Source organism: Streptomyces silvae (genome assembly GCF_016745505.1).
GTDB classification, from domain to species: domain Bacteria; phylum Actinomycetota; class Actinomycetes; order Streptomycetales; family Streptomycetaceae; genus Streptomyces; species Streptomyces silvae.
On sequence record NZ_JAERUC010000138.1, the window covers coordinates 1 to 91,617 of the forward strand.

Consider the following 91,617-nt stretch of genomic DNA (forward strand, 5'->3'; position numbering starts at 1 on the left):
GAAGGATCATGCTCACGTGCCATGCAATTTCCTTACTCATATCTGGGTTCGGCGTCCGCGTCGCGCTCCGCGCCCACGAACGACCGGACCTCGCCCGCCCGGGCCGTCGGATGGGCCAAGTCCGTCGGAAAACAGCCGCGTTGACGGGAAGTGAGGGGTGGCATTCCTGAACGGTTCGAGCCCGGGACGACGGTACAGGAACTCCGTTGACCATGGTCGGCCGACGGAGCCCGCCAACGGCGGCACGACGCCCCTCCGATGGCCCCGGACGGCGGCAGCGGCCGGCCCGCTCAGTCGATGACCGCCGTGACCTCCACCTCGACCAGGTGCTCGGGGACGTCCAGTGCGGCAACGCCCAGCAGTGTGGCCGGGGGGACCGGGGTGGCCCCCAGCCGTGCCGACGCCCGGGAGATCCCCTCCAGGAGCAGGGGCATCTTGTCGGGGGTCCAGTCGACGACGTGGACGTTCAGCTTCGCCACGTCGTCGAAGGAGGCGCCGACGCCCGCCAGCGCGGTGGCGACATTGACGTAGCACTGCTCGACCTGGGCGGCGAGGTCGCCTTCGCCGACCGTGACGCCGTCGGCGTCCCAGGCGACCTGGCCGGCGATCGAGACCAGCTTCGAACCGGTCGCGACCGAGACCTGCCGGTAGATGCCGGTCGAGGGCAGCCCGATGGGGTCGACCAGGGTGATGGCCATGTCGTACGCCTCCTTGTCACGCGGGCCGGAGCGGCCCGTACGTGCTCTCTTGTGGTTACTCAGGAACCGTAGGAGAGTGGCCGCCGACATGGAAGTACGCACTTTCAGGTGACAGGGGAACCCGATGGTGACCAAGCAGTTCAGCGGCTCGCCCGAGGAGCAGGCGGATCTGCGGCGGGCGGACTCGCTGGCGCGGGAGATCTTCTCGGACGTCGCCAACAAGTGGGCGCTGCTGATCATCGAGGCCCTGGGCGAACGCACCCTGCGCTTCGTGGAGGTGCGGGGCGAGGTCGAGGGCATCAGCCACAAGATGCTCACCCAGAACCTGCGCATGCTGGAGCGCAACGGACTGGTCGAGCGGACGATGTACCCCACCGTGCCGCCGCGCGTCGAGTACACGCTCACCGAGCCGGGCCGGGCCCTGCGGAAGACCGTCGACACGATGTGCGAATGGACCCACAGGTATCTCGGCCACATCGAGGAGTCCCGCCGCGGTTTCGACAGCTGATCACAGAGAACGGCTGACCGCAGAGAGCGGCTGATCAAACAGAGCGGCTGATCAAACAGAGCGGCTGACCGCCCCGGGAGAGGCGCGAGGAGCGCATGCGACGCCGGAAAGCGGAATGGGGCCCGGCCTGTCGGCCGGACCCCCCTCGCTATCCCCCTCCGTCGGGCTTCCCGATCCCCCCGGACCCCTCCCCGGAAGTCCCGACGCAGAGTACGACCGGGGAGGGTACGCAAAGGTTGCACGCCTTGACGATCTCTTTACCTTCGCGTCCCCGCACCGCTCTCAGCAGGCATGTTCCAGGTAGCGGGCGGCCACTTCGGCGATCACTTCCGCACCGTCACGGGCCCAGAGCTCCTCGTTGAAGATCTCCACCTCGATCGGCCCGTCGAAGCCGGTCGCCTCCACCTGACGGCGCATCGCGCGGAAGTCCACGCAGCCGTCGCCCAGTTGACCCCGGCCCACCAGAACACCCGCCGGAAGCGGAGTGATCCAGTCGGCCAGCTGGAACGAGTGGATCCGGCCGCCCGCACCCGCCCGCACGATCTGCCCGGGCAGCTGGTCGTCCCACCACAGGTGGTACGCGTCGACCACCACCCCGACCTGCTCGGCCGGGAAGCGCTCGGCGAGGTCCAGGGCCTGCGAGAGGGTCGAGACGACACAGCGGTCCGAGGCGAACATCGGGTGCAGCGGCTCGATCGCCAGCCGGACGCCCCGCTCGTAGGCGTACGGGGCCAACTCGGCCAGGGCGTCGGCGATCCGCTCCCGTGCGGCGCCCAAGTCCTTCTCACCGGCGGGGAGTCCGCCGGAGACCAGGACCAGGGTGTCGGTGTTCACGCCCGCGGCCTCGTCGACCGCCGCCCGGTTGTCGTCCAGCGCGCGGGCGCGGCCCGCCGCGTCGGACGCGGTCAGGAAGCCGCCGCGGCAGAGGCTGGTGACGGTGAGACCCGCGTCCTTCATCAGCTGCCCGGCGCGCTCGACGCCGTACTCCTGCACCGGGGCCCGCCACAGGCCCACGTTGCCGATGCCCGCCTTCGCGCAGCCCTCGACGAGCTCCGGCAGGGACAGCTGCCGGACCGTCTCCTGGTTGATGGACAGGCGGGAGAGTTCGGTGGTCATCGGCTTCCTCCGTGGACGGTCGTCATCGGCTTCCCCCATGGACGGTGAGCAGGGCGCGCATCCGGGCCTCGGCCAGCTCCGGGTCCGGGAACAGGCCCAGGCGGTCGGCCAGTTCGTACGCCTTCGCCAGGTGCGGCAACGAGCGGGCGGACTGGAGACCGCCGACCATCGTGAAGTGGTCCTGGTGGCCCGCGAGCCAGGCGAGGAACACCACGCCCGTCTTGTAGAAGCGCGTCGGGGCCCGGAACAGGTGGCGGGACAGCTCCACCGTGGGGTCCAGGACGGCGCGGAAGCCCTCGACGTCGCCCGTGTCCAGGACCCGTACGGCGTGGGCGGCCAGCGGGCCCAGCGGGTCGAAGATACCGAGCAGGGCGTGGCTGAAGCCGCGCTCGTCGCCGGCGATCAGCTCGGGGTAGTTGAAGTCGTCCCCGGTGTAGCAGCGCACCCCGCCCGGAAGCCGGCGCCGTACGTCGATCTCGCGCTCGGCGTCCAGGAGCGAGATCTTGATGCCGTCGACCTTGTCCGGGTGTTCCGCGATGACCTTCAGGAAGGTGTCCGTGGCGGCGTCGAGGTCCGCGCTCCCCCAGTAACCCTCCAGCGCCGGGTCGAACATCGGGCCGAGCCAGTGCAGGACGACGGGCTCGGTGGCCTGGCGCAGGAGGTGGGCGTACGTCTCCAGGTAGTCCTCGGGGCCCTTCGCGGCGGCGGCGAGCGCGCGGGAGGCCATCAGGATGGCCTGGGCCCCGCTCTCCTCGACCAGCGCGAGCTGCTCCTCGTACGCGGCGCGCACCTCGGGCAGGGTGGCGGGGCCGGTGAGCTGGTCGGTGCCCACGCCGCAGGCGATCCGGCCGCCGACGGCCTTGGCCTCGGCGGCCGAGCGGCGGATCAGCTCGGCCGCGCCGGCCCAGTCCAGGCCCATGCCGCGCTGCGCGGTGTCCATGGCCTCGGCGACGCCCAGGCCGTGCGACCAGAGGTGGCGGCGGAAGGCGAGGGTGGCGTCCCAGTCGACGGCGGCGGGGTCGTCGGGGCTGATGTCGGCGCCCGGGTCGGCGACGACGTGGGCGGCGGAGAAGACCGTACGGGAGGCGAGCGGCGCCCCGGAGTGGGTCAGGTCGAGCGGGGTGCTCCGGGGCTCGTACGGCCCCTGCGGGAGGTGGATGGTCACAGGCTCAGCTCCGGTACGTCGAAGCGGCGGCCCTCGGCCGAGGACTTGAGGCCGAGCTCGGCGAGCTGGACGCCCCGGGCCCCGGCCATCAGGTCCCAGGTGTAGGGCTCGTCCAGGACGATGTGGCGCAGGAAGAGCTCCCACTGGGCCTTGAAGCCGTTGTCGAACACGGCGTTGTCGGGGACTTCCTGCCACTGGTCGCGGAAGGACTCGGTGACCGGGAGGTCCGGGTTCCAGACCGGCTTGGGGGTGGCCGAGCGGTGCTGGACGCGGCAGTTGCGCAGGCCCGCGACGGCGGAGCCGTGGGTGCCGTCGACCTGGAACTCGACGAGCTCGTCGCGGTTGACGCGGACCGCCCAGGAGGAGTTGATCTGGGCGACGGCGCCGCTCGCCAGCTGGAAGGTGCCGTACGCGGCGTCGTCGGCGGTGGCGGCGTAGGGCTTGCCCTGCTCGTCCCAGCGCTGCGGGATGTGCGTCTGCACATGGGCGGAGACGCTGGTGACCTGGCCGAACAGCTCGTGCAGGACGTACTCCCAGTGCGGGAACATGTCGACGACGATGCCGCCGCCGTCCTCCGCGCGGTAGTTCCAGGAGGGGCGCTGCGCCTCCTGCCAGTCGCCCTCGAAGACCCAGTAGCCGAACTCGCCGCGCACGGAGAGGATCTCGCCGAAGAAGCCGCCGTCGATGAGGCGCTTCAGCTTGAGCAGGCCCGGGAGGAAGATCTTGTCCTGGACGACGCCGTGCTTGATGCCGGCGTCGCGGGCGAGGCGGGCCAGTTCGAGCGCGCCCTCGACGTCGGTGGCGGTGGGCTTCTCGGTGTAGATGTGCTTGCCGGCGGCGATGGCCTTCTTGATCGCGTCGACGCGGGCCGAGGTGACCTGGGCGTCGAAGTAGATGTCGATCGTCTCGTCGGCGAGCACCGCGTCCAGGTCGGTCGACCACTCGGTCAGGCCGTGCTGCTCGGCGAGTGCCTCCAGGGCGTGGGCGCGGCGGCCGACGAGGACGGGTTCGGGCCACAGCACGTCGCCGTCGCCGAGGTCGAGGCCGCCCTGCTCGCGGATCGCGAGGATCGAGCGCACCAGGTGCTGCCGGTATCCCATGCGTCCCGTGACGCCGTTCATGGCGATGCGCACTGTCCTGCGTGTCACGAAAGTTCCTCCATACAGCCGTAGCAAGCGCTTTCTATGCGGTATGACGCTAGCCTGCCGACAGTGGCCCGGACAAGGGGGGCCGCTCCAGAACTCCTCGGAGGAGAGCGATGACAGTCACCCTGGCGGACGTGGCGGCCCGCGCCCGGGTGTCCCCGGCCACCGTGTCCCGTGTCCTGAACGGCAACTACCCGGTGGCCTCGTCCACCCGGGAACGGGTCCTGCGCGCGGTGGACGATCTGGACTACGTACTGAACGGCCCGGCCAGCTCGCTCGCCGCCGCCACGTCCGACCTGGTGGGCATCCTGGTCAACGACATCGCCGACCCGTTCTTCGGCATCATGGCCGGGGCGGCGCAGAGCGAGATCGGCGGCCCGGGTGACGGATCGGGCCGCGCGGGCGGCGAGAAGCTCGCGGTCGTCTGCAACACCGGCGGCTCCCCCGAGCGCGAACTCACCTATCTCACCCTGCTCCAGCGCCAGCGCGCCGCGGCAGTCGTCCTGACCGGCGGCGCGCTGGAGGACCCGGCGCACCAGGCCGCGATGGCGGTGAAGCTGGCCAAGCTCGCGGACGCCGGCACCCGGATCGTCTTCTGCGGACGCCCTCCGCTGCCGGGCACCGACGCGGTGGTCGCCGCGCTGGCCTTCGACAACCGGGGCGGCGCCCGGCGCATCACCGAGCATCTGATCGCCCTGGGGCACCGCCGGATCGGTTACGTCGCCGGGCCGGTGGAGCGCACCACGACCCGGCACCGGCTGGAGGGCCACCGCGAGGCCATGAAGGCGGCGGGGCTGTACGGCGACGAGGAGAGCGTCACCGTGCACGGCCCGTACGACCGGCGTTCCGGTTACGACGCCACGCTCGAACTCCTGCGCCGCGAACCGGACGTGACGGCCGTCGTCGCCGCCAACGACACCGTGGCACTCGGTGCCTGCGCGGCGGTGCGGGAGCGGGGGCTCCGCATCCCCGAGGACATCTCGGTGGCCGGCTTCGACGATCTGCCGTTCTCGGTGGACGCCGTGCCCGCCCTGACGACCGTACGGCTGCCGCTGTTCGAGGCGGGGGCGCGGGCCGGCCGGCTGGCGATGGGCAAGGAGACGCCTCCGCCGGGCGGCATCGCGACCATCGGGGCGGAGCTCATGGAGCGGGGATCGACGGCGCCGCCACGGCTGGACTGAGTCATCCGGACCGGGGCATCCGGACCGGGGCATCCGGGGCCGAGGCATCTCCCCCACGAACAGCGGGTACGCGTCAGGCCTGCACCGATGAGAGGACAGACACCGTGAAGCTCGCTTTCTCGACCCTCGGAGTCCCGGGGATGCCCGTGGCGGACGTGGTGCGGCTCGCCGCAGGGAACGGCTACCAGGGGGTGGAGCTGCGCGCCCACGCCGAGGAGCCGGTCAACGTCGGCCTCACGCAGCTCGAACGGTCCGTCGTGGCCGAGGAGTTCAAGCGCGGCGGGGTGGAGATCCTCACCGTCGCCGGTTACGCGAGGGTCGCCGCCGAGGGCGACGACAAGCCGGTGCTCGACGAGCTCGCCGGACTGGTGGACCTGGCCCACGACCTGGGCGCGCCGTACGTCCGGGTGTTCCCCGGCGGCGGGGACCAGGACCCGGCGGACGCCGACGCGGCCGCCGCGCGGCGGCTGGGGGCCGCGGCCCCGCACGCCGCCGACCGGGGCGTACGGATCCTCCTGGAGACCCATGACTCGCACCGTGCCGGAGCCGATGTGGCCCGGGTGGTGGGGACGGTCGGGCACGGGCAGATCGGCGCGATCTGGGACGTCATGCACACCTGGCTGGCCGGCGAGGAGCCGGTGGCCAGCCATGCGGTGCTGGCCCCGCACCTGGGATACGTACAGGTGAAGGACATCGCCTCCGCCGAGGACACCACGCCGCTGCCCCTCGGCGCGGGGACGCTGCCGCTGAAGGAGTGCCTGGACACGCTGGACCAGGACGGCTGGGTCTGCTGGGAGTACGAGAAGCGCTGGTACGCCGGTGCGGCCGGCCTGCCGGAACTGCTCGCGGCGGGCCGGGAGCACCTCCTGCGGCTCGGCGCGCCGAAGCAGTAGGTCAGGCCGGCATCCGTTCGGCCTGTTCGGCCCCCGGCAGCGGTGGAGCGACGGCGGGGCGGGGCCTGGCCAGTGAGGTCAGGGCCACCCCGCCGACCAGCAGCGCCGCCGCGCACCACCGCAGGGGGCTGACCGGCTCGCCGAGGAGGAGCGCGGCCGACGACATCCCGAAGACGGGCACCAGCAGGGTGAACGGGGCGACGGACGAGGCCGGGTGGTGGCGGAGCAGGAAGCCCCAGGCCGCGAAGCCGAAGACCGTGGAGATCCAGGCGACGTAGACGACGGTCCCGGCGCCGGGCCAGTCGAGCGCGGCCAGGGCCTCGGTGTCGCGGTCCCAGCCCTCGAAGAGCAGGGAGAGGCCGAGGAGCGGCACGATCGGGACGGTCGAGACCCACACCATGAAGTTGAGGGAGTCCCGGGGGGCCGCCTTGCGGGTGATCACGTTGGAAACGCCCCAGCACGCCGCCGCCGCGATCACCAGGACGAAGGCGAGCACGGGCCCGCCCGCCCCCTCGTCCACGGCCGCCACGCCGATGCCCGCGAGCGCGATCCCCATGCCCAGGACACGGGTCCTGCCGGGCCGTTCGGACAGGGCCAGGGCCGCGAACAGGGCGGTGAAGACGGTCTGGACCTGGAGGACCAGCGAGGAGAGCCCGGCGGGCATCCCCCGGTCCATCCCGATGAAGAGCAGCCCGAACTTGGCCACCCCCAGGGCGAGACCCACCCCGACGACGTACTTCCACGCCACCGTGGGCCGGCCGACGAGGAACACGGCGGGCAGCGCGGCGACGAGGAAGCGCAGGGCGGAGAAGAGCAGGGGCGGGAAGTGGGCGAGACCCAGCTCGATGACGACGAAGTTCACGCCCCAGACGGCGGCGACCAGCGCGGCCAGGGCGATGTGGAGAGGACGCATGGACCGAGCATCCGGCGCCGGGACCGTGTAGCACCAGCGCGGATTTCTTCATGGTTGGATTGAGCACCGCTAACGCTTTCCGCTCGCCCGGAGGTCCCGGTGCTCGATCTGTCCCGGCTGCGCGCCCTGCACGCCGTCTCCGTCCACGGCTCCGTCGCGGGCGCCGCGGCAGCTCTCGGCTACACCGCGTCGGCGGTCTCCCAGCAGATCACCAAGCTGGAGCGGGAGACCCGTACGACGCTGCTCGAACGGCGCGGTCGTGGGGTGGCCCTCACCGAGGAGGCGATCCATCTCGCCGCCACCGCCCAGCAGTTGCTGGCGATCGTGGAGCAGGCGGAGACGACGCTGGAGCAACGCAGGGGGCAGCCGACGGGCCGGCTGTCCATCGCCGCGTTCGCCTCGGCCGCGCGCGGACTGCTGCCGGGGGTGCTGGCGGAACTGGACCGTGAGCACCCGGAGCTGGACGCGCGGCTCACCGAGGTCGATCCGCACCTCTCGGTCGACCTGGTGGCGAAGGGCGTCGTCGATCTCGCGGTGGCCCACGACTGGGACATCAGCCCGCTGCCCGCACCGGAGGGCCTCGCCCAGGCGGTCCTCGGGGACGATCGGTGCGACCTGCTGGTGCCCGAGGGCCATCCTCTGGCGGGCCGGGAGGCGGTGCGGCGGGAGGAGCTGGCGAAGGAGCGGTGGGTGTGCCAGCCGCCCGGCACGGTGTGCCACGACTGGCTCGTACGGACGCTGCGTGCGGCGGGGTACGAGCCGGACATCCGGCACCGCGCGGAGGAGAACCACACCCAGCTGGCCCTGGTCGCGGCCGGGCTCGGCGTGGCGATGATCCCCCGGCTGGGACGCGGCCCGCTGCCGCCGGGCGTGGTCGCGGTGCGGCTGGACCCCGTACCGGTGCGGCGGCTGTACGCACTGTGGCGTACGGAGGCTGCGCGGCGGCCCGCGATCATCGCCGCGGTGTCGGCGCTGCGGGATGCGGCCGAAGCGCTCCGGACGGCGGAGGACTGACGGGTTTCCGGCGCCGCGCCCCATGTCCGGGCATGTCCTCCCACCCCCGCGTGTGGCACGCCCGTTCTCGGGCCGCCCCCTTGACTGGTAGTTACTTTCCATATATCCGTACCTTCTTGGAAGTTTCTTTCAGCACCGGAAGGGGCTCACGTGCACCACCGCACCTCCAGACGCACCCTCCTCACCGCCACCGCGGCAACGGCCGCTGCCGCGGCGACCGGCGTCGCCGCTCTTCCCGGCGCCGCGCAGGCAGCCACGGCCGGGACCTCCACGGACAGCCGTCTCAAGCGGCTCATCGCCCAGATGAGCCTGGAGGAGAAGGTCGGCCAGCTCTTCGTGATGCGGGTGTACGGGCACTCCGCCACCGAGCCCGACCAGGCGGACATCGACGCCAACCTCGCCGAGATCGGGGTCCGTGACGCCGCCGAGCTGATCTCCACGTACCACGTCGGCGGGATCATCTACTTCGCCTGGGCGCACAACACCCGCGATCCGCACCAGATCGCCGACCTCTCCAACGGCATCCAGCGCGCCGGGCTCGCGGGCCGCACCCCGCTGCCGCTGCTGGTCTCCACCGACCAGGAGCACGGCATCGTCTGCCGTGTCGGGGAGCCCGCGACCCTGCTGCCGGGCGCGATGGCGCTGGGCGCGGGCGGTTCGCGCTCCGACACCCGGGAGGCAGCCCGGATCGCCGGTGCCGAGCTGGCCGCCCTGGGCATCAACCAGAACTACGCCCCGGACGCCGACGTCAACGTCAACCCGGCCAACCCGGTCATCGGCGTACGCTCCTTCGGCTCCGACCCGCAGTCCGTGGCCGGCCTGGTCACCGCGCAGGTGAAGGGCTATCAGGGCGCCGGGATCGCCTCCACCGCCAAGCACTTCCCGGGTCACGGCGACACCAGCACGGACAGCCACACCGGGCTGCCCGTCATCACGCACACCCGCGCACAGTGGGCCGAGCTGGACGCCCCGCCGTTCCGGGCGGCCGTCGCCGCGGGCATCGACTCGATCATGACCGCGCACATCGTGGTGCCCGCCCTGGACCCCTCCGAGGATCCGGCGACCCTGTCCCGCCCGATCCTCACCGGCATCCTGCGCGAGGAGCTCGGCTACGACGGTGTCGTGGTGACCGACGCCCTGGGGATGGAGGGCGTCCGCACGAAGTACGGCGACGAGCGCGTCCCCGTCCTCGCGCTGCTGGCGGGCGTGGACCAGCTGCTCAACCCGCCGGACCTCAAGGTCGCCTGGAACGCCGTCCTGGAGGCCGTGAGGAGCGGCGAGATCAGCGAGGCCCGCATCGAGGAATCGATCCTGCGCATCCTGCGGCTGAAGACCCGGCTCGGGCTGTTCCGCGATCCGTACGTCACCCACCGGGGCGTCGACCGCACGGTCGGCATCCGGTCGCACCTCGCCGCCGCCGACCGGATCGCCGAGCGGACGACGACGCTGCTGACCAACACCGGTTCGCTGCTGCCGCTCTCCCGCCGGTCCCACAGGAACGTCCTGGTGGTCGGCGCCGATCCGGCCTCGCCCTCCGGCACGACCGGCCCTCCGACGACGACGCTCGCCGGGGCCTTCGAGGAGCTGGGATTCGCGGCGACCGCGCTGTCCACCGGCACGGCACCCACCCAGGCGAAGATCGCCGAGGCGGTGGCCGCGGCGAAGGGCAAGGACGCGGTGGTCGTGGGCACGTACAACGTCACGGCCGCCAGCACCCAGCGCACCCTGGTCAGCGCCCTGGCGGCGACCGGGGTCCCGGTGATCACGCTCGCGATCCGCAATCCGTACGACGTCGCTCACCTGGCGGGGACCGGCCATGCGGCGAGCCTCGCCGCGTACTCCTGGACGGATGTGGAACTGCGGGCCGCCGTCCGGGTGATCGCGGGGCGGGCCCGGCCGGAGGGCAGGCTGCCGGTCCCGGTGCAGCGGGCGGACGCCCCCGCCCAGGCGCTGTACCCCGTCGGCTACGGGCTGTCGTACCGGCGCTACGTCACACCCTCGCCGTAACCACCCAATTGAGCTAAAAACACCCCGTGCACCTGGCGTGTGCCCGCCCCGGCGGGTGACGCTGGGTGCACGCCTTCGTGGGCGTACGGGGGGTCGTCGTCCATGGAAGAGCGCCGTGCCGCAGGGATCTCGCGCACCCTTCTGCCCGCCCTCCTGGCCCTGGTGGCGGTGCTCGGTCCGAGCGCCTGTCGCCCGTCGCCCGGCAGCGCCCAGGGCGCACCCGCGGGCGGGTCACCGGGCAGCGCGGCGCCCTCGGGGTACGGGGTGGAGTTCCTGGGGCCGGAGGACTGCAGCTCGCGCGGTGCGGCGTTCCGTGAGGTGTCGTGCCGCAGCGAGAAGGCGGCGGCGAAGGTGCTGGCCCGGCACACCGGTGCGCCGTCGGACGGACCGGCGTGCCCGCCGCCGACCGACTTCGTCCTGCACATCTCCCCGGGCGGCCCCACCGCGGCGGACGGCGGCCCCGCCACACCGCGCGGGTACGCGTGCATGCGCAATCTGGAGTCCCCGCACCCGGGCGACCCCGGCCGGGGCGGCGGTCCGCTGACGGTCGTCGGGGACTGTGTCCAGGGCTTCCGCGAGGGCGAGGTGAAGGAGACCGCCTGCGACGGATCGGGCGAGCGCCCACCGGAGTTCGTGATCGTCTCGGCGGTGGCGCGGCGCGCGCTCTGCCCCGGCAGCACGGATCTGTATGTGCGGCTGGGCGGGGACGAGCCGGTGGGCTGTGCCCGCCGGATGTGAACAACACCCGGCGCGCACAGCCCACTTCGGCCTACGCGTCCGCGTTACGGACGCAGCGTCCCCCGGTCCCGCTCCAGTTCGTCGTCGCGCACGTCCAGGCGCTTGTCGAACGTCGCGAGGGGCTTCGCCTTCGCCGGGTCGGCCTCGACGGCCGCGGGCGCGACCCCGGCCCAGCGCAGGATGGCCGCGGTGGCCTTGGCCTTCTCGTCGGCGACGAGTCCGGCGACCTTGGAACCGTGGTTGCCGCCCGGCACCGTGTAGACGTAGCTGTCACGGGCGCCGCGGCCCAGGTGGAAGGGCTCGGCACCCCACGGGTCGTTCTCGCCGTAGACGTACAGCATGTTCCTGGCGTTGTTCCGGACCCAGCTGTCCACGTCACGCATGGCCGAGGGCTGGAACTTCATCGGGATCGAGCGCGGCACGAAGGTGCGCGGCGGCTGGTAGCCGTAGCGGCTCAGCTTCCCGAGCCAGGGCTGCTTGATGTCGGGCGACCCCAGCTGGGTGCCGGCCTGGTAGTAGTACGGCGTGTACGTCTCCAGGCCCTGGTCGGCGTAGGCGGAGAAGCCCGAGATGCCGTCGATGGAGTCCCAGATCTCCTGGTCGGTGGCGTTCGGCGCGTCGGCCGGGATGGTGTCGCAGTCGGCGAGCAGGCTGTACTGCCAGTACGCCCACACGTAGTCCATGACCACGGCCTCGTACGCCTTGTCGAGGGTGCCGACCGTGTTGAACGTGAGGCCGTTCGCGGCGGCGTACTCCTTGTACTTCTTCTCCAGCGGCTCGCGGCGGACGAGGGCCTCGCGCTGGACGCCGTTGAGGCGGTCGCGGCACTCCTTGGTGCCGACCTTCGCGAAGAACCGGTCGTACGCCGAGTCCTCCTTGTTGTTCACGTCGTTGGGCGCGACGTAGGCGACGACGCCGTCCATGTCCTTCGGGTAGAAGCGCTCGAAGTAGGTGGCGGTCATGCCGCCCTTGGAGCCGCCGGTGGTCAGCCAGTTCTTCGAGTAGATCTTCTTCAGCGCCTTGAAGACCCGGTGCTGGTCGCTGGCGGCCTGCCAGATGTCGAGCTTCGACCAGTCGGCGGGCGCCGGGCGGGACGGGGTGAAGAACCGGTACTCCAGGGAGACCTGGTTGCCGTCGATGATCTGCGTGGGCTCACTGCGGCTGGGGTTGGTCGAGACGTTGTAGCCGCTGGTGAAGAAGACCGTGGGCCGGGTGGTGTCCTTGTGCAGCAGGGTGATCCGCTGCTGGAAGGTGCCCTTGGACGGGTGCTTGTGGTCGACCGGCTGGGTGTAGTTCAGGACGAAGAAGCGGTAGCCGGGGTACGGCTTCTCCTCGATCAGGCTCATTCCCGGGATGGCCAGGATGCGGTCCTTGATGTCCTCGCTGCTGCTCTCGCTGCTGCTGGTGTGGCCGCTGCTCTGCTTCGCGGCCGGTTCTGCGGCGGTGGCCGCTCCGGCCGAGGCTCCGGTCGCACTCACTGTGCCTATGAGCACGGCGAGCGACAGAACACCTCTGAGCGCCTTGCGCATGCACCCTCCCCTTGATTCACGACAGTCGCCGTGAACCTAGCGGGGGCAACACCTGCCACGCCAGACCCACTCGCACCTCAGCACAAGATCCACCCGGTCGAGCCGGAGGAACCACCGACGGAACCGGAGGCGCGGACGCAGCGGTTCAGCGCGTGCACGGTGACCGGGCCGGCCAGCTTGGTGAAGCGGCCGCTGTCGACGACCGCCCGGCCGCCGCGCGGCTGGAGCGACACCCGCATCGCCCGGCGGGCGCCCGGCTTCTTGGCGACGGCGACGGCGCACGCGTAGGCGCGGCTCTTGTAGACGCGCAGCGAACCCGTGGAGAATGTCACCGTCTTGACCAGCCGTCCGGAGCAGGCCGACGCGGCCTGTGCGGGGGCCGGGCCGGTGGGGCCCAGCACCAGCACCAGTGCCCCGAGGAGCGGCAGGACGAGGAGCGACACCGCCGTGCGTCCGGGCCGGCCCGGACGCGCTGTGCGCCCCTTGGGCCCCGTCGGCACCTTCGGTCTCCGCGACCCCGGCCGTCTCGTCACACCGTCACCGCTCACGCCGTCCATCTCGTCCGTCCCGTCCACCTCATCGAACATACTGACCTTCATCAGACACATGTGCGCATGGGTGTACGACGCGGGAGAGCGGCCTTCAGTTGCGGAACGGCGTCAGACGCCCGCCGGAGTGTCCTCTCCTATGCCCTCCCCTATGAAGGTGCGCCACAGCCGGGCGTACGTACCCTCCCTGGCCAGCAGCTCGTCGTGCGTGCCGTCCTCGGCGACCCTGCCCCGGTCCATCACGACGACCCGGTCGGCCCGGGCGGCCGTCGTCAGCCGGTGGGCGACGACGAGGGTGGTGCGCCGTCCCGCCAGCCGGTCGGTGGCCTGGTTGACCTGGGCCTCGCTGGCCAGGTCGAGGGAGGCGGTGGCCTCGTCGAGCAGCAGGATGTCGGGGTCGACCAGCTCGGCGCGGGCGAGCGCGATCAGCTGGCGCTGGCCGGCCGAGAGGTTGCGGCCCCGCTCGGCGACCTCGTGCAGATAGCCGTCCTCCAGGGTGGCGATCATCTCGTGTGCGCCGGCCGCCCGGGCCGCCGCCTCCACCTGGGCGTCACTGGCCTCCGGAAGCCCGTACGCGATGGCGTCGCGGACCGTGCCCTCGAAGAGGTACGCCTCCTGCGGGACGACTCCGAGCCGGTGCCGGTACGCCGTCCTGTCGAGCAGCCGCAGATCCGTGCCGTCCGCCGTGATCCGTCCGCTCGTCGGGTCGTAGAAGCGGGCGACGAGCTTGACCAGGGTGGACTTGCCCGCGCCGGTCTCGCCGACGAAGGCGACGGTCTGGCCGGCGGGGATCCGCAGATCGATCCCGGTGAGGGCCTCCTCCTCGTCGGCGTACGCGAAGGAGACGCCCTCGAAGGCGATGTCGCCGCGCAGCGAGGTCACGTCCTGCGGTGCGTCGTGGTCGGCCGTGGAGGTCGGCTCCCGCAGGAGTTCCTGGATCCGGCCGAGCGAGACGGTGGCCTGCTGGTAGCCGTCGAAGACCTGCGACAGCTGCTGCACGGGGGCGAAGAACAGGTCGATGTAGAGCAGGTAGGCGACCAGGGCGCCCGTGGTCAGCGTGCCGTTGTCGACCCGCCCCGCGCCGACGATCAGCACGGCGGCCGCCGCGACCGAGGCCAGCAGCTGCACGAACGGGAAGTAGACGGAGATCAGCCACTGGCCGCGCACCCTGGCCTGGCGGTAGTGGTCGCTGCGCGCCGCGAACCGCTCGGCGCCGTCGCGCTCGCGCCGGAACGCCTGGACGATCCGCAGCCCGGCCACGGACTCCTGGAGGTCGGCGTTGACGACGCTGATGCGCTCACGGGCCAGCTCGTACGCCTTGACGCTCTTGCGGCGGAAGAAGAACGTGCCGACGATCAGCAGCGGCAGCGTCGCGAAGACGACCAGGGCCAGCTGGACGTCGAGGACGAGCAGCACCACCGTGATGCCGAGGAAGGTGACGACGGAGACGAAGGCGGTGACCAAACCGGTCTGCAGGAACGTCGACAGGGCGTCCACGTCCGTGGTCATCCGGGTCATGATCCGGCCGGTCAGCTCGCGCTCGTAGTAGTCGAGGCCGAGCCGCTGGAGCTGCGCGAAGATCTTGAGGCGCAGGGAGTACAGCACGCGCTCGCCGGTGCGGCCCGTCATCCGGGTCTCACCGATCTGCGCCGCCCACTGCACGAGGACGGCAAGCAGCCCGAATCCGGCGGCCGCCCAGACCGCGCCGAGCGCCATCTTGGTGACGCCGTCGTCGATGCCGTGGCGGATCAGGACCGGGAGGAGCAGGCCCATGCCCGCGTCGACGGCGACCAGCCCCAGGCTCACCAGCAGCGCGGCTCCGAAGCCGTGCAGCAGCCTGCGCAGGCCGTACGACTTCTCCGGGCGCACCGCGCTCGCCTCGTCGATGGCGGGGGTGTCGGTGGCGGGGGGCAGTGCCTCGACCTGGGCGAGCAGCTCCGGGGTGGCAGGCATCCCGGCGGCGGCCGTGTCCCGCTGTTCGTCCTTGCGGATCCAGAGCCCCGGGGTGACCCCGCGCTCGGCGTCGAACTCGGCGTCGAGCTCCTCCTGGAGCGCGCGGTCGTCCTCGGGCGCCGTGGAGGCCGCCGGGCGGTGTCCGGGTGAGGTGCCGCCCAGCTCGTCGGGGTCGGTGAGCAGCCTGCGGTAGAGGGCGGAGCGGCGCTCCAGCTCCTCGTGCGTGCCGATGTCGGCGAGCCGCCCCTGGTCCAGGACGGCGATGCGGTCGGCGAGGCCCAGGGTGGAGCGGCGGTGGGCGATCAGCAGGGTGGTGCGGCCCTCCATGACCTGCGCCAGGACCTCGTGGATCTCGTGCTCGACCCGGGCGTCGACGGCCGAGGTCGCGTCGTCGAGGAGCAGGAGCCGGGGGTCGGTGAGGATCGCGCGGGCGAGCGCGACCCGCTGGCGCTGGCCTCCGGAGAGGGTGAGCCCGTGCTCCCCGACCTTGGTGTCGTAGCCCTCGGGCAGCTCGGAGATGAAGCCGTGCGCCTGGGCGGCGCGGGCGGCCCCTTCGATCTGCTCCCGGGTGGCGCCGGGGTATCCGTACGCGATGTTGGCGCCGACGGACTCGGAGAAGAGGAAGCTGTCCTCCGGTACGAGCCCGATCGCGGCCCGCAGCGACTCCTGGGTCAGCTCACGGACGTCGTGGCCGCCGACCAGGACGGCGCCGTGCGACACGTCGTAGAAGCGGGGCAGCAGGAGCGAGACGGTGGACTTGCCGCTGCCCGAGGCGCCGACGACGGCGACGGTCTCGCCCGGCTCGATGGTGAGGGAGAAGCCGTCCAGGACGGGGCGGTCCTCCTCGTAGCCGAAGCGGACGTCGTCGAACTCGACGCTCGCGGGGGCGTCCGCCGGGAGGTGCTTGGTGCCGTCCGCCATGGACGGTTCGGTGTCGATCAGCTCCAGGACGCGCTCCACGCCGGCGCGTGCCTGCTGGCCGACGGTGAGGACCATGGCGAGCATCCGGACCGGGCCGACGAGCTGGGCGAGGTAGGTGGAGAAGGCGACGAACGTGCCCAGCGTGATCTCGCCCCGGGTGGCGAGCCAGCCGCCGAGGGCCAGCATGGCGACCTGGCCGAGCGCGGGGACGGCCTGGAGCGCCGGGGTGTAGCGGGAGTTCAGCCGGATGGTGCGCAGCCGGCCCGCGAAGAGCCTGCGGCTGACCTCGCGGAGCTTGCCGGTCTCCTGCTCCTCCTGGCCGAACCCCTTGACGACCCGGACCCCGGAGACGGCCCCGTCGACCACTCCGGCGACGGCTGCGGCCTGGCTCTGGGCGTACCAGGTGGCGGGGAAGAGGCGGGCCCTGGAGCGGCGTGCGATGAACCACAGGGCGGGGGCGACGGCGAGCGCGATGAGGGTCAGGGGCAGCGAGAGCCACGCCATGATCCCCAGAGAGATGAGGAAGAGCAGGATGTTCCCGATGGTCATCGGGAGCATGAAGAGAAGGCTCTGGATGAGCTGGAGGTCGCTGGTGGCCCGCCCCACGACCTGCCCGGTGGAGAGCTCGTCCTGCCGCTTCCCGTCGAGCCGGGTGATCGTGTCGTACATCTCGGTCCGCAGGTCGTACTGGACGTCCAGGGCGAGCCGGCCGCCGTAGTAGCGGCGGACGAAGGTGGCGACGTAGACGAGGACGGCTGCCCCGATGAGCAGGCCGGTCCACACGCCGAGGGAGCGGGTGTGACTGCCGACGACGTCGTCGATGATGACCTTGGTGATGAGGGGGACGAGCGCCATCACGGCCATGCCCGCCACCGAGGAACCGAGTGCCAGCACGACGTTGCGCCGGTAGCGCCAGGCGTACGCGGTCAGCCGCCGGCCCCACCCGGGCGCGCTCTGCTGCTCGGCACCCGGCCGCTCGGCACCCTCCTGCTCGGCGCCGGGCTTCCCGGTGCCGGGCTGCTCCGTGCCGGGCTTCCCCGCGCCCTGCTCACCCGCGTCCTGTTTCTCCGCGCCCACCCGTGCCTCCTGCTTCGCCCCGTTGCCGCGCCTGGTCCTGCCGCATGTCTCCAACGCGGCCAGCTGCGGATTTCATCCTCCCGCAACAATTCTCGGCCGATGGGCGGAACCGGAGGACCGGTGGTCCTAGGACCACCGGCGGGGCGCGGAGGGGGCGGGGAAGGCGCGAGGGCGCGGCGGCCGGACCGGCCGGCCGCCGCGCGGGGCCCGCCTACACGTGCGTCGGCTCGAACATCTTCAGCAGTGCGGGGAGCACCACCACCGACGGTCCCGGCGCCGCCAGGGCCTTGCCGAGGTCGGCGGCGAGGGTCTCCGGGGTCGTACGGACCGCGGGGACACCGAAGGACTCGGCGAGGGCGACGAAGTCCGGGCGGGAGAGCTCGGTCGCGGTGGCTTCGCCGAAGGCGCCGGTCATGTACTCCCGCAGGATGCCGTAGCCCCCGTCGTCGACGATCAGCCAGGTGACGGGCAGGTCGTACTGGCGCACGGTGGCCAGCTCGGCGATCGAGTACATCGCGCCGCCGTCGCCGGAGACCGCGAGCACCGGCTTGGTCGGGTCGGCCGCCGCCGCGCCGATCGCGGCGGGGAAGCCGTAGCCGAGCCCGCCCGCGCCCTGCGCCGAGTGCATCGTGTTCGGGTGGCGGGCGTCGAAGGCGGACCAGGCCCAGTAGGCGAGGATCGTCATGTCCCAGAAGCTGGGCGAGGTGTCCGGCAGCGCCTCGCGGACCGAGGCCAGCACCTGCTGCTCCAGCGTGAGGTCCTGCGCCGCGATGCGCTCGTGGACCCGCTCCAGCAGCTCCCGGACGCGCTCCGCCGCCGTGGCGTCCTCGCGGCGCTCCACCGTCTCCAGCAGGTCGGCGAGGGCCTCGCGGGCGTCGGAGTGGATACCGAGCGCGGGGTGGTTGGACTCCAGCTTCCCGGCGTCGGCCTCGACCTGGATGACCCGGCCGCGCGGGGCGAACGTGTGGTAGTTCGAGGAGAGCTCGCCCAGCCCCGAGCCGACGACCAGCAGCACGTCGGCGGACTCCAGGAAGTCCGTGGTGTGCCGGTCCTCCAGCCAGGACCGCAGCGAGAGCGGGTGCTCCCAGGGGAAGGCGCCCTTGCCGCCGAAGGTGGTGACGACCGGGGCGTCGAGCTTCTCGGCGAGCGCGCGCAGCTTGCCGGAGGCGTCGGAGCGTACGACCCCGCCGCCCGCGATGATCGCCGGACGCTCGGCGTTCGAGAGCAGGTGGGCCGCGGCGACGGTGAGCTCGGGGCGGGGGTACAGCTCGCGCGGGGTGGCGTCGAGCGCGCTGACCACGGGCAGGACGGTCTCGGCGAGCAGCACGTCCTGCGGGATCTCCACCCAGACCGGGCCGTGCGGGGCGGTCAGCGCGGACTCCCAGGCGGCGGCGATCGCGGACGGGATCTGCGACGCGGTGCGCACGGTGTGCACGGACTTCACGATGTCGCGGAAGGACGCCTTCTGGTCGCGGAGTTCGTGCAGATAGCCGTGGCGCCCGCCGCCGAGTCCTGCGGTGGGGATCTGGCTGGAGATCGCCAGCACGGGCGCGGAGGCGGCGGCCGCCTCCTGGAGCGCGGCCAGCGAGGTCAGGGCGCCGGGCCCGGTGGAGAGGAGCAGGGGCGCCACCTCGCCGGTGATCCGGCCGTAGGCGTCGGCGGCGAAGCCCGCGTTGTTCTCGACGCGCAGTCCGACGTAGGCGAGGGAGGAGCGGCGCAGCGCGTCGAACATGCCGAGCGCGTGCTGGCCGGGCAGCCCGAAGACGGTGGTGGCGCCGAGTCCCTGGAGGGTCTCGACGACCAGGTCGCCGCCGTTGCGTCCGGGAATGGGGTCTCCCCTGCTCGAACGGAGTTGAGAGCTTGGGGAAGGGTTCAGGGCCGCCTCGGCCTGCGCGGCGGTGAGCTGCGGCCGGTCGTCGTGGTCGTGGCTCACTTGGTGCGGCCCTCCGCGATCTGGCGGGACATGATCGTCGTCAGCTCGTACGCCGTGTGCGAGGCGGCGACGGACGTGATCTCCGCGTGATCGTACGCCGGGGCGACCTCTACCAGGTCGGCCGAGACGAGGTGGCAGGAGGACAGCCCGCGCAGGATCTCCAGGAGCTCGCGCGAGGTGAGGCCGCCGGCCTCTGGGGTGCCGGTGCCGGGGGCGTGCGCCGGGTCGAGGACGTCGATGTCGATGGAGATGTACAGCGGGCGGTCACCGATGCGCTGGCGCAGCTGGTCGGCGATCTCGTCGACGCCGCGCCGCATGACGTCGGCGGAGGTGACGATGCCGAAGCCCATCTTGGCGTCGTCGGTGAGGTCCTGCTTGCCGTACAGCGGGCCGCGGGTGCCGACGTGGGAGAGCGCCTCGGTGTCGAGGATGCCCTCCTCGACGGCGCGGCGGAACGGGGTGCCGTGGGTGTACTCGGCGCCGAAGTAGGTGTCCCAGGTGTCGAGGTGGGCGTCGAAGTGGAGCAGGGCGACGGGGCCGTGCTTCTTGGCGACGGAGCGCAGCAGGGGCAGCGCGATGGTGTGGTCGCCGCCGAGCGTCATCAGCCGGGCGCCGGTGGAGAGCAGGTCGTCGGCGGCGGCCTCGACGGTCTCGACGGCCTCGTTGATGTTGAACGGGTTGGCGGCGATGTCACCCGCGTCGGCGACCTGGGCGAGCGCGAACGGGGAGGCGTCCTGCGCCGGGTTGTAGGGGCGCAGGAGGCGCGAGGCCTCCCGGATCGCGTTGCCGCCGAAGCGGGCGCCCGGCCGGTAGGAGACCCCGCTGTCGAAGGGCACGCCGACGACGGCTACATCGGCGGAGCCGACCTCGTCGAGCCGTGGCAGCCGGGCGAACGTCGCGGGTCCGGCGTACCGCGGGACGCGGGAGGAGTCGACGGGGCCGCGCGGCGCTTCGTTGCTGCTCATGGGTGCGGGTGCCTTTCGTTGTGCCATGCACGCCTTGTGGGCGTTCATACGGTATTCAGTCTGCCAGGGCGGTTCGGGCCCCTGCGTCGGTGGCCGGTGACCGGGCCAGAGGTGGCCCACCGGACCTTGACCGGGCAGGTGTGTCAGCCGCTCGGCCGCTCGCCGGTCGGTCGCCGGTCGGCGGTCAGACGGTCGCCGGTCAGACGGTGACCGGGTCCGGGGTGGCCGGTTCCTCGGTCCCGCGTCCGGCCAGGCGCTCACGCCAGGCGGCGAGCACGGCCGGGTCCGTCGGCTTCGTGGCCAGCGAGACGGCGACGTACACCGCGAGGGAGGCGAGCAGGCCGTAGTAGACGGGCTGGTTGGCGAGGATCCCGTACGCGCCCATCAGCCCGATCACCGCGATCCCGCCGACGGCCACGGCCGCGAGGGCCCCCGCAGCGGTGCCCCGGCGCCAGAGCAGGCCGCCGAGGATCGGTACCAGCAGCCCGCCGACGAGCAGGTTGTAGGCGACGGTCAGCGCCTCGACGACGTCGTTGAGCGCGATGGCGATCACGATGACGGCAACGCCCATGATGAGGATGAACGCCCGGTTCCCCCTCACCTCGTCGCGCTCCTCGCCGCCGCCCTTGGCGACCACGCCCCGCAGCCGCGACCAGATGTCGTTGTTGGCCACGGTCGCGCAGGCGATCAGGGCACCGGAGGAGGTGGACATCACCGCGGCGAGCGCGGCGGCCAGCACCAGCCCGCGTACACCGACCGGCAGTTCGTCCTTCACGATCGTCGCGAAGGCGGCGTCGGCGCTGGGCAGCTTCGGGTACATCACCTTGGCGGCCGTGCCGATGACGGCCCCGGCGACGGCGTAGACCAGACAGTACGTACCGGCAACGGTGCCGCCCCAGCGTGCCGTGCTGTCGCTGCGGGCGGTGAACACGCGCTGCCAGATGTCCTGGCCGATCAGCATGCCGAAGGTGTAGATCAGGACGTACGTGAAGATCGTCTCGCCGCCGATGCCCAGCGGGTCGAAGTACTCGGTGGGCAGCTTCGCCTTCATCTCGCTGAAGCCGCCGGCCTTGATCACGGCGATCGGCAGGAGCAGGAGCAGGACGCCGATGGTCTTGACGACGAACTGCACCATGTCGGTGATCGTGATCGACCACATGCCGCCGAGCGTCGAGTACGCGACGACGATGGTGCCGCCCAGGATGATCGCCACGGTCCGGTTCACGTCGAACAGGACGTCGAAGATGGTGGCGTACGCGATGGTCGAGGTGACCGCGAGCATCAGCGTGTACGCCCACATGACGACGCCGGAGATGACCCCGGCCCGGCCGCCGTAGCGCAGGTCGAGCATCTCGGAGACGGTGTAGACCTTCAGCCGGGCGATGCGCGCGGAGAAGAAGACGGACAGGGCGAGCAGCCCGAGGCCGATCGTGAAGACCATCCAGGCACCGGAGAGCCCGTACTGGTAACCGAGGCCCACGCCGCCGATCGTCGAGGCACCGCCGAGGACGATCGCGGCCATGGTGCCGGAGTACATCCAGGGGCCGAGCCGCCGTCCGGCGACCAGGAACTCGCTCTTGGACTTGGCGCGGCGCATGCCCCACCAGCCCATGGCGAGCATGCCGGCCAGATAGACCACGATCACCGCGTAGTCGACAGCCATGAGCTTTCCTCCGTCTCGTTTCCGGGGGGTCGGGTGGTGATGAAGACGGTAGGTGGCCGGAAGCCGACGCTGAAGTGTACGTTTCCTCCATCCTCACCTCGTCGAATGGATGGATCGTCCATGCCGGACTCCCCCGCCGGGCCTCCCTCCCCGCCCGTTCCGCTGGCCGAGCTGCTGGCGCGGGAGGAGCTGGGGCTGCACCGGATCGCCGGCCCCGAGCAGGCGGATCTGCTGTGGGTGCACACCTCGGAGATGGCGGACCCGTATCCGTATCTGCTCGGCGGTGAACTGCTGCTGACCGCCGGGGTGCAGCTCACGGACCCGGACACCTATGTGGCCCGGCTGGTGCAGGCGGGGGCGGCGGCGCTCGGCTTCGGGGTGGCGCCGGTGTACGACACGGTTCCGGCCGCCCTGGTCGAGGCGTGCGACCGGCACGGGCTGCCGCTGCTGGAGGTGCCGCCGGAGACCCGGTTCACCGCGGTCGCCCGGGCGGTGTGGCGGCTGATGGCCGAGGCGCGCCACCGCGAGCTGCGCCGGGTGACCCGGGCGCAGCAGGCCCTGGCGACGGCGGCCGCCCGCCCGGACCCGGTGCCCGCGGTGCTGCGGCAGCTCGCCGTGCAGCTGGAGGGCCGGGTCGCGCTCCTCACGGCGGACGGCGGGGTACTGCACGCGGCGGGCGGGCGCCCGGCACCGGATGTGCAGACGGCCCTGGCCCGGCTGGCCCGGGTGGTGGCCCCTTCCGCCTCCTCCGCCCCGTCCGCGCCCTCAGGCCCCACGGGCCACGCCCCGAGCGCCGCGCCTGGTGTCATGCCTGGTGTCATGCCTCCTGGTGCCACACCGCCCGCCGCCGGCCCCGGCCGTAAGCCGAGCCCCTCGTCGGCGACCGACACGCGGGCCGGCACCCACCTCTTCGCGTACGCGCTGGGCGGCGGGCAGGGACTCGCCCTCGTCCTGGCGACACCCCGGCGCGACTCCGGCGACCACACCGTCGCGGGCATCGCCGTCGTCCTGCTCTCCCTGCTGACCGCCCCGCACCAGGGCGCCGACGCCGCCGGCCGCTCGGCGGCGCTCGTACGCCTGCTGCTGGGCGCGGCCCCTCAGGACGTGGCCCCGCTACTGGGTGACGGTGCCCCCTGGACGGTGATCCACGCCCGCCGCGCCGACGGCACCCCGGCCGGTCCGCTGAACGCCGGTGCGCTCGGTGCCGCCCTGGGCTCCGCCCTCTCGGACGTGGACCGCGAGACCGTACGGGTCCTGCTCCCCGGCCCCCACGAGCCGGTGACCCCGCAGCCCGGCTGGACCCTCGGCGTCTCCGGGCCCGCCCCGGTCTCCGCCCTGCCCGACGCCGACACCCAGGCGTCCCGCGCCCTGGGCCACGCGGAGGCGACCCGCACCCCGCTGTCCACGCACCGCCCCGGCACCGGGGGCCTGGCCGCACTAATCCCGCCCGACCGCGCCGAGGCCCACGCCCGCACCCTGCTCGCCCCCCTCACCGAACCCCTGGCCGAGACACTGCGCTGCTGGCTGGGCCTCCACGGCAGCTGGGACCGCACGGCGGTAGCCCTCAAGGTCCACCGCAACACGGTCCGCCAGCGCATCGCCCGGTGCGCGACGCTGCTGGACGCGGACCTGGACGACATGGACGTACGGACGGAGCTGTGGTTCGCGCTGCGGCGGAGATGACCGGCCGGGCGCGTGCCGTGCGATGCCGCCAGGGCCGCTCTCTCATTTGCCCGGCCCGGCGACCTGATCATCTATTAGAATGACGCCACGCACGTGGACATGTACTTCGGAGGCGAACCCCATGGTTCATGTTCCACGGCCCGGGCGCACGATTGCACCGGCTTCCTGCACGGCCGTCCTCGGTGTGGTCCGACCCGGAGTCTGAGCGAATGCCTCACTCACTGACGCCCCGTGACAAGGGAAACCTCCCCGCCCTCAGCGCACAACCGCTGATCCGTCTCGACGCCTACGTGGCGGACGACGGGTCGACGGTGGTCAACGGCCACCTGCTGGCGATGGGCGGCACCCGCCCGCCCAACGAGGCGATTCTCGACGCAGTGGCCATGTTCGCCCGCACCCTGGGGGCTCCGGTGGCGGCGACCGTCATCGACCGCAGCGTGCGGCAGGTGGCGCGGCTCCGGGTGCATCCCGACGGCTCCAGCCGGACCATCGGCGAGGAGGAGGACCTGCCGCCCGGACGCGAGCGGACCACCGCCGAGGAGAAGGCGTTCCCTCCGCTCGCCCGCGTCGAGCGGATCATCCAGCACGCGCAGCGCGAGGAACTGCACGCCGCGTTCGTCCTCGCCGCCGCGCTGCGGGAGCACCTGACACTACGCCGGGGCGCGGAGGACGAACTGTCGCTGGAGGCCCGGGCGATCGAGGCCTACCTCGCCTATCGCCGCGGCGACTACACGACCTCCACCGGCCTCGCGCTGACCGTCGCGCGCATCCGCTGCGGCAGTGATCTGCACCGGGCCGTGCCCGAGGTGGCCCGTGCCACAGCGGCGTGGCAACGGCTACGGGACGAGACCCAGGTGGCGACCAGGGGGCAGGAACTGCTGCACATGTGGGAGCGGCTGTCCGCGGCGGGCTTGCTGCGGGAACCGTCCCACCACGCCATGGCCCAGACCGTCCGGGCCCGGATCGAACGGGGCAGCCCGTACGTCGGAACCCCCGCCCCCGCAGCGGCCCTGACCGCAGCTCAGGTCCAGGTCGCCCCCGAGGACACGCCTCTCGCGCCCACCCGAAGGGGGCTACGGCGCTTCACCAGGCGGGGAAGCCGATCAGACGGTTGAACCCGCACCGCACGTGAACATCCGCGGCGGCCCGAGGTGCGCGGGAACCGCCTCGGCGCCTCTCCTCGGCTTCAGGATCGGAATCCGACGACGCCGCGGCCCGGTCGCGCTTCCGCACATCACCCGTCCCGGCAGCGTAGGCATGCGCGGCGGCCGGAGAAAATAGGGAGGGCGCCCCGGCAGGATTCTGCTAGACATGCGATATCCCGCCCACACGCCAGGACTTGGATGCCATGCCCCGCGCCGTCACGCTCATCCGTTCCACCGCCCTCTCCGACGTGGCCGAGTACGCCTACGCCGCCACCGCACCCGCCGACGCACGGCTGATCTTCCTCGCCGGGGCGTGCCCGCTGAACGAGGACGGGTCGACCGCGGCCGTCGGCGACTACGCCGGACAGGCGGCGAAGGCCCTGGAGAACATGAAGACCGCGCTCGCTGCGGCGGGCGCCGGTCTGGAGGACGTCATCAGTACGCGCGTGCTGGTGGCGTCCACACGGCAGGAAGACCTGGTGGCCGCCTGGCAGGTGGTCCGGGACACGTTCGGCGACCACGACGTCCCGAGCACGTTGCTCGGCGTCACCGTCCTCGGCTACGCCGACCAGCTCGTGGAGATCGAAGGCGTCGCCGCCGTACTCGACTCCTGATCCGGGATACGGGCCCGGCGGGTCAGCGCACCGCCTGCGGCCCGAGCACCACCAGCAGGCGCAGGTTGTCGTGGCTCTCGCTGCCTGGGGCCGCGGTGTAGACGAGCAGGCGGTGCGACTGGTCCGGGTCGAGGAGGGTCTGGCAGTTGAGTTCGAGGGCGCCGACCTCCGGGTGGAGGAAGCGCTTGACGCTGCGGGGCCGGACGCCGACCTCCTGCGTGTCCCACAGGTCGCGGAATTCTTCGCTCCGCGTGCGTAGCAGCTCGGCGTAGTGGGCGGCCCGGGAGCCGGGGCCCCGGAGAGCCGTCATCTCGCGCAGGCCGGACGCGAACATCCGGGAGAGGAACGCGTGGTCCGCCTGCGCGTAGAGCGCGCGTGTGGCCGGGTCGGTGAACCAGCGGTAGCCGATGCTCCGCGCCGGGCCCGTGTAGCGGGTCGTGTCGCCGGTGAGGGCGGTGCCGAGCGGAGTCTGCCGCAGGGTCTCCCCGAGCTCGGTGACGACCTCCGCGGGGGTGTCGCCCAGCCGGTCGAGGATGCGCAGCAGTCCGGGGCTGATGTGCTCGTCGAGGGTGCCCGTGCCCCGGACGGGCGGGGTGTGGCCGGCGAGGCGGAACAGGTGGTCCCGCTCGTCGAGGGAGAGGTGCAGCCCCTGCGCGATCGAGGCGATCATCGGCTCGGACGGCTGCGGACCGCGCTCGCGCTCCAGCCGGGCGTAGTAGTCGGTCGACATGTGGCAGAGCTCGGCGACCTCCTCGCGGCGCAGCCCGCCGGTGCGTCGCCGCTGTCCGCGCGGCAGGCCGACGTCCTCGGGTTGCAGCAGTTCCCGTCGGCGGCGCAGGAACGCCGCGAGTCCGGGCCGGTCGATCTCCATGCGTGCTCTCCCTCTCGTACGCGTCCTTTCTAGCGCGTTCACCGGCGCTCATCCACGGATCGTCGATCCCCCTCTACGGCGGCGCGTCGCAGGCAGAGCGGCGCGTCGCGGACAGAACAGGGCGGAGCCAGGCGTGTCCCCGTGCAGGGCGTGCCGGCCGGTCGCCGCCTGGGCGTGCTGGCCGGTCGCCGCCCGGCCGCGCGTATCAGTGGATCGGGAGTCCCTGGATAGGTCCGGCCGTCGGCGTCACGGTGGGAAGCAAGGACATCGTCAGGGAGTGCAAGGAGTACGCACATGACACGGCAGGACATCGACATCACCGTTCCCGACCTGACCGGGCGGCGCGCCGTCGTCACCGGGGCGAGCGACGGGATCGGGCTCGGCATCGCCACGCGCCTGGCCGCCGCCGGCGCGGAGGTCGTCATGCCGGTCCGTAATCCGCGTAAGGGTGAAGGGGCAGTCGCCAGGATCCGGGAGCGGATCCCCGGCGCGGACGTCTCGCTCCGCGCGCTCGACCTCTCCTCGCTCGCCTCCGTCGCGGAGCTCGGCCGGAGCCTGCTGGAGGAGGACCGCCCCGTACACCTCCTCGTCAACAACGCCGGCGTCATGACCCCGCCCGACCGGCAGACGACGGCGGACGGCTTCGAGCTGCAGTTCGGCACCAACCATCTGGGCCACTTCGCCCTGGTCAACCATCTGCTGCCGCTGCTGCGCGCCGGCCGGGCCCGGGTGACGTCCCAGATCAGCATCGCGGCGAACCGCCACGCCATCCACTGGGACGACCTGAACTGGGAGCGTTCGTACAACGGCATGCGTGCCTACAGCCAGTCGAAGATCGCACTCGGCCTCTTCGGCCTCGAACTCGACCGGCGCAGCAAAGCCGCGGGCTGGGGCATCACGAGCAACCTCGCCCACCCGGGCGTCGCACCCACGAGCCTGCTCGCCGCCCGCCCCGAGGTCGGCCGCGCCCAGGACACCCTGGGAGTGCGCCTGATCCGCGCCCTGTCCGCCCGCGGCATCGTCGTCGGCACGGTGCGTACGGCCCAGCTGCCGGCCCTCCACGCCGCCACGTCACCCGGCGCGGTGGGCGGCGGGTTCTACGGGCCGAGCGGGCCGGGGCACCTGGGCGGCCCTCCGGCGGAGCAGAAGCTGTACGGCCGGCTGCGCGGCACCGAGGACGCGCGGCGTATCTGGGAGATCTCCGAGGAGCTCGTGGGCGTTCACTCCTGGGCGTAGGACCTGCCAGGCCGATGGGCTCCTGGCGGACCGTTCGGCCCGAGCCGGCCGCCCGGCCCGGCGCAGGCCGATGGGGCTCCTGGCGGACCCTTCGGCCGAGGCCACCCTTCGGCCCAGGTCAACCCTTTGGCCCAGGTCAACCCTTCGGTCCCGGCCGACTTCCCCCGGCCGCCCGCCGGCAGGTGTCAGTTCCCCGCCAGGCTTGCCAGCACCTCCGCCGCGGGCCTCGGGTGGACCAGCCAGCGCAGGTGGCTGCCCTCCAGCGTCCGTACGTCGAAGGAGTTGTCCGGAGTGAGCGCGTCGGCCTCGAGGATCATGCGGTCCTGCACGGCGGGCGGCAGGCTGGCGTCGGCGGCCAGGCGCACATAGGTCCGGGGGATCCGGCCCCAGGTCGCGGCCTGGGCACGGTCGTCGGGCGTGCCGGCGTCGAGGTTCTCGTCGGGCTGGAAGGTGTTCAGGAAGGTCCGGAACTCGTCGTCGGTGAGGTCGGCGGCGAACGCCTGCTTGAACGCATCGAGCGTCGCGGGGTCGGCGGTGCGGAAGTTGGTGCGGAGCAGGCCCAGTTCGGCCGGGTTTCCGACGAGTGCGGCGGCGAAGCCTCCCGGGTCGACGTCCGCCATCTCCGGCTCGGCGTAGTAACCGGCCACGTCCAGATCGACGGGGCACCAGGCCGAGACGTAGACGATCCGGTCGATCAGCTCGGGCCGGGCGTTGGCGACGGCGGTGGCCGTGCAGCCGCCCCTGCTGTGGGCGACGAGGACGGTGGGTCCGTTCCGCTTGGCGCGTTCGAGGACTTCGGTCACGCGGGCCACGTTGTCCGCGAGCATGACGCCCTTGATGCTCCCCGGTGCGGCGGCGAGGGCGTCGAGGTCCTGCGGGGCCTGGTAGGCCGCCGGGAAGGTCGCCTCGAAACCGTGACCGGGAAGGTCGAGGGCGACCGATCGGTGCCCGAGCAGGGCGAGTTCGGCTTGCAGCGGTGCGAACGAGAACGAGTTCGCGAAGGCCCCGTGGACCAGGACGAAGGTCGGCTGATTCTGCATGCCTCAGCCTCCAACAGAACGATCTTCGGATCAATACCCGTGCCGGGGCCATCCCTTCACCCATGCCCGAAATGTCGGACCTTCCAGCATGTGCAACCGGGGGTTGACCGTTCCGCCATGCGCCCCTAAGTTTCTCGCAACCTGCTGGTACATCGATTAACCACCCCGGTTTCACGTCCTGGTTGGAGACATCCCGCTGTGCGCTCACCCCTGAGTCGGCGCGGTTTCCTGGCTGCTGGTTCCGGCCTCGCCGCCGCTACCGCGCTCCCCGCAATGTCCGGCTGTTCCACGCTCGCCTCGGCCGATTCCGACCCCGGCACCCTGCTCGTCCACACCCAGCTCGGGACCACCGCGCCGGGCTCCGCCACGTACACCGCCGTCGTGAAGGCGTTCGAGAAGGAGAACCCGGGGATCCGGGTCAAGAACCTCGTCAACGGCGACGACCTCCCCCAGGTGTACGAGACCTCACGGCTGGCCCGTAAGGAGCCGGACGTGGTCATGGTCAACCTGTACGACAAGACGCTGGCCTGGACCGACGTCGGCGCCACCGTCGATGTGAAGGGCTATCTCGACGACTGGGGGCTGCGCGACCGGGTCCTGCCCGCCGCCCTCACGGAGTGGACCGACGGCAAGGGCAGGATCCGCGCCTTCCCGTACTTCGCCACCAACTGGCCCGTCGCCTACAACACCCATCTGCTCGACCGGGCCGGCGTCGGCTCCGTCCCCACCACCGGGGACCAGCTCATCGGCGCCGCGCGGAAGCTGCGGGCCAAGGGCATCGCGCCGGTCACCGTCGGCGGCAACGACTGGACGGGTCAGAAGCTGCTCGCCCAGATCATCCAGACCTTCCTCACCCCGGAGGAGGCCCGGCAGGTCTACACGAGCGGGGACTTCAGCGGGAGCCGGGGAGCGCGCGCGGGCATCGACTACTTCGTGGACCTGCGGGACGCCGGTGTCTTCGCCGACAAGGCGCAGGGCCTGACCTCCGACACGATGACCACGCAGTACAACACGGAGGCAGCGGCCATCCAGTCCGCGATGTCCTCCGCGCTGGCCAAGGTCCCCGCGAAGGCCGCCGGGCACACCGAGATCGGCGGCTGGCCGCTGGCGCCGGGCGCCGCCCACGAGAAGCCGACCATCCTGCGCTCGTACACCCTGATCGGCTTCTGGGTCAGCCCCAACGGCACCAAGAAGATCTCCACCGTCGAGAAGTTCCTCCGCTTCATGTACCGCCCCGACGTGGTGTCCCGCTTCATCACCGAGAGCGGCCGGGACATGGCGCTCGTCACGGACACCGTCAGCAAGGACTTCCCGCTGGTGGCCGAGGCCCAGCAGCTCGGCGACCGGGTCGGCCAGGCGCTCCTGCCCGACCTGTACGTCCCCCCGACGGCCACCCAGCCGCTGATCACCGCGACCAGCACCGCCTTCACCCGGGGCACGAGCGCGGCCTCCGTGCGCTCCGCCCTGGAATCCGCCTACCGCACGGCCTGACCGCGCGCCCGAGTCCTTGCGAGTCCTCCTATGACGATGCTCTCGTCCGCCCCGGGCGGGGCCTCGGTCCACGGGCCGGTCCCTCCCCCGCCGTCCGCCTCCACCACCACCAAGCGCCGCACGCAGGGCGGGACCGTCCTCGCCGTGCCCGCGCTGGTCTGGTACCTCGTCTTCATGGTCGGCCCGCTGGTCGCCATCTTCGTCATCGCGGCCCTGCACTGGCCCGGGATGCTCCAGCCGGTCTCGTTCGCCGGGACCGGCAACGTCCGGGCCGTCCTGGACGACCCGGTCTTCTGGGACGCGGTGCGCAACACCGCCGTACAGCTCGCCGTGGCGCTGCCGCTGATGATCGTCGGCGCGTACATGCTCGGGTACTACGTCGCCCAGAAGCCGCCGGGCCACCGTGTCCTGCGCTATCTGCTCTTCATCCCCGGGCTGATCTCCACCCCCGCCAAGGCGATGGTGTTCTACGCGGTCCTCTCCCCGGACGGCCTGCTCAACGGCGCCCTGGACAAGGCCGGTCTCGGCTCGCTCACCGACGCCTGGCTCGCCTCGCCGTCCACCGCGCTGGGCTCCCTCATCGTCCTCGACGTGTGGAGCGGCATCGGGTTCACCGCCGTGCTGTTCGCGGCCCGGCTCGGCAGCGTCCCGGACGAGATCGGTGAGGCCGCCCAGCTCGACGGCGCCGGGCACTGGCGGGCCATGTGGCGCATCCACTTCCCCGTCATCCGGGACTTCGTGGGCGTCGTGACGATGCTCCAGTTCCTCTGGACGCTGTTCGGCTCCGCGCAGAACGTCCTGCTGCTCACCCAGGGCGGTCCCGGCAGCTCGTCGACGACGCTGTCCTTCCTCGTCTACCAGAAGGCGTTCATCGCGGCCGATCTCGGCTACAGCCAGACCGTCGGCGTGGTCCTCTTCCTGGTCGGCCTCGCCGGGCTGCTGACCATCCGTCGCGTCTTCCGCCAGAACTACTGATCGGAGCGGTCCCATGAAGTTCGGAAGGTCCTGGCTGCCGGCGCACATCTTCGCGTGGCTGTACATGGTGCTGCTGGTCGTCCCCCTCTACTACCTGCTGGTCTCGGCGTTCAAGACGAACGACCAGATCTTCGGCAGCCCGTTCTCCCTGCCCACCTCCCTCTCCACCACCAACTTCACCGAGTCGTTCTCCTCCGCGCACCTCGGCCCGGCCGTCCTCAACTCGATGCTGGTCACCGTGCTGGCGCTGGTGCTCACCCTGGCCCTCGCGATACCGGCCGCCTTCGCCATCGCCCGTACGGAGGGACGTGTCGGGGCGCTGGTGGAGCGGGTGTTCTCGCTGGGCTTCCTGATCCCCACGTTCGCCGCGCTGTTCCCCACGTTCCTGCTGGCCGCCGCCACCGGGCTGTTCCACACCCGGGCGTTCATGGTGCTGTTCCTGCCGGCCACGGCGATGCCGCTGTCCGTGGTGATCCTGGTGCAGTTCATGCGGACCATCCCGCGCGAGATGGAGGAGGCGGCGCGCATGGACGGCGCGTCCACCTTCGCGGTCCTGCGGCACGTGTACACACCCATGTGCATGCCGGGGATCGCCACGATCCTGCTGCTGAACTTCCTGACGTTCTGGAACGAGTACCTCTACTCGCTCGTCATCATCGGCCCCGACCCCGAGCAGCGGACCGTGCAGGTCGCCCTCCCCACGCTCAAGTCCCTGACCGGTACGGACTACGGCATCCTTACGGCGGGCACGGTGCTGACCCTGGTCCCGGTCTGGGCGGTCTACACCGTGCTCCAGAAGCGGATGCAGCAGGCTCTCGTGAGCGGGGCGGTGAAGATGTGAACAAGCGTCTGGAGGGTCGTACGGCTGTACGTCCCACGATCAAGGCCGTGGCCGCCGCCGCGGGGGTGTCGACCGCGGCGGTCTCCCAGGCCGTCAACGGCACCGGCCGGATCTCGGAGGCCACCCGCCGCCGGGTCCTGGACGCGGCCACCGAACTGGGCTGGTCCCCCAGCGCCTCCGCGACGGCGCTGCGCCGGGCCCGTACCCGTACGATCGCGCTCGTCGTCCGGCGGCCCACCGATGTGCTGGGCTCCGACCCGCACTTCAGCGAGCTGATCACCGGTCTGGAGGGCGAACTCGCGCCGCGCGGTTACGGTCTGCTGCTCCACCTGGTCGCGGACATCGCTCAGGAGAGCGCGCTGTACGAGCGGCTGGTCGCGGAGGGCCGGATCGACGGCGCCGTGCTGACCGACGCCCGCGCCGACGACCCGCGCCCGGAGCTGCTGCGGGGCCTCGGGCTGCCCGCCGTGCTGCTGGGCTCCCCCGACGCCGCCTCGCCCGTGCCCCGGGTGGGGCTGGGGCAGCAGGGCGCGGGCATCAAGGAGGCCGTCGCCCACCTGCTGGAGCTCGGCCACCGGCGCGTCGCCTACATCGCGGGTCCGGCCGAACTGCTGCACACCCGGCTGAGGTTGCACGCCTTCGAGGAGGCCCTGGCCGAGGCGGGGCTGGCGCCCGTCGCCGTACGGCACAGCGACTTCACCGAGCGGGCCGCCGTCGATGTCACCGAGGAGCTGCTCGCGCTGCCCGGCCGGCCGACGGCCCTCGTGTTCCCCAACGACTCCATGGCCGTCTGCGGCATCGGCACGGCGCAGCGCGCCGGGCTCCGGGTGCCCGGCGACCTGTCGGTGGTCGGTTACGACAATCTCTCGCTCGGCCGCTGGGTCCACCCCCGGCTCACCACCGTCGACCAGCAGGTGCAGCGCGTCGGCGCCGCCGCCGCCCGCACCCTGCTCGCCGGCTGCGGCGAGGACGTGCCCCCGCCGGTGCTCGACGGCCGCCCCCGGCTGGTCGTACGGGAATCGACCGGCCCGCTGACACCCCCCACCTGAACCCGCCGCACCGACCGGCACCCCCGCACAGCGAAGAGGACCCAGAAACACCATGCGACGCCACAGCGCCCAGCTCACCCACGACTCCGCCGTCCTCCCGTGGCTCGGCGCCAACTTCTGGTCCCGCACCGGCGGTCCGCTGATGTGGCGGAACTACGAGCCGAGGACGGTGCGCGAGGAGCTGGCCGTGCTCCGGGAGCACGGTCTGAACATGACCCGGTCCTTCTTCTACTGGCCCGACTTCCACCCGGAGCCCGGCCGGATCGACGAGGAACTCTGCGACCGCTTCCGTGACTTCCTGGACGCCCACCACGAGCTGGGCATGGGCACGGTCCCCACCTTCATCGTCGGCCACATGTCGGGCGAGAACTGGGACCCGGCCTGGCGCGGGGACCGCGATCTGTACGAGGACGTGTGGCTCGTCGGCCGGCAGGCGTGGTTCGTCTCCCAGATGACCCGCCGCTTCAAGGACCACCCGGCCGTCACGGGCTGGCTGATCACCAACGAGATGCCCGGCTACGGCCGGATCTACCAGGTCGACCCGCCGTCGAGCGATGTCGTCACCGCCTGGGCACAGTTCATGTGCGACGCGGTGCGCGCGGCGGGCGGCACCCAGCCGGTGTCGCTCGGCGACGGCGCGTGGGGCATCGAGGTGACGGGCCGCGACAACGGCTTCTCGCTGCGGGAGACCGCCGAGTACGTCGATTTCGTCGGGCCGCACGTCTACCGCTCCGACACGGACCGGCCGCGCCAGCACTACCGGGCCGCCTTCGAGTGCGAACTGGCCGCCGTCACCGGTCAGCCGGTCGTCCTGGAGGAGTTCGGGCTCTCCACCGACACGGTCTCGGCCGCGAACGCCGGGATCTTCTACCGGCAGACCCTGCACAACTCGCTGCTCGGCGGCGCCACCGGCTGGATGGCCTGGAACAACACGGACTACGACGACCTGTGGGAGCAGTCGCCGTACGACCACCACCCCTTCGAGATGCACTTCGGGATCACCGACAGCGCCGGGCGCCCGAAGGAACCGCTGCGTGAGCTGGCCGCCTTCGCGAAGGTCCTGGAGCAGGTCGACTTCCCTCGCTGCCGCCGTACGGACGCGGACGCGGCCCTCGTCGTGCCCGCCTTCCTGGAGCGCGGCTACCCGTACAGCCGGCCGGCCGACCGCCCGCTGATCTTCACCTCGCTGCACCAGGGGTATGTGGCGGCGCGCGGCGCCGACCTGCCGGTGGCGTTCGCCCGGGAGGCCGACGGGCTGCCGGACGACGCCTCCCTGTATCTGCTGCCGTCGACCCGCCAGCTGACCACCCGCACCCGGCGCGCGCTGGAGGAGCGGGCGAAGGCAGGCGCGACGGTGTACCTGTCGTTCTGCTCGGGTGAGTACCCGACGACGCGCGGGCCCTGGTTCCACGACCTCGACGGGCTGTTCGGCGTGGAGCTCCAGCTGTCGTACGGGGTCGCCGAGCCGATCGAGGACGACGTGCTGGAGATGACGTTCACCGAGGACTTCGGTTCGATAGCCGCCGGTGAGGTGCTGACCTTCCCGGTCGCGGGCAACGAGGACAGCCGCGCCTATCTGCCGGTCGTCCCGGACGGGGCGCGGGTCGTCGCCACCGACGCGCACGGGCGCCCCGCCCTTCTGCGCTACGAGACGGGCGCGGGCCGCACGGTCCTGGCCACCTATCCGCTGGAGCACATGGCGGCCCGTACGGCCCGTGCCAACCCGGAGCAGACCCACCGGCTGTACGCGGCGCTCGCCGAACTCGCGGGTGCGGCACGGCCGGTGACGGTGGACACCCCGTACGTCAGTGCCGACACCCTGGTCCGCGAGGACGGGGCGCGGTTCGTGTGGCTGGTGAGCCAGTCCGGCGAGGAGCTGACCGTACGCCCTTCGGCGGGCGGGGAGCTGCGTGAGCTGACCGGCGGGGACCCGGTGCGGGACGTGACTCTCGCCCCGTACGGCGTGCGCGTCCTCGAACTGCGCTGACCGCCCCACCCCTTTGAGGAGCCGCCCGATGTCCGAGCCCTTGTTCCGCGACCCGGAGGCGCCCGTCGCCGACCGGGTGCGTGATCTGCTGTCGCGGATGACGCTCACCGAGAAGGTGGGCCAGGTCAACCAGCGGATGTACGGCTGGGACGCGTACGAGCGCACCCCGTCCGGCCACCGGCTGACGGACGCGTTCCGTGCGGAGGTGGCGGCCTGTGACGGGATGGGCGCGCTGTACGGGCTCCAGCGCGCCGACCCGTGGTCCGGGGTGACGGCGGAGACCGGTATCGGCGCGGCGGACGGGGCGCGGGTCTCGGACGCGGTGCAGCGGCACGTCGTCGAGAACACCAGGCTCGGCATCCCCGTCCTGCTGGTCGAGGAGATGCCGCACGGCCTCCAGGCCCTGGACGGGACGGTGCTGCCGGTGAACCTGGCGGTCGGCGCCACCTGGAACCCGGAGCTGTACGAGGAGGCCGCGGCGCTCGCCGCGGGGCAGCTCCGGGCGCGGGGCGGCCATGTCGCGCTGGTCTCGGCACTCGACCTGGTGCGGGATCCGCGCTGGGGCCGCGCGGAGGAGTGCTTCGGGGAGGACCCGTATCTGGCGGCGCGGTTCACAGAGGCGCTGGTGCGGGGGGTGCAGGGTCCGGCCGGGGACCGCATCGGGCCGGACCGTGCGGCCGTCGTGCTCAAGCACTTCGCCGGGCAGGGGGCCACGGTCGGCGGACGCAACAGCGCGGCCACCGAGCTGGGCGCGCGGGAGCTGCACGAGATCCATCTCGTGGCGGCGCTGGCGGGCGTACGGGCCGGGGCGGCGGGCGTGATGGCGGCGTACAACGAGTTCGACGGCGTGCCGTGCGCGGCCAGTCACCAGCTGCTGACCGGGATCCTGCGGGAGCGGTGGGGTTTCGGCGGCCTGGTGATGGCCGACGGGCTCGCGATCGACCGCCTGGTGCGGCTGGCGGGCGATCCGGTGGCGGCCGGGGCGCTGGCGCTGCGGGCCGGGACCGATCTGAGCCTGTGGGACGACTGCTACCCCCGGCTGGCGGAGGCGGTCCGGCGGGGGCTGGTCGAGGAGTCCACGCTCGACACGGCGGTCGGACGCGTCCTGGCGCTGAAGTTCCGGCTCGGCCTCTTCGAGCGCCCGTACACCGGCGTCCGCGAGGCGGAGGACCCCACGCCCGTGGAGCGACTCAGTGAGCGTGTCGCCCGTGAGTCGGTCACCCTCCTCGCTCACGACGGGGTGACGCTGCCGCTGGCCGGCCGCCGCCTCGGGAGGATCGCTGTCATCGGGCCGAACGCGGACTCCGTGCCGCAGCAGACCGGCGACTACACCGCGCCGCAGCGGCCCGGTACGGGCGCCAGCGTGCTGGCCGGCATCCGGGCGGCGGCGCCCGGATGCACGGACGTCACGTACGCCCGGGGCTGCGGACTCGTCGGCGGCGACCTCTCGGGGCTGCCCGGGGCGGTGGCGTCGGCGGCGGGCGCGGATGTGGCGGTGCTGGTCCTCGGCGGGTCGAGCGCACGGGAGTCCGGTGCGCGCTTCGACGCCAACGGCGCGGCCGTCGTCACCTCGGGGAACCCGGTGGAGATGACCTGCGGCGAGGGCGTCGACCTGGCCGGACTCGCCCTGCCGGAGGGCCAGTCGGCCCTGCTGGACGCGGTCGCCGCGACCGGGACGCCGGTGGTCGTGGTGCTGGTCCAGGGCCGGCCGCACGCCCTGCCGGACCTCACCGGCCGGGCGGCGGCGGTGCTGAGCGCCTGGTATCCCGGCCCGTGGGGAGGCAGGGCGGTCGCGGACGTGCTGTTCGGCGCGGCGGAACCCCAGGGGCGGCTGCCCGTCTCCGTACCCCGCTCGGCCGCCCAGCTCCCGGTGTTCTACAACGGCAAGGACCACGGCTACCGGGGTTACGTCGACCAGCCCGCCACGCCCGTCCATCCGTTCGGCCACGGCCTGTCGTACACGACGGTCGAGTACGGCACGCCCCGGCTGTCCCTGCCGTCCGTGGCGGTGGACCGCTTCGGCGACGGGACGCAGCCGCTGAGCTGCACGGTCCGTGTCACCAACACGGGTGGCAGGCCGGTGCGGGAGACCGTCCAGCTGTACGTGCGCCGGGTGCTGGGCGGGACCGCGTGGCCCCGGGTGCGTGAACTGCGCGGCTTCGTCCGGGTGGAGCTGGCGCCGGGCGGGAGCACCGAGGTCACCTTCCCGGTGGACGGGCGGACCCTTGCCTCGTACACGTACGCGGGTGAATGGGCGGTGGAGCCGGGCGAGTTCGCGGTGGAGACGGGGCCGTCCTCCCTGGGCACCCGCGCGGCCCGGCTCACGGTCACGGCGTAGGCCGCTCGTCGTCCCGCCCCTGTCAGGCGGCTCCGGTGCCTGGCCGCACGGACCGGGCCACGCCGGGAGACTCCTCCGGTGCGGGGGCGGCGGCCCCCTTCGACGTACGGACGCGGACGCGGTCGTTGCGGCCGCCGCCGCGCACCAGCAGCACGCTGAGGGCGGCCAGGAAGCCGACGACGGTGAGGCCGACGAGCCCGCCCTTCGTCGAGCCGGTGGTGTCCTCGATGATCCCGAAGGCGGTGGGGGCGACGAACCCGCCGAGGTTGCCTATGGAGTTGATCAGCGCGATGCCGGGGGCGGCGGCCCGTGCGTCGAGGTAGCTCTGCGGGATCGTCCAGAAGACGGGCGAGGCGGGCTTGAAGCCCACCGCGGCCAGACAGAGCGCGCCCAGGCCGACCCAGGGTGAGACGAAGACCGCGAGCAGGGTGCCGCAGCCGCCGATGAGGAGCAGCACCACCAGGACCGGCCGCCGTTTGCCGATGCGGTCCGAGATCCGCCCGCTGACGTACACGGCGGCGATGGCGCAGATCCACGGAACGGACGTCAGGAATCCGGCCTGGAGGTCGCTCAGGCCGCCGATGTCGTCGACGATCGACGGCAGCCAGAACGTCACCGCGTACAGGGCGACGTTGATCGCGAAGTAGATCCACAGGAAGAGCAGCATCTGGGGGTCGGCGAGCAGCTTCCAGCGGGAGACCCGTGCCTTGGTGCCGCGCTGGGCGTCCCGGGCGTCCTGTTCGGCGTCGATGGCGGTGACGAGGCCGGCCTTCTCCTCGTCGGTCAGCCAGGTCGCCTGCTCGATGCCGGAGTCGAGGTAGCGGTAGACGACGAAGCCGAGCACGACGGAGAAGACGCCCTCGACGAAGAACATCCACTGCCAGCCGGAGTGGCCCCAGAGGCCGTGCATCTCCAGCAGCGCCCCCGAGATCGGGCCGACGATGACGGTCGCCGTGCCGGAGCCCATCAGGAAGACCGAGGTGGCGCGGCCGCGGTGGGAGTCGGGCAGCCAGCGGCTGAAGTAGTAGATGACGGCGGGGAAGAAGCCGGCCTCGGCGACGCCGAGCAGGAAGCGCAGCGCGTAGAACATGCCGGGGCTGTTGACGAAGGCCATCGCGGTGGCGACGACGCCCCAGCTGATCATGATGCGGGTGAGCCACACCTTGGCCCCGAACCGCTCCATGAGCATGTTGGAGGGGACCTCGAAGATGGCGTACGCGATGAAGAAGATGCCCGCGCCGAGTCCGAACGCGGCGGCGGACAGGCCGACGTCGGCGCGGAGCTGGTCCTGGGCGAAGCCGAGGTTGACGCGGTCCATGTAGTTCGCGACGAACATCACGAAGAAGAGGGGCACCACACGGCGGAAGATCTTGTGGATCGCCGAGCTGACGGCCGGTGGGTGCTGGACTTCGGGGGTGGGGGGAGCTGCGGGCACGAGCGGCACTCCTTTGTGCGGCCGGACCGCCGCCGCTCGCGCGGCGGCGGCTGTCCACCGTCGGACGCGGTGGGATCGGGCAGGTGGGGGACGGTTACCAGCGGGGTACGGCCGGGGTGGTCCACTGCGGGTCGGTGAGGCGCATCGCGGCCGCGTCGTCGCGGTCCTTGTACGTGCCGTCGTCGTCGAGCCACCGCTGGTGGAGGAACGCCAGCTTCTCGCGGTCGAGTGCGACCCCGAGACCGGGCGCGTCGGAGACGGCGACCTTTCCGCCGTCGAAGGTGAGCCGCTCGGTGAGGACGTCCTCCGACTGCCAGGGGTAGTGGGAGTCGCAGGCGTGGTGGAGGTTGGGGACGGTGGCCGCCACCTGGGTCATGGCGGCGAGGCTGATGCCGAGGTGGGTGTTGGAGTGCATCGACACCCCGACGCCGAACGCACGGCAGATGGCCGCCAGTTGCTGGGTGTTGCGGAGGCCGCCCCAGTAGTGGTGGTCGGAGAGGACGACCTGTACGGCGCCCTGGGTGAAGGCGTCCTTGATCTCGTCGAAGGTCGTCACGCACATGTTGGTGGCGAGCGGTACGCCGGACTTCGCGGCGACCTCGGCCATCGCGGGGACCCCGGTGGCCGGGTCCTCCAGGTACTCCAGGACGTCCCGGAGCTCCTCGGCCACCTTGAGGGAGGTCTCCACGGACCACGCGCCGTTGGGGTCGAGCCGCAGCGGGTGGCCGGGGAAGGCGGCGGCGAGCGCCTTGACCGCGGCGACCTCCTCGTCCGGGGGGAAGACGCCGCCCTTGAGCTTGAAGGAGGTGAAGCCGTAGCGCTCGGTGAAGGTGCGGGCCTGCTCGACGATCCCGGCGGGGTCGAGGGCGGCGCCCCAGGTGTCGTTCTCGCCGGACCGCTTGTAGAAGAGGTAGGCGCTGTACTCGACCGCGTCCCGCACCTTGCCGCCGAGCAGCGCGTGCACCGGCAGGCCGAGCGCCTTGCCGAGAGCGTCGAGGCAGGCGACCTCGAAGGCGGAGACGACGGAGAGGCGCAGCTTGTCGGCGGTCTGGACACCGCGCAGGCCGCCGACGTCGACCTGGCCGGTGACCCGGGAGGCGTCGACGGCGACCTCGTCGGCCGCGCCGAACAGGCCGTTGAGGTCGCTGATCTGGCGGCCGACCAGCTGCTCGGCGAGGGGACGGGCCAGCTCCAGGTACTTGGTGTCGCCGTAGGTCTCGCCGAGGCCGGTGGTCCCGTCGGCGGTGAACACCTCCACGATCAGGCGCGGGGTGTACGGCTGGTGGATACCGGCGGTGTTCAGCAGCGGCGGGTCCGCGACCAGGATCGGGGTCAGCGTCACGTCCGTGATGGTCAGGTCGCGGGTCACAGGGAGGCTCCTACGAGGTCGAGGCCGGTGGTGAGCAGGGTCTTCAGGTCGCCCAGGTCGGTGGACGTCGGGTCGGTGAGCGGGGCGCGTACGGGGCCGACGGGGAGTCCGCGCAGCCGGGCCGCGGCCTTCACCAGCGACACGGCGTATCCGGGGACGCGGTCACGGAGTTCGACGAGAGGGACGTAGAAGTCGCGCAGCAGCGTGTCGACGGCGCCGTTGTCCCCGTCGCGCAGGGCGGCGAAGAAGGCGTTCGCGATCTCGGGGGCGAAGGCGTGGACGGCGGAGGAGTAGGCGGGGACGCCGACCGTGGCGTAGGCGCGGGCCTGGATCTCCGCGGTGGCGGCGCCGTTGAAGAACAGGAAGCCGTCGGGGGCGGCGAGGGTGAGGCGCTGGAGGCGGTCGAGGTCGCTGTGGCCGTCCTTCACGCCGATGACACCGGGGATGCGGGCGATGCGGCGGAGCGAGTCGGCGGTGTAGGCGACCTGGCCGCGCTGGTAGGCGATGAGCGGGAGCCGGGTGCGGGCGGCGATGTGCTGGAGCTGGGCGACGAGTCCGTCCTGCGGGGCGGCGGTGAGGTAGTGCGGCAGGACGAGGAGCGCGTCGGCGCCCGCCTCCTCGGCGATACGGGCGAACCGGGCGGCCTGCGCCCAGCCGTAGCCGGTGCCCGCCACGACCGGGAGGCGGCCGGCGGCCTCCTCGACGGTGATCGAGACGACCTGCCGGTACTCGTCCTCGTCCAGGGAGAAGAACTCACCGGTGCCGCAGGCCGGGAAGACGGCGCCGGGGGCGGCGGCGAGCCGCTCCGCCACATAGCCGCGGAAGCCGTCCGGGTCGAAGGATCCGTCCTGGTGGAAGCTGGTCAGCGGGAAGGACAGCACGCCGTCCGCCATCCCGTTCCGCAGCCGTCGCGCCGCGTCCGCCGCGGCCTCCGTACCGGTGTCGAGACTCACGCCATCTCCCTATGTAGACGTCATCCATGTATGAGGATGGAGATTAGGGAGGCGGACCTCGGGGCGTCAATGGGTGCGCACCACCGTTCTCGTATGCGGCGCCCGACCCGGGCGCGCGGCCCGATTACGATCGGCGCATGCCAGACACGACGGAGGCGGGCGGCGTCCGCGAGGTGAAGTCCGCGGCGCGCACGGTCGAGCTGCTGGAGGTGCTGGCCGCACGCGGCGACCGCCCGGCACGGCTCCAGGAGCTGGCGGACGAGCTGGGCGTGCCCCGCAGTTCGATGTACGCGCTGCTCCAGACCCTGATCTCACGCGGCTGGGTCCGCACGGATCTGACCGGCTCGCTGTACGGCATCGGCATCCACGCCCTGCTCACCGGCACCAGCTATCTGGACTCCGACCCCCGGCTGCGCGCGGTGCGGCCGTTCCTCGACGAGGCCTCCGAGGCGCTGGGCGAGACGATCCACATGGGCCGGCTGGACGGCCGGGACGTGGCGTATCTGGCGACGCGGGAGTCCCACGAGTACCTGCGGACGATCAGCCGGGTCGGGCGGCGGCTCCCGGCGCACGTGGGGGCACTGGGCAAGGCGCTGCTGGCCGAACGGCCCGACGAGGAGCTGCCCGAGGGCCCGTACGAGGCACTGACGCCCCGCACCCACACGGACAGGGGCACCCTGCTGGCCGACCTCACCGAGGTCCGGGAGCGCGGTTACGCGGTGGACCGGGAGGAGGGCGTGACCGGCATCGTCGGCTTCGGATTCGCCCTGAGGTACGACGATCCGGCGCAGGACGCGGTCAGTTGCTCGGTGCCCGTGGCCCGGCTGACACCGGAGCACGAGGAGCGGATCGTGGCGGTGATGCGGGAGATCCGGGCGAAGATGGAATCGACGGTCCCGACCGGCAGCGGGACGGCGCACTGGCGCTGACGTCGCCGGCCGGGCCCGCTTCCGCCCCGGCCCGCACCACCCGACGCGCGCACCCGCCCCGCGCGGGCACGGAGCGCCGCTCTCACCACTCCCGGGGGGCGATGAGCTCCTCGACGTCCGCCTCCGCGAAGCCGTACGCCAGGGCGACGGCCCAGAAGTCCTCGGCTATCACCTCGCGGGCGACGGTCTCGATCTCGCAGCCCGCCGCCTCGAACTCGCCCTCCAGGGCGTTGAACTCCTCGGTCGCCGCATGCGTCAGCACATACAGCCCGGCCAGGTCGGCCGGCTGCTCCGCCTCGATGCGTTCACAGAGCCGGACCAGGACCTCCCGGCCCCGGTCGACGACACGGTCGGGGAAGTACGTGTCCCGGTAGAGCCCCCGCAGGAACCCGTACTCCGCCATCTGCCCATGCCTGATCGTCGTGTCGGCCATGCCCGTCCCCGCCCGCTCGATGCCCCGTCGTGACCGATGGTGCACCATGCCACTGACAGTGACGTGCGGACGGCCGTGACGAGGGGCAGCGGCGGGGCCGCCACGAGGGCGGCCGGGCGGGGCGGCGCCGCGCACGCCCACCGCACGCCGGCACGCTCGCCGCAGGCGCAACACGCTCACCGCACGCCCGGCACGCTCACTGCACGCGCGCGGACGACCGGCTGCGGTTCTCGTCCTCGTCCTCGTCGTCGTCCTCGTCCGGGACGTGGACGTCGAAGACGTTGATGTTGATCTCGACGACCTCCAGACCGGTCATCGTCTCGACCGCGTCCGTCACATGGGTCCTGATCCGGTCCGCGAGCTCATGGATCGGTATGCCGTACTCCACCTCGATGTCGACGTCGACCGCGGTCTGCTTCTCCCCCACTTCCACCTTCACTCCGCGACCACCGCCGGAGGAGGATCCGGGCACCCGGCCCGCGACGGCGCCCAGCGCCTTGGAGGCGCCCCGCCCCACCGAGTGCACGCCCTCGGTCTCGCGGATGGCGATTCCGGCGATCGTGGCCACCACACCGTCGGCGATGGTGGTCCTGCCGCGTCCGGACTGCTCCCCGTTCCTGCCTGTCGTTGAACTCCCGCCCAGGGACTCGACATCAGCCATGACTGCCTCACAGAGGGTTCGTGCGACGAGGCGACTCGTCCCTCGTCGGCTCCTCGTCTCACTGTGCGCCTGCCCGTCACCTGCCGCCATCGGAGTGACACACCGCTCGGCGCGGCCACGCTCGGTGACCGGAACGCGGCCGGCCGGCCACCGTAAACAGCGGCGCACACAACCCTCGCGCCCGCGCCCCCCGCACGGTCCCAGGCGTGCGCAGCATCACCCTGGACAGCCACCGTGACCGCCGGGTAACTTTTGACCAGGACTGAGCAAGCGCTTAGCCACCGCGACCGAAGCTGACGCTGCAGCTGACACCAGGAGGCATCCCGTGCGCCGTACGGTTTACAACGAGGACCACGAGGCGTTCCGGGAGACCATCCGCGCCTTCATCGAGGCCGAGGTCGTCCCCGTCTACGACGAGTGGTTCGCCGCGGGCCAGGCACCGCGCGACTTCTACTACAAGCTCGCCGAGCTGGGCATCTTCGGCATCGAGGTGCCCGAGGAGTACGGCGGCGCGGGCATCGAGTCCTTCAAGTTCGAAGCGATCCTGTACGAGGAGACCGCCCGCGCGGGCATCTCCTTCGGCGGCTCCGGCGTGCACGTCCTGCTCTGCCTGCCCTACCTCAAGGCGTACGCCACCGAGGAGCAGAAGAAGCGCTGGCTGCCGGACTTCGTCTCCGGCAGGTCGATGTACGCGATAGCCATGACCGAGCCGGGCACCGGTTCGGACCTGGCCGGCATGAAGACGACCGCCAAGCTCTCCGAGGACGGCACGCACTACGTCCTCAACGGCGCCAAGACCTTCATCACCGGTGGTGTGCACGCCGACAAGGTCATCGTCTGCGCCCGTACGGACTCCCCCAAGGCCGACGACCGCCGCCACGGCATCTCGCTCCTCGTGGTCGACACCAAGTCCGAGGGCTACTCGGTCGGCCGCAAGCTCGACAAGCTGGGCCTGAAGGTCTCCGACACCGCCGAACTGGCCTTCGTGGACGTCAAGGTGCCCGTCGAGGACCTGCTGGGCGAGGAGAACAAGGGCTTCTCCTACCTCGGCCAGAACCTCCCGCAGGAGCGCCTGGGCATCGCCGTCGGCGCGTACGCGCAGGCCGCCGCCGCCGTGCGGTTCGCCCAGCAGTACACGCAGGACCGCACCGTCTTCGGCAAGCCCGTCGCGTCCTTCCAGAACACCAAGTTCGAGCTGGCCGCCTGCAAGGCCGAGGTCGACGCGGCCGAGGCCGTCTGCGACCGTGCGATCGAGGCGCTGGACGCCGGTGAGCTGACCCCCGCCGAGGCCGCGTCGGCGAAGCTGTTCTGCACCGAGGTCGCGCACCGCGTGATCGACCGCTGCCTCCAGCTGCACGGCGGCTACGGCTTCATGAACGAGTACCCGATCGCCCGTCTCTACACGGACAACCGGGTCAACCGCATCTACGGCGGCACCAGCGAGGTCATGAAGTCGATCATCGCCAAGTCCATGGGGCTCTGAGAGCGGCTACGTTTCTCTCCCATGAGCGCAGCACTTGACTCCCTGCTCGATCTGCTCGACCTGGAGCGGATCGAGCAGGACATCTTCCGGGGCACGAGCCGTTCCGCGGTCGTGCCCCGTGTCTTCGGCGGCCAGGTCGCGGCCCAGGCCCTGGTCGCCGCCGGGCGTACGGTCCCCGAGGACCGGGGCGCCCACTCCCTGCACGCGTACTTCCTGCGCCCCGGGGACCCGGGCGCTCCGATCGTCTACAGCGTGGACCGGATCCGCGACGGGCGGTCCTTCACCACCCGCCGGGTCGTCGCCGTCCAGCACGGCAAGCCGATCTTCCACCTCTCGGCGTCGTTCCAGGTGCACGAGGAGGGCATGGACCACCAGGCGGTCATGCCGCGGTCGCCCGACCCGGAGACCCTGCCGACGGCCGCGGAGATGCTGCCCCGGTACGCGGACCGTTTCGCGGACCCGCGCATGGTGGACCGGCTGCTGGAGGCACGGGCCGCGGTCGATCTGCGGTACGTCGACGCGCCGCCGTTCGCCACGGCCGGCGAGCCGCGCGAGCCGCGCTCCCAGGTCTGGTTCCGGACGCACGGCAAGCTGGCGGACGACCCGCTGCTGCACGTCTGCATGGCGACGTACGTCTCCGACATGACGCTGCTCGACTCGGTGCTGCTCGCCCACGGGCGCGGCGGCTGGGCGATCGGTGACGTGGTGGGCGCCAGCCTGGACCACGCGATGTGGTTCCACCGCCCCTTCCGGGCGGACGAGTGGCTGCTGTACGACCAGGAGTCGCCCTCGGCGTCCGGCGGGCGCGGTCTCGGCCAGGCCAGGATCTGGACGGCGGACGGGAAGCTGGCCATCACGGTCATCCAGGAGGGCCTGGTCCGCGTCCCGAGGGACTGAAGCCGCACCTTCGGGACATACTGCCCGTCATGAGTGACGCCACGAGTGACGCCAGCAGTGCCGAGCAGAGCGGTGGCGGGTCCACGGTCACCGTCGTCGTCGCGGCGGCCGCCAACCTCGGTATCGCGCTGGCGAAGCTGGTGGCGGGGCTGATCAGCGGGTCGAGCGCGATGCTGTCCGAGGCCGCGCACTCGGTCGCCGACACCGTCACCGAGGTCATGCTCCTCACCGCGCTCAAGCGCAGCGAGAAGCCGGCCGACGAGGACCATCCGCTGGGCTACGGCCCCGAGCGGTACATCTGGGCGATGCTCGCCGCCGTCGCGACGTTCGTCGGCGGTGCGGTGTTCTCCCTGTACGACGGCATCCACACCCTGCTGCAGGGCGAGGAGCTCGGCGATCCGCTCGTCTCGTACCTCGTGCTCGCGGTCGCCTTCCTGCTGGAGGGCTTCTCGCTGCGCACGGGCGTCCGGCAGGTGCGCGGTGAGGCCGCGCGGCTGCGGATGCCCGCGCCGCGCTATCTGCGCCGCACCCCCGACACGGCGGTCAAGGCCGTGGTGATGGAGGACTCCGCCGCCCTGGCCGGGCTGCTGCTGGCGGCCGGCGGCCTTCTCGGCGGGCAGCTCTCGGGCTCCGGGGTCTGGGACGGCATCGCCTCGATCCTCATCGGCGTACTGCTGGTGTACGTGGCGTGGGTGCTGTGCCGGTCCAACGCCCAGCTGCTGATCGGCCGGCCGCTCCCCGCCGACATGCGGGCCGGGGTGCGCGAGGAGCTGCTGTCCGTGCCGCACATCGTCGAGGTGGTGGAGCTGACCACGCTGATCCAGGGCCCCTCGGAGCTGCTGGTCGCCGCGAAGATCGACTTCCGGGACGCGGCGACGGCCGCGCAGATCGAGTGGGCGTGCGAGGAGGCGGAGCAGCAGCTGCGGGAGCGCTATCCGTCGATCCAGCGGGTGTACCTGGACCCCACCCCGGGGCGCGCGCAGCGGCTCGCGGCGCGCTCCGGCGGCTGAGGGAGGCACCGGGGCACGCGCCGTCGCGCACCGGAATGCGGGAGTACGTCGAGAGGTGGGGTCCGCGCTCCCGCGAAGGGGTAGGACCCTGCCGATCTTTCCCCCTCACCGAGGAGTACCGGCCGTGTCCCAGCCTCCCGCCCCCCTCGTCCTCGACCCCGCCGCCCACGACGCGGACGCGGAGCACGAGCTGTTACGCGCCCAGGGCCCCGCGGTCCTTATCGACATCCTGGGCGTGGAGGCCTGGTCGGTCTCCGATCCCGCCCTCCTGAAGGAGCTCCTGACCAGCCCGGACGTCTCCAAGGACGCCCGGCAGCACTGGCCGGGCTTCGAGGAGGCGGTCCGCTCGTGGCCGCTGGCCCTGTGGATCGCCGCCACGAACATGTTCACCGCGTACGGAGGCGAGCACCGCCGCCTGCGCCGCATCGTCGCCCCGGCGTTCAGCGCCCGGCGCATCGCCGCGCTGAGGCCGACCGTCGAGGGCATCGTGGAGCAGCTGCTCGACGGCCTGGAGAGCACCACACCCCGGGGTGAAGTGGCGGACCTGCGCGACCGGTTGGCGTACCCGCTGCCCATCACGGTGATCGGGCGCCTCCTGGGCGTCTCCGACGAACGGGCCGACGACTTCCGCGCGGTCGTCAACGACGTGTTCTCCACGACGCTGACCCCCGAGGAGGCCGCCGCCAACACGGCGGAGCTGTACGGGATGCTCGACGCCCTCATCGCCGCCAAGCGGGCCGAGCCGGGCGATGACGTGGCCTCGGTGCTGATCTCCCTGGGCGAGGCGGGCGCCGGCGGGGGCGAGGCGGGCGCCGACGGGGAGGGGCTGACCGAGGAGGAGCTGCGGGACACGCTGCTCCTGATGATCAACGCCGGCTACGAGACCACGGTCAACCTGATCGACCAGGCCGTCACGCTCCTGCTGACCGACCCCGCCGAGCTCGCCCATGTCCGTGCGGGCCGTGCGTCGTGGCAGGACGTCGTGGAGGAGACGCTCCGCCACTCGCCCCCGGTCAAACACCTGCCCCTGCGGTACGCCGTCGCGGACGTCCCGCTGCCCGACGGGCGGACCATCGCCAAGGGCGAGGCGATCCTGGCCTCGTACGCGGCCGCCAACCGCCACCCCGGCTGGCACGACGATCCGCATGTCTTCGACGTCACCCGGATCACCAAGGAGCACCTCGCCTTCGGGCACGGGATCCACTTCTGCCTGGGCGCCGCGCTGGCCCGGATGGAGGCGGAGATCGCGCTGAGCGCCTTCTTCGCGCGGTTCCCCGACGCCGAGATCGCTCCCGGAGCGGGGGACATGGGACCGGTGGCCTCGCTGATCAGCAACGGCCACCGGTCGCTGCCCGTACGCCTGCGGCCCTGAGCCTCCCGGCGGCCGGGCACGGGGCCCAACCCGTGAGGAGCGGGCGGCGCCCTACGCCCGGTCGGCGGAGGGGAGCAGTCCGGCCGCGTCCAGCAGGTACTCGGTCATCGGGTCGTAGTAGCGCGGGTCGGCGACGTGGTCGTCCAGCGGCACGGTGACCTGGAGGGTGCCCTCCGCCTCGCCCAGGAACAGCGCGGGGTCGTTGCAGTCCGCGTAACCGATCGAGTCGATCCCGCGCTGCCCGGCGCAGCCCGCCCAGCCGTGGTCGGCCACGACGAGGTCGGGCTGCGGCCGGCCCTCGCGCTCCAGGCCGTCCAGGATGGCGGCCATCGGGACCGGTGAGTGGGTGTGCCAGAGGGTCGCGCCGCGCTCCAGCACGGCGACGTCGGCGAACTGGAAGACCATGCCCTCGTCCGCCATCAGGCCGCCGGGGATCGTGACGATCTCGCATCCGGCGGCCCGCAGCGCGTCCGCCGTCCGCCGGTGCACGTCGAGCAGCCCGCCGGGGTGCCCGGTCGCGAGCAGCACCCGCTCCCCGCCGGCCGCCGCCTTGCGCAGCCGTGCGGCCATCCGGTCGAGGGCGTCGACCGTCAGCTCCGGGTCGATGGTGTCCTGGCCCTGCCGGTGCTCCGGGTCGTCGTTGACGCCGCATCTCTCGGCCATCACGGCGAGGACGTCCTGCTCGTCGGTCCAGCGGTCGCCGAGCTCCAGCCCCAGCCAGAAGTGGCGGTTGCCGTTGGCGAGCTGGCGGTAGTGGGAGAGGTTGTTGTCGCGTGGGGTGGCGACGTCGCCCGCGATGCGTGTGCGGACGAGGTGCTCGACGAGGGCGGCGCGGCTGGGTATCGGCATGCACCCATTGTGCCGTCGGCGGCGCACTGTGTGCCTGGTGTCTCGTACGGCGGTATTTCCCCGGCCGGGAAGGCGCCCGGCCGGACCCCGGATCTACGAGGCCGCCGCCGCGAAGGCGCCCCTGGCCAGCCGGTGCAGCAGGGCGGCCGTGGCCGTGCGGTCCGGGAGCGCCTCGGGGCGGGTGAGGTGGGGGGTGGAGTTCAGCAGGCCGAAGACCGCGTGGACGGTGACCCGGGCCTCGCTCTCCGGGAGGGACGGGTAGAGGGCGCGTACGGCCTCGACCCAGACCTCCACGTACTGCCGCTGGAGCTGGCGCACGCGCTTGCGGTCGGTGTCGCGCAGGCGGTCCAGCTCGCGGTCGTGGAGGGTGATCAGGGGCCGGTCGTCCAGGGCGAAGTCGATGTGGCCCGCGATGAGGGCGTCCAGGAGCGCGTCCGGGGAGCCGCCCCGGGAGGCGCCGCCCTCGGTGACGCGCAGCTTCCCGCCGGCCAGCAGACGCTCGCTGATGCCGACGAGCAGCTCGGCGAGCATCGCGTCCTTGCCGGGGAAGTGACGGTAGAGGCCGGGGCCGCTGATACCGACCGCCGCCCCTATCTCGTCGACCCCGACACCGTGGAAGCCGCGCTCGGCGAAGAGGCGGGCGGCCTCCCGGAGGATCTGCTCGCGGCGGGTGGGAGCCGCGACACGTGCGGCGGCATGAGTGCTCATGGGGATTCATTCTAGACAGGCGGGTTAGCGCTCGTTAACCTGAGCGCAATGCGTTAACGCTCATTAACTCTGATCGACTACTGCGGTACGGGCAAGGGGGCTCGACAGGATGCAGCAGGCACCGGTCCTGGTGAGCGCGGCCGATCCCGCCTCGGAGGCCTGGCAGGCCAACGAGGCGGCGCATCACGCGCTCGCCGAGGAGCTGCGCACGCGGCTCGCCACGGCACGGCTCGGCGGGGGTGAGAAGGCCCGCGCCCGGCATGTGGCGCGCGGCAAGCTGCTGCCCCGGGAGCGGGTGGACACGCTGCTCGACCCGGGCTCGCCGTTCCTGGAGCTCGCGCCGCTCGCGGCGGAGGGGCTGTACGGGGGCGCGGCGCCGGCCGCCGGGGTGATCGCCGGGATCGGCCGGGTCAGCGGCCGGGAGTGCGTGATCGTCGCCAACGACGCGACCGTCAAGGGCGGCACGTACTACCCGATGACGGTGAAGAAGCACCTCCGCGCCCAGGAGGTGGCCCTGGAGAACCGGCTCCCCTGCCTGTACCTGGTGGACTCGGGCGGCGCGTTCCTCCCGATGCAGGACGAGGTCTTCCCCGACCGGGACCACTTCGGCCGGATCTTCTACAACCAGGCCCGGATGTCCGGCGCGGGCATCCCGCAGATCGCGGCGGTGCTGGGTTCCTGCACGGCCGGCGGGGCGTACGTCCCGGCGATGAGCGACGAGGCCGTCATCGTCCGGAACCAGGGCACGATCTTCCTGGGCGGTCCGCCGCTCGTGAAGGCGGCCACCGGCGAGGTCGTGACGGCGGAGGAGCTGGGCGGCGGCGAGGTCCACTCCCGTACGTCCGGGGTCACCGACCACCTCGCCGAGGACGTCGCGCACGCGCTGCGGATCGTGCGGAACATCGTCGCGACGCTCCCTGAGCGCGCACCGCTGCCCTGGACCGTCGAGCCCGTCGAGGAGCCGAAGGCGGACCCCTTCGGGCTGTACGGGGCGGTGCCGGTCGACTCGCGTACGCCCTACGACGTGCGGGAGGTCATCGCCCGGGTGGTGGACGGCTCGCGCTTCCAGGAGTTCAAGGCGGAGTACGGCCAGACGCTGATCACCGGCTTCGCCCGGATCCACGGCCACCCCGTGGGCATCGTCGCCAACAACGGCATCCTGTTCTCGGAGTCCGCCCAGAAGGGCGCCCACTTCATCGAGCTGTGCGACCAGCGCGGCATCCCGCTGGTGTTCCTCCAGAACATCTCCGGCTTCATGGTCGGCCGGGACTACGAGGCCGGGGGCATCGCCAAGCACGGCGCCAAGATGGTCACGGCCGTGGCGTGCACCAGGGTCCCGAAGCTCACGGTCGTGGTCGGCGGGTCGTACGGCGCGGGGAACTACTCCATGTGCGGCCGGGCGTACGGGCCGCGCTTCCTGTGGATGTGGCCCAACGCCAAGATCTCGGTCATGGGCGGCGAGCAGGCCGCCTCCGTGCTGGCCACCGTCAAGCGCGACCAGATCGAGGGGCGCGGCGAGGAGTGGCCCGCCGAGGACGAGGAGGCCTTCAAGGATCCGGTCCGCGCGCAGTACGAGCAGCAGGGCAACGCCTACTACGCCACCGCCCGGCTCTGGGACGACGGTGTGATCGACCCCATGGAGACCCGGCAGGTGCTGGGGCTCGCCCTGACCGCGTGTGCCAACGCCCCGCTGGGCGACCCCCAGTTCGGCGTCTTCCGGATGTGATGTGAGGACTTCCATGTTCAGCACTGTTCTGGTCGCCAACCGTGGCGAGATCGCGGTCCGGGTCATCCGGACGCTGCGCGAGCTCGGCGTGCGGTCGGTGGCCGTCTTCAGCGACGCCGACGCGGACGCCCGGCACGTACGGGAGGCGGATACGGCGGTCCGGATCGGGCCGGCGCCCGCCGCCGAGAGCTATCTGTCGGTGGAGCGGCTGCTGGACGCCGCCCGCCGTACGGGCGCCGAGGCGGTCCACCCGGGGTACGGCTTCCTCGCGGAGAACGCGGGCTTCGCCCAGGCCTGCGCGGAGGCGGGGCTGGTCTTCATCGGCCCGCCCGCCCCGGCGATCTCGCTGATGGGCGACAAGATCCGCGCCAAGGAGACCGTGGCAGCGGCCGGGGTGCCGGTGGTGCCCGGTTCCTCCGGCAGCGGCCTCACCGATGCCCAGCTCGCTTCGGCGGCCCGGGAGATCGGGATGCCGGTGCTGCTGAAGCCCTCGGCGGGCGGCGGCGGCAAGGGCATGCGGCTGGTGCGCGAGGAGGCGCTGCTCGCCGACGAGATCGCGGCGGCCCGGCGCGAGGCCCGCGCCTCCTTCGGTGACGACACGCTCCTGGTGGAGCGGTGGATCGACCGGCCGCGCCACATCGAGATCCAGGTCCTGGCCGACGGCCACGGCAACGTGATCCATCTGGGCGAGCGCGAGTGCTCGCTCCAGCGCCGCCACCAGAAGATCATCGAGGAGGCGCCCTCGGTCCTGCTCGACGAGGCGACCCGGGCGGCGATGGGCGAGGCGGCCGTGCAGGCGGCGCGGTCCTGCGGGTACGTCGGCGCGGGCACGGTCGAGTTCATCGTCCCGGGCAGCGACCCGTCCTCGTACTACTTCATGGAGATGAACACCCGCCTCCAGGTCGAGCACCCCGTCACCGAGCTGGTCACCGGGCTCGACCTGGTGGAGTGGCAGCTGCGGGTCGCCTCCGGCGAACAACTCCCGTACGCCCAGGCCGACATCACGCTCACCGGGCACGCCGTGGAGGCCCGGGTCTGCGCTGAGGACCCGGCGCGCGGCTTCCTGCCGTCCGGCGGCACGGTCCTCGCACTGCACGAGCCGCAGGGCGGCGGGGTGCGGACGGACTCGGGGCTCAGCGAGGGCGTGCCGGTCGGCAGCACGTACGACCCGATGCTCTCGAAGGTCATCGCCTACGGCCCCGACCGGGCGACCGCGCTGCGCCGGCTGCGGGCGGCGCTGGCGGACACGGTGGTGCTGGGCGTCCCGACGAACGCCGGGTTCCTGCGTCGGCTGCTGGCCCATCCGGCGGTGGCCGCGGGCGACCTGGACACCGGTCTGGTGGAGCGGGAGGCGGACGGCCTGGTCCCGGACGGGGTGCCGGAGGAGGTGTACGCGGCGGCGGCACTGCTGCGGCAGCCGTCCCCCGCGCCCACGGCCGGCTGGGTCGACCCGTTCTCGGTGCCCAGCGGCTGGCGCCTCGGCGGCACCCCCGCGGAAACCTTCCACCACTTCCGCGTACCGGGCCACGAGCCGGTGCGCGTGGGCCTGCGTACGGGCGCCGGGGGCACGGCCGCGCTGACCTTCGGCCACGCCGGGGACCGGGAGGAGTCGGCGGACACGTGCGGGCCGCTCCCGTCGCTGCCGGGCGCGGAGCGGTCGCGGCTGGTCGAGGCGGACGGGCGGCGGGTCGTCGTCGAACTCGACGGGCTGACGCACACGTTCAGCCGGGCCACGTCCCCGGAGGGCGTCTGGCTCGGCCGGGACGGCGACGCCTGGCACGTCCAGGACCACGACCCGGTGGAGGCGTCCCTCGGCGGCGCCGGCCGCTCGGGCGTGGACACCCTCGCCGCGCCCATGCCCGGGACGGTCACGGTGGTGAAGGTGGCGGTCGGCGACGAGGTCGTGGCCGGGCAGAGCCTGCTGGTCGTCGAGGCGATGAAGATGGAGCACGTCATCTCCGCCCCGCACGCCGGCACCGTCACCGAACTGGACGTCACCGCCGGCGCGACCGTCGCCATGGACCAGATCCTGGCCGTGGTGGCCCCGAAGGAGGAGTCGTGACCGCTGCCGGACTGCCCATGAGGGTGCCCGCGCCGGGGCTGCCCGCCCGGGTCCGTATCCATGAGGTCGGCGCCCGCGACGGGCTGCAGAACGAGAAGTCCGTCGTACCGACCGAGGTGAAGGCGGAGTTCGTCCGCCGGCTCGCGGCGGCCGGGCTGACCACGATCGAGGCGACCAGCTTCGTCCACCCGAAGTGGGTGCCCCAGCTGGCGGACGCGGAGCAGCTGTTCCCCCGGCTGGACGGGCTCGGGGACGTGGCCCTGCCCGTCCTCGTGCCGAACGAGCGGGGTCTGGACCGGGCGCTGGCGCTCGGTGCCCGCCGGATAGCGGTGTTCGGTTCGGCGACCGAGACGTTCGCCGCCCGCAACCTCAACCGCACGGTGGACGAGTCGCTCGCCATGTTCGAGCCGGTCGTGGCCCGGGCGAAGGCGGCCGGCGTCCATGTGCGCGGCTATCTGTCGATGTGCTTCGGCGACCCGTGGGAGGGCGCCGTGCCGGTCGCGCAGGTCGTCCGGGTCGCGAAGGCGCTGGAGGACCTCGGCTGCGACGAGCTGTCCCTCGGCGACACGATCGGCGTGGCCACCCCGGGCCATGTGACGGCGCTGCTGACCGCGCTGAACGAGGCGGGGGTCCCCACCGGCACGCTCGGGGTGCACTTCCACGACACGTACGGCCAGGCGCTCTCCAACACCCTGGCCGCGCTCCAGCACGGGGTGACGACGGTGGACGCCTCGGCGGGCGGCCTCGGCGGCTGCCCGTACGCGAAGAGCGCCACCGGAAATCTCGCCACCGAGGATCTCGTGTGGATGCTCGACGGCCTCGGTGTCGACACCGGGGTCGATCTCGGCGCACTCACCGCCACCAGCGTGTGGATGGCCGAACAACTGGGCCGACCGAGCCCGTCCCGTACCGTCCGCGCGCTGTCCCACAAGGAGTGAAGCACCGATGTCCCTTGACCACCGGCTGACCGCCGAGCACGAGGAACTGCGCCGCACCGTCGAGGAGTTCGCACACGATGTGATCGCCCCGAAGATCGGCGACTTCTACGAACGCCACGAGTTCCCGTACGAGATCGTGCGGGAGATGGGGCGGATGGGCCTGTTCGGCCTGCCCTTCCCCGAGGAGTACGGCGGCATGGGCGGCGACTACCTCGCCCTCGGGATCGCCCTGGAGGAGCTGGCCAGGGTCGACTCGTCCGTGGCGATCACCCTGGAGGCCGGGGTCTCGCTCGGCGCCATGCCGGTCTACCGCTTCGGGACCGAGGAGCAGAAGCAGCAGTGGCTGCCGAAGCTCTGCGCGGGCGAGGCGCTCGGCGCGTTCGGGCTGACGGAGCCGGACGGCGGCTCGGACGCGGGCGGCACCCGTACGACGGCCGTGCTGGACGAGGCCACCGGCGAGTGGGTGATCAACGGCTCCAAGTGCTTCATCACCAACTCCGGTACGGACATCACGGAGCTGGTCACGGTCACGGCGGTCACCGGCCGCAAGGAGAACGGCGCCCCGCGCATCTCCGCGATCATCGTCCCGTCGGGCACCCCCGGCTTCACGGTGGCCGCCCCGTACTCGAAGGTCGGGTGGAACGCCTCGGACACCCGCGAGCTGTCCTTCTCCGACGTCCGTGTCCCTGCGGCGAACCTGCTGGGCGAGGAGGGCCGCGGGTACGCGCAGTTCCTGCGGATCCTGGACGAGGGCCGGATCGCCATCTCGGCGCTGTCGACGGGCCTGGCGCAGGGCTGTGTGGACGAGTCGCTGAAGTACGCGAAGGAACGTCACGCCTTCGGGAAGCCGATCGGCGCCAACCAGGCTATCCAGTTCAAGATCGCGGACATGGAGACCCGGGCGCACATGGCCCGCGTCGGCTGGCGGGACGCGGCCTCGCGGCTGGTGGCGGGCGAGCCGTTCAAGAAGGAGGCGGCGATCGCGAAGCTGTACTCCTCGACGGTGGCGGTGGACAACGCCCGTGAGGCGACGCAGATCCACGGCGGGTACGGCTTCATGAACGAGTACCCGGTGGCCAGGATGTGGCGCGACTCCAAGATCCTGGAGATCGGCGAGGGCACGAGCGAGGTCCAGCGCATGCTGATCGCCCGCGAGCTGGGCATGGACGCCTGAGGCACACACAGGACCCGCGCCTCCGGCCCGCCGCCGGCTGAGCCGGGCGCGCACGACAGCCGCCTTCCCTGGTCAGGGGGAGGCGGCTTTTCGTCGGGCCGGGTAACGGAACGGCCGCTCCCCCTTGCCCTCCCTGTCCGCGATATGTGAGGTTAGGCTAGCCTTCCCTCGAATCGTCAGCGGGCGCCCTGAGGCGCGTACGAAAGCAGACCCACTCATGTCCAACCTCCGGACCAGCCCACTCTCCCGCCGCGGCCTGCTGGCCGCCGGCGGTGCCGTCGGTCTCGGTGCCGTCCTCGCCGCCTGCGGCGACGGCGACGAGAAGAGCTCGACCTCGGGTTCGGGCGCGGAGAAATCCGGCCCCTGGTCCTTCAAGGACGACCGCGGACAGACGGCGAAGGCCGAGTCCGTGCCGAAGAACATCGTCGCGTTCATCGGTGTCGCCGCCGCGCTCCACGACTACGGTGTCGAGGTCAAGGGCGTCTTCGGCCCGACGAAGGCCGCCGACGGCAAGGCCGACGTCCAGGCCGGTGACATCGACATCGACAAGGTCGAGGTGCTCGGCAACGTCTGGGGCGAGTTCAACGTCGAGAAGTACGCCGGTCTCGCGCCGGAACTCCTCGTCACCGCCATGTGGGAGAAGGACGCCCTCTGGTACGTGCCGGACCAGTCCAAGGACAAGATCCTCAAGCTGGCCCCGAGCGTCGCCCTGTGGGCGGCGCAGACCACGATGCCGAAGGCGATCCAGCGCCACGAGGACCTCGCCACCTCCCTCGGTGCGGACGTCAAGGCCAAGAAGGTCACCGACGCCAAGGCCGCGTTCGAGAAGGCCGCGGCCCGGCTGCGCGCCGCCGCCAAGTCCCAGCCGAACATCAAGGTCATGATCGGCTCGGCCAGCCAGGACCTGTTCTACGTCTCGCTCGCCAAGACGTCCGCGGACACCCTGTACTTCCAGGAGCTCGGCGTGCAGTTCGTCGAGCCGAAGGTCAACGCGGCCGGTTTCTTCGAGGAGTTGAGCTGGGAGAACGTCGACAAGTACGACGCCGACATCATCATGATGGACAACCGCTCCTCGGCCCTGCAGCCCGACGCCCTGACCTCGAAGCCGACGTGGGCCCAGCTGCCCGCCGTCAAGGCCGGCCAGGTCGTCCCGCGTACGACCGAGCCCATCTACTCCTACGACAAGTGCGCGCCGATCCTCGACGCCCTCGCCGAGGCCATCGAGAAGGCCAAGAAGGTCAGCTGACCCGGAGGGCCCTGCCGGGAGCGACTCCCGGCAGGGCCCTCGCCGTTCAGGTTCCCGGAGGACCCCTCGCATGACGACCGCCACCGCACCCGCCGTCGCCCCTTTCCGGTTCTTCGACCTGACGGTCCTGAGGACCCGCAGACTGAGCCCGTCCATGCGGAGAATCACGCTCGGCGGCCCCGGGAGCGGCGGGTTCGTCGCCGGGGGCCGGGACCAGAGCCTCTCGATCTTCCTGCCGCACCCCGGCCAGACCGAGGCCGTCGTCCCGGTCGACGAGAACGGTGAGTGGTTCCCGGCCTGGCGGGCCCTGTCCCCCGACGTCCGGGCGGTCATGCGGTCGTACACCGTGCGCGCCCAGCGGTACGCCGCGGACGGCTCGACCGAGATCGACATCGACTTCGCCCTGCACGAGGACGGCGGGCCCGCCTGCCGCTGGGCGGAGGCGGCCGCTCCGGGGCAGCGCCTCACCGTGCTGGGCCCCACCGGTGAGAACAACAACGGGATCCGCTTCCAGCCGCCGCAGGACGCCACGTCCGTGCTGATCTTCGCCGACGAGACGGCGCTGCCCGCCGCCTCGGCCGCGCTGGAGTGGCTGCCCGCCGGGGTCACGGCCAGGGTCTGGCTGGAGGTCCCGCACACCCAGGACCGGCTGGAGCTCCGCACCGAGGCCGACGCCCGCATCACCTGGCTCGTACGGGACGAGGGCGCGCCCTCCGCCGTGGAGGCCGTGCGCGCCGCCGAACTGCCCGAGGGTGACGACCCCTACGTCTGGATCGCGGGCGAGTCGTCCGGAGTGAGGGCGCTGCGCCGCCACTTCGTCCAGGAGCGGGGGTTCGACCGCCGCCGCGTCACCTTTGTCGGGTACTGGCGGCGCGGGCTGAGCGAGGAGCAGCTGAGGGAGGAAGCGGCGCGGGTGGCCGCGTAACGCATCCGCGTCTCTTGTGGGGTTCCTGTGACGGACCCCAGGGGGGCGAGGACCGCACATTTTGTTAGGTTAGGCTTGCCTAACTTAACCGTCGCGGTCCTCGTCCCCCCTTTTTCTGCCCGGAGGGCCGCGACGACGCCCTACCCGGGAGGCCCCCCATGCGTTCCCACCTGCTCAACCACACGACGGCGGAGGACTACCGTCGCTCCGTCACCGCGGGAGTCGACCAGGTCGCGGCCAGACTCGCCTCCACCGAGCAGCCGTTCAGCGGTATCGGCGTCGCCGGGCTCACTCCCGTCGTCGACGCCATCGATCTCGACCGGCCGCTCGGCGACACCGCCGCCGTCCTGGACGAGCTCGGCGAGGTCTACCTCCGCGACGCCGTGTACTTCCACCACCCCCGCTACCTCGCCCACCTCAACTGCCCCGTGGTCATCCCCGCCGTGGTCGGCGAGGCCGTGCTCTCCGCCGTCAACTCCTCCCTGGACACCTGGGACCAGAGCGCGGGCGGCACCCTGATCGAGCGCCGGCTGATCGACTGGACCGCCGACCGCATCGGCCTCGGCCCGGCGGCCGACGGCGTCTTCACCAGCGGCGGCACGCAGTCCAATCTCCAGGCGCTGCTGCTGGCCCGCGAAGAGGCCAAGGTCCGTCCCGAGGAGTTCTCCCGGCTGCGGATCCTCACCTCCGAGTGCAGCCACTTCAGCGTCCAGAAGTCCGCCAAACTCCTCGGCCTGGGCCCCGACGCCGTGGTGTCCGTCCCCGTCGACCGCGAGAAGCGCATGCAGACCGTCGCGCTGGCGGCCGCCCTCGAACGCTGCGAGGCCGAGGGCTCCGTCCCGATGGCGGTCGTCGCCACCGCGGGCACCACGGACTTCGGCTCCATCGACCCGCTGACCGGGATCGCCGCGCTCTGCGAGCGGTACGCCACCTGGATGCACGTCGACGCCGCCTACGGCTGCGGGCTGCTCGCCTCACCCACCCGGCGCGGTCTCCTCGACGGCATCGAGCGCGCCGACTCGGTCACCGTGGACTACCACAAGTCCTTCTTCCAGCCCGTGAGTTCCTCCGCGGTGCTGGTGCGCGACCGGACCACCCTGCGCCACGCGACGTACCACGCGGAGTACCTCAACCCGGAGCGCACCGTCGCGGAGCGCATCCCCAACCAGGTGGACAAGTCCCTCCAGACCACCCGCAGGTTCGACGCGCTCAAGCTGTGGATGACGCTGCGCACCATGGGCGCGGACGGTGTCGGCGAGCTGTTCGACGAGGTGTGCGACCTGGCCGCCGAGGGCTGGCGGATGCTGGCCGCCGACCCGCGCTTCGACGTCGTCGTGGAACCCAGCCTCTCCACCCTGGTGTTCCGCTACGTCCCGGCCCGTGTCAGGACGCCCGGCGACATCGACCGGGCCAACCTCCACGCCCGTAAGGCCCTCTTCGCCTCCGGTGAGGCCGTGGTCGCGGGCACGAAGGTCGGCAGCAGCCAGTACCTGAAATTCACCCTGCTCAACCCCGGGACGACCGCGGCCGACATCTCCGCCGTCCTCGACCTGATCGCCGGCCACGCCGAGCAGTACCTGGGAGAGTCCCTTGACCGCGCTTCCTGAGCCCCTCACCGCTCCGTACGACTTCATCGGGATCGGGCTCGGTCCGTTCAACCTCGGACTCGCCTGCCTGACCGAGCCCGTCGAGGAGCTGAACGGGGTCTTCCTGGAGTCCAAGCCGGACTTCGAGTGGCACTCCGGGATGTTCCTCGAAGGGGCCCATCTCCAGACGCCGTTCATGTCGGACCTGGTCACGATGGCCGATCCGACCAGCCCGTACTCCTTCCTCAACTACCTGAAGGACCGGGGCAGGCTGTACTCGTTCTACATCCGGGAGAACTTCTACCCGCTGCGCACCGAGTACAACGACTACTGCCGGTGGGCGGCGGCCCAGCTGAGCAGCATCAGGTTCAACCAGACCGTACAGTCGGTTACGTACAGCGACGCCGACGGGCTGTACACGGTCCGCACCGCCGGCAGCGCCTTCCGCGCCCGTCACCTCGTCCTGGGCACCGGCACCCCGCCGCACATCCCGGCGGCCTGCGAGGGCCTGGGCGGTGACTTCCTGCACAACTCCCGCTACCTCCAGGAGAAGGCCGCACTCCAGGCCAAGAAGTCCATCACCCTGGTGGGCAGCGGGCAGAGCGCGGCCGAGATCTACCACGACCTGCTCTCCGAGATCGATGTGCACGGCTACCGGCTGAACTGGGTGACGCGCTCCCCGCGCTTCTTCCCGCTGGAGTACACCAAGCTCACGCTGGAGATGACCTCGCCGGACTACGTGGACTACTTCCACGCCCTGCCCGAGGCCACCCGCTACCGGCTGGAGGCCGGCCAGAAGGGCCTGTTCAAGGGCATCGACGGCGAGCTGGTCGACGCGATCTTCGACCTGCTCTACCAGAAGAACCTGCCGGGCCTGGTCCCCACCCGCCTGCTCACCAACTCCTCCCTGGAGAGCGCGCGTTACGAGGAGTCGACGGGGACGTACACGCTGGGGCTGCGCCAGGAGGAGCAGGGCAGGGAGTACGAGCTCGACAGCGAGGGCCTGATCCTCGCCACCGGCTACCGGTACACCCCGCCCGCCTTCCTGGAGCCCGTCACCGACCGGATCCGGTACGACTCCCGGGGCCGGTTCGACGTGGCCCGCAACTACAGCATCGACACGACCGGGCGCGGGATCTTCCTGCAGAACGCGGCGGTGCACACCCACTCGGTCACCTCGCCCGACCTGGGCATGGGCGCCTACCGCAACGCGTACATCATCGGCGAACTGCTCGGCCGGGAGTACTACCCGGTCGAGAAGTCCGTCGCCTTCCAGGAGTTCGCAGCATGACCAGCACGAAAACGATCGGGACGTTCACCGTCCGCCCCATGGACCCCTCCCCCGGCCGGGCCGGCCGCCGGTCCGACGCCGAAGTGGTGCACGCCTGGGTCACCCACCCCAGGGCGGCCTTCTGGATGATGGGCGACGCCCGGCTGGAGGACGTCGAGCGGGAGTACATGGCGATAGCCGCGCACCCGCACCACGACGCTTTCATCGGGCTGCACGACGGGCGGCCCGCCTTCCTGATGGAGCGCTACGACCCCACCGAGGTCGAGCTCAAGGGGCTGTACGAGGCGGAGCCCGGCGACGTCGGGATGCACTTCCTGGTCGCCCCGCCCGAGACCCCGGTGCACGGCTTCACCCGGGCCGTGATCACCGCCGTCATGGAGACGCTGTTCGCCGATCCGGCGGTGCGCAGGGTCGTCGTCGAACCGGACGTCACCAACACCGCGGTGCAGGAGCTGAACAGGACGGTCGGCTTCGAGGTGGTCCGCGAGATCACCAAGCCGGAGAAACAGGCCCTGCTCAGCACCTGCACCCGCGAGCAGTTCGAGGCCGCGACCACTGGAGCAGACCGATGACCATCACCCCCACCGCCGCCGCCGTCGAGCACCTGACCCCCGAGCGCTGGGCCGTCGCCAACCGGCTGCTGATCCGCAAGGCGCTGGCCGAGTTCTCCCACGAACGGCTGCTGGACCCCGCCCCGCTCGACGACGGCCGCTGGAGCGTGCGCGGCGACGACGGCGCGGTCGAGTACCGCTTCGCCGCCCGCCGCTTCGCGCTGGACCACTGGCAGGTCGACGCGGCGTCGATCACCCGGCACCGGCACGGCTCGGACCTGCCGCTGGACGCGCTGGACTTCTTCATCGAGCTGCGCTCCACGCTGGGTCTGTCGCCCGAGGTCCTCCCCGTCTACCTGGAGGAGATCTCCTCCACGCTGGCCGGAACCGCGTACAAGCTGACCAAGGAACCGACCACCGCCGCCGAGCTCGCCGTGGCCGGTTTCCAGGACATCGAGACGGGCATGACCGAGGGGCACCCCTGCTTTGTCGCCAACAACGGGCGGCTCGGCTTCGGGGTCGACGAGTACCGCGCGTACGCCCCGGAGGCGGCGACCGGAATCAGCCTGGTCTGGCTGGCGGCCCGGCGTGATCGCGCCACCTTCACGGCGGGTGCGGGGCTGGACTACTCCACCCTGATCGCCGGGGAGCTCGGCGAGGAGACGCTGGCCCGGTTCGCCGCGCGGATGACGGACCTCGGGCTCGACCTCGACGACTACCTGCTGATCCCGGTCCACCCCTGGCAGTGGTGGAACAAGCTCGCCGTCACCTTCGCCGGCGAGGTGGCCCAGCAGCACCTGGTCTGCCTGGGCGAGGGCGAGGACTCCTACCTGGCCCAGCAGTCCATCCGTACGTTCTTCAACGCCTCCCACCCCGAGAAGCACTACGTCAAGACGGCGCTGTCCGTGCTGAACATGGGCTTCATGCGGGGCCTGTCCGCCGCGTACATGGAGGCGACGCCCGCGATCAACGACTGGCTGACCGGTCTGATCGAGCGCGACGAGCTGCTGCGCGGTACCGGGTTCTCGACCATCCGGGAGCGGGCCGCCGTCGGCTACCACCACCGGGCCTACGAGGCGGCGACCGCCAAGGGCTCGCCGTATCTGAAGATGCTCGCCGCGCTCTGGCGGGAGAGCCCCGTCCCGTCCCTGGCCGACGGCGAGCGGCCGGCGACGATGGCCTCGCTGCTGCACACCGACGCCGAGGGCCGCTCGGTGGCGGGCGCGCTGATCGCGGAGTCGGGTCTCGGCCCGGCGGACTGGCTGCGGCGGTACCTGGACGCCTATCTGGTGCCGGTGCTGCACAGCTTCTACGCGTACGACCTGGTGTTCATGCCGCACGGCGAGAACGTGATCCTGGTGATCGAGGACGGTGTCGTGCGCCGGACCGTCTTCAAGGACATCGCCGAGGAGATCGCGGTCATGGACCCGGACGCGGTGCTGCCGCCCCAGGTCGAGCGGATCCGCGCGGACGTCCCCGAGGACATGAAGCTGCTGTCGGTGCTCACCGACGTCTTCGACTGCTTCCTCCGCTTCCTGGGGGCGGACCTGGCCACGGAGGGGGTCCTCGACGAGGAGACCTTCTGGCGGACGGTCGCGGAGTGCGTCAGGGGCTACCAGGAGTCCGTGCCGTACCTCGCGGACAAGTTCGCGCAGTACGACATGTTCACGAAGGAGTTCGCGCTGTCCTGCCTGAACCGGCTGCAGCTGCGTGACAACCAGCAGATGGTCGACCTGGAGGACCCGGCGGGCGCGCTCCAGCTGACCGGGCGGCTGCGGAACCCGATCGCGGAGTACTGAGCCCGGCATCCGGCCCCGCCCCTCGTGGGCGGGGCCGGATGAGAACGTAAGGGACATTTCCGCCATACGGCCCTCACTGGATGAGATTCCTGCCCGATATCGGGCAGATTTCTTGCGTAGCGACCCCGATCCACGCAATATCGACGAGTGCTCGAACGCCGCCCCACGCATGACGACCTCATCGACCACCTCGTACGCTCCACCGCGCTCCAGCGCGGCGAGGCCGCCCGGGTGATCCTCGACGTGCTGGCGTACTTCGACGAGACGACCGAGGACTTCGTCCGGCGCCGCCACCGCGAGATGCAGGCGGGCGGCCTGGTGAACACGGAGATCTTCGAGCGGATCGCGGCCGAGCTGCCGCACCGCGCGGTGGCGCCGCAGGAGCTCTCGCTCCGCCAGCTGCGCCGCATCGTCTACGGCTGAGCGGGACGGCCGGGCACCGGAACTTTTGTACGTCGATGGAGGGGCAGAGACTCTATGTGCGGGATCGTCGGTTACATCGGGAAGCGTGACGTGGCTCCGCTGCTGCTGGAAGGGCTGCAGCGGCTGGAGTACCGGGGGTACGACTCCGCCGGCATCGTCATCACGGGCAAGGCCCCGGCGGGCAAGCCCGGCGCCCTGAAGATGGTCAAGGCCAAGGGCCGGGTCCGCGAGCTGGAGGCCCGCGTACCCAAGCGGTTCGCCGGCACCACGGGCATCGCCCACACCCGCTGGGCCACGCACGGCGCCCCGAGCGACGAGAACGCGCACCCGCACCTGGACGCGGAGAGCAAGGTCGCCGTCGTCCACAACGGCATCATCGACAACGCCTCCGAGATCCGCGCGAAGCTGGTCGCCGACGGCGTCGTCTTCCTCTCCGAGACCGACACCGAGGTGCTGGTCCACCTGATCTCCCGCTCGCAGGCGCTCACGCTGGAGGAGAAGGTCCGCGAGGCGCTGAAGTCCGTCGAGGGCACGTACGGCGTCGCCGTCCTGCACGCCGACTTCAACGACCGCATCGTCGTCGCCCGCAACGGCTCCCCGGTCGTGCTCGGCATCGGCGAGAAGGAGATGTTCGTCGCCTCCGACGTCGCCGCCCTGGTCGCGCACACCCGCCAGATCGTCACCCTGGACGACGGCGAGATGGCCACCCTCAAGGCCGACGACTTCCGTACGTACACCACGGAGGGCTCGACCACGACGGCCACGCCGACCACCGTGGAGTGGGAGGCCGAGTCGTACGACATGGGCGGCCACGACACGTACATGCACAAGGAGATCTCCGAGCAGGCCGACGCCGTGGACCGCGTGCTGCGCGGCCGCATCGACGACCGCTTCTCCACCGTGCACCTGGGCGGGCTGAACCTGGACGCCCGCGAGGCGCGCGGGGTCCGCCGGATCAAGATCCTGGGCTGCGGCACCTCGTACCACGCGGGTCTGATCGGCGCCGGCCTCATCGAGGAGCTGGCCCGCATCCCCGCGGACGCCGAGCCCGCGTCCGAGTTCCGCTACCGCAACCCGGTCGTGGACCCCGACACCCTGTACGTCGCCGTCTCGCAGTCCGGTGAGACGTACGACGTCCTGGCGGCCGTGCAGGAACTCAAGCGCAAGGGCGCGCGCGTCCTGGGCGTCGTGAACGTCGTCGGCTCGGCGATCGCCCGCGAGGCGGACGGCGGCATGTACGTCCACGCCGGCCCCGAGGTCTGCGTCGTCTCCACCAAGTGCTTCACGAACACCGTCGTGGCCTTCGCGCTGCTCGCCCTGCACCTGGGCCGCATCCGCGACCTGTCGGTCTCCGACGGCAAGCGGATCATCGAGGGCCTGCGCAGGCTGCCGGAGCAGATCGGCCAGATCCTGGAGTCCGAGGACGAGATCAAGAAGCTCGCCGAGGAGTACGCGGGCGCGCAGTCGATGATGTTCATCGGCCGTGTCCGGGGCTACCCCGTCGCGCTGGAGGCCTCCCTGAAGCTCAAGGAGATCTCGTACATCCACGCCGAGGCCTACCCCGCCTCGGAGCTCAAGCACGGACCGCTCGCGCTCATCGAGCCGGCGCTCCCCACCGTCGCGATCGTCCCGGACGACGACCTGCTGGAGAAGAACCGCGCGGCGCTGGAGGAGATCAAGGCCCGCAGCGGGCGCATCCTGGCCGTCGCCCACCGGGAGCAGGAGAAGGCCGACCACACGATCGTCGTCCCGAAGAACGAGAACGAGCTGGACCCGATCCTGATGGGCATCCCGCTTCAGCTGCTCGCCTACCACACGGCCCTGGCGATGGGCCGTGACATCGACAAGCCGCGCAACCTGGCGAAGTCGGTCACCGTCGAGTAGCCGGGACCTCCCGCCATGCCACGGGCGGGCACACGGAAGGCCCCTGACGGCGCGTCAGGGGCCTTCCGGCATGCTCAGGGGATGACGATGACCGGGCGCTGGGCGCGGCGCGCGAGACGGCCGGCCACGGATCCGAAGATCCGGCCCACCAGGCCGTGCGTCGAGCCGACGACGATCGCGTCGGCCGAATACTCCCGGCCGACCTCCTCCAGCTCGTGGCAGATGTCGCCGCCGCGCTCCACGAGCACCCAGGGCACCTCGGCGAGATAGTCGGCGCACGCCAGCTCCAGGCCGAGGACCTCGGTGCGGTGGTCGGGCACATCGACGAAGACGGGCGGCTCGCAGCCGGCCCAGACCGTGGTCGGCAGCCGGTTGGCCACATGGACGATGATCAGCCCGGAGCCGTGCCGGTGCGCCACGCCGATGGCGTACGCGAGGGCCCGTTCGCTGGACATGGAACCGTCGAAGCCGACCACGACGCCATGCCGGAAGGCGGGATCGCAGGAAGGGCGCGACTCTCCGACCGTCTGCGGTTCCGACCCGGGGTCGGCTACCTGCTTGCGGTCTGCGGGTTCAGGGATTTCGTGACCGGCCATCGGTGTCTCGGCGAAGAGAGTCCTCGTGAGGAGGGAGCGGTTTGGAGGTGTACCTGCGAGCGGTGAAGCTGTGTCCGGGAAACATCTTCCCAATCCCCTACCCCCAAGGGTACGGCGCCACTCCTTCACTGCCCAGCCCTCGCACATCGCAGGCGGCGATGGAGGGAGCATGCCGGACACACCCCCCGTATGGCAATGCCGGTTGCGTCGTACATCCAGCTCGTGGACGCTGCTGACGGGTTCCGGTCACCGTGTCCGGCCGGCATGCGCACCGGACGCGCCGGGACGGCCGAATGTGCCACCCGCCCCTCCGGGCCGGGCCGTCACGCGCCGCCATCGGGCGACTGCGCATCGTTCACATCCGGAGTCCGGACGGCCACATGAGGCTTCAGAGGCGTACGGAGGCTCCTGGGGTCAGGGGGCGTACGCCGGTCGTATGACTGGAATACGCGCACGCAACCATCGGTTTTCAGCCAACTTCGCCCCCACCCTGTTCCCTTGCCCTCACAGGCACCCAACCTGTGTGCCACCAGGCAGGAATAGACCGCGCGGTACGCTTTGACCCTATGGCGCCCGGCCATGATCGCGATGCGCACTTCCCTGTGGGGCTCACGGGTGAAACGCTTCGTGATCGAACGCTTCGCGCCAAGTTGCCTTGTCGACATAGTGCCGGTGGGGGAACGTGTCACGTCGGCGCCACGGGACGCAGTAGATTCGATCATGAGTGTCGAGGACTGGGGACGCGTGCGAGACCGAGGGGAAACGTGCAGGAGCGACAGGCCCGTAGGGACCAGGAAGACGCGAACACCGAGGGGGGCTTAGCGTCATGAGCCAGGACTCCGCCACCGCAACGGAGGCCGCACGGAAACTGACCGGGCGGCGACGCCGGGAAGTCGTAGCCGTACTGCTGTTCAGTGGCGGCCCTATCTTCGAGAGCTCCATTCCGCTCTCAGTTTTCGGAATCGACCGGCAGGACGCGGGAGTTCCGCGCTACCGCCTGCTGGTCTGCGGGGGCGAGGAAGGACCGCTGCGCACCACCGGCGGACTCGAACTCAGCGCGCCCTACGGCCTGGAGGCGATCAGCAGGGCCGGCACCGTCGTGGTGCCCGCCTGGCGGTCCATCACCTCCCCGCCGCCCGCAGAGGCCCTGGAGGCGCTGCGCCGCGCCCATGAGGAGGGTGCCCGCATCGTCGGACTCTGCACGGGGGCCTTCGTCCTCGCCGCAGCCGGCCTGCTGGACGGCCGCCCGGCCACCACGCACTGGATGTACGCACCGACGCTGGCCAAGCGCTATCCGTCGGTGCACGTCGATCCGCGTGAGCTGTTCGTCGACGACGGCGATGTGCTCACCTCGGCCGGAACGGCGGCCGGAATCGATCTGTGCCTCCATATAGTCCGTACCGACCACGGCACGGAGGCGGCAGGGGCCCTGGCCCGCCGGCTCGTCGTACCGCCGCGGCGCAGTGGCGGTCAGGAGCGCTACCTCGACAGGTCTTTACCCGAGGAGATCGGCTCCGACCCGCTCGCCGAGGTCGTGGCCTGGGCGCTGGAGCATCTCCACGAGCAGTTCGACGTGGAGACGCTGGCCGCGCGCGCCTACATGAGCAGGCGGACCTTCGACCGCAGGTTCCGTTCGCTCACGGGCAGCGCACCGCTCCAGTGGCTCATCACCCAGCGCGTGCTGCAGGCACAGCGGCTGCTCGAGACCTCCGACTACTCCGTCGACGAGGTCGCGGGCCGCTGCGGCTTCCGCTCGCCGGTCGCGCTGCGCGGGCACTTCCGCCGCCAGCTGGGCTCCTCCCCCGCCGCGTACCGGGCCGCCTACCGGGCCCGCCGTCCGCAGGGCGGGGCGCTGGAGAGCGTCGCCACGGTGCTGGAGACGTCCGTGCCCGCCCAGGGCACGGCGTCGAGCCGGCGGACCGCCGCGGCCTCCTCGGCCGGTCCGTCCCCGGTCACCGCGACGGCCGCTCCCGGCGGCTCCGCGGAGCGCGTCGGACCGGGTCCCGAGGCGTACGCTCCGGGCCGCCCGGCCCTGCCGGGGCAGCGCAGCGCCCCGTAGGGTGGGGCCCATGAACGACCGTATGGTGTGGATCGACTGCGAGATGACCGGGCTCTCGCTGACGGACGACGCACTCGTCGAGGTGGCCGCGCTGGTCACCGACTCGGAACTGAACGTGCTCGGCGACGGGGTGGACATCGTGATCCGCCCGCCGGACGCGGCCCTGGAGACCATGCCCGAGGTGGTGCGGCAGATGCACACCGCCTCGGGCCTCCTCGACGAGCTGGCCGGGGGCACGACCCTGGCCGACGCGGAGGAGCGGGTCATGGCCTACATCCGCGAGCACGTGAAGGAGCCGGGCAAGGCCCCGCTCTGCGGGAACTCCGTCGGCACCGACCGGGGCTTCCTGGCGCGTGACATGCCGTCGCTGGAGGGTTACCTCCACTACCGGATCGTCGATGTGTCCTCGGTCAAGGAGCTGGCGCGCCGCTGGTACCCGAGGGCGTACTTCAACAGTCCGGACAAGAACGGCAACCACCGGGCACTGGCCGACATCCGCGACTCCATCACGGAGCTGCGGTACTACCGGGACGCGGTCTTCGTGCCGCAGCCCGGCCCGGACTCGGCCCGCGCCAAGGAGATCGCGGCGCGCCACGCGTCGGCCGCCGGTCAGTAGGCGTACAACCGCTGGTCACGGGCCCTCCGGGGCCCGTGCACCGTCCGTACGCCGCTCCGGAGGAACTGGGGCGCGAGCACCCGCTCGGACCCTGTACACTTTTTCTCGGCCGGTCAGGAAAGCGACCGGACGACATGGTGGGTATAGCTCAGCTGGCAGAGCACCTGGTTGTGGTCCAGGATGTCGCGGGTTCAAGTCCCGTTACTCACCCTGAATGATCAGCCCCTGACCTGGGAAAACGGGTCGGGGGCTGAGTCATTTCCGCTACGGGGGACGCACCGCGGCCCGTAGCGCGCCACTCACCTTCCGTAGCCCCCTGTCACACCGCTCCCTCCGTGACGCCGGACGCGGACCCCCGCCCGGTGAGCCCGGACCGGTCCCGTCCGGAGCCGGCACGCGGCCGGCCGCCGCTCCGTCCGGGTGAGCCCCGCCACACCGGAACCCGCACCGCATGGAGAGCTGAGGACCGGGCATCCGGCTCGACGGGCCCTGCCGCGCTGTCCCCCGACGCGGCAGGGCCTTCTTGCGTCGGCTGTGTGAAGGCGTGCGGAGGCTTCATGCATACGTTCGGGTCTCATGGGCACGCGCACTTCATCCCGAACGGATGGCTGACCGAACGAAGCCGACAGGAAGCCACAATGACGCGCGGCAGGTGAAGCACATGGCCACGACCGAGAACACCAAGAGCGATCACGACAGCAGTGGCGGCAACAGCCGGATCAATGTCTCCACGGCGATGCGGAAAGCGGCCGAACAGCTTGCCGAACTCCTCCAGCGCCAGCCCGATTCGGTGTCCTCGCTGAATGCGACGGACGAGGGCTGGTCGGCGGATGTGGAAGTCGTCGAGATCGAGAAGATCCCCGACACCATGAGCGTCATGGCCTCTTATCGCGTGAGGCTCGACGGTCAGGGTCAACTCCTGGGATACGAACGAATTCGACGGTACTCACGAGGACAGGTCGACCGCTGAACCGACCTGCTCACCGAGCAGCCGTACCGCGCACCACCACTCATTGGAAGGAAGACCGACCATGAGTCTCGTACAGCAGAGCAATGCCTCCAACAGCAGTGGGGGCGGTTCCGGAAATCTCTACGACGTTCTTGAGCTCATTCTCGACAGGGGGCTCGTCATCGATGCCTTCATTCGTGTCTCGCTCGTCGGAATCGAGATCCTCAAGATCGACGTACGTGTCGTCGTGGCGAGCGTGGACACGTATCTGCGCTTCGCCGAGGCGTGCAACCGGCTGGACCTGGAGTCGGGCCGCAAGGCTCCGGCCCAGCTCACCGACATCGTCGGGGACACGATGGAGAGCGGTGCCAAGGGCAAGTCGAAAGGAGCGCTGACCGGCGCGGTCGAGGCCTTCACGGACTCGTTCCAGAGCGGCCGTGACGACTCCGACGACGACAAGGAGAAGGAGAAGCGGCCGGCCCGCAAGACCTCCGCTTCGAGCAGCAGCCGCCGGACCGCCCAGCGGCGGGAGGAGTAACCCATGCCGACCTACATCTACGCCATCACCGCGGCCGACCATCCGCTGCGGCTGGACGGCCTGTCCGGTGTCGGCGAGCCCGCGGCCGACCTGCGGACCGTGAAGACACGGGACCTGGGGGCGGTGGTCAGCGACACACCGGCCGACCTGCGGGCGAAGCGACGGGACCTCGTCGCTCACCAGAGCGTGCTGGAGCGGCTGATGGCCGACGGCGCGGCGCTGCCGATGCGGTTCGGTCTCGTGGGCCCCGACGACGAGCAGGTACGTGCCGCACTCGACCAGGGCAAGGACAGTTACACGGCCCGCCTGGCCGAGCTGGACGGCCGTCTCGAGTACAACCTGAAGGTCTCGCGCGAGGAGGAGAGCCTGCTGCGGGAGATCCTCACGCAGTCGGCGGAGGCCAGGCGGCTCAGCGAGTACACCCGGGAGAATCCGGGCGCGCAGAACGAGAAGATGGCTCTCGGCGAACTCGTGTCGCAGGAGATCCAGGCACGCCAGGAAGCGATGGCGAAGGACGTGGCGCAGACGCTGGCGTCCGCCGCCGAACGGGTCTCGGAAGGCGAGCCCACGAAGACGCATTTCCTGAATGTGTCCTTTCTCGTCCGGCGCGACGAGGCGGCCGCTTTCTCCCAGGCGGTCCATGAAGAGGCCGAGCGCCGGGGTGAGGACTACGCGTTCTCCCTGAACGGCCCGCTTCCGCCCTACAGCTTCGTCTGACGCACGCTCCCTCGAAGAGGGGAGGCACCTTTCATGGGCCTCATCACGCAACTGCTCACCTTTCCGCTGGCCCCGGTGCGCGGTACGGCATGGGTTCTCGACCAAGTGGTGCTCGCCGCGGAACGCGAGCACTACGACCCGGGACCCGTCCGTACGCAACTGGCGGAGCTGGAACGTGAACTGCTGAGCGGGAATATCGACGAGGAAGAATTCGACCGTCGCGAGGACGAACTGCTGGACTGGCTCGAGGAATGCGAGGCCTACCAGCGACGTCTCAACGAAAATTCTTGAACGCAGGAGATTGAGGTGCTCGACGGATGACCGTCAACGCGAAGATAGGTGCGGCCCTTGTGGGCGGATACCTACTGGGACGTACGAAGAAGGCCAAACTCGCCATCGGCTTCGGAATGTTCCTGGCAGGCAAGAAGCTGAGCCTGGACCCGAAGCAGCTCGGCAAAATGCTGGCCGACTCCCCGCTCCTCGGAGGCGTCAGCGACCAGGTCCGCAAGGAGCTGGTGGGCGCCACGAAGACGGCCGCCACCAACGCCCTCACCCAGCGGGCCACGGGCCTCGCGGACTCCCTGCACCAGCGCACCCTCGAACTCGAGGACCCGTCCGGCGGGCAGGCCAAGGACGACCGCCCCGATGACGGAGCCGACGAGGCCGAGGACGACGACGCCCCGGACGCGCGGGACGACGAGCGCGACGGTGACAAGGACGACGAGGGCGACGAGGGTACGGAGGAGAAGCCGGCCCCGCGCCGTACGGCTGCCAGGAAGACGGCGGCCAGGAAGACGGCCAAGTCCACGGGCGGCGCCCGGAAGAAGGCCGCTCCGGCCGCCCGTAAGGCCGCCTCCGGGGCCCGCAGGACGGCCTCGTCGAACGCACGCCGGGACCGGGGTGGCAGCAATGGCTGACTCCGCCTTCAGCAAGCTCAAGGACGACGTGGCGAACAATCCCGCCACCGACCGCCTCAAGGAAGAGCTCCAGAACTACCTCAAGGCACGGACGCAGCACGCGGTCACGAGCCTCGGCCACAAGCTGGGCGAGGGCGTCGGCAAGCTCGCGGACGGCAAGGACGCCGGCGGCGCCGTGAAGACGCTCGCCAAGGGCGGCCAGGCGCTCAGCGAGGGCAAGTCACCGGCCCAGGCCGCCCTCGGCGCCGGTGCCTCCCATGTGAAGGACGCCGTCAAGGACAAGGTCAAGGGGCTGTTCGGCAAGGGCCGCAAGAGCGGCGGAGGCAAGTCGAAGAGCGTCACGATCTCCGAGGACATCGACGTCGGTGTGCCGGTGCGCGAGGCCTACGACCAGTGGACGCAGTTCCAGGAGTTCAGCACCTTCGCCAAGGGTGTCGTGAGCGTCGAGAAGGCCGACGACACCAGCAGCAACTGGAAGGTGAAGGTCGCCAAGTCCACGCGCAGCTGGAAGGCGAACGTCACCGAGCAGGTGCCGGACGAGCGCATCACCTGGACCACCGAGGGCGCCAAGGGGAGCGTCAAGGGAGTGGTGACGTTCCACGCCCTCACCGACGACCTGACGCGCGTCCTTCTCGTCATCGAGTACTTCCCCAAGGGGCTGTTCGAGAAGACCGGGAACATCTGGCGTGCCCAGGGCCGCAGGGCCCGCCTCGATCTGAAGCTCTACCGCAAGTTCATCATGATGCGCGGTGAGGCGACCGACGGCTGGCGCGGTGAGATCCGCGACGGGGAGGTCGTGGTGGACCACGACGAGGCCGTCGAGGAGGAAGAGGCGCGCGCCGAGGAGGAGAACGGCTCCGAGGAGGCGGAGGAGTCCGAGGAGCCGGGCACCGACGAGGAAGCCGCCGCGGAGTACGACGCCGAGGACACCGAAGACGCCGAGGACGGCGACGAGGACGGCGAACTCCCCCCGGAGGACGAGGCGTACGAGGACGAGGACGAGGAGGACGCGGAGGAGGAAGCCCCCGCCGACGAGTCCCCCGCCGAGGACGCCTACGAGGACGAGGAGGAGGACGTGGAGGAGGAGCCCCTCGAGGAGGAAGAGGAAGAAGAAGCGGAGGAGCCCGCCCCGCGCGCCCGGCGCCGCCGTACAGCCTCCGCCCGCAGCTGACCTTCTCCGCCTACAGCACGGATAGGACTGATCCGACGTGTCCGACTCACTGGCCGGCCGCATGGGGGCCTCTTCGGCAGCATCCCCGTACGGCCAGCAGCAGTCCTCCGCGAATCTCGCCGACATCCTCGAACGTGTCCTGGACAAGGGCATCGTCATCGCGGGTGACATCAAGATCAATCTGCTCGACATCGAACTCCTGACGATCAAGCTTCGCCTGCTGGTCGCGTCCGTGGACAAGGCCAAGGAGATGGGCATCGACTGGTGGGAGCACGACCCGTCGCTCTCCTCCAGGGCCCGTCCCCATCAGGCGGCCGGCGCGTCGCAGGACGCGTCGGCGGTGGAGGCGGAGAACGCACGGCTGCGGGCCGAGATAGCCGAGCTGAGGGCGGCCGTGGGGCTGCCGGCCACGTCGGCCGCCGGGGCGGGCCAGGACGCCCTGCCCGGGCGGGTGGAGACGGAGACCGAGACCGAGACCGAGGAAGGCGGTAGGTCGAAGTGACGGAGGAAGCAGTCCCGGCGGCGGGCCAGGAGATGTCGTACGTCTACGCCGTCTGCCGGGCCGGGACCCCGGTGGAGACGGCACTCGCCGGACAGCCCGGCCTGGAGGGAGCCCCTCTGCGGACGGTCCGGGCCGGCGAACTCGCGGCCCTGGTCTCCTCGGTGCCCTCCGTCTCGTACGGCACCGAGGGCGTGAAGGCGCAGATGGAGGATCTCGACCGGCTCGAAGTGCTGGCGCGTACCCACCACGCGGTCGTGGAGGCCGCGTACGAGCACGCGGCCGTCCTGCCCATGCGCCTGGTGACGGTCTACCTCGACGACGGGCGGGTCGGCGAGATGCTCGGGGCACGCGCGCCGGAGTTCTCCGCGCTGCTCGCCCGCCTCGAAGGCCACGTCGAACTCGGCGTGAAGATCTACGCCGACCCGCGCGAGGCGGTCGCCGTGACCGGCGGGGCACCGGAGACGGACACGGCGGCGAGCCCCGGCCGGGCCTACCTCCAGAGGCGCCGCAGCCAGCAGCGCAACCACCGGGAGACGTACCGGGCGGCGGGTTCGGTGGCCGCCGAGGTGCCCGCCCGGGTGGACGGGATCGCCAGGGCGCACGTCGCCCACCGTCCGCAGCAGGGCGACCTGGCCCAGGCGGCCGGCGAGAACATCCTCAACGACGCCTATCTCGTCCAGGACGCCCAGGCCGACGCGTTCCGGGCGGCCCTCGCGGGGCTCGCCGACGACGTACCGGGCGTGCGCGTCGAGATCACCGGCCCGTGGGCGCCGTACTCCTTCGCGACGCCGCCCGCGGCGGCCGAGGGTGATACGCGATGAGTGAGGACTCGGTCGAGTCGCTGGCCGGGCGCCAGGTCGCGCTCATCGACCTGCTGGACCGGCTGCTGAACGGAGGGGCGGTGCTCACGGGCGATCTCGTCCTCTCCGTCGCCGACGTCGACCTGGTGCACATCAATCTGAGAGCCGTGATCCGGTCGGTCACGTCGGACGAACCGGCGCCGTGGTGAGCGCCCCGCGCACGCCCCGCACGGCGACAGCGGGAGAGGAAGGAGCAGTCGATGGCCGAGGAACCCGGTGAGGCACCGCCGCGCACACAGGCGACGAGCCTCCAGGAGGTCGCCCAGGCCGCGGCCCACGCCTTCGATCTCGTACCCGCGGGACCCGACGAGCCGGGCACGCCCGACGGACTGGCGCAGCGCCTGAAGACGGACCCCGAGACGGTCGAACGCGACCTGATCAAGCTGGTGCTGACCATCGTCGAGCTGCTGCGTCAGCTCATGGAGCGCACCGCTCTGCACCGGGTGGACGTGGGCGATCTCCGTGAGGAACAGGAGGAGCGCATCGGCATGACCCTGATGATCCTCCAGGACCGCATGGCGGAGCTCTGCGAGCGCTACGACCTGACCATGGAGGACCTCAACCTGGACCTGGGACCGCTGGGTTCACTGCTTCCACGTGATTCCGGCTGAATCCCACCGCTCCGTTTCGACCCGAGTCGAGAGGTAACACGAACACCATGACTGCAGAGAGCGAACAGACCAAGAAGGCAAACGGTTCTGCGGCGAAGGCCGGTACGGGCGCCAGGACGGCCGCCGCCAAGGGGCGACGGACCACAGCGGCAGCCGGCGACCACGCCAAGTCCGGCTCGGCGGTCGCAGCCACGAAGGCCAAGTCGTCCGCCCAGGACGCCGCCGCGTCGGCGGAGTCCGGAGTACGGTCGGCCGGCCTGGCCACGAAGCGGGCCGCCGCGGCCGGCTGGGACACGGGACGGAAGACCGTCCTGGACACCGCCGGCAAGGTGACCTCGACGGCGACCACGGCGTGGACCGTCGTCAAGCACCGCAAGGCCATCGCGGTGGGCGCCGCGGCGGGCCTCGGCGGCTTGGTGGGCGGCGCGTTCGCCCTGGGCCGCCAGACGGCCAGGACCCACGCCGGCCCGATCACCCGCCTCACCGGCGGCCGGATCTGACCGGACAACGGAACACATCCCCGAGGAGGGCCGACAGACCACTGTCGGCCCTCCTTCGCGGCTCCCCCGGCTCCGGCGGACCGGGCGGATCCGTCAGCGGGCTCCGGCGATCACCGTTACATGGACAAGGCCCACCCGCCCGGCGACGTAGAACGGCGTCAGACCCGGCAACAGCGGCCCCGAAGCTCTGAGATCACCGCACTCTCGGCCGTGTTGACGTAGCCGTCCACAGCGGCCACCTGCTCGGCCACGTCGAGGAGGTCGCTCAGATCCCCGGGCTCGGCGTCCACGCGGCGCCACACATCGGCGTGGTCGACGTCGACGAGGTGAGCGAGCTGCCTGTCGACCACTTGGTGCTGGTCCCGGACCAGCCTCACCAGGTGCCGGATCAACAGCGCCTCGTCGTCCGTGGTCTTCTCGTCCGCCAGGATGACGAGCCACGCGACCCACAGCATCAGCTGCGGGTGCCGGCTCCGCCCGGTCAGACGCTCGGCGATCTCGATCACCCGCGCCTCGTTCCGGAAGACGGCTTGCGCGTGCCGCCCCGCGAGCAGCGTCGTGTAGCGGTTCAGCACCACCGCGAGGGGAACGCCGACCACGGGAATACCGATCTTGATGACGTTGCGCTGCAGGAGGTACTTCCCGACGACGGGGAGCCCCTTCGCGGCGTTCAGCACCGCTCCGGAGTAGAAGCGCTTGACGACCGGTCGCACCATGGCCGGGACAGCCTTGGTCACGCCTCCCCGCACCGCTTCACCGCTCTTGATCGTGAAAGCGACGCGAATCAGCTTCCACATGTCATCGGGGTCGGACAGGTCGAGCGGGACCCGGTAGAGAACGGCGATGTCGTAGGCCAGACGGAGCTGGAGCCGGGTGATGAACGCGACGTCGACCATCATGGTCGCGACGGCGGCCGGGACGGTGGCAGCCGAGGCACCGCCGAGGCTCCCGATGGTGGCGGCGACGGCCGCCGAGTAGGCGCCGGCGGAGAGCCCGCCTTCGAGCGCGGCGTACCGGGACGCCATCTTGATCCGCTGATCGACGATGACATCTGCGGGGACGCCCTCGTAACGCTCCTGGAAGTACTTCCAGTCGACCTTGTCGGTGTAGGAACTCAGGGCCTGAGCACTGAGCTTGGTGAACCAGCCGCCCGACTTGATGTCGTCCGGGCTGAGGCCCTTGACGAAGTCCCTCATCTCGGAACGTTCGTGCTCGACGAACTCCCGGTCGGCGCCATCGTCACCTGCGGCGCCCACAGCGTCGAGTTCGACTTCGGCAGCGTCGGTTTCGGCGTCCACCTCGGATTCGGGTGCGGCTTCGTCATCGTGGGCCGCCGGCTCCGGGGCCCGGGGTGAGGGCACAGTCGCCGACGGGGACACGGCCCGCGGGTCGGGGCCCGTCGTCCCGGCGCCGCCGTCGATGTCCACCCCGAAGTCCGCCGCCAGGCCGGCCGGACCGGATGCGTACCCCTGGCCGACGGCCCGGAACTTCCACTCGTCGCCACGCCGGTAGAGGGCGCCGAAGATGACGGCGCTCACAGCGCCGGCCTCGTCGACGGAGAAGTGGGCCAAACCTTCGCCGGAGCTGCCGGCAAGGGCCACCCGCAGGTCGTTCAGGTCCTCGAATGCGGATCCGTCGTGACGGCTCGCCGCCACCACGATCTGCTCGACCTCCGCCGGTACGGCGTCCAGGTCGAAACTGATCCGCTCCTCGCTGCCGTCAGCGGCGGAAGTCCTGCCGAGCAGCCGCACGCTGCCGTTGCCGGCGGCCGGGTTGCCACGGGAAAGGAAGTCCCCGTCGCCGCCCACCTTGCCGTTACGGTCGAGCAGGAGCACGGAGACGTCCACGTCCCCCTCCCCGGTCGCACCGTTCCAGCCGAGGCTCATCACGACGGAGGCGACGTCCTCGCCCAGCTCGGCCAGACCGACGTTGGCACCCTTGACCATCTTGCGCATGCGGTCCCCCAGAAGCGCTGCCGGACCAGGGCGCACGCGCGGCAGGCAGGATGGTGTGTGACGTTGTGTGGTGCGTCACACGTTCGCCGTACTCGGGGGCATCTTAACGGCCACACGCCTCACCCGTGAAGAAGTTGTGAAAGTCCACCGTTCGCGCAGGTGAGCGACCCACCCCACCCCCTCAGGACGACTCCCGGACCACCAGTTCCGTGGGGAGCACGATCCTCGGCCGCTCCTGGGTGGCGTCGCCGGACGAGCGGTTCGCGATCTCCTGGAGCAGGACGCGGGTCATCGTGCGGCCCATCTCCTCGATCGGCTGGCGCACGCTCGTCAGGGGCGGGTCCATGTGGCGGGCCACCGCCGAGTCGTCGAAGCCGATCAGGGCCACGTCGTCCGGGATGCGGCGGCCGGACTCGCGCAGGACCTGGCGGGCGCCCGCGGCCATCACGTCGGAGGCGGCGAAGACCGCGTCCACGTCGGGGCGGCGCTCCAGCAGCTCCCGCATCGCACGGGCGCCGCCCTCCTCGCTGAAGTCGGCGGGGGCGATCAGCCGTTCGTCCGGGTCGAGGCCGGCCGCGGCGACGGCCTTGCGGTAGCCGTCGAGGCGGCGCTGGGCGCCGTAGACGTCGAGGCGGCCGGTGATCGTGGCGATGGTGCGGCGGCCTCGCGATATGAGGTGGTCGACGGCCGCGCGGGCGCCCTCGAAGTTGTCGGAGTCCACCGAGGGCAGCGTCTCCGCCGCGTGCCTGCGGCCGCTGATCACGGCGGGCATCCCGAGCTGTTCCAGGAGGTCGGGCAGCGGGTCGTCGGCATGGACGGAGACCAGGAGCACCCCGTCGACGCGGTGCGCGGTGAGGTACTGGGCCAGCCGGCGGCGCTCGCGGTCGTTGCCCGCGAGGGTCAGCAGCAGCTGCATCTCCGTGTCGGCGAGGGCCGCCCCGACGCCCCGCACGATGTCGGAGAAGTAGGGCTCGGCGAAGAACCGGGTCTCGGACTCGGGCACGACGAGCGCGATGGCGTCCGTCCGGTTGCCCGCGAGCGCGCGGGCCGCCCGGTTGGGCACGTAACCCAGTTCGGCGACCGCCGCCTCGACGGCCTCCCTGGTCTGCGCGCTGACCCGCGGCGACCCGTTGATGACGCGTGAGGCCGTGCCCCGCCCCACTCCGGCCCGGGCCGCTACCTCTTCGAGCGTGGGCCGCCCGCCACTCCGTACTCGCGCTGCCGCCATGGCTGCCTCCCGTTCGCGGTCAATTTCTCACAGCGGGTTGGCCAATCCAAGTCCCACCGGCCGATCCCTTGACACGTGGCCGTGCGCAGCGGTCCGCTGCGGCGCCACCATTCTTGGGAGCGCTCCCAAGCGTACGGGGTCCGGATGACGAACACGTAAGACGGGCGGGGCGGGCACAGAGAAGGCGGGGGCGGACACAGCGAAGCGGGACCCGGCGCAGTGCCGGGTCCCGCTTCAGGTGCTCGCCGGGTCAGACGGTGCCGGCCGGGGGCAGGGCGTGGCGGCGGATCACGTCGGCGTACCAGTGGGCGCTCGTCTTGGGGATCCGGCGCTGGGAGGCGTAGTCGACGTACACCGCGCCGAAGCGCTTCGAGTAGCCGTACGCCCACTCGAAGTTGTCCATCAGCGACCAGAGGAAGTAGCCGCGGACGTCCGCGCCGTCGGCGACGGCCCGCTGTACGGCGTCGAGGTGGCCGTGGAGGTAGGCGACCCGCTCGGGGTCCTCGACCTTGCCCTCGGGCGAGACGTAGTCGTCGAAGGCGGCGCCGTTCTCCGTGACCATGAGCGGAAGGCCCGGGTGGTCCCGGTGGGTGTCCATGAGCAGGTTGTAGAGCCCGTCGGGGTCGATCGACCAGTCCATGGCGGTGCGCTCCTTCCCCTCGGCGAGGTGGAAGGCGACGTGCTCGGAACCGGGCCAGGGGGAATGGTCGCTGGCGCCGTGGGCGTCGCTGCGCGCGTAGTCCGCCCCTTCCACCGGCGTGGAGACCAGCGTCGGCGTGTAGTAGTTGATCCCGAGGGCGTCGACCGGGCGCGAGATGGTGGCGAGGTCGCCGTCCCTGACCAGCTTCGACCAGTCCACCAGGTGCGAGGTGTCGGTGATCAGGTCCTCGGGGTACTCCCCGCGCAGCATCGGACCGGTGAAGACCCGGTTGCCGACGGCATCGATGCGGCGCGCGGCGTCCGCGTCGGCCTCGCTGCCGGTGAGCGGACGGACCTGGTGGAGATTGAGGGTGACCGAGGTCTGCGCCGCAGCGGGGAGTTGGGCGCGCAGAACCTCGATCGCCCGGCCATGGGCGAGGTTGAGGTGATGGGCCGCCTGCAGCGCCGCTGCGGGCTCGGTGCGGCCGGGCGCGTGCACGCCGGATCCGTAACCGAGGTAGGCCGAGCACCACGGCTCGTTGAGGGTGGTCCACATGCCGACGCGGTCGCCGAGGGCGCCCGAGACGATGGCGGCGTAGTCGGCGAAGCGGTCGGCGGTCACGCGCTCGGGCCAGCCGCCGGCGTCCTCCAGCTCCTGGGGCAGGTCCCAGTGGTAGAGGGTGGCGACGGGCATGATGCCGGCGTCCAGCAGCTCGTCGACGAGCTTGCGGTAGAAGTCCAGGCCGCGCTCGACGGCGGGACCGCGTCCGGTGGGCTGGACCCGGGACCAGGAGACGGAGAAGCGGTACGCCTTCAGCCCGAGCTGCTTCATCAGCGCGACGTCGTCGCGGTAGCGGTGGTAGTGGTCGGCGGCGATGTCACCGGTGTCGCCGTTGCGGACCTTGCCGGGCGTACGGCTGAAGGTGTCCCAGATGGACGGCGTGCGGCCGTCCTCGGCGGCGGCACCCTCGACCTGGTACGAGGCGGTCGCCGCACCCCAGATGAAGCCCGTGGGGAACTGTGCCTCGTGCGCCTGCTTCGGGGTGGTGTCGGGTCGTACGGCTGTCATGCGGGAGCGCTCCCATGGGGTGGAGGGACGAGGACGGGGAAGTGCGGGGCCCGGTCCCCGTACGGCCTGTGGTCAGGTACAGGCCGTACGGGGCGGCCGGGTACGGGCCGCGATGGACGGGCAGGTCAGCCCTTGACCGCGCCGGACATGATGCCCCCGACGATCTGCTTGCCGAAGATCACGAAGACGACGAGCAGCGGCAGCGTGCTGATCAGCGCACCGGCCATCACGATGCTCTGGTCGGGCACGTAGGAGGCGCTCAGCTGGCCGAGGGCCACCTGAAGCGTCGGGTTCTCCTGGTTCAGAGCGAGGTACGGCCAGAAGAAGTCGTTCCAGGCCTGCACGAAGGTGAGCATGCCGAGGACCATCATGGCCGGTCGGGCGACCGGGAGCACGATGCTCCACACGATGCGGAGGTTGTTCGCCCCGTCCACCCGGCCCGCCTCGATGAGCTCGTACGGCAGCGCCTCGATCAGGTACTGGCGCATGAAGAACACACCGAACGCGCTCACCAGGGTCGGGAAGATCACCGACTCGAGCTGACCGCCCCAGCCGATGTCCGCCATCATCATGAACAGCGGTACGACGCTGAGCTGCGGGGGGATCGTCAGCGTGGCGATGACCGCCGTCATCAGTGCTCCACGGCCCTTGAAGCGCATCTTGGCGAAGGCGTAACCGGCCAGGGTGCAGAAGAACAGGGTCGCCAGGGTGATGCTGGCGGACACGATGACCGTGTTGACGATGGCCTTGCCGAGGTGGGCCTGCTCCCAGGCCGCCTGGAGGTTGTGGACCAGGTTGCCGCCCGGGACGAGCGGCGGGGTGGTGTCCAGGATCTCGTCCTGGGTACGGGACGCGGCCACGAGCGTCCAGTACAGCGGGAACAGCGAGCCGATGCCGACCACGGCGAGCGCGAAGTAGGCGAAGGGGCCCGCGTGGTGCTGACGGCCGGCGCCCGGCTTGAAGCGGCGGCGGCGCGGGGGTACGTCGTGGACGGCGCCCTTGGAGACGCTGCGGTGGTCAGCGAGAGTGACGGTGCTGGTGGTGGTCATGTGTATCGCTCCCCGTCAGGCCGCGGACTTGCGCACGAAGCGCCCGACGAGCCAGTTGATCGCGGCAATGAGCAGCAGCAGGACGAGCATGGCCCAGGCGACTGCGGCGGACATACCGAGGTGCCCGAGGTTCCAGCCGTAGTTGTAGAGGTAGATGCTGAGCGTCTCGTACTGGTGCTCGGTACCGCCCGTCGCGCCGTTGATGCCCCCTTCGAGCAGGAGCGGCTCCCCGAAGAGCTGCATCGAGCCGATGGTCGAGATGACGATCGTGAAGAGGATCGTCGGCCGCAGCGCCGGGATCGTCACGTTGCGGAACTGCTGCCAGCGCGAGGCGCCGTCGAGCGAGGCCGCCTCGTAGAGGTCGGAGGGGACGGCCTGCATCGCGGCCAGGTAGATCAGCGTGTTGTAGCCCGTCCAGCGCCAGATCACGATGACCGCGATGGCGATGTTGGACGTCCAGTGGCCGTTGACCCAGTTCGTCTCACCGGCGCCGAAGAACCCGAGGACCCAGTTCAGCAGGCCGCCGTCCGCCCGGAACACCAGGGCGAAGACGAGGGCCGCGGAGGCCACCGAGGTCGCGTAGGGGGTGAGGATCACGGTGCGCCAGAAGGTGCTGGCGCGCAGTTTGTAGTTCAGCAGGTGGGCGAGGCCCAGCGCGATCATCAGCTGCGGGACCGTCGAGATGACGCCGATGACGAAGGTGTTGGTGACCGCGGTCCAGAATTCGGAGTCCTGCAGGATGGTGCTGAAGTTGCCCCAGCCGACCCATTCCATCTGGTCGAGGCCGGTCATCTCCACCTTGTGCAGGGCGATCCAGCCGGTGTAGATCAGCGGATACAGCCCGAAGGCGCCGAAGACGAGGAAGAACGGGGCGATATAGGCGTACGGCGACGCTTTGTCGTCGAAGCGCCAGAGCCGGCTGCGCCACGCCTGGCGGCCGGGAGTCATGGGCTTCGGAGCGCGTCGGCCGCCCTGGGGGCCGTGCGCGCTCCGGGTGGGGGTCGTGGTTGCCACGGGTGGGAGTCCTTCCCTGGGTGTACCGACACCGCAGGGGCAGGCCCGGGCCTGTGCCAGGTCGGATGCGAGTGTCGGAGGGTGCTCGTGCCGGCGGGTGGACCGGCACCGGTGCGGGCGGCGGGGACGCGTGGAGGACGCGTCCCGCCGCCCGCACCGGCGGAGAATCAGCCGGTGATCTTGCTGATGGCTTCGAGGGCGGCGTCCCAGGCGGCGTCAGGCTTGGTGCCCCGCTGCTCCATGTTGTTGATCTGCTTGCCGAACTCGTCCTTGATGTTGCCGTCCTTCGGGCCGAGAACGGCGGCGGGGATGGCGTTGGCCTCGTCGGCGTAGATCGAACCGATGGGGGCGTTGTTGAAGTACTCCAGCTTGGCGGTCTTCACGTCCTCGAGCTGGAAGGCGCCCTTGTTCGACGGGAAGAGGCCGGCGGCCTTGAAGACGGCGGCCTGCTGCTCCGGCGCGGTCAGCCACTTGACGAGCTCACCGGCCTCCTTGACGTGCTTGCCCTTGGCGGGCACGGAGAGGAACGAACCGCCCCAGTTCGCCGCCGTGTCACCCGGGGCGCGGGTGATGTCCCACTTGCCCTTGTACTGGTCGCCGGAGTACTCGGCGATCTGGGCGGCCATCCACGCGGGGCAGGCCACGGTGGCCATGGTGCCCTGGCGCAGAGCGGCCTTCCACGGGTCCTGGAACTGGGCCAGCCCCTGGGTCAGCTTCTTGTCGACGGCCTCGGAGGCGAGCTTCCAGCCCGCCTTGACGCCGGCGCTCTCCTTGTAGATCGGGTCACCGTTCTTCGCGTAGTACTGCTCCGAGTTGGAGCTGACCACGCCGTTGTACATGGCGCTGGCGGAGTCCATGAAGAAGGTGCCCTTGGGGGCCTTCTTCTTGTACTCCTCACCGAGCTTGAGGTAGTCCTCCCAGCCGCCGGTGAGCTTGGCTGCGACTTCCTCGCGGTCGGTGGGCAGTCCGGCCTTCTCGAACAGGTCGCGGCGGTAGCAGATGGACATCGGGCCGATGTCCGTGCCGGCGCCTATGACCTTGCCCTCGTCGGTGGTCGCCTGCAGCGCCTTCCAGTTCACCCACTGGCTGCTGTCGACGACCTTGGACAGGTCGGCGAAGGCGTCCGCCTTGGTGTCGACGAGCTCCTTGACGCGGCCGACCTCGATGCCGTGGACGTCGGCCAGGCCGCTGCCCGTGTTGAGCTGCTGGAGGAACTTGGTGTAGTAGACCGGCTCCTCGGCGGCGGTGTTCGCCTTGACCGTGATGTTCGGGTGGAGCTCGTGGTACTTCTCGAAGAGCTTCGCCTCCTTGTACCCGAACTGCCCGAAGTCGGCGACGGTCAGGGTGATGTTCCCGTCCGCGTCGGCCTCGTCGGAATCCGAGCCGGAATCGCCGCAGCCGGTCAGCAGCAGGGCGGCGGCCGTGAGGCCCGTGGTAGCCATGACGGCGGTTCTGCGGCTTCGACCTGCGACGGTGCGGGTGATGCGCATTCCACTACTCCTTGTTCCAGGGTGGGACTGGCGGTTCCAGGTGGGGCTGGCGTTCGATCTGCCCGGCATTCGCGCCGGTGGGTGCGGGTGCCGGTGGTACGGAGAGGACATGGGCGGTGCCGTCCCCGTACGAGCGAAAAACCTCGTTCGATATGGGAGCGCTCCCATGCGCTGATGCCGGAAGATTGCTGCCTCAAGGGGGTGGGTGTCAAGAGTTGAAGACGCTTCCGTTGCCCGAGTGTGTCCTGCAAGTCACGCGACCGTGTCCGGCAGAGGTCTTGCGCCGATGGGCGCGCCCTGCATGGGTCACGGGCAACGGGTGGAATCGCCGCAGGTCAGGGCCTGTTGGGTGAGAATCGGGCCTTCCGGGGCCCCGATCGGCCGTGACAAGACGCCGATGCGTGTGCCGGTTCCGGGACGGTACCGGACTCGTCGGCGGACCGGAGGACGCCCGCCGGAAGATGAACGGGGCGAGCCCTCGTGGAGGCGCACAAGGGGCCCCTGGGGTGTATCCGCGTTCTTTCCCCGAACTCCGCCGCGCCCGGGGGAGGTTCCGCTTACGTACGCCCGCACGCGCACAAGGGGGCGCGCGCCCCGGCCGGGTGTGGGGGGTGTGGGGCCGGCCGGGGCGCGCGCGTCGAGGTGATGGTCGGTGGGGCGGCGGCTACCCGAAGGCGCCGAACGCCTTGGTGAAGGCCAGCGGCTCCTGGAGGATCGAGCTGCAGGTCGCGTCCGCGGTCGGCTTCTCGCCCTCCGCGCACTGCACGTCCCGGGTGCCCGACCACATCGCCAGCCGGCCGATGCCCTTCTCCTGGGCGAACTTCACCAGCTGCGTGGCGTCCTCGACGGTGAAGATCTCGGTGGCGACGTCGTTCACGCCGATCATCGGGGTGACCGCGACGGCCTTCCACGCCTCCGCGTCGGAGAGTCCGAGTACGCCCTTGATCTGGGCCTGCGTGGCGGTGGCCGCCTGGGTGGCGTAGTCGCCCATGTCCCCGCTGTACGAGGCCCCGTAGTCCATCGCCATGATGTTGACCGCGCCGGTCGTGACGCCGTTCTTCTTCGCGTCCGCGAGCAGGTCCACGCCCGCCTGGGTCAGCCCCTCGGGCATCACGGGCAGCGTGAAGGACACATCGAGCTCCGGGTGCGACTTCTGGAGCTGCGCGATGGCCTGCGAGCGGCGGGAGTTGGCTGCGGTGTCGGGCAGCGCCCCGCCCTCGATGTCGAAGTCGACCTTGGTCAGCTCGTACGTGTCGACGACCTTGCCGTACGCCGCGGCGAGCTCGTCGGCCGAGGAGCAGTGCAGCGCCAGCTCGGCACCGGCCGCCCCGCCGAAGGAGACGCGTACGTCACCGCCCTCGGCCCGCAGCGCGCCGATCTGGGCGGCCACCTGGTCGTCACCGAGTCCTGTGACCCCGCCCCAGAGGGGAGCGCAGCTCCCTCCCGAGGTGATGAAGGCCAGGTTGAACTCCTTGACCCCCGTCTTGGAAGCGGTGGCCGGCAGGTCGTAGGCGGGGTACAGGGACGTGTCGACGTAGGGGGCGAAGCCGGCTCCGTCGGCCGTGCCCCCGGGCGTCCCGGGGGTGCCCGTCGGCTCGGCCGTGGCGGTCGGCGTGGGGGTCGCGTCCTCGGTCGGCGTCGACGTGGGCTCCGGGCTCGACGTGGGCGTCGGTGCCTCGGTCGGCCGCCCGCTCGGCTCCGGGGTCGTGCCGCCGTCCGCGGAGCAGGCGGCGTCGTTGATCAGGCAGCCTTCCGGGTCGGCGGCGGCCGAGGTGGAGGTGGTGACGAAGCCGACCGTCACGGATCCGCCCGGGGCGATGTCCTTGTTCCAGCTCGCGGGCTTCACGGTGACGTGGTTGCCGCTGACGGTGTGCTCGCCGTTCCAGAGCGAGTCGATCTTCGTACCGGCGGGCAGGTCGAATTCGAGCGTCCAGCCCGACTGCGCGGTCCCGGTGTCGTTCGAGACGACGTACTGCCCGGTGTAGCCGCCGGTCCAGGCGCTGGCCCTCGTGTACGTGGCGCCGACGGCCGCGGCCTGTGCCGTGCCGGTGAGCGCGAAGACCGTGCCGCCCACGACCGCCGCCGCGACGACGGCGCCGATCGCCTTCGTGCGGGTGCTCGTGGTGCGGCGGTGCGTACTGATGCCCATCGCGTGCCTGCCTCTGTCCTGCCGGGGGGTGGTTGCGTCTGCACGCTAGCCGCAGCGATCCGGACAAAAGGCACCCATAGGACCCGAGTTGATGTTCTTAGGGTTCGCTTAAGGAGGGCATGGGCGCAGGTTAAAGATGGGGCCCGGCGCCCGGGGCGCCTCGGAACTCTGTGTTCCGGCCCCTCACTCCGCGTGGTCCCCGCCTTCCGTTACGCCGCCCCACCCGGTGCCCCCGGCGGGCTCGCTCGGCCGGGCCGCCGTCCAGCCCTATCCAGATGCGCACCTCCGTGCCGCCCAGCACCGATCGCCCGATCCGCAGGTCACCGCCGGTGGATTCGGCGACCCTGCGGACGATGTCGAGGCCGAGTCCGGTCGAACCCACCTCGCTCCCCGCGCCGTTGCGGCCGCTGGCGCCCCGGGCCAGGGCGGATTCCGGATCGGGTATGCCGGGCCCGGCGTCGGAGACCAGCACGATCACCGCGTCGCCGCTGTGGTGCACGTCGACGGCGAAGGCGGTGCCCTCCGGGGTGTGCCGGAAGACGTTGCCGAGCAACGCGTCCAGGGCGGCGGCCAGTTCGGGCCTGGCCACCGGGATCCGCACGGTGCGGTCCACGCCCGCGAGGCGGACGGTGCGCCCCTCGTCCTCGGCCAGCGCCGACCAGAAGCCCATGCGCTCCCGGATGACCTCGGAGGCGTCGCACCCGGCGCCCGCGCCCGGCTGCCCGCCCTGGGTCTGCGGGCGCTGCTCCCGGGCCGTACGGATGATCGTGTCGACCTCGTGCTCCAGCTGCTCGACCGCCGCCCTGGTCTGCTCGGCGGCCGGGCCCTCGCCCAGCGAGGCGGCGTTGAGCCGGAGCACGGTGAGCGGGGTGCGCAGCCGGTGCGAGAGGTCGGCGGCCAGCTCACGTTCGTTGGCCAGGAGCTGGACGACCTGGTCGGCCATGGAGTTGAAGGCGACCGCGGCCGAGCGGAGCTCGGTGGGGCCCTCCTCGGGCACCCTGGTGCCCAGCCGGCCCTCCCCCAGGTCCTGGGCGGCGCCCGCGAGCCGCTGCGCGGGCTGCACCATCCGTACGCCGAGCCGGTCGGCCACGGCCACCGAGCCGACGATCAGCGCGATCCCGACGCCGGCGAGCACCAGCCAGGCCGTGCCGACGCCGTTGGAGACCTCGTTCTCGGGCACGAACACCTCGACGACGGCGATGCCTCCGGAGCCGAGCGCGGTGGGCTGGAGCAGCGCGGAGCCGCCGGGCACCTCGGCGATGGCGGCGCGGCCCGACTTCCGTACGGTCTCCAGGTCCTGCCGGGTGGCGCGCCGCTCGCCGATCTCCAGGCGTTCACCGCCCTGTCCGGCGGCGGGGACGTGTACCGCGAGGCGCCCTCGGCCGCCGGGCTCGGTGGACAGGACGGCCCGGGTCAGCTCCTCGCGGTCGGTGGTGATGGTGAGGGTGGGGCCGATGGTGGCGGCCTGCCGTTCGGCGTCGGAGAAGGCGCGGTCGCGGGCCATCTCCTTGATGACGAGCCCGAGCGGGACGGCGAACGCGATCACGACCATGGCGGTGACGGCCAGGCAGACCTTGACCAGGGCCCATCTCATGCGGACGGTCCTGCGGCCGGCGGTTCGAGCTTCACGCCGACTCCGCGCAGGGTGTGCAGATAGCGCGGCCGGGCGGCCGTCTCGCCCAGTTTGCGGCGCAGCCAGGAGAGGTGGACGTCGATGGTCTGGTCGTCGCCGTAGGACTGCTTCCAGACCTCGGCCAGCAGTTCGCGGCGCGGGACGACGACACCGGGGCGGCCGGCGAGGAAGGCCAGCAGGTCGAACTCGCGGCGGGTCAGGTCCAGCGCGGCGCCGTCCAGTTCGGCCTGGCGGCGCAGCGGGTCGATGGAGAGCCCGCCGACCTGGAGGACCCGCGGGGGCGGGGCCTGGGCGCCGGGTCCGCGGGTGCGGCGCAGGACGGCGGCCATGCGGGCGGAGAGGTGCTCCACCGAGAACGGCTTGGTCAGGTAGTCGTCGGCGCCGTCGTTGAGCAGCCTGACTATCTCGGCCTCGTTGTCCCGCGCGGTCGCGATGATCACGGGTACGTCGGTGATGGAGCGCAGCATCTTCAGGGCCTCGGCGCCGTCGAGGTCGGGCAGTCCGAGGTCGAGGACGACGACGTCGAAGCGGAAGTGCGCGACCTCGCGCAGCGCTTCGAGGGCCGTGCCGACACTCCGTACGGTGTGCGAGGCCTCGGTCAGGTGCCGGATGAGGGCGGAACGTACGAACTGGTCGTCCTCGACCACGAGCACACTAGGCATGCGCCGCACCGTAGCCCATACGGAGGAACGGGGTCCCCTCCAGGACAAGGCCGGGGCGGGTGGTGCAGGATGTGCCCGATGCAACGAGGACTCGTACACGCGATGGCGTGGTCGCTCGCCACGGGTGCGGCGGTCACCCTGTCGTGGTGGGGCGTGCACACGGTCATGTCGGGGACGGCGTACGACCCTCCGCGTGCCGTGCCGATCTCGGTGGGGGCGCGCGGCGGGCAGGCCACGGACGTACCGGTGTCGTCCTCGACGCACCGCGCGCTGCCCTCGCCCTCGCCGAGTCCCACCGCGTCTCGCACGACGGCGCCGAAGACCCCCAGCCCTTCCCGGAAGCCGTCCTCCCGGCCGCCGTCCGCGAGCCGGAGCCCGGCGAAGTCCTCGCCGCCCGCGGCCGCTTCGGGCGAGGTGGAGAGTTATCCGACGCGCGGCGGCAGGGTCGTCCTGGAGCTGGCGGCCGACTCGGCGAAGCTGGTCTCGGCCACGCCCGAACCGGGCTGGTCGATGCAGGTGTGGACGAACCCGGAGTGGATCCGGGTGGACTTCAGCGACGGGGCGGGCGCGACGGTCTCCGTCTTCTGCACCTGGAACGGCCATCCACCGGTCGTGGAGGTCGTGGACCAGTAGCCGGCCCACGGCCCGTCTACGCGAACGCGTCGGGCGGCGGGGCCGGTGAGGGCTTGGCGCCCGCGTCGGTGACGACGGCGGCGCCGCCCGTGAAGTCGGCGAGGGCACGGCCCTGTTCGACGCGGCCGGGGTGGGGGTCGCTCGCGACCCGGCGGGTCAGTTCGGCGACCGCGATCGGCAGGTCGGAGGCGACCAGCACCGCGTTTCCGAAGCGGCGGCCCCGCCAGACGGTCGGATCGGCGGCGAGGGCCAGCTCGGGAAAGAGCGAGGCGGCCGTGGCGACCTGGCCCCGCAGGTGGGCGAGCGGCGGGCCGTCGGCGAGGTTGGCGGCGTACTGACCGCCGGGCTTCAGCACCCGGCGCACCTCGGCGAGGAATTCGGCGGTGGTGAGGTGCGCGGGGGTACGGGCCCCGCCGAAGACGTCGGCGATGACGAGGTCCGCCCAGCCGTCCTGGATCTTGCCGAGCCCGGCGCGGGCGTCCGCCGAGCGGACCCGTATCCGTGCCTGCGGGTCCAGGGGCAGCTCCCGGCGCACCAGCTGGACGAGGGGGCCGTCGATCTCCACGATCTGCTGGGTGGAGCGGGGGCGGCTCGCGGCGATGTACCGGGCGAGGGTGAAGGCCCCGCCGCCGAGGTGCACCACCTGGAGGGGCCGGCCGGCGGGCGCGGCGAGATCGATGACATGGCCGAGTCTGCGCTGGTACTCGAAGGAGAGGTACGAGGGATCGTCCAGGTCCACGTGGGACTGCGGGGCGCCGTCCAGCAGCAGCGTCCACGCGCGCGGGCGCTCACGGTCGGGCACGAGCTCGGCGAGGCCGCCGTCCACCGTCGCGGAGACGGGCTCCTGCCGGCGCTCGGACCGCTTGCGGTCGCTCGCGCCCCGGGCCGCTCCTCGACGTGCCACGCGCGCTCGTCCTCACTCACCGGTTCCGGCCGGTCACCTGGGTGGCCCGGCGGCGGCGGACACTCCGCCCCACCTGGCCATTATGGCCTCAGCGGCAGTTGTCGGCCGCCTCGATGAGCCGGGCCGCCTGGTCGAGGGCGGCGCGCAGGACGGCCGGGTCGGTGACCGGGGTCTCGGCGACGGGCGGCAGGAGCCAGCCTCCTCCGGTGACGGGCGGCTCGGCGGGGACGCGCAGTCCGCGGCCGTCCGTCCGCGTACAGGCACTGCCGGGCACGTCCCATGCCTCGGCCGTACCGGGTGGCACCAGGAATCCGAGGACGGCGCAGGCTCCGTCGTGCAGGACCGGGCCGACGGTTTCGTCGTCCGATCCCCTGCGCAGGATGTCCACGGCCTCCAGGCCCTGACGTGCCGGGACGGTCACCAGGTCGCACGGTGTGGTCTCCGGGCCCGTGTCCATATGAGGCAAGGGAACCCCTCCTCTCGTCTCGACGAGACGGTGCCGCGCCCCGTCTCCACATGGACCAACGCCCCGACGGCGTCAAGGGCTACGGCGGCACGCCGCCGCAAAGGGTGGCAGTTCATGGCGGATCGGGGGTGAGATGTCCGCTTTATTGCTAAACGCTGCGTGTGCGTCTCGTCACAGCAGGTACGTTCTTGCTCCGCCGGGACACCGGAAGCAGGAACCCGGCTGCACCAGAGAGGGCCCCGCCATGGTGTCGACACGGGCAGTTCCCAACCTCGTCTTCCGACGGCTGCGCGGACAGCGCTCCGCCGGGGAGTTCGCGGCGGCGGTCCGCAGGGCCGCGCGCGAGATCGGTGAACAGGTCGCGTGCGACGCCCGGTACATCGGACGCGTGGAGTCCGGCGAGATCCGCTGCCCCAACTACGCGTACGAACGGGTGTTCCTGCACATGTTCCCCGGGGCCGGCCTCGAGGACCTGGGCTTCTCGGCCCGCGAGAGCGTGCGCGGCCGGGGGGCCCGCACGACCGCCCCGCCCCCGCCCACCCCACCCCCCGCGCTCGACGGCGACATTCACGAGGAGAGCGACGTGCTGCGTCGCGTGTTCATGACCAGCGGTACCGCCACGGTGGCGGCCGCGTCCCTGGGCCTGGGCGGCCGCGCCGCCGCGGGGCCCCTCACCGTCCCCACGCAGCGCCGGGTCGGCGAGGCCGAGGTGAGTGCCGTCGAGGAGGCGGTACGCCAGATCCGGCTGCTGGACGACCGGCACGGCGCGGACGGCCTCTACCGGCGCGCCTCCCAGCCGCTCCGGGCGGCGTACGCCCTGCTCGACTCCGGGACGGCGACGCGGCGCAGCACGGCGGACCGGCTGCACGCCGGCGCCGGGGAGCTGGCGATCTCCGTGGGCTGGCTGGCCCATGACTCGGGGCGCTTCGACGACGCGCGCTCGCATTACGCGGAGGCGCTCGCGACGGCGCGGCTGGCGGGTGACGCCGCGCTGGAAGCGCACGCGTTCTGCAACGCGTCGTTCCTGGCCCGCGATACGGGGCGGGCCCGGGAGGCGGTGCGCGCGGCGGAGGCCGGGCAGCGGGCCGCCCGGCCGCTCGGCTCTCCGCGGCTGCTGGCCCTGCTGGCGCTGCGGGAGGCGGGGGCCAGGGCGTGGCTCGGCGACCGTACGGCGTGCGAGCAGGCGATCGGGCGGGCGCGGACGGCGTTCGAGCGGGGGCCGGGCGATGCGGATCCGGAGTGGATGAGCTTCTTCCGGGAGGCGGAGCTGGAGCTGCTGGAGGCGCAGTGCTGGTCGGCGCTGGGTGACTGGCCGCGGGCGGCGCGGCACGGGCGGCGGGCGACCCGGCTGCAGGATCCGCACTTCACCCGGAACCTCGCGCTGTACCGCGCGCAGCTCGCCGGGGACCTGGCGCAGGCGGGCGCGGCGGACGAGGCCGCGGCGGCGGGCCACCAGGTGCTGGACCTGCTGGACCGGGTCCAGTCCTCGCGGATCCGGGGGATGCTGGCGAGCGCGGTACGGGTGCTGCGGCCGCGGGGAGGCCCGGAGGTCACGTCCCTCCTGTCCCGCTACGAAGAACTCCCCCGACCCCCTGACGAGCACCGCCCATTCCAAGCCGGTCCGTCACTCGAGGACGGCACCCTCAAGTCGAGCTCGGCCGGCTGACCATGTGAACCCGCACCGGAGAACACCCCCGGACCACGCGCCCCGGTTCCGTCCTCAAACGCCGGACGGGCTGGATTTCGCCG

At 71.6% G+C, this 91,617-nt stretch carries 80 protein-coding genes and 1 tRNA gene; 49 read left to right on the plus strand and 32 right to left on the minus strand.

Annotated features, from left to right (window positions below):
- Positions 1-290: 290 nt before the first annotated feature.
- Positions 291-698, minus strand: a complete 408-nt coding sequence (locus tag JKV81_RS20605; protein WP_129263122.1) for a RidA family protein — start codon at positions 696-698, stop codon at positions 291-293.
- A 124-nt stretch (positions 699-822) separates the two neighbouring features.
- On the opposite strand from JKV81_RS20605, the gene JKV81_RS20610 reads away from it, so the two are divergent.
- Entirely contained in the window at positions 823-1,206 is a 384-nt protein-coding gene (locus JKV81_RS20610; protein ID WP_202077110.1) for a winged helix-turn-helix transcriptional regulator, read from the plus strand.
- A 282-nt stretch (positions 1,207-1,488) separates the two neighbouring features.
- On the opposite strand, the gene JKV81_RS20615 is transcribed toward JKV81_RS20610, so the two are convergent.
- From JKV81_RS20615 to JKV81_RS20625, 3 genes are read right to left on the minus strand one after another with little or no spacing between them, the layout of a single operon-like run.
- Positions 1,489-2,322 carry a sugar phosphate isomerase/epimerase family protein gene (locus JKV81_RS20615; protein WP_202077111.1) on the minus strand — a complete coding sequence of 278 codons (834 nt, stop codon included), beginning with the start codon at positions 2,320-2,322 and terminating at the stop codon, positions 1,489-1,491.
- A gap of 22 nt (positions 2,323-2,344) precedes the next feature.
- A complete protein-coding gene (locus JKV81_RS20620; protein ID WP_129263128.1) occupies positions 2,345-3,487 on the minus strand; it encodes a dihydrodipicolinate synthase family protein in 1,143 nt (380 codons plus the stop codon).
- On the minus strand, positions 3,484-4,635 hold the full coding sequence (locus tag JKV81_RS20625) for a Gfo/Idh/MocA family protein (RefSeq protein WP_202077113.1): 1,152 nt from the start codon (positions 4,633-4,635) through the stop codon (positions 3,484-3,486). Before JKV81_RS20625 ends, JKV81_RS20620 begins: the two co-directional genes overlap by 4 nt.
- Positions 4,636-4,745: 110 nt before the next feature.
- Between JKV81_RS20625 and JKV81_RS20630 the strand changes: the two genes are divergently transcribed.
- Complete coding sequence (locus JKV81_RS20630) at positions 4,746-5,813, plus strand: LacI family DNA-binding transcriptional regulator (RefSeq protein ID WP_202077115.1); 1,068 nt, start codon at positions 4,746-4,748, stop codon at positions 5,811-5,813.
- 104 nt (positions 5,814-5,917) lie between these two features.
- The gene (locus tag JKV81_RS20635) at positions 5,918-6,706 is read left to right on the plus strand and encodes a sugar phosphate isomerase/epimerase family protein (RefSeq protein WP_129263148.1); all 789 of its coding nucleotides are present in this window, start codon (positions 5,918-5,920) and stop codon (positions 6,704-6,706) included.
- Position 6,707: 1 nt separating this feature from the next.
- On the opposite strand, the gene JKV81_RS20640 is transcribed toward JKV81_RS20635, so the two are convergent.
- A complete protein-coding gene (locus JKV81_RS20640) occupies positions 6,708-7,619 on the minus strand; it encodes an EamA family transporter (RefSeq protein ID WP_202077117.1) in 912 nt (303 codons plus the stop codon).
- Between the two features lie 99 nt (positions 7,620-7,718).
- Between JKV81_RS20640 and JKV81_RS20645 the strand changes: the two genes are divergently transcribed.
- From JKV81_RS20645 to JKV81_RS20655, 3 genes are all read left to right on the plus strand, one after another.
- Positions 7,719-8,633 carry a LysR family transcriptional regulator gene (locus JKV81_RS20645; RefSeq protein ID WP_202077119.1) on the plus strand — a complete coding sequence of 305 codons (915 nt, stop codon included), beginning with the start codon at positions 7,719-7,721 and terminating at the stop codon, positions 8,631-8,633.
- A 150-nt stretch (positions 8,634-8,783) separates the two neighbouring features.
- Positions 8,784-10,640: a glycoside hydrolase family 3 protein gene (locus JKV81_RS20650; protein WP_202077121.1), complete on the plus strand. Its 1,857-nt coding sequence runs from the start codon at positions 8,784-8,786 to the stop codon at positions 10,638-10,640.
- A gap of 102 nt (positions 10,641-10,742) precedes the next feature.
- Positions 10,743-11,378 carry a hypothetical protein gene (locus JKV81_RS20655; RefSeq protein ID WP_202077123.1) on the plus strand — a complete coding sequence of 212 codons (636 nt, stop codon included), beginning with the start codon at positions 10,743-10,745 and terminating at the stop codon, positions 11,376-11,378.
- A gap of 44 nt (positions 11,379-11,422) precedes the next feature.
- On the opposite strand, the gene JKV81_RS20660 is transcribed toward JKV81_RS20655, so the two are convergent.
- The 6 genes from JKV81_RS20660 to JKV81_RS20685 form a co-directional block, all read right to left on the minus strand.
- Positions 11,423-12,907 (minus strand): S28 family serine protease, encoded by a 1,485-nt coding sequence (locus tag JKV81_RS20660; protein WP_202077125.1) that lies wholly within the window; start codon positions 12,905-12,907, stop codon positions 11,423-11,425.
- Positions 12,908-12,984: 77 nt separating this feature from the next.
- Positions 12,985-13,506, minus strand: coding sequence for a hypothetical protein (locus JKV81_RS20665; protein ID WP_372444220.1), 522 nt, complete (start codon positions 13,504-13,506; stop codon positions 12,985-12,987).
- A 60-nt stretch (positions 13,507-13,566) separates the two neighbouring features.
- Positions 13,567-17,259, minus strand: a complete 3,693-nt coding sequence (locus JKV81_RS20670) for an ABC transporter ATP-binding protein (RefSeq protein ID WP_202077184.1) — start codon at positions 17,257-17,259, stop codon at positions 13,567-13,569.
- Between the two features lie 358 nt (positions 17,260-17,617).
- The gene (locus tag JKV81_RS20675; RefSeq protein ID WP_202077127.1) at positions 17,618-19,339 is read right to left on the minus strand and encodes a thiamine pyrophosphate-binding protein; all 1,722 of its coding nucleotides are present in this window, start codon (positions 19,337-19,339) and stop codon (positions 17,618-17,620) included.
- Positions 19,336-20,304 carry an agmatinase gene (gene speB / locus JKV81_RS20680; RefSeq protein WP_147985036.1) on the minus strand — a complete coding sequence of 323 codons (969 nt, stop codon included), beginning with the start codon at positions 20,302-20,304 and terminating at the stop codon, positions 19,336-19,338. Before speB ends, JKV81_RS20675 begins: the two co-directional genes overlap by 4 nt.
- 199 nt (positions 20,305-20,503) lie before the next feature.
- Entirely contained in the window at positions 20,504-21,967 is a 1,464-nt protein-coding gene (locus JKV81_RS20685; protein WP_202077129.1) for a sodium:solute symporter family protein, read from the minus strand.
- A 120-nt stretch (positions 21,968-22,087) separates the two neighbouring features.
- Between JKV81_RS20685 and JKV81_RS20690 the strand changes: the two genes are divergently transcribed.
- From JKV81_RS20690 to JKV81_RS20700, 3 genes are all read left to right on the plus strand, one after another.
- Positions 22,088-23,650 (plus strand): PucR family transcriptional regulator, encoded by a 1,563-nt coding sequence (locus JKV81_RS20690; RefSeq protein WP_202077131.1) that lies wholly within the window; start codon positions 22,088-22,090, stop codon positions 23,648-23,650.
- 209 nt (positions 23,651-23,859) lie between these two features.
- Positions 23,860-24,765, plus strand: a complete 906-nt coding sequence (locus JKV81_RS20695; protein WP_202077133.1) for a hypothetical protein — start codon at positions 23,860-23,862, stop codon at positions 24,763-24,765.
- A gap of 233 nt (positions 24,766-24,998) precedes the next feature.
- Positions 24,999-25,409, plus strand: a complete 411-nt coding sequence (locus JKV81_RS20700) for a RidA family protein (protein ID WP_129263182.1) — start codon at positions 24,999-25,001, stop codon at positions 25,407-25,409.
- 22 nt (positions 25,410-25,431) lie between these two features.
- Here JKV81_RS20700 and JKV81_RS20705 read toward each other — a convergent pair whose 3' ends face one another.
- Positions 25,432-26,280 (minus strand): helix-turn-helix transcriptional regulator, encoded by an 849-nt coding sequence (locus JKV81_RS20705; RefSeq protein WP_202077134.1) that lies wholly within the window; start codon positions 26,278-26,280, stop codon positions 25,432-25,434.
- A gap of 294 nt (positions 26,281-26,574) precedes the next feature.
- Between JKV81_RS20705 and JKV81_RS20710 the strand changes: the two genes are divergently transcribed.
- A complete protein-coding gene (locus JKV81_RS20710) occupies positions 26,575-27,516 on the plus strand; it encodes an SDR family oxidoreductase (RefSeq protein ID WP_129263186.1) in 942 nt (313 codons plus the stop codon).
- A gap of 185 nt (positions 27,517-27,701) precedes the next feature.
- On the opposite strand, the gene JKV81_RS20715 is transcribed toward JKV81_RS20710, so the two are convergent.
- Positions 27,702-28,556, minus strand: coding sequence for an alpha/beta fold hydrolase (locus JKV81_RS20715; protein ID WP_202077136.1), 855 nt, complete (start codon positions 28,554-28,556; stop codon positions 27,702-27,704).
- 198 nt (positions 28,557-28,754) lie between these two features.
- Between JKV81_RS20715 and JKV81_RS20720 the strand changes: the two genes are divergently transcribed.
- From JKV81_RS20720 to JKV81_RS20745, 6 genes are read left to right on the plus strand one after another with little or no spacing between them, the layout of a single operon-like run.
- Entirely contained in the window at positions 28,755-30,047 is a 1,293-nt protein-coding gene (locus tag JKV81_RS20720) for an ABC transporter substrate-binding protein (protein WP_202077138.1), read from the plus strand.
- A gap of 30 nt (positions 30,048-30,077) precedes the next feature.
- Positions 30,078-31,022, plus strand: a complete 945-nt coding sequence (locus JKV81_RS20725) for a carbohydrate ABC transporter permease (RefSeq protein ID WP_129263192.1) — start codon at positions 30,078-30,080, stop codon at positions 31,020-31,022.
- Positions 31,023-31,035: 13 nt separating this feature from the next.
- Positions 31,036-31,863: a carbohydrate ABC transporter permease gene (locus tag JKV81_RS20730; RefSeq protein ID WP_099172717.1), complete on the plus strand. Its 828-nt coding sequence runs from the start codon at positions 31,036-31,038 to the stop codon at positions 31,861-31,863.
- A complete protein-coding gene (locus JKV81_RS20735) occupies positions 31,860-32,912 on the plus strand; it encodes a LacI family DNA-binding transcriptional regulator (protein WP_202077140.1) in 1,053 nt (350 codons plus the stop codon). The genes JKV81_RS20730 and JKV81_RS20735 overlap by 4 nt, the downstream gene beginning before the upstream one ends.
- A 52-nt stretch (positions 32,913-32,964) precedes the next feature.
- A complete protein-coding gene (locus tag JKV81_RS20740; protein WP_202077141.1) occupies positions 32,965-34,899 on the plus strand; it encodes a glycoside hydrolase 5 family protein in 1,935 nt (644 codons plus the stop codon).
- A 28-nt stretch (positions 34,900-34,927) separates the two neighbouring features.
- Positions 34,928-37,237 carry a glycoside hydrolase family 3 N-terminal domain-containing protein gene (locus JKV81_RS20745; RefSeq protein ID WP_129263198.1) on the plus strand — a complete coding sequence of 770 codons (2,310 nt, stop codon included), beginning with the start codon at positions 34,928-34,930 and terminating at the stop codon, positions 37,235-37,237.
- A gap of 22 nt (positions 37,238-37,259) precedes the next feature.
- Here JKV81_RS20745 and JKV81_RS20750 read toward each other — a convergent pair whose 3' ends face one another.
- From JKV81_RS20750 to JKV81_RS20760, 3 genes are all read right to left on the minus strand, one after another.
- Positions 37,260-38,594 carry an MFS transporter gene (locus tag JKV81_RS20750; RefSeq protein WP_372444226.1) on the minus strand — a complete coding sequence of 445 codons (1,335 nt, stop codon included), beginning with the start codon at positions 38,592-38,594 and terminating at the stop codon, positions 37,260-37,262.
- A 172-nt stretch (positions 38,595-38,766) separates the two neighbouring features.
- Complete coding sequence (locus JKV81_RS20755) at positions 38,767-40,041, minus strand: glucarate dehydratase family protein (RefSeq protein WP_129263200.1); 1,275 nt, start codon at positions 40,039-40,041, stop codon at positions 38,767-38,769.
- Positions 40,038-40,934 (minus strand): 5-dehydro-4-deoxyglucarate dehydratase, encoded by an 897-nt coding sequence (locus JKV81_RS20760; RefSeq protein ID WP_236057315.1) that lies wholly within the window; start codon positions 40,932-40,934, stop codon positions 40,038-40,040. The genes JKV81_RS20755 and JKV81_RS20760 overlap by 4 nt, the downstream gene beginning before the upstream one ends.
- Before the next feature lie 197 nt (positions 40,935-41,131).
- On the opposite strand from JKV81_RS20760, the gene JKV81_RS20765 reads away from it, so the two are divergent.
- A complete protein-coding gene (locus JKV81_RS20765) occupies positions 41,132-41,923 on the plus strand; it encodes an IclR family transcriptional regulator (protein WP_129263204.1) in 792 nt (263 codons plus the stop codon).
- An 82-nt stretch (positions 41,924-42,005) separates the two neighbouring features.
- Here the strand turns inward: JKV81_RS20765 and JKV81_RS20770 are convergent, their stop codons facing one another.
- Together JKV81_RS20770 and JKV81_RS20775 are read right to left on the minus strand one after the other, a co-directional pair.
- Positions 42,006-42,326, minus strand: a complete 321-nt coding sequence (locus tag JKV81_RS20770) for a DUF5713 family protein (RefSeq protein ID WP_202077188.1) — start codon at positions 42,324-42,326, stop codon at positions 42,006-42,008.
- A gap of 226 nt (positions 42,327-42,552) precedes the next feature.
- Positions 42,553-43,017, minus strand: coding sequence for an Asp23/Gls24 family envelope stress response protein (locus JKV81_RS20775; RefSeq protein WP_202077143.1), 465 nt, complete (start codon positions 43,015-43,017; stop codon positions 42,553-42,555).
- 325 nt (positions 43,018-43,342) lie between these two features.
- Here JKV81_RS20775 and JKV81_RS20780 point away from each other — a divergent pair, with 325 nt between their 5' ends.
- From JKV81_RS20780 to JKV81_RS20795, 4 genes are all read left to right on the plus strand, one after another.
- On the plus strand, positions 43,343-44,500 hold the full coding sequence (locus tag JKV81_RS20780; protein WP_129263208.1) for an acyl-CoA dehydrogenase family protein: 1,158 nt from the start codon (positions 43,343-43,345) through the stop codon (positions 44,498-44,500).
- Between the two features lie 21 nt (positions 44,501-44,521).
- Positions 44,522-45,397 carry an acyl-CoA thioesterase gene (locus tag JKV81_RS20785; RefSeq protein ID WP_129263210.1) on the plus strand — a complete coding sequence of 292 codons (876 nt, stop codon included), beginning with the start codon at positions 44,522-44,524 and terminating at the stop codon, positions 45,395-45,397.
- A 29-nt stretch (positions 45,398-45,426) separates the two neighbouring features.
- Positions 45,427-46,407 (plus strand): cation diffusion facilitator family transporter, encoded by a 981-nt coding sequence (locus JKV81_RS20790; protein ID WP_129263212.1) that lies wholly within the window; start codon positions 45,427-45,429, stop codon positions 46,405-46,407.
- A 124-nt stretch (positions 46,408-46,531) separates the two neighbouring features.
- Positions 46,532-47,779, plus strand: coding sequence for a cytochrome P450 family protein (locus JKV81_RS20795; protein WP_202077145.1), 1,248 nt, complete (start codon positions 46,532-46,534; stop codon positions 47,777-47,779).
- 51 nt (positions 47,780-47,830) lie between these two features.
- On the opposite strand, the gene JKV81_RS20800 is transcribed toward JKV81_RS20795, so the two are convergent.
- Together JKV81_RS20800 and JKV81_RS20805 are read right to left on the minus strand one after the other, a co-directional pair.
- Positions 47,831-48,628 carry a phosphatase gene (locus JKV81_RS20800; protein ID WP_129263216.1) on the minus strand — a complete coding sequence of 266 codons (798 nt, stop codon included), beginning with the start codon at positions 48,626-48,628 and terminating at the stop codon, positions 47,831-47,833.
- Positions 48,629-48,721: 93 nt separating this feature from the next.
- Positions 48,722-49,336, minus strand: a complete 615-nt coding sequence (locus JKV81_RS20805) for an SACE_7040 family transcriptional regulator (protein ID WP_202077147.1) — start codon at positions 49,334-49,336, stop codon at positions 48,722-48,724.
- Between the two features lie 109 nt (positions 49,337-49,445).
- Here JKV81_RS20805 and JKV81_RS20810 point away from each other — a divergent pair, with 109 nt between their 5' ends.
- The 12 genes from JKV81_RS20810 to glmS all read left to right on the plus strand — a co-directional run bounded on the left by JKV81_RS20810 (position 49,446) and on the right by glmS (position 64,941).
- Positions 49,446-51,062, plus strand: coding sequence for a carboxyl transferase domain-containing protein (locus JKV81_RS20810; RefSeq protein WP_202077149.1), 1,617 nt, complete (start codon positions 49,446-49,448; stop codon positions 51,060-51,062).
- A gap of 13 nt (positions 51,063-51,075) precedes the next feature.
- Positions 51,076-53,124 carry an acetyl-CoA carboxylase biotin carboxylase subunit gene (locus JKV81_RS20815; protein WP_202077151.1) on the plus strand — a complete coding sequence of 683 codons (2,049 nt, stop codon included), beginning with the start codon at positions 51,076-51,078 and terminating at the stop codon, positions 53,122-53,124.
- A complete protein-coding gene (locus tag JKV81_RS20820) occupies positions 53,121-54,062 on the plus strand; it encodes a hydroxymethylglutaryl-CoA lyase (RefSeq protein ID WP_147985019.1) in 942 nt (313 codons plus the stop codon). The genes JKV81_RS20815 and JKV81_RS20820 overlap by 4 nt, the downstream gene beginning before the upstream one ends.
- A gap of 7 nt (positions 54,063-54,069) precedes the next feature.
- Positions 54,070-55,236, plus strand: coding sequence for an acyl-CoA dehydrogenase family protein (locus JKV81_RS20825; RefSeq protein ID WP_129263224.1), 1,167 nt, complete (start codon positions 54,070-54,072; stop codon positions 55,234-55,236).
- Between the two features lie 217 nt (positions 55,237-55,453).
- Positions 55,454-56,482 carry an ABC transporter substrate-binding protein gene (locus JKV81_RS20830; RefSeq protein WP_129263226.1) on the plus strand — a complete coding sequence of 343 codons (1,029 nt, stop codon included), beginning with the start codon at positions 55,454-55,456 and terminating at the stop codon, positions 56,480-56,482.
- Between the two features lie 70 nt (positions 56,483-56,552).
- Entirely contained in the window at positions 56,553-57,407 is an 855-nt protein-coding gene (locus JKV81_RS20835; protein WP_202077153.1) for a siderophore-interacting protein, read from the plus strand.
- 158 nt (positions 57,408-57,565) lie between these two features.
- Positions 57,566-59,014 carry a pyridoxal phosphate-dependent decarboxylase family protein gene (locus JKV81_RS20840; RefSeq protein WP_202077155.1) on the plus strand — a complete coding sequence of 483 codons (1,449 nt, stop codon included), beginning with the start codon at positions 57,566-57,568 and terminating at the stop codon, positions 59,012-59,014.
- Entirely contained in the window at positions 58,998-60,284 is a 1,287-nt protein-coding gene (locus JKV81_RS20845; protein WP_202077157.1) for a lysine N(6)-hydroxylase/L-ornithine N(5)-oxygenase family protein, read from the plus strand. The genes JKV81_RS20840 and JKV81_RS20845 overlap by 17 nt, the downstream gene beginning before the upstream one ends.
- Positions 60,281-60,856 (plus strand): GNAT family N-acetyltransferase, encoded by a 576-nt coding sequence (locus tag JKV81_RS20850; protein WP_202077160.1) that lies wholly within the window; start codon positions 60,281-60,283, stop codon positions 60,854-60,856. Before JKV81_RS20845 ends, JKV81_RS20850 begins: the two co-directional genes overlap by 4 nt.
- Positions 60,853-62,634 carry an IucA/IucC family protein gene (locus JKV81_RS20855; protein WP_202077163.1) on the plus strand — a complete coding sequence of 594 codons (1,782 nt, stop codon included), beginning with the start codon at positions 60,853-60,855 and terminating at the stop codon, positions 62,632-62,634. The genes JKV81_RS20850 and JKV81_RS20855 overlap by 4 nt, the downstream gene beginning before the upstream one ends.
- 147 nt (positions 62,635-62,781) lie before the next feature.
- The gene (locus tag JKV81_RS20860; RefSeq protein WP_099172741.1) at positions 62,782-63,057 is read left to right on the plus strand and encodes a hypothetical protein; all 276 of its coding nucleotides are present in this window, start codon (positions 62,782-62,784) and stop codon (positions 63,055-63,057) included.
- A gap of 54 nt (positions 63,058-63,111) precedes the next feature.
- On the plus strand, positions 63,112-64,941 hold the full coding sequence (glmS, locus tag JKV81_RS20865; protein WP_124276346.1) for a glutamine--fructose-6-phosphate transaminase (isomerizing): 1,830 nt from the start codon (positions 63,112-63,114) through the stop codon (positions 64,939-64,941).
- A 74-nt stretch (positions 64,942-65,015) separates the two neighbouring features.
- On the opposite strand, the gene JKV81_RS20870 is transcribed toward glmS, so the two are convergent.
- The gene (locus JKV81_RS20870) at positions 65,016-65,537 is read right to left on the minus strand and encodes a universal stress protein (RefSeq protein ID WP_202077165.1); all 522 of its coding nucleotides are present in this window, start codon (positions 65,535-65,537) and stop codon (positions 65,016-65,018) included.
- An 826-nt stretch (positions 65,538-66,363) separates the two neighbouring features.
- Here JKV81_RS20870 and JKV81_RS20875 point away from each other — a divergent pair.
- The 14 genes from JKV81_RS20875 (at position 66,364) to JKV81_RS20940 (ending at position 74,977) form a co-directional block, all read left to right on the plus strand.
- Positions 66,364-67,596 carry a helix-turn-helix domain-containing protein gene (locus JKV81_RS20875; RefSeq protein ID WP_129263238.1) on the plus strand — a complete coding sequence of 411 codons (1,233 nt, stop codon included), beginning with the start codon at positions 66,364-66,366 and terminating at the stop codon, positions 67,594-67,596.
- Between the two features lie 10 nt (positions 67,597-67,606).
- Positions 67,607-68,212, plus strand: coding sequence for an oligoribonuclease (gene orn / locus JKV81_RS20880; RefSeq protein WP_124276343.1), 606 nt, complete (start codon positions 67,607-67,609; stop codon positions 68,210-68,212).
- Between the two features lie 137 nt (positions 68,213-68,349).
- Positions 68,350-68,422: transfer RNA gene (locus JKV81_RS20885), tRNA-His, on the plus strand.
- Between the two features lie 451 nt (positions 68,423-68,873).
- The gene (locus tag JKV81_RS20890; RefSeq protein ID WP_129263242.1) at positions 68,874-69,182 is read left to right on the plus strand and encodes a gas vesicle protein GvpO; all 309 of its coding nucleotides are present in this window, start codon (positions 68,874-68,876) and stop codon (positions 69,180-69,182) included.
- 61 nt (positions 69,183-69,243) lie between these two features.
- Complete coding sequence (locus JKV81_RS20895; RefSeq protein WP_099172746.1) at positions 69,244-69,699, plus strand: gas vesicle structural protein GvpA; 456 nt, start codon at positions 69,244-69,246, stop codon at positions 69,697-69,699.
- Positions 69,700-69,702: 3 nt separating this feature from the next.
- The gene (locus tag JKV81_RS20900; protein WP_129263244.1) at positions 69,703-70,416 is read left to right on the plus strand and encodes a GvpL/GvpF family gas vesicle protein; all 714 of its coding nucleotides are present in this window, start codon (positions 69,703-69,705) and stop codon (positions 70,414-70,416) included.
- A 33-nt stretch (positions 70,417-70,449) separates the two neighbouring features.
- Positions 70,450-70,707 carry a gas vesicle protein GvpG gene (locus JKV81_RS20905; protein WP_129263246.1) on the plus strand — a complete coding sequence of 86 codons (258 nt, stop codon included), beginning with the start codon at positions 70,450-70,452 and terminating at the stop codon, positions 70,705-70,707.
- A 26-nt stretch (positions 70,708-70,733) separates the two neighbouring features.
- Complete coding sequence (locus JKV81_RS20910; RefSeq protein WP_202077167.1) at positions 70,734-71,333, plus strand: hypothetical protein; 600 nt, start codon at positions 70,734-70,736, stop codon at positions 71,331-71,333.
- Positions 71,326-72,504 (plus strand): SRPBCC family protein, encoded by a 1,179-nt coding sequence (locus JKV81_RS20915; RefSeq protein WP_202077169.1) that lies wholly within the window; start codon positions 71,326-71,328, stop codon positions 72,502-72,504. The genes JKV81_RS20910 and JKV81_RS20915 overlap by 8 nt, the downstream gene beginning before the upstream one ends.
- A gap of 37 nt (positions 72,505-72,541) precedes the next feature.
- A complete protein-coding gene (locus tag JKV81_RS20920) occupies positions 72,542-73,006 on the plus strand; it encodes a gas vesicle protein (RefSeq protein WP_372444222.1) in 465 nt (154 codons plus the stop codon).
- Positions 73,003-73,827, plus strand: coding sequence for a GvpL/GvpF family gas vesicle protein (locus tag JKV81_RS20925; RefSeq protein ID WP_307820588.1), 825 nt, complete (start codon positions 73,003-73,005; stop codon positions 73,825-73,827). Before JKV81_RS20920 ends, JKV81_RS20925 begins: the two co-directional genes overlap by 4 nt.
- Positions 73,824-74,015 (plus strand): gas vesicle protein, encoded by a 192-nt coding sequence (locus JKV81_RS20930; protein ID WP_124276337.1) that lies wholly within the window; start codon positions 73,824-73,826, stop codon positions 74,013-74,015. The genes JKV81_RS20925 and JKV81_RS20930 overlap by 4 nt, the downstream gene beginning before the upstream one ends.
- 51 nt (positions 74,016-74,066) lie before the next feature.
- The gene (locus tag JKV81_RS20935) at positions 74,067-74,477 is read left to right on the plus strand and encodes a gas vesicle protein K (RefSeq protein WP_129263253.1); all 411 of its coding nucleotides are present in this window, start codon (positions 74,067-74,069) and stop codon (positions 74,475-74,477) included.
- Positions 74,478-74,524: 47 nt separating this feature from the next.
- Positions 74,525-74,977, plus strand: a complete 453-nt coding sequence (locus JKV81_RS20940) for a hypothetical protein (RefSeq protein WP_202077171.1) — start codon at positions 74,525-74,527, stop codon at positions 74,975-74,977.
- A 158-nt stretch (positions 74,978-75,135) separates the two neighbouring features.
- On the opposite strand, the gene JKV81_RS20945 is transcribed toward JKV81_RS20940, so the two are convergent.
- From JKV81_RS20945 to JKV81_RS20985, 9 genes are all read right to left on the minus strand, one after another.
- The gene (locus JKV81_RS20945; protein ID WP_202077172.1) at positions 75,136-76,932 is read right to left on the minus strand and encodes a TerD family protein; all 1,797 of its coding nucleotides are present in this window, start codon (positions 76,930-76,932) and stop codon (positions 75,136-75,138) included.
- Between the two features lie 181 nt (positions 76,933-77,113).
- A complete protein-coding gene (locus JKV81_RS20950) occupies positions 77,114-78,160 on the minus strand; it encodes a LacI family DNA-binding transcriptional regulator (RefSeq protein ID WP_124276334.1) in 1,047 nt (348 codons plus the stop codon).
- Positions 78,161-78,410: 250 nt separating this feature from the next.
- The gene (locus JKV81_RS20955) at positions 78,411-79,868 is read right to left on the minus strand and encodes a GH1 family beta-glucosidase (protein WP_124276333.1); all 1,458 of its coding nucleotides are present in this window, start codon (positions 79,866-79,868) and stop codon (positions 78,411-78,413) included.
- A 125-nt stretch (positions 79,869-79,993) separates the two neighbouring features.
- Positions 79,994-80,917, minus strand: coding sequence for a carbohydrate ABC transporter permease (locus JKV81_RS20960; RefSeq protein ID WP_124276332.1), 924 nt, complete (start codon positions 80,915-80,917; stop codon positions 79,994-79,996).
- A 15-nt stretch (positions 80,918-80,932) separates the two neighbouring features.
- Entirely contained in the window at positions 80,933-81,931 is a 999-nt protein-coding gene (locus JKV81_RS20965; RefSeq protein WP_099172758.1) for a carbohydrate ABC transporter permease, read from the minus strand.
- A gap of 167 nt (positions 81,932-82,098) precedes the next feature.
- Positions 82,099-83,421, minus strand: coding sequence for an ABC transporter substrate-binding protein (locus JKV81_RS20970; protein WP_202077174.1), 1,323 nt, complete (start codon positions 83,419-83,421; stop codon positions 82,099-82,101).
- 664 nt (positions 83,422-84,085) lie between these two features.
- Entirely contained in the window at positions 84,086-85,570 is a 1,485-nt protein-coding gene (locus tag JKV81_RS20975) for a glycoside hydrolase family 18 protein (RefSeq protein WP_202077176.1), read from the minus strand.
- A gap of 130 nt (positions 85,571-85,700) precedes the next feature.
- Positions 85,701-87,164 carry a sensor histidine kinase gene (locus JKV81_RS20980; protein WP_124276329.1) on the minus strand — a complete coding sequence of 488 codons (1,464 nt, stop codon included), beginning with the start codon at positions 87,162-87,164 and terminating at the stop codon, positions 85,701-85,703.
- Positions 87,161-87,865, minus strand: coding sequence for a response regulator transcription factor (locus JKV81_RS20985; protein ID WP_099172762.1), 705 nt, complete (start codon positions 87,863-87,865; stop codon positions 87,161-87,163). Before JKV81_RS20985 ends, JKV81_RS20980 begins: the two co-directional genes overlap by 4 nt.
- A gap of 78 nt (positions 87,866-87,943) precedes the next feature.
- On the opposite strand from JKV81_RS20985, the gene JKV81_RS20990 reads away from it, so the two are divergent.
- Complete coding sequence (locus JKV81_RS20990; protein ID WP_202077178.1) at positions 87,944-88,498, plus strand: hypothetical protein; 555 nt, start codon at positions 87,944-87,946, stop codon at positions 88,496-88,498.
- A gap of 16 nt (positions 88,499-88,514) precedes the next feature.
- Here the strand turns inward: JKV81_RS20990 and JKV81_RS20995 are convergent, their stop codons facing one another.
- Together JKV81_RS20995 and JKV81_RS21000 are read right to left on the minus strand one after the other, a co-directional pair.
- Positions 88,515-89,402, minus strand: a complete 888-nt coding sequence (locus JKV81_RS20995; protein WP_202077180.1) for a spermidine synthase — start codon at positions 89,400-89,402, stop codon at positions 88,515-88,517.
- A gap of 88 nt (positions 89,403-89,490) precedes the next feature.
- Positions 89,491-89,859: a hypothetical protein gene (locus JKV81_RS21000; protein WP_124277184.1), complete on the minus strand. Its 369-nt coding sequence runs from the start codon at positions 89,857-89,859 to the stop codon at positions 89,491-89,493.
- A 253-nt stretch (positions 89,860-90,112) separates the two neighbouring features.
- Between JKV81_RS21000 and JKV81_RS21005 the strand changes: the two genes are divergently transcribed.
- Positions 90,113-91,534, plus strand: coding sequence for an NsdA family TPR-like regulatory protein (locus tag JKV81_RS21005; RefSeq protein WP_202077182.1), 1,422 nt, complete (start codon positions 90,113-90,115; stop codon positions 91,532-91,534).
- Positions 91,535-91,617 lie beyond the last annotated feature (83 nt).

What these genes read in the sequence shown, in the direction of transcription:
- JKV81_RS20605 (WP_129263122.1), bottom strand. Translation starts at nt 698, where the DNA reads ATGGCCATCACCCTGGTCGACCCCATCGGGCTGCCCTCGACCGGCATC.
- JKV81_RS20610 (WP_202077110.1), top strand. Translation starts at nt 823, where the DNA reads ATGGTGACCAAGCAGTTCAGCGGCTCGCCCGAGGAGCAGGCGGATCTG.
- JKV81_RS20615 (WP_202077111.1), bottom strand. Translation starts at nt 2,322, where the DNA reads ATGACCACCGAACTCTCCCGCCTGTCCATCAACCAGGAGACGGTCCGG.
- JKV81_RS20630 (WP_202077115.1), top strand. Translation starts at nt 4,746, where the DNA reads ATGACAGTCACCCTGGCGGACGTGGCGGCCCGCGCCCGGGTGTCCCCG.
- JKV81_RS20640 (WP_202077117.1), bottom strand. Translation starts at nt 7,619, where the DNA reads ATGCGTCCTCTCCACATCGCCCTGGCCGCGCTGGTCGCCGCCGTCTGG.
- JKV81_RS20655 (WP_202077123.1), top strand. Translation starts at nt 10,743, where the DNA reads ATGGAAGAGCGCCGTGCCGCAGGGATCTCGCGCACCCTTCTGCCCGCC.
- JKV81_RS20660 (WP_202077125.1), bottom strand. Translation starts at nt 12,907, where the DNA reads ATGCGCAAGGCGCTCAGAGGTGTTCTGTCGCTCGCCGTGCTCATAGGC.
- JKV81_RS20665 (WP_372444220.1), bottom strand. Translation starts at nt 13,506, where the DNA reads ATGAAGGTCAGTATGTTCGATGAGGTGGACGGGACGGACGAGATGGAC.
- speB (WP_147985036.1), bottom strand. Translation starts at nt 20,304, where the DNA reads ATGAGCAGCAACGAAGCGCCGCGCGGCCCCGTCGACTCCTCCCGCGTC.
- JKV81_RS20685 (WP_202077129.1), bottom strand. Translation starts at nt 21,967, where the DNA reads ATGGCTGTCGACTACGCGGTGATCGTGGTCTATCTGGCCGGCATGCTC.
- JKV81_RS20690 (WP_202077131.1), top strand. Translation starts at nt 22,088, where the DNA reads ATGCCGGACTCCCCCGCCGGGCCTCCCTCCCCGCCCGTTCCGCTGGCC.
- JKV81_RS20695 (WP_202077133.1), top strand. Translation starts at nt 23,860, where the DNA reads ATGCCTCACTCACTGACGCCCCGTGACAAGGGAAACCTCCCCGCCCTC.
- JKV81_RS20700 (WP_129263182.1), top strand. Translation starts at nt 24,999, where the DNA reads ATGCCCCGCGCCGTCACGCTCATCCGTTCCACCGCCCTCTCCGACGTG.
- JKV81_RS20705 (WP_202077134.1), bottom strand. Translation starts at nt 26,280, where the DNA reads ATGGAGATCGACCGGCCCGGACTCGCGGCGTTCCTGCGCCGCCGACGG.
- JKV81_RS20710 (WP_129263186.1), top strand. Translation starts at nt 26,575, where the DNA reads ATGACACGGCAGGACATCGACATCACCGTTCCCGACCTGACCGGGCGG.
- JKV81_RS20715 (WP_202077136.1), bottom strand. Translation starts at nt 28,556, where the DNA reads ATGCAGAATCAGCCGACCTTCGTCCTGGTCCACGGGGCCTTCGCGAAC.
- JKV81_RS20725 (WP_129263192.1), top strand. Translation starts at nt 30,078, where the DNA reads ATGACGATGCTCTCGTCCGCCCCGGGCGGGGCCTCGGTCCACGGGCCG.
- JKV81_RS20730 (WP_099172717.1), top strand. Translation starts at nt 31,036, where the DNA reads ATGAAGTTCGGAAGGTCCTGGCTGCCGGCGCACATCTTCGCGTGGCTG.
- JKV81_RS20740 (WP_202077141.1), top strand. Translation starts at nt 32,965, where the DNA reads ATGCGACGCCACAGCGCCCAGCTCACCCACGACTCCGCCGTCCTCCCG.
- JKV81_RS20745 (WP_129263198.1), top strand. Translation starts at nt 34,928, where the DNA reads ATGTCCGAGCCCTTGTTCCGCGACCCGGAGGCGCCCGTCGCCGACCGG.
- JKV81_RS20760 (WP_236057315.1), bottom strand. Translation starts at nt 40,934, where the DNA reads ATGGCGGACGGCGTGCTGTCCTTCCCGCTGACCAGCTTCCACCAGGAC.
- JKV81_RS20765 (WP_129263204.1), top strand. Translation starts at nt 41,132, where the DNA reads ATGCCAGACACGACGGAGGCGGGCGGCGTCCGCGAGGTGAAGTCCGCG.
- JKV81_RS20770 (WP_202077188.1), bottom strand. Translation starts at nt 42,326, where the DNA reads ATGGCGGAGTACGGGTTCCTGCGGGGGCTCTACCGGGACACGTACTTC.
- JKV81_RS20775 (WP_202077143.1), bottom strand. Translation starts at nt 43,017, where the DNA reads ATGGCTGATGTCGAGTCCCTGGGCGGGAGTTCAACGACAGGCAGGAAC.
- JKV81_RS20785 (WP_129263210.1), top strand. Translation starts at nt 44,522, where the DNA reads ATGAGCGCAGCACTTGACTCCCTGCTCGATCTGCTCGACCTGGAGCGG.
- JKV81_RS20790 (WP_129263212.1), top strand. Translation starts at nt 45,427, where the DNA reads ATGAGTGACGCCACGAGTGACGCCAGCAGTGCCGAGCAGAGCGGTGGC.
- JKV81_RS20800 (WP_129263216.1), bottom strand. Translation starts at nt 48,628, where the DNA reads ATGCCGATACCCAGCCGCGCCGCCCTCGTCGAGCACCTCGTCCGCACA.
- JKV81_RS20805 (WP_202077147.1), bottom strand. Translation starts at nt 49,336, where the DNA reads ATGAGCACTCATGCCGCCGCACGTGTCGCGGCTCCCACCCGCCGCGAG.
- JKV81_RS20810 (WP_202077149.1), top strand. Translation starts at nt 49,446, where the DNA reads ATGCAGCAGGCACCGGTCCTGGTGAGCGCGGCCGATCCCGCCTCGGAG.
- JKV81_RS20815 (WP_202077151.1), top strand. Translation starts at nt 51,076, where the DNA reads ATGTTCAGCACTGTTCTGGTCGCCAACCGTGGCGAGATCGCGGTCCGG.
- JKV81_RS20825 (WP_129263224.1), top strand. Translation starts at nt 54,070, where the DNA reads ATGTCCCTTGACCACCGGCTGACCGCCGAGCACGAGGAACTGCGCCGC.
- JKV81_RS20830 (WP_129263226.1), top strand. Translation starts at nt 55,454, where the DNA reads ATGTCCAACCTCCGGACCAGCCCACTCTCCCGCCGCGGCCTGCTGGCC.
- JKV81_RS20835 (WP_202077153.1), top strand. Translation starts at nt 56,553, where the DNA reads ATGACGACCGCCACCGCACCCGCCGTCGCCCCTTTCCGGTTCTTCGAC.
- JKV81_RS20840 (WP_202077155.1), top strand. Translation starts at nt 57,566, where the DNA reads ATGCGTTCCCACCTGCTCAACCACACGACGGCGGAGGACTACCGTCGC.
- JKV81_RS20850 (WP_202077160.1), top strand. Translation starts at nt 60,281, where the DNA reads ATGACCAGCACGAAAACGATCGGGACGTTCACCGTCCGCCCCATGGAC.
- JKV81_RS20855 (WP_202077163.1), top strand. Translation starts at nt 60,853, where the DNA reads ATGACCATCACCCCCACCGCCGCCGCCGTCGAGCACCTGACCCCCGAG.
- glmS (WP_124276346.1), top strand. Translation starts at nt 63,112, where the DNA reads ATGTGCGGGATCGTCGGTTACATCGGGAAGCGTGACGTGGCTCCGCTG.
- JKV81_RS20870 (WP_202077165.1), bottom strand. Translation starts at nt 65,537, where the DNA reads ATGGCCGGTCACGAAATCCCTGAACCCGCAGACCGCAAGCAGGTAGCC.
- JKV81_RS20875 (WP_129263238.1), top strand. Translation starts at nt 66,364, where the DNA reads ATGAGCCAGGACTCCGCCACCGCAACGGAGGCCGCACGGAAACTGACC.
- orn (WP_124276343.1), top strand. Translation starts at nt 67,607, where the DNA reads ATGAACGACCGTATGGTGTGGATCGACTGCGAGATGACCGGGCTCTCG.
- JKV81_RS20890 (WP_129263242.1), top strand. Translation starts at nt 68,874, where the DNA reads ATGGCCACGACCGAGAACACCAAGAGCGATCACGACAGCAGTGGCGGC.
- JKV81_RS20895 (WP_099172746.1), top strand. Translation starts at nt 69,244, where the DNA reads ATGAGTCTCGTACAGCAGAGCAATGCCTCCAACAGCAGTGGGGGCGGT.
- JKV81_RS20900 (WP_129263244.1), top strand. Translation starts at nt 69,703, where the DNA reads ATGCCGACCTACATCTACGCCATCACCGCGGCCGACCATCCGCTGCGG.
- JKV81_RS20905 (WP_129263246.1), top strand. Translation starts at nt 70,450, where the DNA reads ATGGGCCTCATCACGCAACTGCTCACCTTTCCGCTGGCCCCGGTGCGC.
- JKV81_RS20910 (WP_202077167.1), top strand. Translation starts at nt 70,734, where the DNA reads ATGACCGTCAACGCGAAGATAGGTGCGGCCCTTGTGGGCGGATACCTA.
- JKV81_RS20915 (WP_202077169.1), top strand. Translation starts at nt 71,326, where the DNA reads ATGGCTGACTCCGCCTTCAGCAAGCTCAAGGACGACGTGGCGAACAAT.
- JKV81_RS20930 (WP_124276337.1), top strand. Translation starts at nt 73,824, where the DNA reads ATGAGTGAGGACTCGGTCGAGTCGCTGGCCGGGCGCCAGGTCGCGCTC.
- JKV81_RS20935 (WP_129263253.1), top strand. Translation starts at nt 74,067, where the DNA reads ATGGCCGAGGAACCCGGTGAGGCACCGCCGCGCACACAGGCGACGAGC.
- JKV81_RS20940 (WP_202077171.1), top strand. Translation starts at nt 74,525, where the DNA reads ATGACTGCAGAGAGCGAACAGACCAAGAAGGCAAACGGTTCTGCGGCG.
- JKV81_RS20945 (WP_202077172.1), bottom strand. Translation starts at nt 76,932, where the DNA reads ATGCGCAAGATGGTCAAGGGTGCCAACGTCGGTCTGGCCGAGCTGGGC.
- JKV81_RS20950 (WP_124276334.1), bottom strand. Translation starts at nt 78,160, where the DNA reads ATGGCGGCAGCGCGAGTACGGAGTGGCGGGCGGCCCACGCTCGAAGAG.
- JKV81_RS20955 (WP_124276333.1), bottom strand. Translation starts at nt 79,868, where the DNA reads ATGACAGCCGTACGACCCGACACCACCCCGAAGCAGGCGCACGAGGCA.
- JKV81_RS20960 (WP_124276332.1), bottom strand. Translation starts at nt 80,917, where the DNA reads ATGACCACCACCAGCACCGTCACTCTCGCTGACCACCGCAGCGTCTCC.
- JKV81_RS20970 (WP_202077174.1), bottom strand. Translation starts at nt 83,421, where the DNA reads ATGCGCATCACCCGCACCGTCGCAGGTCGAAGCCGCAGAACCGCCGTC.
- JKV81_RS20975 (WP_202077176.1), bottom strand. Translation starts at nt 85,570, where the DNA reads ATGGGCATCAGTACGCACCGCCGCACCACGAGCACCCGCACGAAGGCG.
- JKV81_RS20980 (WP_124276329.1), bottom strand. Translation starts at nt 87,164, where the DNA reads ATGAGATGGGCCCTGGTCAAGGTCTGCCTGGCCGTCACCGCCATGGTC.
- JKV81_RS20985 (WP_099172762.1), bottom strand. Translation starts at nt 87,865, where the DNA reads ATGCCTAGTGTGCTCGTGGTCGAGGACGACCAGTTCGTACGTTCCGCC.
- JKV81_RS20990 (WP_202077178.1), top strand. Translation starts at nt 87,944, where the DNA reads ATGCAACGAGGACTCGTACACGCGATGGCGTGGTCGCTCGCCACGGGT.
- JKV81_RS21000 (WP_124277184.1), bottom strand. Translation starts at nt 89,859, where the DNA reads ATGGACACGGGCCCGGAGACCACACCGTGCGACCTGGTGACCGTCCCG.
- JKV81_RS21005 (WP_202077182.1), top strand. Translation starts at nt 90,113, where the DNA reads ATGGTGTCGACACGGGCAGTTCCCAACCTCGTCTTCCGACGGCTGCGC.